Origin of the sequence: Gordonia sp. PP30 (assembly GCF_023100845.1) — a bacterium.
Classification (GTDB): Bacteria; Actinomycetota; Actinomycetes; order Mycobacteriales; family Mycobacteriaceae; genus Gordonia.
In genome coordinates this window covers 1,609,360-1,724,702 of sequence record NZ_CP095864.1, presented here as the reverse complement: position 1 = coordinate 1,724,702, position 115,343 = coordinate 1,609,360, and the positions used below count along the sequence as shown (strand labels likewise).

Below are 115,343 nucleotides of genomic sequence, written 5' to 3'. Positions count from 1 at the left end.
TGAGCGAGTGGGGCGGCGACGGATACGAGAGTATCCGGGTCGCCATCGCCCGGCGGCTCACCGAATCCGGTGGCAGCGCACCCCTCGCCGACCTGGTCGACGCCCTCGCCGTCGCCTACGACGTGAAGGCGGCGTCGATCGTCGCCTACGCCGCCGCCCCGCCGTTCCGCACGGAGGCGGGCATCGTCACGGCCGCCGCGGATGCCGCGGCGCCGCGGAAGTCGCCCGCGCAGACCCGGTCGCTGTATCGCGTGGGCGACGCCTGGAAACTGCGGGTCGCGGTGAATCGCGAACACCTGCGCGGCAGCGGCGCTCCGCTGCCGGTCGCGATGGCGACGGCGTTGGGTCTTGCGCACGGCGAGGTCCGGCACCTCGACTCCGCCGACGGCGAGCAGTCGGTGTCGTGGACCGCGCTGCAACCGACCATCGGCAGCGTCCGCCGTTTCGTCACCACCCTCGGCCTGGACGAATCCGCCGAGATGCTGCTCGTCTTCACCGACGACGGCCGCTTCGAGGTGGAGCCGGTCCGCGCGGCGACGGACCCGATGCACGACGCCCTCGCCCGGATCGGCGCCCCGGCCACCGACGACGCCGCGGTCGCCCTCGCCGCGCTCGCCGTCGCCGCCGGGCTGCCCCCGGACACCGCCGCGGCAGCGGTCGCCGAGGCCTACGCCGCGCGCGGCGAGACCGACATCGCCGCCCTGCTGACCGGCACCGATCGGCCGTGACCCGAGTCTCGTCTTTCGCACATCAGTTCGGTATCATGTGTTCTCGACGATCCCGATGACCTGCCCCGACAGAGAGGACCGGCCATGCCCCCGCGACGCCGCCCGGCCGCCGACTCGCTGACTGCCGAGAATCTGTCCGCCCTGGCCGTGGCCGTCGCCGAAGGCCGCCGCGCCACCGTGTACCTGCGCGAAGGCACACCGAGCCTGGGCCTGGCGCCCGGCGCCTCCGCGCGGGTGATCTCGGTGGACGGCACCACCGTCGTGGTCCGGCCCCGCGGCGTGGACGACGAACTCCCCTACGAGGCCGAGGAACTCCGGATGACGAAGAACGCCCCCGAACCCCCGCCGACGAAGCCGCGGCGGACAGCGAAGACCGCGGCGGCGCCCGCCACCGCACCCGCCCCGGCGCCGGAGCCGAAAGCTCCGGCCTCGCCGGCCACACCGACCTCGCCGAAGCGGGCTCCCGCCGCCAAACGCGCCGCGGCCCGGGCGTCGTCGGTCAAGTCGGTGACCGTCACGATCTACGGCTCACCCGAGAACGAGTGGTCGGTCCTGGTGACGCGCGGAGCGCGCAAGCCTCAGCGTTCCCGGCCGCTGGCCCCCGAAGCGGTGGATGCCGCCGTCCGCGAACTCGGCGACGAGACCGCCGCGGGTGCGGTCACCGCACTGCTGCACGCCGCCCGCGAGGAGGCTCAGCGCCGCGTGGAAGAACTCAGCCGAGAACTCGAGGCCGCCCGCCGGGCCCTCGCCGCCCTGGACCAACCGCAGCCCTGATCGTTCCGCCAGCATCCATTCAGGGGCTTGGCGGGTCCTGAGCATGCGTGGCGGAGCGAAGCGGAGATACGCGGTCGAAGGGTCGACTCGCCCCGGACTCACTTCGTTCGCCGGGGCGGCTCAGCCGGCGTGCCGGGCGAGACCGTGCCGAAGGCAAGCGACCCGATCGGGAACGTCGCACCGAAACGACCCCGGCCGCGTCTCGACGTCACTAGGGTCGGGAAACATGAGCCCGCGCAACGGTTCTTCCGATCCGCGTGGCGACGGCGTCGTCGTCCGCGTCCTGGTGTATTCCGACGACGCCGGGACCCGGCAGCAGGTGCGGACGGCCCTCGGCACCCGGCTGCATCCCGACCTGCCCGAACTCGAGTACGTGGAAGTCGCGACCGCGCCGATGGTGCTGCGCGAGTTCGACACCGGGACCGTCGATCTGGCGATCCTCGACGGCGAGGCCGCGCCCGTGGGCGGCCTCGGGCTCGCCAAGCAACTGCGCGACGAATACTCGCCGTGCCCGCCGCTGCTGGTGCTGATCGCGCGGGCCGCGGACCGGTGGCTGGCCGATTGGTCGCGCGCCGATGCGAGCGCGTCGTCGCCCGTCGACCCGATCGAACTCCCCCGCATCGTCACCGGCCTCCTGTCGCGGCGCGCCACCACGCAATAGCCGGAGAATCCCCCACGGCGGCGCCACCCGTGACTAGTGTGTGTTTTACATCACAAGGGTGGCCATCGCTCCTCCCCGTCACCCCAGACCGGAGCGAAAGACCTTGCAGCACAAGGAGGCTGAGGCAGGTGAACGCGTACGCGCCGATTCTGGTCCTCGGCGGCATCGCACTCGCCTTCGCCGTGGTCTCGGTGGTGATCGCGTCGATCGTCGGACCGCGCCGCCGCAACCGCGCGAAGCTCGAAGCGTACGAATGCGGCATAGAACCCCTTCCGCCCACGGCCGGCCTGGTGCAGCGGTTCCCGGTGAAGTACTACCTGACGGCGATGCTGTTCATCATCTTCGACATCGAGATCGTCTTCCTCTACCCGTGGGCGGTCGCCGCCGACAGCCTCGGCTGGTTCGGGCTGATCGCCGTCGCCCTGTTCATCGTCAACGTCTCGGTCGCCTACGCCTACGAGTGGCGCCGCGGAGGGCTGAGCTGGGACTGACACGCACGCGGTGAGTCGATCACGAACAGCCCTCGCACGATCGATACGGAAGGGAGCCCCCACCGATGGGGATCGAAGAGCAGTTGCCCGGCGGATTTCTGCTGAGCACCGTCGAGAAACTCGCCGGCTACATGCGCAAGGGATCGCTGTGGCCGGCCACCTTCGGGCTCGCCTGCTGTGCCATCGAGATGATGGCGACCACGTCCGGCCGCTACGACCTCGCCCGTTTCGGGATGGAGGCCTTCCGCGCCTCGCCCCGCCAGGCCGATCTGATGATCGTGGCCGGACGGGTGAGCCAGAAGATGGCGCCGGTGCTGCGCCAGATCTACGACCAGATGGCCGAACCGAAGTGGGTGCTCGCGATGGGCGTCTGCGCGTCGTCCGGCGGCATGTTCAACAACTACGCGATCGTCCAGGGCGTCGACCACGTGGTGCCCGTCGACATCTACCTTCCCGGCTGCCCGCCGCGGCCGGAGATGCTGATGAACGCGATCCTGGCGCTGCACGAGCAGATCGCCGCCGAGCCGCTGGGCGTGCACCGCGAGGAGGCGGTGCGTGCCGCCGAGCGCGCGGCTCTGTCGGCACCGGCCACCATCGAGCTGCGGGGGCTGCTGCGATGACCGGCGAACTGACCCCCGGCGGCCGCCACGGCGGCGAGGTGATCGGAGTGGCGCGCGGCCTCTTCGGTCCGGCCGGCAGCGGCGACACCTCCGGCTTCGGCGGGCTGGTGACACCGATCGTGCTGCCCGGCGCCGCGGAGCGGCCCTACGGCGGCTGGTTCGACGAGGCCGTCGACGCGCTGATCGAGGGACTGACCGTGCGGGGCATCGACCCGGAGCAGGCGATCGAGAAGGTGATCGTCGACCGCGGGGAACTGACCGTGATGGTCGATCGGCGCGCACTCCTGCCCGTCGCCGCCACCCTGCGCGACGACGAAGCGCTGCGCTTCGAGCTGTGCCTCGGCGTGAACGGCGTGCACTACCCGGACGAGACCGGCCGCGAACTGCACGCGGTGTATCCGCTGCGCTCGATCACCCACAACCGGCTGCTGCGGCTGGAGACCACCGCCCCGGACGCCGACCCGCGGCTGCCCAGCCTGGTCGCGGTGTACCCGACCGACGACTGGCACGAACGCGAGACCTACGACTTCTTCGGGATCGTGTTCGAGGGTCATCCGTCGCTGACCAGGATCGAGATGCCCGACGACTGGGAGGGGCACCCGCAGCGCAAGGACTATCCGCTCGGCGGCATCCCGGTGGAGTACAAGGGCGCCACCGTACCGCCGCCGGACCAGCGCAGGAGTTACCGCTGATGCGCGTTCCTTTCGACAAGCTCAAGGAGCAGGAGTTCACCGTCGCCGGCCGCGACTGGGACGACCTGGTCGCGACCCTCGCCGAGCGCCGTGAGGCCGACGGGGGTTCGCCCGACGAGCGGATCGTCGTGAACATGGGCCCGCAGCATCCGTCCACACACGGCGTGCTGCGGCTGATCCTGGAGATCGAGGGCGAGACCGTCACCGAGGCCCGCTGCGGCATCGGCTACCTGCACACCGGGATCGAGAAGAATCTGGAGTTCCGCACCTGGACCCAGGGCGTCGCCTTCGTGACCCGGATGGACTATCTCTCGCCGTTCTTCAACGAGACCGCCTACTGTCTCGGCGTCGAGAAGCTGCTCGGCATCACCGATCAGATCCCGGCCCGCGCCAGCGCGATCCGGGTGCTGCTGATGGAACTCAATCGGATCAGTTCCCACCTGGTCGCCCTCGCGACCGGCGGGATGGAACTCGGCGCGGTGACGCCGATGTTCCTCGGTTTCGGCGCACGGGAGACCATTCTCGACCTGTTCGAGGAGATCACCGGCCTGCGGATGAATCACGCCTTCATCCGGCCGGGCGGGGTGGCCGCCGATCTGCCCGAGGGCTGCGAGCAGCACATCGCCGAGGTGCTCGACGCGCTGCCGCGCGAGATCGCCGAGGTGGAGGCCCTTCTCACCGAGAACCACATCTGGAAGGCCCGCACACAGGGCGTCGGCTACCTCGATCTCACCGGCTGCATGGCGCTCGGCATCACCGGGCCGGTCCTGCGGTCCACCGGACTCCCGCACGACCTGCGCCGCGCGGCCCCCTACTGCGGCTACCAGAACTACGAGTTCGACGTCGTCACCGACGACGGCTGCGACTCGTACGGGCGCTACCTGATCCGGGTGCGGGAGATGTACGAGTCCATCAGGATCGTCCGGCAGGTGCTCGACGCGCTGGAACCGGGCCCGGTGATGGTGGCCGACGCCGGTCTGGCCTGGCCGGCCGATCTGGCCGTCGGCCCCGACGGGCTGGGCAACTCGCCGGCCCACATCGCCGAGATCATGGGGGTCTCGATGGAGTCGCTGATCCATCACTTCAAGCTCGTCACCGAGGGCATGCGCGTGCCGGCCGGGCAGAGCTACACCGCGATCGAGGCGCCGCGCGGCGAACTCGGCGTGCACGTGGTCTCCGACGGCGGCACTCGCCCGTATCGGGTGCACTTCCGCGATCCGTCGTTCACCAATCTGCAGGCCGTGGCGGCGATGTGCGAAGGCGGTCTGGTGGCCGACGTGATCACCGCCGTGGCCAGTATCGATCCCGTGATGGGAGGGGTGGACCGATGACCGATCCCGTCCTGCTCGGACTCACGCCGTTCCGCACCGGGACGCCGCAACCGCCGATCGAGTTCACCGGCCCGGAGCGGTATTCGCCCGGCGACGAGGCCGCGCTGCGCGCCGACGCCGCCCCGATCATCGCCCGGTACCCGCAGGCGCGGTCCGCGCTGCTGCCGCTGCTGCACCTGGTCCAGGCGCACGACGGCTACGTCACGCGCGCCGGCGTCCGGTTCTGCGCCGACCTGCTCGAGCTCACCCCCGCCCAGGTCGCGTCGGTCGCGACCTTCTACTCGATGTACCGGCGCACGCCCACCGGCACCCATCTGGTCGGTGTCTGCACGACGACGCTGTGCGCGGTGATGGGTGGCGACGCGATCCTCGCCGAACTCACCGACCGGCTCGGCGTCGCACCCGGCGAGACGACGGACGACGGCGCGGTGACCCTGCAGCGCGTCGAATGCAACGCCGCCTGCGACTTCGCGCCGGTGGTGATGGTCAACTGGGAGTTCTTCGACGACCAGACCCCGGAGTCCGCGGCCGCGCTGGTCGACGACCTGCGCGCCGGGAGGCCGGTGTGCCCCAGCCGCGGCGCGGATTCACTGTGCACCTTCCGGGAGAACGAGCGGCTCCTCGCCGGCGCCCCGCCCAGCCAGCCCGCTGAGCCTTCGTCCCCACCCCCTGAGCCTATCGAAGGGGACGAGCGATGATCACCGTCGACCTGCCCGCCGGGGGTGAGCCCGCGCAGGCCCCCGTGCTGTCCCGTTTCTGGTCCGATCGACAGTCGTGGACGCTCGCGAGCTATCTGCGTCGCGGCGGCTACACGGGGCTGAAGGCGGCCCTCGCGATGGCCCCGGACGACGTGATCGAGCTGGTGAAGGCCTCCGGGCTGCGTGGCCGCGGCGGCGCGGGCTTCCCGGTCGGGATGAAGTGGAGCTTCATCCCGCAGGGTGAGCGCGACACGTCCGACGCCCACTATCTGGTGGTCAACGCCGACGAGTCCGAGCCCGGCACCTGCAAGGACATGCCGCTGATGCTGGCGTCCCCGCACACCCTGATCGAGGGCGTCGCGATCGCCGCCTACGCGATCCGCGCACGGCACGCGTTCATCTACGTCCGCGGTGAGGTGGCCCCGGTGATCCGGCGGCTGCGCGAGGCGGTCGACGAAGCGTACGCGGCCGGTCTGCTCGGGCGCCGGGTGCTCGGCTCGAATCTGGACCTCGACCTGGTGGTGCACGCCGGTGCCGGCGCCTACATCTGCGGTGAGGAGACCGCACTGCTCGACTCGCTGGAGGGCCGCCGCGGCCAGCCGCGGCTGCGGCCGCCGTTCCCCGCCGTCGCCGGGCTGTACGCGAGCCCGACCGTCGTCAACAACGTCGAGTCGATCGCGTCGGTGCCGTCGATCCTGCGCAACGGCACCGACTGGTTCCGGTCGATGGGCACCGAGCGCTCCCCCGGCTTCACGCTGTACTCGCTGTCCGGGCACGTCGCCCGGCCCGGGCAGTACGAGGCACCGCTGGGGATCACCCTCCGTGAACTCCTGGAACGCGCGGGCGGGGTCCGCGCCGGGCACACGCTGAAGTTCTGGACGCCGGGCGGATCGTCGACGCCGATCTTCACCCCGGAACACCTCGACGTCCCCCTCGACTACGAGGGAGTCGCCGAGGCCGGATCGATGCTCGGCACCAAGGCCCTGCAGATCTTCGACGAGACGACGTGCGTGGTCCGCGCCGTCACCCGGTGGACCGAGTTCTACGCGCACGAGTCGTGCGGCAAATGCACCCCGTGCCGCGAGGGCACCTACTGGCTGGTGCAGCTGATGCGGCGGCTCGAATCCGGCGACGCCACCGAGGAGGATCTGACCACGCTGACCGACATCACCGACAGCGTCGTCGGAAAGAGCTTCTGCGCCCTCGGTGACGCCGCGGGCAGCCCGATCCTCAGCTCGCTGAAGTACTTCCGCGACGAATACCTCGCGCACTTCCCCCACGACGGCCACCCGGGCGGCTGCCCCTTCGACCCGTCGAAGTCCACCGTGTTCCACGCCGATCGAGCGGAGTCGAGATCATGACCGCCGCAGAACCCGCGGCCCCCGCGGTCGACGAGAACACGGTGACCCTCACCATCGACGGCGTCGAGGTGACCGTCCCCAAGGGCACCCTGGTGATCCGCGCCGCCGAACTGATCGGCGTCGAGATCCCCCGCTTCTGCGATCACCCGCTGCTGCCGCCCGCCGGGGCCTGCCGGCAATGCCTGGTCGAGGTGGAGGGACAGCGCAAACCGATGGCATCGTGCACCATCACGGCGACCGATCAGATGGTGGTCCGTACCCAGCACACCTCGGCCGACGCGGCCCGCGCGCAGAGCGGCGTGATGGAACTCCTGCTCATCAATCACCCGCTCGACTGCCCGACCTGTGACAAGGGCGGCGAGTGCCCGCTGCAGAACCAGGCCATGTCGGCGGGCCGGCCCACGTCGAGGTTCGACGGCGTCAAGCGCACCTACACCAAGCCGGTGGCGCTGTCGCCGGAGGTGCTGCTCGACCGGGAGCGGTGTGTCCTGTGTGCCCGGTGCACCCGGTTCTCCACCGAGATCGCCGGGGATCCGCTGATCGAGCTCGCCGATCGCGGTGCGCTGCAGCAGGTATCCGCCTATTCGGAGGAGCCTTTCGAATCGTATTTCTCGGGCAACACGGTGCAGATCTGCCCGGTGGGCGCCCTGACCGGTGCCGCGTACCGCTTCCGCGCGCGGCCCTTCGACCTGATCTCGTCACCGAGCGTCTGCGAACACTGCGCGGGCGGGTGCGCGCTGCGCACCGATCACAGGCGCGGGAAGGTGCTGCGCCGCCTGGCCGGTGACGATCCCGAGGTCAACGAGGAGTGGAACTGCGACAAGGGCCGCTGGGCGTTCGCCTACGCCCAGCTCCCCGACCGGCTCACCGTCCCGCTGGTCCGCGGCGACGACGGCGTGCTCGCGCCGGCGTCGTGGCCGCACGCGCTGGCCGTCGCCGCCCGCGGCCTGTCCGGAACACCGGCCGGGGTGCTGCTCGGTGGACGGGCGACGGTCGAGGACGCCTACGCCTACGGCAAGTTCGCCCGCGTGGTGCTCGGCACCAACGACGTCGACATGCGGGTGCGGGATCACTCGGCGGAGGAGACCGCGTTCCTGGCGGCGCGCGTCGCCGGTACCGGAATCGGGGTGACCTACGCCGAATTGGAGAAGGCACCGGTGGTGGTCCTGGCCGGACTGGAACCGGAGGAGGAGAGCGCGGCCGTCTTCCTGAGGCTGCGGAAGGCGGTGCGCCGCCATCACTGCCGCGTCGTGACCATCGCCTCCTGGCGCAGTCCCGGATCGGCGAAGCTGTCCGCGGACCTGATCTCGTGCGTCCCCGGGGCCGAGGCCGACGCGCTGGCGTCGCCGGAGGTGGCCGAGCTACTCGCCACGCCGGGGGCGGTACTGCTGACCGGTGAACGACTCGCCGCCGCACCCGGCGCCCTCACCGCCGCGGCCGCCGTCGCCGACGGCACCGGCGCGCGGCTGGCCTGGATCCCCCGGCGCGCCGGCGAGCGCGGCGGCCTGGACGTCGGAGCCGCACCGAATCTGCTGCCCGCGGGCCGGCCGGTATCGTCGGCGACCGCCCGCCGCGACCTCGGGCAGGTCTGGGGCACGGTACCCAGCGAGGTCCCCGGCCGGGACACCGCCGGAATGCTCGCGGCCCTCGCGAACGGCGACCTCGGCGCGGTGCTGACCGGTGCGGTGGACCCCGGCGACCTGCCCGACCCGGCGGCCGCCCGCGACGCGTTCGCCCGGTCGTTCGTGGTGAGCCTGGAGCAGCGTCCCTCCGCGGTGACCGAGTACGCCGACGTCGTCTTCCCGGTGGCCGCGGTCGCCGAGAAGACCGGCACCTTCGTGGACTGGGAGGGTCGTCCGCGGCCGTTCTCCACCGCTCTCCCGCCGCCCGACCGCGGCACCCTCCCGCTGTCCGACCACCGCGTGCTCCACCTGCTGGCCGCCGAACTCGGGGCGGACCTGACCTGCGACAGCGCCGACGCGATTCATCGCGAGTTCGCGCGCATCGGGCCGTGGGACGGCGAGCGCGCGTCGTTCGAGACGGGCGTTTCGACTCGGACTCGCCTAACGGCTCGTCCGGCGGGGCGGGCTACTGAGCAGCCCGCCCGTGTCGAAACGGCCCCCGGTCACGAGTTCACTCTCGCGTCCTGGCGGATGCTCCTCGATGACGGCCGTCTTCAGGACGGCGAGCCCTACCTCGCGCAGACCGCACGCCGCCCGGTCGTGCGCCTCGCCGCCGCGGCGGCGGAGCGGCTCGGCATCGGCGACGGCGACCCGGTGACCGTCGCCACGCGGCGCGGCGAGCTGACCCTGCCGCTGGCGGTCACCGACATGCCCGACGACGTGATCTGGGTTCCGATGAACGCGCCCGGTCAGGGACTGCACGCCCGGCTGGCGGCCTCGCCCGGCGATCGGGTGATCGTGCGGAGCGGCCGATGACCGCGCCAGCCCGGTTCCCCACGCTCGCCGACTTCGGGCGCGATCCGTGGTGGCTGATGCTCGTCAAGGCCGTCGCGATCTTCGCGTTCCTGGTGGTGACGGTGCTGGTCGCGATCCTCGCCGAGCGCAAGGTGATGGCCCGCATGCAGCGGCGGCTCGGGCCGAACCGGGTCGGCTGGCACGGTGCGCTGCAAAGCCTGGCCGACGGCGTGAAGCTCGCCCTGAAGGAGGGTCTCACCCCGATCGGCGTCGACAAGGTGCTGTACGTACTGGCACCGATCATCTCGGTGGTGCCGGCGATCATGGCGTTCGCGGTGATCCCGATGGGGCCGATGGTCTCGGTGTTCGGTCACCAGACCCCGCTGCAGCTGACCGACCTACCGGTCGGCGTGCTCTACATCCTGGCCGTCACCTCAATCGGGGTGTACGGCATCGTGCTGGCGGGCTGGGCGTCGTCGTCGACCTATCCGCTGCTCGGCGGCCTGCGGTCGACGGCGCAGGTGATCTCGTATGAGATCGCGATGGGCCTGACCTTCGCCGCGGTCTTCCTGCTGTCGGCCACCATGTCGACGTCCGGGATCGTCGCCGGGCAGTCCGGGCGCTGGTACGTACTGGTGCTGCTGCCGTCGTTCGTGATCTACGCGATCTCGATGGTCGGCGAAACCAACCGCGCCCCGTTCGACCTGCCCGAGGCCGAGGGCGAGTTGGTCGGCGGCTTCCACACCGAGTACTCGTCGCTGAAGTTCGCGATGTTCATGCTGGCCGAGTACATCAACATGGCGACGGTGTCGGCGCTGGCCGCGACGCTGTTCCTCGGCGGCTGGCAGGTGCCGTGGCCGGTGAGCCTGTGGTCCGGCGCGAACAGCGGATGGTGGCCGCTGCTGTGGTTCGTGATCAAGGTGTGGGTGTTCCTGTTCGTGTTCATCTGGCTGCGGACCACGCTCCCGCGCCTGCGCTACGACCAGTTCATGACGCTCGGCTGGAAGGTGCTGATCCCGTTCGCCCTCGCCTGGGTGCTGGTGGTCGCGGTGATCACCGAGGCCACCCGCGGCTGGGCCGCGTGGAGCGCCGGCCTGATCTACGCCGCCGCCGGACTGGTCGTGACCGCAGCGCTGCTCAAGGCGGTGTTCGCGGTGGTGGGAGGTCGGTCGATCGATTCGTCTGCCGCTTCGACCGGCCCGGAAGGCGCCCACGACAAGCCCTTCGATCCGTTCGCCGGGGGCTTCCCGGTACCGCCACTGCCCGGCCAGGTTCTGCCGAAGGAGTCCGCCGATGCCTGACATGCCCGATGCCGTCGCCGGCTTCGCCTCCACGTTCGCCGGCATGTTCCGCGCCCCGATCACCGAGCAGTATCCGGAGCAGAAGGAACCGCCCGCCCCTCGCTACCACGGCCGCCACCAGCTGAATCGCTATCCGGACGGGCTGGAGAAATGCATAGGCTGCGAGCTGTGTGCGTGGGCGTGCCCGGCCGACGCCATCCTGGTCGAGGGCGCCGACAACACCGACGAGGAGCGCTACTCCCCCGGCGAGCGCTACGGCCGCGTCTACCAGATCAACTACCTGCGCTGCATCGGCTGCGGCCTGTGCATCGAAGCCTGCCCGACGCGTGCGCTCACCATGACCGGCGACTACGAACTCGCCGGCCCCAGCCGCGCCGGCCTGATCTACGAGAAGGATCAGCTGCTGGCGCCGCTGGAAGACGGCATGACGCCCCCGCCGCACGACATGGAGCCCGGCACGCGGCCGGAGAACTACTACCGCGGCGAGGTCACCGGATGACCGCCGTACTCGCGGCGGAACTGACCCGCACCACCACCGGCGAGGCCGTCACCTTCTGGGTGCTGGCGGTGATCGTGGTGATCGGTGCGCTCGGCGTGATCCTGTCGCCGAAGGCCGTCTATTCGGCGGTCTTCCTGGCGATGACGATGATCATCCTCGCGGTGTTCTACGTGCTGCAGGGTGCGCTGTTCCTCGGCGTGGTGCAGGTGGTGGTCTACACCGGCGCGGTGATGATGCTGTTCCTGTTCGTGCTGATGCTGATCGGCGTGGACTCGTCGGACTCGCTCGTCGAGACCATCCGGGGGCAGCGCTATCTGGCCGCCGGCCTCGGGATCGGTTTCGCGATCCTGCTGGTCGCGGCCCTCGGCACCGCGGTCCTCACGCCGTTCCGCGGCGCCCCCGACTACAGCCACGGCACCGCGCCCGGCGGCGGCAACGAGAACATCCGGGCCCTCGCCGAACTGATCTTCGTCAAGTACCTGTGGGCGTTCGAACTCACCGGCGCGCTGCTGATCACCGCGACACTCGGCGCCATGGTGCTGGCCCACCGCCAGCGGTTCGGCCCCAAGCGCGGTCAGCGCGAGCTGTCGATCGCCCGGTTCGCCCGCGGCGGCCACGTCACGCCGCTGCCACCACCCGGGGTCTTCGCCCGGCACAACGCGGTCGACATCCCGGCCCGCGAACCCGACGGCTCACCGTCGGCGCTGTCGGTGAACGCGCTGCTCACCCCGCGGGACCTCGGTCCCTTCGACACGCCTCCTTCGTCGGCGGCTCAGGGAGCGTTCGGCACGTCGTCGGCGGCTCAGGAGGCGGTCGGCACGTCGTCGGCGGCTCAGGGAGCGGTCGGCACGTCGTCGGCGACTCAGGAAGCGTTGGGACGGACCCGGCCGATCAAGGAGGGCCGATGAACCCCGCGAACTACCTGTACCTGTCGGCGATCCTCTTCGCGATCGGCGCGTCCGGGGTGCTGCTGCGCCGCAACGCTCTCGTCGTCTTCATGTGCGTGGAACTGATGCTGAACGCCGCCAACCTGGCCTTCGTCACCTTCGCGCGCATGCACGCCAGCCTGGACGGGCAGGTGATCGCATTCTTCACGATGGTGGTCGCCGCCGCCGAGGTGGTGGTCGGCCTCGCGATCATCATGACGCTCTTCCGCACCCGCCGGTCGGCCTCGGTCGACGACGCCGATCTGCTGAGGCGGTGACGCGATGACCACCGGACTCTGGGGGAATCTGCTCTGGCTGCTCCCCGGCCTGCCCGCCGCGGGCGCGCTGATCCTGCTGCTCGGCGGCCGCCGCACCGACCGGTGGGGACACCTGCTGGCGACGCTGCTCGCCGGCGCCGCCGCCGTGATCGCGGTCGCGTCGTGGATCGCGATGATCGGGCGCGAAGGGCCCGCGCGCGCCGCGGTCTCGGGCGGCTGGACCTGGATCCACGCCGGGCGCTTCCACGTGGAGGCGGCGCTGCGGCTCGATCAGCTGTCGATGTGCTTCGTGCTGCTGATCACCGTCGTCGGCACCCTGATCCACGTCTACTCGATCGGCTACATGGCGAACGGCGGCACCTCCCGTCGCTCCGCTCGCCCAGATCCGGACCGGCGGCGATTCTTCGCCTACCTCAACCTGTTCCTGGCGGCCATGCTGGTGCTGGTCCTGGCGGAGAGCTATCTGGGCGTCTACCTGGGCTGGGAGGGCGTCGGCCTGGCGTCGTACCTGCTGATCGGCTTCTGGCAGTACAAGCCGACCGCGGCGACGGCCGCGAAGAAGGCGTTCGTGATCAACCGAGTCGGCGACGTGGGCTTCGCGATCGCCCTGATGATCATGTTCACCACCTTCGGCACGGTGGGCTTCGCGGACGTCTTCGGCGCGGCACCGGGCGCCGGGGAGGGCACGCTCACCGCGATCTGCCTGCTCCTGCTCCTCGGAGCTTGCGCGAAGTCCGCGCAGGTACCGCTGCAAGCCTGGCTGCTCGACGCGATGGAGGGCCCCACCCCGGTGTCGGCGCTGATCCACGCGGCCACGATGGTGACCGCGGGCGTCTACCTGATCACCCGGTCGGCGCCGCTGTTCGGCCTCGCACCCGGCGCGCAGACCGCCGTCCTCGTGGTCGGCGCGGTGACCCTGCTGTTCGGGGCGATCATCGGCTGCGCGAAGGACGACATCAAGAAGGCGCTCGCCGCGTCGACCATGAGCCAGATCGGATACATGGTGATGGCCGCGGGACTCGGCCCGGCCGGCTACGCGGTCGCGATCGTGCACCTGGTGGCGCACGGCTTCTTCAAGGCCGGGCTGTTCCTCGGCGCCGGGTCGGTGATGCACGCGATGAACGACGAGACCGACATGCGCCGGTACGGCGGGCTCGCGAAACTCATGCCCGTCACCTTCGTCACCTTCGGCTTCGGGTACCTGGCGCTGATCGGCATCCCGCCGTTCTCCGGATTCTTCTCCAAGGACGGCATCATCGAGGCCGCCTTCGGGGCCGGGGGTGCGCGCGGCCCGATCCTGTTCGTGGTCGCGCTGCTCGGGGCCGGGCTGACCTCCTACTACATGACCCGGGTGATGGCGATGACCTTCTTCGGCGAGCGCCGGTGGTCGCCGCGCGGCGAGTCCCCGCTGCACCCGCACGAAGCGCCGCGATCGATGACCTGGCCGATGATCCTGCTGGCGATCGGCTCGCTGGCCGCCGGCGGGGCGCTCACGATCGGCGGCACCGTGGCGCACTGGCTGGCGCCGGTCGTCGGTGAGGCCGCGCATCACGAGGGCCCGCTGCCGAGCTGGGCGGTCACGCTGATCGTGCTGGCGACGGTGCTCGCCGGCGGCGCGATCGCCTGGCGGCAGTACGGCACACGACCGGTCCCGGTGACCGCCCCCGACGACGTCTCCGGCCTGACCGTCGCGGCCCGCCGCGACCTCTACGGCGACGCGTTCAACGAGACCGTCTTCGAGGGCCCGGGACGGTTGGCGACGGCGGGACTGGCCGCCATCGAGAACGACGGCTTCGCGCAGGTCCCGACCGCGGTCGGCGCCGGTGTCGGTGGGCTCTCGACCGTGACGCGGCGGTGGCAGACCGGGTACGTCCGGTCGTACGCGGCGTCGATCCTGACCGGAACGGTGCTGATCGGCATCCTCACCTGGGTGGTGAGCACGCTGTGACCGTTCCCTGGCTGACCATTCTCTGGGCGATCCCGGCGCTCGCCTCGGTCCTGGTGATGCTGGCGCCGGCCGACCGGCCCACCACCGCCAAGGCCATCGGCCTCGGCGCGGGCGTGGTCACCGCGTGGTGGGCCATCGTCATCGCGATCCGCTTCTCGGCCGGGGGCGGCCGCTTCCAGTTCACCGAGGACGTCAGCTGGATCCCGGCGATCGGCACGCGCTATTCGCTCTCGCTCGACGGCATCGGGCTGGCCCTGATCCTGCTCACCGCCTGCCTCACGCCGCTGCTGCTGCTCGCCGGCTGGCGTGACGCCGACATCAGCGGCCGGACCACCGCCCGCGGCGCGGCGACCTACGTCGCCCTGCTGCTGGCCGTCGAGGCACTGGTGCTGATCAGCTTCGTCGCCACCGACGTGCTGCTCTTCTACATCGTGTTCGAGGCGATGCTGATCCCGATGTACTTCCTGATCGGCGGCTACGGCACTGACCGGTCGGCGGCCGGCGAGCGGTTCCGGTCCCGCGCCGCGGTCCGGTTCCTGCTCTACAACCTGCTCGGCGGTCTGGTGATGCTCGCCGCCGTGATCGGCCTGTACGTGGTGACCGCGCGCAGCGGTCCGGGCACGTTCTCGTTCACCGCGATCAGCGAGATGGCCGCGCGGGGGGACCTCGAAGCGTCGCCGATGATGCTGAATCTGCTGTTCCTGGGCTTCCTGTTCGCCTTCGCGGTCAAGGCTCCGCTGTGGCCGCTGCACAGCTGGCTGCCCGACGCCGCCGTCGCCGCGACCCCGGCGAGCGCAGTGATGATGATGGCGGTGATGGACAAGGTCGGCACCTTCGCGATGATCCGCTTCTGCCTCGGAATGTTCCCGGACGCCTCGGTGACCTTCGCCCCCCTGGTGTCGTCGCTCGCGGTGGTGTCGATCCTCTACGGTGCCGTGCTGGCGATCGCGCAGACCGATCTGATGCGGCTGATCTCGTACACGTCGATCTCCCACTTCGGGTTCATCGTGCTGGGGATCTTCGCGCTCACCGCGCAGGGACAGACCGGGTCGACGCTGTACATGGTGAATCACGGGATCTCGACCGCGGCGCTGTTCCTGGTGGCGGGATTCCTGGTGACGCAGCGCGGCAGCGCGCTGATCGCCGACTTCGGCGGCATCCAGCGGGCCGCGCCCGTGCTGGCCGGGGTGTTCCTGATCGCCGGTCTCGCGACCCTCTCGCTGCCGGGGCTGGCACCGTTCGTCAGCGAGTTCCTGGTGCTGATCGGCACCTATGTGCGCTATCCGGTGGCGGCCATCCTGGCGGCGCTCGCCCTGGTGCTGTCCGCGCTGTACATCCTGTGGACCTATCAGCGGGTGTTCGGCGGTCCGTCGGCCGGTGCCGGTGGCGGGGCGAGCCGGCCGATCCGCGATCTCAGCGTGCGGCAGAAAGCGGTGGTGGCACCGCTGATCGCCGCGCTGCTGGTACTCGGCTTCTTCCCCGGGCTGATCCTGAACTTCGTCGATCCGGCGGTCGGCCACAGCAGCGTCGTCACCGTCGATCCGCACCCGAGTGTCGCCGGAGGACCGCGATGACCACTGTTCCGCTGGCGATCGACGCCCCCGCCATCGACTACGCGCTGCTCTCACCGATGCTCGTCGTGTTCGGGGTGGCCGTGCTGAGTGTGCTGGTCGAGGCGGTACTGGCCGTCGCCCCCGGGGCGACCGGCGCACCGGCCGCGACCGTCGCCCGGGCGCGGCACCGCATCCAGGTGTCGCTCGCGATCGCCGCGCTGGTCATCGCCTTCGTCCGCGTGGTGATCCTGGCGACCGGGATGCCCACAGACGCGGCCGCGACCATGTCGGGGGCGGTCGTGATCGACGGCCCCACGCTGTTCTTGCAGGGCACCATCCTGCTGGTGTCCCTCGCCGCGGTCGCGTTCATGGCCGAACGGCGGCTCGACCGGGTCTGGGCACCGGTCGATGTCCGCACGGCCGCGGGCAGGCGGATGGCCGTCGTCAGCGGTGGCGGCGCCGATGCGGATCTGCCCGCGGACGCGTTCACCCCGTCCGCGGCGACGATTCCGGACTCCCCCGACGAGCTGCTCGCCGCCCGCGCCCACGCGGTCACCACCGAGGTCTTCCCGCTCACCCTGTTCGCCGTCGGCGGCATGATGCTGTTCGGCGCGTGCGGCGACCTGCTCACCATGTTCGTCGCGCTCGAGGTGCTCTCCCTGCCGCTGTATCTGCTCTGCGGGCTGGCACGGCGTCGTCGTCTACTGTCCCAGGAGGCCGCGCTCAAGTACTTTCTGCTCGGCGCGTTCGCGTCGGCGATCTTCCTGTTCGGTTCGGCGTTCGCCTACGGCGCCACTGGGTCGCTGAACCTCGGCATGATCGGACATTCGCTGGCCGCCGGGAGCGGGGCCCATGACGCCGCCGGCGGGTCCGCCGATCACACCCTCGCGCTGATCGCCGTGGTGGGGGTGAGCGTGGGACTGCTGTTCAAGGTGGGGGCGGTGCCGTTCGGGTCGTGGGTGCCGGACGTGTATCAGGGCGCCCCGACGCCGGTGACCGCGCTGATGGCGTCGGCCACGAAGGTCGCCGCGTTCGGCGCACTGCTGCGGGTGCTGCACGTCGGCTTCGCCGGGCTGGCCGACGACTGGCGGCCCGCGCTGTGGGCGGTGGCGATCGCGACGATGGTGATCGCCACGCTGATGGCGGTGACGCAGCAGGACATCAAACGGATGCTCGCCTACTCGTCGGTCGGGCACGTCGGCTTCGCCCTGGTCGGTGCGATCACGCTGACCGAGGCCGGGATCTCGTCGACCCTGTTCTACGTCGCCGCGTACGCGTTCGCGGCGTTCGGCGGCTTCGCGCTGCTGTCGGTGGTGCGCGATGAGACCGGCGTGGAGGAGTCCCGGCTGGACGCCTGGGCCGGCCTCGGACGCCGGCGGCCACTGGTCGGGGTACTGCTGTCGCTGTTTCTGCTGTCGTTCGCCGGGATCCCGCTGACCAGCGGATTCATCGGGAAGTTCGCGGTCTTCGCGGCGGCCGGAGCGACCGGCGCGTGGGCCCTGGTGATCGTGGGCGTGTTGTGCAGCGCGGTGGCCGCGTACTTCTATGTGCGGGTGATCGTCTCGATGTTCTTCGCGCCGTCACCGGACGACGCGCCGGAGGTGCTGACCCCGAGCGCGCTGACCACCGTGCCGATCGGCGTGTGCGCCGCCGTCACCGCGTTCGTCGGGGTGTTCCCGCAGCCGCTGCTCGACCTGGCCTCCTCGGCGTCGGCCTTCCTGCGGTGACCGCCGGCTATCGCACGTACGGTTCGACGGGGAGACCGGCGGCGCGCCAGGCGCTGAATCCGCCGTCCACGTGCGTCACGTCCACGCCCATGCGGTGCAGACTCGCGGCCGCCAGCGCCGACCGCCAGGCCGATCCGCAGTAGAGCACCAGACGGCGGCCGTCGTCCAGTGCCGGCCGGTAGTACGGGCTCTCCGGGTCGACCCAGAACTCCAGCATTCCGCGTGGCGCCCGGTACGCGCCGGGAATCACCCCCTCGCGCGCCCACTCCTGAGGTTCCCGGATGTCGACGAACACGGCCGACTCGCCGCCGAGCAGTGCGGCCGCCTCGGCGAGCGGCAACGGCGGCACCTCCCGGTTCGCCTCGGCGACGAGATCGGCGGCGCGACGGCGCAGCGGACTTCCGGGGGCTCGGGACATGACAGACTCCTCGCGTACGTCTTGTATCTATGTTGGACTCTAGTGCGCGAAGGCTTACCGTGGAAGGGTCTGGAGTACGAGAGGAATCACGATGACCGGTGTGCTGACCGAACTGCCCATCGTCGACATGTCGCTGCTGAGCGGTGACGAGTCCGATCGCGCGGCGTTCCGCGACGCGCTGCGCACCGCCACCCACGAGGTCGGGTTCTTCTACCTCGTCGGCCACGGCATCGGGCGCGACGTCCGCGACCGCCTGTTCGACACCGCGCGGGCCTTCTTCGCCCTGCCCGACGCCGACAAGTTCGCCGTCGAGATGCTGGCGAGCCCGCAGTTTCGCGGCTACACCCGGTTCGGCGGCGAGTACACGCAGGGCGCGATCGACTGGCGCGAGCAGATCGACCTCGCGGCCGAATACCCGTCGCTCGGGACCGAGCCGTCGTATCTGCGCCTCGACGGCCCCAATCTGTGGCCGTCCGGCGTCCCGGACTTCCGGGCGATCCTCACCGACTGGCAGGAGCGGTGCGGCGCCCTCGGCCTGCGCCTCATGCGGGAGTGGGCACTGAGCCTCGGCGCCCCCGCCGACGTGTTCGATCCGGCGTTCGCGCAGCGGCCGTCGACCCTGATCAAGCTGGTCCGCTACCCCGGCCGCGATGCCGAGGCCGACCGGCAGGGCGTCGGCGCCCACAAGGATCCGGGCGTGCTGACCCTGCTCCTGGTGGAGCCGGGCAAGGGCGGTCTCCAGGTGCGCCGCGACGGCGGCTGGATCGACGCACCGCCGATCGACGACGCGTTCGTGGTCAACATCGGCGAGCTGATGGAGTACGCCACCGACGGCTATCTGAAGGCGACCATGCACCGGGTGCAGTCGCCGCCCCCGGGGACCGAGCGGCTGTCGGTGCCGTTCTTCTTCAATCCGGCGCTGTCGTCGGCCATGCCGCGGATCACCCTGCCGCCGGAGCTCGCCGCGCAGGCGCGCGGTGTCACCGACGATCCGGCCAATCCGATCTCCGGCACCTTCGGCGAGAACATCCTCAAGGCGCGGCTGCGCGCCCACCCCGACGTCGCCGCCCGCCACCACGCCGATCTGCTGCGTTAGGTTTCGACAGGCTCAACCGGCACAGCAGGTTTCGACAGGCTCGACCGGCGCCACGAGGTTTCGCAGCTCGACCGGCGGACGGCGTCAGATGTCGTCGAACGAGCCGCCGCGGCCGTGACCGGCGGCGAACCGACCGGCACCGGTGACACCGTCGGCGCGCAACGAGGTCAGGCCGATCTCGAACTCGGCGGCCAGTGCCGCGGGCTCGTCGCGGGACCACTGATCGCGGGCCGACCGGCGATCGCCCCGGAGGCAGGTCTGCGGCATCCGAGCGATCTCCCGGGCCAGCGCGACCGCCGCCTCGCGCGCCGTCCCCGCCGGCACGACGCGGTTGACGAGCCCGAAATCGAGCGCTTCGGCGGCGCCGACGGGACGACCGGTGAGGATCAGATCCATCGCGCGGCTGTGTCCGATGAGCCGCGGCAGCCGGACGGTGCCGCCGTCGATGAGCGGAACACCCCACCGGCGGCAGAACACGCCCAGCACCGTCTCTTCGTCGGCCACCCGCAGGTCGGCCCACAGCGCCAGCTCCAGACCGCCGGCGACGGCGTGCCCGTGGAGCGCCGCGATCACCGGCTTGTCCAGGTCGAGCCGGGTCGGCCCCATCGGACCGTCGCCCGATCGGTCCACCCGGTTGCCCCGCTCGGTGCCCACCGCCTTGAGGTCGGCGCCCGCGCAGAACGACGGTCCGTCACCGGCGAGCACGGCCACCGCCGCCGCGGAGTCGCCGAACGCGCGGAAGGCCGCGGCGAGTTCGGCCGCCATCGGGCCGTCGACCGCGTTGTGCCGGTCGGGCCGGTTCATCACGACCAGGAAGACCTCGCCGTCGTCCTCGATGCGCAGATCGTTCACCGGGATCCGTCCGCCTCACTCCGGCCGGTGACCAGGTCGGCGAGTCCGGCGCGGTCGGCGACGTCGAACTTCTGGCACGCGCGATAGATGTGACCCTCGACGGTGCGGACCGAGACCACCAGCCGATCGGCGATCTCCCGGTTGGTCAGTCCGACCGCGACCAGACTGGCGATCTCGCGCTCGCGCACGGTGAGCGGCAGCGGCTGTGCGGCCGCCACGACCGCCGGGGTCCGGAGGCCGCCGCAGGCCACCGACAGGCGGGCCGCGGCCGCCGACGACGCCGCCATCGCGGTCCGGTGCCCCGCCCGGTCGTGCGCGGTGGCCGCCGCCGCGGCCGCATCCGCGGCGGACATCAGCGCACCGATCCGCTCGAAGTCGCGGGCGGCCGCGTCGAGGTCGGCGCCGTCGCTCGCCGCGACCGCGGCGGCGTGCCGCGCGTAGACCGGGGCGAGTTCACCGTCGATCCGGGCGGCCAGCGCCGCGAGCCGCTCGACCACCTCGGGCGCGGTGGCGCCGAACCGGGCGGCGGTGTGCAGGGCGAGCGCTTCGACCGCGTACTGCTCGGTGTCCCGCGCCGCATGCGCCGCCTCCCGCGCACCGGCGATCGCCGGAGTCACCGCGCCGGCCGCGGCCAGCTGACAGGCCCGCGCCAGCAGCAGTTGCGGGCGGCAGACGGCGACGTTGGGCCCGTAGGCGTCCTCGGCGGCGAGGAGCACCGCGTCGGCCTCGGCGGCCTGCCCGAGCCCGGCGTAGGCCTGGGCCAGCACGTATCGGGCCGGGAACACCCACGACACGCGGCGCTGCCCGGCCAGCGCGGCCAGGCTCTGTTCCAGTCTCGAGGTGACCGCGGGCAGGTCGCCGCGGGCGAGGGCGACCGTCGAGACGTGCGTGCCGGCCAGCGCCCAGGCGAGATACTGGCCGGCGGCGGCGAGCTGGTCGTACCGGGCGGCGGCCCGGTCGGCGTCGTCGAACCGGCCGGTGAGGGTGAGCGCCAGGATCTCGCCGTAGCCGGCCGGGAACCGCAGCACTCCGTCGGTCCGGGCCTCGGCGATACGGCCGCGCGCGGCGAGCGCCGCCACCTCGCTGCCGCGGCCGCCCAGCGCCCGCGCGAGGCCCCCGCCGAAGACCGCCCACTCCTCGGCCCACGGCAGCAGGTTCTTCGCGTTCAGGACGCGGTCGGCCAGGGTCAGGGCGCGCGGCAGGTCGTTCTCGAAGGCGGCGCACGCCGAACCGATGCCGTCGGCGATCTGCTCCAGCGCCGGCTCGGTGATCGACTCGCGGACCTGCTCGAGGACCCGGGCGGCACCCTCGGTCTCGCCGACGCTCCAGAACAGGTTGCCGATCCGCTGCATACCCCACCGCACCACTTCCGGCTGAGTCAGCTCGGCGGGATCGAAGGCGTTCAGCACCTCGTCGGACTCGCGGGCCTTGCCCTGCCACATCAGCGCCCGGGCCAGCAGGTCCGCGGCCGCCAGCCCGTTGCCGGCGTCGAGCGCGGCCAGGGCGAAACGTTCCCCGCCGGTGACGTCGGCCAGCGTCAGGCTGTCCTGCGCGGCGCGGAGCAGTACCGCCCGGTCCACGTGCTCGTCGCTCTCCAGGGCCAGCTGCGCGAGGCGGATACGCTGCGCCGCGGTCAGGGCGGTCCGCGCCGAGAGGGCCCGGACCAGCCGGCCGCGCAGCCGCCGCGACGACGCCAGCCCCAGCCGGCGGCGGATCACCTCGCCGAGCAGCGGATGCGCGTACGACACGGTGAGCGAACCGCTGTCCTGGGTGATGCGGATCAGGCCACCTTGTTCGGCCTCCTCCACCGCTTCCGCCCCCGTCTGGTCGCTGAGCAGGTCGAGGTCGAGGGGTTCGCAGACGGCGAGCAGTTTGAGGACCGCGAGCACGTCGTCGTCGAACCTGTCGACGCGGTCCTCGAGGAGGGAGGCGAGTTCGGAGGTGATCCCGGCGCGCCCGCGCAGTTGCCACACGCCTTCGACCTGCCGCAGCGCCCCGGATTCGAGGGCGCCCTGCACCAGGTGACGCAGGAACAGGGCGTTGCCGCCGGACGCGGTCCACATGCGTTCGGCCGACAGGCCCTCGAGCTGACCGCCGAGGACGCTCTCCACCAGGTCGACACTCTGCTGTTTGGTGAACGGGACGAGCGTGATCCGCGCGAGATGCCCGTCCTTCCACATGGAGGTGACCGCGTCGGGGACCGTCTCGCCGCTGCGGACGGTGGCGATGATGCGCACGGCCCGGTCGATCGCGAGCTGGTGCAGCAGTGTCGCGGACAGGGTGTCGAGCAGGTGGGCGTCGTCGACGCCGACCACCACCGGCCCGTCGGCGAGCAGCGATTCGCGGGCGGTCGAGAGATACGAGACGGGGTCGTTCGACGCTCCCGCCCCGACGAGGTGCGCGAAGACGCCCATCGGGATGCTGCGCGCGGACTCGGTGCCCGCGACCCAGCGGACCCGGAGACCGAGTTCGGTCACGGCGTGGCGCGCCAGGGTCGTCTTTCCGACGCCCGCCTCGCCGGTCAGGATGATCCCGCCGTCGGCGCCACTCAGAGCGTTGCGGATGGAGGCGAACTCGTGCTCGCGCTCGATGAGCGGCCAGGACGTAGCCATACCCGGAATTCTAAGTCCGCAAACCCGGCGCCAGCGAGGGTTCGACGCGGATGTGAACATCCTGTTCGGGGGCTCGGGCGGGAATCGCCAAGTGCAGGAGCGGATACGGACGGCCATCGCCGTCGAACTCGCTCCGGCCGATCTGCACGAAACCTCGATCGAGGTAGAACCTCAGTGCACTCGGGTTCTGTTCGTTGACGTCCACTGTAGTGACGCCGTAGTCGGCGATCACCTCGGTGAGCAGCGCCGTTCCCACTCCCATGCCGCGGGACGAGTTCGACACGAACAGCATCTCCAGACTCCCCCCGGCGACTCCCGCGAAGCCCACCGGCACACCGTCACGCTCGGCGATGAGGAGCGAGACGGCCGGAAAGTACCGAGCGCACAGGCTGCCTTCGATTCTCTTGAAGTCGGCGTCCTCGAGGAAGTCGTGAGTCGCGCGCACGGCGCTCCGCAGATCTCCACGAGCACCGGATACTCCGCGGAGCCGTGGCAGGGGCGGATGGTCAGCGCATGCTCGGGCGTGGGCATGGCCCCATCATCGCATTCGCGGGATCGAGGTGGGTGCCGGGCGATGGTCGGGTCAGCTCGCGGTGGAGAGGCCGGCGAGAATCCGGGCGAGATCGGCGGGCCGGCTCCACATCGGCCAGTGGCCCGTCGGGAGGTCGACGTACTCGACGTTCCGGAGACGACCGGCCTCGGCGAACATCGGATGACCGGCCGTCACCAGTTCCCGCAGCTGCGCGCTCGGCATCGAGCAGCACACGAAGGTGGTGGGCACATCGAAGCGCTCGTCGTTCGCGAGTTCCACGCTCTGCCGCAGTACCGGACCCGGCTCGGGGACGGCCCGGGTACGGAAACACTCAAGCACGCCGGTGCCGAGCCCCTCGGTGCTCGCCTGCTCTCGGAGCACCTCGAAGGGCGGCAGCGGAAGTCCCTCCGTCCCCTCGGGGAAGTCCGGGGCGAACGCCGTTCCCGAGGCGGCGGGACCGCTGTCCACCTACACCACTCGGCGCACCCGCTCGGGGTGCCGATCCAGCACGACGCTCACCGGCGCGTTGGCCCCGCTGTGGGCCACGATGACCGCGGGCCCGGCAGTCGAGGCGATGGCCTGCTCGATCGCCGCTACCTGGTCATCGAGTGTCCGGGAAGCGCGATCGGGGTCGTTCCGGTCGAGACCGGGCAGGGTCAGCGCCGTCGCTTCGCAGCCCAGCTCGGTCAGTTGTTCAACACCTCATCCCAGGCCCACGCACCCAGCCAGTGGCCGGGGATCAGCAGGAGGCCGGGGATCAGAGGGCGGCCGGGACCGCTCGTGTTCGTCGTCATTCCGCCATCCTTCCCGTGCCCCCGGACAACGGCATGTCACTATTTCTGGCATGGTTTGAGGGAGATTGAAGAATGAAGCGAGCGGAACGGCTCCACGCGCTGTCGGAGGCACTACGGCGGAGCGGTGCGCGTGGACGCACGGCGGAACGGTTGGCAGCGGATTTCGGCGTGTCCGTACGCACGATCAAGCGAGACCTCGATGCGCTGGAGAACAGTGGGACACCGATCTGGTCGCGCCCCGGACCGGGCGGTGGATACGGCGTGTCCGCGGTCTCCAACCTCCCGCCCATCAGCCTGAGCCCAGCGCAGGCGGTGGCCCTCCTCGCCGCGATCTCGGCCGCGCCCGACGCGCCCTACGCTGACCTGGCCTCGGCCGGCATCCGGAAGATCATGGATGTTCTCGACCCTCGCACACGTGAGAAGGCGGATCGGCTCGCGCGCCGTATCTGGGTCGACGGGGAGCCGGCTCCCTCGAGGGTCGTGAAGTCAGCACTCGAAGAAGCGATGGCAGAGCAGCGGATCGTCCGCATCCGCTACACCTCGCGGGAGGGCGACACGACCACCCGCGAGGTGGAACCGGTGATCTTCGCCGCCGCGAACGGGCGCTGGTATCTCATCGGCTGGTGTCATCTGCGGAATGCGATGCGCTGGTTTCTCATCACACGCATCGAGCACGCCACCCTGACCAAGGCACCCTGTGGCGCCCACGACATCCAGGAGATCGGCGCTCCACCGCCGACGGCCCGGCCGGTGCACGGATCAGGCTGACGCGATGCGGTTCCAGACGACGTCCTTCTGCCGGGAACTCCGGTTCTCCCTCGGCACCGACGTGGAGTCCGGCGACTACTTCCCGGTGACGATCGGCGTCGTCGACTACGAGGAGTACTACCGCCTTACACCGGCGCAGTACGACACGTTCCTCGCAGATCCGTCGACCGCGCAGTCTCTTCTCGACGACTGCCGCGACCGACGCAACGACGACCTCCTCGTGGTGAAGCCGGGCTGGAATCGCGGCATCCCGTACTAGTGTCACGCGACACTAGATTTCGACCACTGCCGCCCGGCCCACGATCTGGAATCGGTTGCGACGCGCGACCGCGGCCGCTCCGGCGTCGAGCACCGCGAGACACTTCGCGGCCTCCGGATCATGAGGTGCTCGGGCGACGTCGGCCCGGGTCGGCGTGCGCCCCCGCACGCGTTCGGAGATCACGGGAACGATCACCAGCAGCGCGAAGACGCGCACCACCAGCGTGAATCCCCACGCCACCGGGTGCTTCTCGAAGGTCCCCGTCATCTGGTCGTAGCTTCGCGTGTCGACGACCACGTCGCCATTCAACGACTCGCAGACGTCGCCGCGGCGCATCGCCTTCCCCGCGCACTGAGGGCTGCCATCCGGCGGTGTCGTCGTTCTGCCGCTGCGCCACCGTCCTTCATCGACCCCATCCGCGGAACCCTAGCCGACTGCGAGCGGGCGCGGCCGGTGGTTCCGGGGCGGAGTCGCGGGCTCAGCGCCAGCCGAGCTCCGGGGCCACGTGGGTCAGGATCGACTCCAGCACATGCACGTTGTAGTCCACGCCGAGCTGGTTGGGCACGGTGAGCAGCAGCGTGTCGGCCGCGGCGATCGCCTCGTCTTCACGGAGTTGTTCGACGAGCTGGTCGGGCTCGGCCGCGTACGACCGGCCGAACCGTGCGGCTCCCCCGTCGAGATAGCCCACCTGGTCCTGGTCGTCACCGCGCCGGATACCGAAGTAGGCACGATCGCGGTCGTCGACCAGCGCGAAGATACTGCGGCTCACCGAGACCCGGGGCTCCCAGCCCCAGTCCTGCGCCGCCCACGCCTCGCGGAAGCGGTGGATCTGTTCGGCCTGCAGCCGGTGGAACGGGATCCCGGTGTCCTCGGTCAGCAAGGTCGAGCTCATCAGGTTCATCCCCTGGCGCGCGGTCCATTCGGCCGTCGCCCGGGTCCCCGAACCCCACCAGATACGCTCACGCAGGCCGGGCGACTGCGGCTCGATGCCGAGGGGGCCCGGCGGATTCGGGAACATCGGCCGCGGATTGGGTTCGGCGAACCGGCTGCCCTCGATCGCGGTCAGGAACACCCCGGTGTGGTCCCGCGCCATGTCGGCGTCGGTCTGGCCCTCGCCGGGCACGTAACCGAAGTACTTGTAGCCGTCGATCACCTGCTCGGGTGATCCGCGCGAGATACCGAGCTGCAGCCGCCCGCCGGAGATCAGGTCCGCGGCGGCGGCCTCCTCCGCGGCGTACAGCGGGTTCTCGTAGCGCATGTCGATCACGCCGGTGCCGATCTCGATGCGCGACGTCCGCGCGCCGATGGCCGCGAGGAGCGGATACGGCGAGGCGAGTTGTCGTGCGAAGTGGTGCACGCGGAAGTAGGCGCCGTCGACGCCGATCTCCTCGGCGGCGACCGCGAGGTCGATGGACTGCAGCAGCGTGTCCGCCGCACTCCGGGTCTGCGAACCGGCCCCGGTGGACCAGTGCCCGAATGAAAGGAATCCGATGTTCTTCATGACAGGTGTAACCGTACCGCGGTCCGCTTATTCCCGGCCGGCGTGCTCAGCCCTCCGCGATCCGCCGGTAGCCGTAGTTGCGCTCCCAGTCGCGCCGGACGTCCTCCGGATCGGCATCGAGGAAGAGGTAGACGGGACTGTCCACGGGCCGGACTCCGGCGACGGTCACCAGCACCGCCCGCTTCACCGGGTATTCGGCGCCGAGGCCGGCGCCGACGGTCGCAAGCAGCGCGGGGTCGTCGGTCACCACGGCCGTCCCGCGAATCCGGTAGCCGCGCCGCAGAAAGGGATCGACCACGTTGATCTCCAGCCGCGGGTTCTCCCGGAGATTCGCGACGGTCCGGGGCGAGGCCATGTCGGCGAACGCGACGTGGCCGTCGTCGATCACCTTCAGCGAGCCCTTCGGACTGAGATTCGGCTCGCCGTCGGCACTGGCGGTGGCGACGTAGCAGAGCCGCTGCCGTTCGATCATCGCGCGCACGTCGTGCGTCACGAGCGGCTGAGCCTCGGATTCCGGTTGACCCATGCCTTACGAGACTAGTGCCGATCGCGCGGGTGGTGCACGGCATCCGGCGGACCCCCGACGCCCTCCGGATGCCATTCAATACGTAATTGTATCGAAGTTGGAGGCTCCCCGCACCTTCGCGCGCCCGATTCGCTACTGTCCCCGGGTATGAGGTCCGAATTCCCGACGACGGGCAGCCGGTGAACGACGCGAGCCTGGCGCGCCGCGTCTCCCTCGGCTACGCGGCCGGCAGCGTCGGCACCGGCGCCTTCGGCGTCCTGCCCGGGCTGGTCCTCGCCTACTACCTGACCGACTCTCTGGGCGTCGGCGCGCTCCTCGCGTCGATCGTCGTGGTGATCCCGAAAGCGATCGATGTGGCGGTGAACCCGCTGATCGGCGCCCGCAGCGACCACGATCTCGCGCGCCATGGACGACGCACCCGCCTGATGTGGATCGGTGCGGCGACGATCGTGCCGCTCTTCGTACTCACCTTCTGCGTACCCTCCGGCACCGCCCCGGCCCTGGCCGCACTCTGGGTGCTGATCTTCTTCTCGCTGACGGCGCTCGCCTACGCCTGCTTCCAGGTCCCGTACATCGCCCTGCCCGCCGAGCTGACGCCCGACTATCACGAGCGCACCCGGCTGATCTCCGACCGCATCACGGTCCTCGCGATCACCATTCTGGTGGTCGGTGCCGGCGCCCCGGCGATCCGGGACGCGCTCGGCGGCGGCGCCGGCGGCTACGCGGGCATGGCGGCCGCGACCGCCGCGATCATCGGTCTCGGCATGGCCGCCGCGACCGGTCTCGCGGCCCGGGCCGCCTCACCGCCGCGTACCGCGGGCGCCCGGTCGGGGTCCCGCGCCCGCGACGCCTTCCACGCGCTGCGGGACCACCGCCACTACCGGATTCTGGTGTCGGTGTTCGTGATTCAGGCGCTGGCGTCAGCGGTGATGCTCGCCGGTGCGCAGTACCTCGCCACCTACGTCATCGATGACAAGTCCGCCCTCACCCTGCTGTTCGCCGCACTGGTCGCACCCGCGATCCTCGTCATGCCGTTCTGGGTCAGGATCGGTAAGCGCCACGGCAAACGACGCGCTCTCGTGCTCGCCTCGACCTTGTTCATGCTCGCCGCGCTGTCGATCGCGCTCGCCGTGCCGGTCCCCGGGATCTGGGTGCTCGCACCGGTCGCGATCTGCGGCGTCGGCTACGCCGGGATGCAGACCTTTCCGCTCGCCATGCTGCCCGACGTGATCGACGAGCATTCCCGGATCCACGGCCGGGACACCGGCGGTGCGCTGTCCGGACTCTGGACGGCCGCCGAAACCCTCGGCCTGGCCGTGGGACCGGGCCTGTACCTGCTGGTTCTCGCCGCCACCGGGTTCGTCTCCTCGACCTCCGGCGAGACCGCCGTCCAGCCACGCAGCGCCGAGATCGGCATCATCCTCGGCTTCGCCGCGCTGCCCGCCGTCCTGATCGCGATCAGTCTCGCCGTCCTGTCCCGCTACGGCGACGACACCACCGAAGAAAGCGCCCCCGCATGACCAGCCGCCGTACCCCCGACGACGTCCTCGCCGAACTCGCCCGGCGCCGCGCCACCGATGCCCCCACCCACGGCGGCCACGTCCTCTCCTACGTCTACGACTCCGGGCTCGCCGAGCTCGACGCCCTGGCCGCCCAGGCGGCGGCACTGGTGCAGCCGGTCAACGGCCTGGACCCGACGGTGTTCGGATCGGTCGCCGCCCTGGAACGCGATCTGATCTCGTTCGCGCGCACCGCCTTTCACGGTCCGTCGGCGGTCGGCTCGGTCACCTCGGGCGGGACCGAGAGCTGCATTCTCGCGGTGAAGGCGGCGCGCGATCACGCCGGACTCCCGCCCGGGACCGGTTCGATCGTGCTGCCGTCGACCGCGCATGCCGCGTTCGACAAGGCCGCACGGCTTCTGGGCATCCGTGCGATCCGCGTACCGGTCGACCCGGTCACCACCCGGGTGACCCCCGCCGCGATGTCGGCCGCGATCGACGACGACACCTTCCTGCTGGTGGCCTCGGCACCCAACTACCCGACCGGAGCCCTCGACCCGATCGCCGAACTCGGCGAACTCGCTCTCGGCCGCGGACTGCCGCTGCACGTCGACGCCTGTCTCGGCGGTTTCGCCCTCGCCTGGTGGCCGGAAGCGTTGCCCGCGTGGGACTTCCGCGTACCTGGCGTCAGCAGTATCTCGGCCGATCTGCACAAGTACGGCTACGCGCCCAAGGGCGCGTCGGTGATCCTGCACGCCGATCGCGACCGGCACCGCGCCGGATTCTTCGCCACCACCGACTGGCCCGGCTATCCGGTCGTCAACCCGACACTCCTCGGCTCCCGGTCGGCGGCCGGACTCGCCGCGGCCTGGGCCATCGCCGAGTACCTCGGACCCGACGGCTTCGCCGGTCTGGTGGCCCGGATCGCCACGGCGGTGACCGCGCTCCGCACCGCGGTCGGCGAGATCGACGGGCTGCGCGTGACCGGCGAGCCGGCCGGACCGGTGTTCGCCGTCGTCGCCGACGAGGCCGCCGCCGCGCCGATCGATCCACATCGGTGGGCGGTCGCCGTCGCCGAGCGGGGCTTCACCCTCCAGGCTCAGCCGCGGTACACCCAGGCCGACGGCACGGTCCTGCCCGCCAGCACCCACCTGACCGTCACCCCGGTGACCGCACGGGTCCTGCCCGAACTCGTCACCGCGCTCCGCGAGGCCGCGGACGACGCCCGCGGTCTTCCCCCGGCCACGCCGCCGGAGGCGCTCGCCGCGCTGTCGGGCGCCCTCGCCTCCGGCGCGGTCAGCGTCGACGACGTCCTCGGCCTGTCGTCCGCCGCCGTCGAAAGCGCGCTGATCGGCGCGGGCATCGATCCGCACACCGACCCCTCGTCCACCGCCGACGCCCTGGACACCCCGGCGATCATCGCCGCCATCGAGTCCCTGCCACGCCCGGTGACCGCGCGGATGCTGACCGAATTCCTCGCCGCCTACGGCAACCCCTGAAGGTCGGCGGCCCCGGACGGTCGACCCAGCATGTACCTCGCTCGACCATCAGGCACAGGGTGCCGGGGTCAGGCCAGGTGGGTCATCCGGGGCAGGGATGCGGCGTCGTCGCCCGCCAGGTCGATCACCTCGTCGAAGCCCTCCACCATGCACTCGGCGAACAGTTCCGGATCGGTGATCGCGGCGGCGTCGAAGTTCAGTCCCAGGCAGGCGACGCCGTTGTGGGTGATCATCGTGGCCATCACAGCGCAGCCCGGCAGCGGGCCGAACGGGAACATCCGCTCCACCTTGGCGCCGGCCACGTAGGTGTCCCAGGGGATGCCGGGGACGTTGCTGGCCTGCAGGTCGTTGCCGGCCGTGGTGCCGCTGAACTGCGCCAGGAGTTGTCCGGGCATCCACGCTAGGACCGGCCCGGCGGTGTTGAAGACGTCGACCGCAGGTTCGTTGCGTGCCGCCCGCACCTGCTCACGACACGTCAGTACCCGCTCGAAGGGGTCGTCGATGCCGACCGGGCCGGCGAGCCGGCCCACCGCGATCCGGTTGCCGCCGCCGACATCGCCCTCGGCGCGCACCGAGATCGGGATGGCCACCGGGATCGCGTCGACCATGGTGCCGTTGCGCTCGTGGTACTTGCGGAACGCCCCGACCAGGCTGCCCAGGTAGATGTCGTTGATGGAGGCGTGGGTCGCTGCGGACGCCGCCTTGAGACTGCCGAACGGCACCTCGAACGCCGCGAACCGCCACGACCCGCTGCGTCCGGCCAACAGCGGGGATCCGGGCGGGCTCACCAGTCCGGCGACGCGCGGCACCGACCGCCCGTACCGGAGCACATTCGAGAGCGCCCTCTTCGGCTTCCGCAACGACAGCACCCCCTCCAGGGCGATGCCCGCCAGCCGCGGGACCCGTCGCGCCTCCTCCACCAGTTGCGTGCCGAGCACGTCGAGGGCCGACGGCTCGTGGACCTCCGGGGCCGGCGGCTGCGGTTTACCGGGAATCGGGTCGCGGGTCGGCGAATGCAGCTGGGCGAGCGCGATGATCGCCCCCAGGCCGTCGGTCAGCGCGTGGTGGGCCTTGAGGAAGTACGCCGACTTCCCGTCGGGCAGTCCCTCGATCAGGTAGCCCTCCCACGGGGGCCGCCGCGGATCGAGCGGCGTCATCGCGAGCTGTTCGCAGGTGGCCAGCAACTCGCGCATCGAGCCATCTCCGCCGACCCGGATCCGCCGCAGGTGGTAGTGCAGGTCGAAGTCTGGGTCCACCGCCCAGCTGGGCGGCCCGGCCTGCAGCGGCGCCTCGATCACCCGCTGCCGGAAGCGCGGCGCCATCCGGCTCCCCCACTCGTGCGCGGCCACCAGACGATCCCAGTCCGGGGTGCAGTCCCACAGCTCGAGCATGCTGATGGTCGACCGGAGATTGCGGTCGGCGTCGCCGCGCCACATCACCGTGTCGACCGGACTCATCCGCGTGTCGGTGCCCCAGTCGATCGGTTTATCGACGGAACCGCCCGTCTGCTCACTCGTCATCGCCGGACTCCTGCCACTCGAACACTCCCATCGTCCGGGTCAGCCGCCCGTCGTCGAACGCGGTCACCGGCCAGTCGGCCAGCGCCTGCAGGAATTGTTCCCGCACCTGCTCGGCATGCTCGGCGACCGTGTCCGGCTGCCACGACGAGGTGTCGATCGGCGGCAGCACGCGCACCTCCACGACGCCCGGCTGGATCAGCTGCGAACCGCGCCACATCACCTCGCCCGCATTCCGCAGCACCACCGGCACCACCGGCACCCCGGCCTGCATCGCGATGTGGAACGGCCCCTTCTTGAACGGCCCGATCCGCGGCGTCGCCGAGCGGGTGCCCTCCGGCGCCACCACCAGCGACACCTTCTCGTCGCGGATCTTCTCGACGACCGGCGCGAGCTGCTCGATGGCCTTGCCCGCATCGGCGCGGTCGATGAACACCACGCCGCCGGCGTCGAGGATCTGCCCGAACACCGGCAGCTGCCCGACCTCCTTCTTCGCCACCCCGGTCGCGTCGCCGCGCACCAGATGGATCATCACCGGCAGGTCGAGCTTGGACTGATGGTTGAAGACGAACACGCACGGCCGCGCCGCGGTCAGGTACTCCCGTCCGGAGAGCACGTCCACGTCGACCCCGGCGAGCGCGAATCCGACGTCGAGCCCGGCGGAGACGGCCGACTGCATGGCGCCGGTGCGGTCGGAGGAGACCAGCGACTTGCCGAAGCCCACCGCGGCGCCGCCGAGGAACGACCCGTAGAACGCGGCGGTCCGCACCGCCTTCCCCACCGTGTTGTAGGTGGGATTGCGCAGGTCCAGAATCGGCCAGCCGCGCTCCTCGGCCACCCCGCGCAGCCCCTGCTGCGGCGAGACGGCCGCCGGATTGCCGACCGATTCCAGATAGGGCACGTCCTCGTTGCCGTCGCTGTACGCGAACGACGACGCCAGGTCCAGATCCCATTCGCGGGCCAGGCGGCGCACCGCGGCCGCCTTGCCCGGACCCCACAGCGGACGGCCGAGCACCCGGCCGGTCACGATGCCGTCCACCACCTCGATGTCGGTCGCGAGCGCCCGGTCGGCACCGATCTCGGCGGCGATCGGCTCGATCTGGAAACGCGTCGCCGACGAGGCGATCACGATCCGGTGTCCGCGCGCCCGGTGCGCGCGGATGATCTGCCACATCTGCGGCCGCAGCTTGGCGGCGGTGACGTTCTTGAACAGCTTGCGGCCCTCGGCCATCAGCTCGTCGTAGGTCTTGCCCTCGAACGCCGGCCGGGTGGCCTTGAGCACCTCGGCGTAGTCCTGCTCGGAGTAGCAGCCGCGGAGTGCGATCATCAGGCCGTCGCGCAGCTCACCGGCGGTGAAATCGAGGGTGCGGACCCGCTCGCGCAGGATGTCCGCGGCCGAGAAGCCGTCGATCAGCGTGCCGTCGTAGTCGAAGAACGCGCACACCCGGTCCCCGGCCGGGGCCGAACGGATCTGGGCGAGTCGTTCGGAGAGCGGGCTCATCGCGGCTCCTGTCCGGCGGTCACCGGCGCATTCGCCTGTTCGGCCTCGATCGCCGCGATCCGGGCCAGCCGGACACGCAACTCCTCCACCTCGGCGAGCCACGCCGTCCGGGCCGCCACCTGCTCGTCGACCGGCCCGTCGCCGATCGCACCGCGGTTCTCCGCCAGGCGGTAGGCCGCGTCGTACATGTCCTTCGACACCGAATCCTTACTCAGGATCACCCCCTGCAGGGAGAGTTGCCGGCCCAGACCGAGGCAGTCGATCAATACGGTCTCCTTGTCGAGCGAGTCGTGGCCGAGGGTGGTCAGATGCGTGGCGACCACCAGCTGGGCGTCGAAGAAGGTCTGCAGGGTCCGCCGCGCCAGCAGTTTCCCGGCGTTTGCGAAGAGCACGTCGTACACCCATTCGCGAGACGGTTCCACATCCCGCCACTCGGACGAGATCAGGTCGAGTTCGGCACCGAGCCGGTGCAGGAACTCCTCCTTGGCCGGGAAGAAGAATTCGAATTTCAGCAGGTCACGCAGCCGCAGCGCCTCCGCCTGCGACACGGTCAGCAGCGCGCCGTAGTCGACGACGCCACCGGGGCTGAGCCCGTCCGGACGTACGGTGCCGTCGGCGACGGCCAGCATCGCCAGCTCGACGATCGCGCGGTCGACGAAGTGATGCAGGGCGCCGTTGCGGTAGTAGGCGGCGATCGCGTGATTGTCCGGGGCGATGGACCAGACCTGCTCGGGCCCGCCGTCGAACGCGGTCAGCACGCCCGCATCGGTGAGCTCGCCGAGCGTCCGCAGCAGGCCGAGGCCGCGGCAGAGCATCGGGTCCGGCCCCGGAAGCCCGCGGTCGTCGATGTAGGTCAGCAGCGGCGCGAGGATCACCTCGACCTCGGTGGCCGTATAGGCGCGGTCGGCGGCGCCGAGCAACGCGAATCCGGCCAGCGAGGTCGCCGAGATCGGGGTGGCGGCGTTGATCTCGTCCATCACCTTGAACGCGACCTTCTCCAACCGGGCCCGGCCGTCGCCGGCGGCGTCGAGCGCGGCGCGCAGCGAGAAGGGCTCGCCGAACCGGACATGCGCCTGCCCGCGGTGCACACGCTGTCCGCGCGCGTAGCGGAGCAGCCATTTGAGGTCCTCGGGCCGTTTGGTGCCGCCCGCCGACTCCTTGGCCATCACCGCGATCTCCGGGAGCTGGTCGTAGACGATGGACGTCGGCACGATCGTCGCGTCGGCGCCGTCGAGGTTCTCCACCGCGTCGGCCACATAGGCGAGCAGGCCGAGCATCGGCGGGCGCAGCTTGCCGGTGCGGCTGCGGCCGCCCTCGATGTACCACTCCAGGTTGAACCGCTTCTCCACGATGAACGAGAGATAGGAGCGCATCGCGAGCTTGTAGACCGGATCGGACCCGAACTGGCGGCGGATGAAGATGGTGCCGGCCCGCTGCGCGATCGGCCCCATCGGCCAGAACGCCAGATTGTTGCCGCCGAGCACCAGGTTCGGCGGGAAGTCGTGCTCGTCGAGCACGCTGCCCAGCACCATGGTGTCGACGTACGAGCGATGCGAGGGCAGGAAGATGAGCGACGACGACTTGTTGAGTTCGCGCAGCCGGCCCAGGCCGTCGAGATCGGCCGAGACGGTCCACGCCCGCTCGTACAGCCCACGGAAGGTGGAGGTGAAGACGTCGCGCATCAACCGGCTCTGGGTGGCGACGAACGAGCTCATCTTGTCGGTCGCCTCCTGGGCGACCGACGCGGCCGGCCGGCCGAGCTGAGTGGCCAGCTCGGTGATCGCGGTCTGGAATCGGGCCGACGAGCTGATCTGCTCGGCGACCAGGCGCGGCACCTTGTAGCGGTCCCCGACGAGCTGCAGTTCGGCGCGCTCGGCGGCCAGCGCCGCACGCATCCCGACGAAGGCCTGGAACGACTCGCCCTCGGCCTGCTGCTCGCCGTAGCGTTCACGCAGCTCACCGAGTGTGGCCGACTCGCCTTCCACCACCCGCACCCGGTCCGGAAAGCGTTTGCGGATCGCCGGTTGCCGGAACGCCGGGGGACGGCGCGGGTTCGACAGCACCACCGCATCGGCCAGCGACACCCGCCGCTCGCCGCGCCGCACCGGGGGCAGCCAGACCACTTTCGCGGGGATCAGTTCGGTGTCCGGCAGCAGCCGCTCCAGATCGAGTTGTCCGAGACCGAGGATCCGCGCGCCGGGGTGGCTGGCCGCGGCCCACTCGTTGATCGCCTGCCGCTCACAGTCCGTCCGCGCATCCGCCAGCACGATCGTGCTCAAAGTTCGTCCTCCGATTCACCGCTGTCCCGCTTCGCTCTCGTCGTCATCGCGCGGCCCGGCGTGACGCGGTCCAATTGTGACTCATCGCATAGCCCGACGGTGGCGTCTCCGCGGAACCTGGCACGCGATGCACGGCCGGTCGCGGTCAGCGGTCGCGGGACCCGATGAGTGCTTCGGAGATGGTGCCGGTGGCCGCCGTGAGGGCGGCGACCGCGCGCCGCTGGAAGGCGTCGTCGACCCGCGCGAGCGGTCCGGAGATGCCCACGGCCATCGGCGTCGGGGCACCGGGCACCGCCATCGCGATACCGCGCACGCCGATCTCCTGCTCCTCCGCGTCGATCGCGAAGCCCTCGGCACGCACCTGCTCGACGGCGGCGAACACGCCGGACAGCGAGGTCACGCTGTGTTCGGTCGCCGGGGCCAGTCCTCCCTGCGTCACCAGTTTCACGATGCGCGCGTCGTCGAGCTCGGCGAGCACCGCCTTGCCGACGGCGGTCGTGTGCAGGGCGATCCGGCGCCCGACCTCGGTGTTGGTCCGCATGCTGTGCGGCGACGGCACCTGCGCGGTGTAGATCACCATGTCGCCGTCGAGTACGGCCAGGCTCGCGGTCTCGGTCAGTTGCTCGACGAGTTCGGCGAGCACCGGCACGGCCACGGCACCGAGCTGGCGGTTGGCGACCTCGCCCAGCCGGATCAGCCGCGGGCCCAGGGCGTAGCGGCGGTTCGGCAGCTGGCGCACGTAGCCGATGCCGACCAGGGTCCGCAGCAGCCGGTGGATGGTCGGCGGCGGCAGCGGGGATTCGGCGGACAGGTGGCTGAGCGAGCACTCGCCTCCGGCCCGGCCGATCAGCTCCATGAGTTCGAAAGCGCGTTCCACCGACTGGACGCCGCCCGTCTTCTGCACCATCGTGGGCCTCTCTGTTGTCGACCACGATACCGTCCGCGATGCGGAATCACCCCGACGACGACGCGCGACCGCCGGAACAGCCGAATCGTTGTGTCGCACCGGCGGGAATCTGTAAACTCCACATCGTGGAATTGATCTTCCGCTAACGACCATCCGAGGGAGCTTCCGTGACCAGTCCGCCCGGCCGACTCGGCGACGACTTCCTCGGCGAGGTGCAGCGCCGCCTCGCACCCGCCGACGACGCCCTCGCCCGCCGGTACCCGGGCGACGACGGCCGTCGTCAGCCGGTGCACACCGTCTACATCCCGGCCGACCGCTACACCGCCGATCTGCCCGCGCGCTGGGGCGCGGCGGCCCTGGCGGCGGCGCAGACCCACGGTGGTCTCGCCGCGATCGCCCGGGCCACCGTGACCACCGGCGACGAGCGGGCACACCGGCTCGCCGATCTGGTGGCCCGCAAACTCCGCGACGAGCCGATCGAGGACCTGCGCATCGACTTCGAGGACGGCTACGGACGACGGCCGGATGCGCAGGAGGACGCCGACGTCGCCGCCACCGTCGAGTCACTGACCGAGGCGCTCGGCACCGGGTCGGCACCGCCCCTCGCCGGTATCCGGTTCAAGTGCTTCGAGGCGCCGGTCCGGCCGCGCGGACTGCGCACCCTCGACCTGTTCATCGGCGGTCTGGCCGCCCGGGGGCCGCTACCGGACGGCCTCGTCCTCACCCTGCCCAAGGTCACCTCGGTGGCACAGGTCGAGGCGATGGCCGCGGTGGTCGCCGAACTCGAGCGCATCCACCATCTCCCGGAGGGCCGGCTCCGTTTCGAGGTGCAGGTCGAGACGCCACAGGCGGTGCTGGGCCCGGACGGCACGGCGACCGTCGCCCGGATGATCCACGCGGCGCCGGGCCGGATCAGTTCCCTGCACTACGGCACGTACGACTACTCGGCCTCGCTGGGTATCGCGGCGGCGTACCAGTCGATGGAGCATCCGGCGGCCGATCACGCGAAGGCCGTCATGCAGGTCGCGGTCGCCGGCACCGGCGTCCACCTGTCCGACGGTTCCACCAACATCCTCCCGGCCGGGGACGCCGAATCCGTCACCCGCGCGTGGGCGCTGCACGCCCGGCTCGTCCGCCGTCACCTCGAGCGCGGCATCTACCAGGGCTGGGACCTGCACCCGGCGCAGCTGGTGACCCGCTACCTCGCGACCTACGCGTTCTACCGGGACGGTTTCGCCGCCGCGGCCGGCCGCCTGCGCAACTACATGCACCGCCTGGACTCCACGGTGCTCGACGAGCCCGCCACCGCCCGGGCCCTCGCGGCGTTCCTCGACCGCGGCCGGACCTGCGGCGCCCTCACCGACGACGAGGTGGCCGCCGCCACCGATCTGCCGCCGGCGACCGTCCGCGAGATCGCGCTCGGCCGCGTCACCACGCCCCTGGCCTGAGCCTGCGCCGCCCAGACCCGTCCCCGACCAGCCCGACCCCAGAAGGATCACGATGACCCCCGAATCCGCCCCGTACTACACCCCGGCAGGCGGTCTGCCGCCGCAGACCGATCTGCTCACCGACCGCGCCGTGGTCACCGAGGCCTACACGGTGATTCCGCGCGGGGTGTACAGCGACATCGTCACCTCGGTGTTCCCGGAGTGGACCGGTACCCGCGCGTGGGTGATCAACCGTCCGGTCGCCGGCGGCGCCACCACTTTCGCCCAGTCCGTGGTCGAGGTGTCCCCCGGCGGCGGCTCCGACGCCCCCGAACCGCAGCCGGAGGTGGAGGGCTTCCTCTTCGTCACGGCCGGTGAACTGACCGTGACCGCGGGCGAGGCCACCGAGGTCCTGACCGCCGGCGGCTTCGCCTATCTACCGGCCGGCCAGGAATGGAGCGCGCACAACGCCGGAACCGGGACGGCGAACTTCCACTGGATCCGCAAGCGCTACGAACCGCTCGCCGGACACGTCCCGTCGCCGCGCTTCGGCAACGAGCGCGCCATCGAGCCGACCGCGATGCCCGGCACCGACGGCAAGTGGCGGACCACCCGGATGCTCGATCCGAACGACCTCGCCTACGACATGCACGTCAACGTGGTGACCTTCGAGCCCGGGGCGGTGATCCCGTTCGCCGAGACGCACGTGATGGAGCACGGCCTCTACGTCCTGGAGGGCAAGGCCGTGTACCGCCTCAACGACGACTGGGTGGAGGTGGAGGCCGGCGACTACATGTCCCTGCGCGCCTTCTGCCCGCAGGCCTGCTACGCCGGCGGGCCGTCGAACTTCCGCTACCTGCTGTACAAGGACGTCAACCGGCAGATCCGGCTCTGACCGGAGGCACGACGATCGGCGGCGGCGTCCCGGAAGGGGCGCCGCCGCAGACGATTCCGTACCTCGATGGATCCGGTCTGCCCCGGCGACGTCAGACCCGGAACGGCCAGCCGGTGACCGTCTTCTCCCGCGGCGGTGCGTAGGTCCGCACCTTCGACGTGGACAGTCCCATCCGGACCAGGCCCTCGGCGATCGTCACCGCGGCCCGGACACCGTCGACGATGGGCACCCCGGTCGCCGCCCGCACCTGCTCCTCGAGTCCGGCCATCCCGCCGCAGCCCAGGCAGATCACCTCGGCGCGGTCGTGCTCGACCGCCGCCCGCGACTGCTCCACGATCGCGCGCACCGCCCGCTGCGGATCGGACTCCAGTTCCAGCACCCCCAGGCCGGAGGCCCGCACCGACGCGCAACGCCGGTCGAGACCCGCGAGCAGCAGCCGGTCCTCGATCAGCGGCACGGTGCGGTCCAGCGTGGTCACCACCGAATACCTGTGCCCGAGGTACATCGCGGTCGATGCGGCGGCCTCGGTGATGTCCACGACGGGGACGTCGAGCAGTTCCTGAAGACCCTCTCGGCCGTGTTCGCCGTAGCCGGCCTGGATCACCGCGTCGTAGGGCCCGTCGTAGGAGGTGATCGCGTCCATCACCGCGACCGCGGCGAGATAGGACTCGAAGTTGCCCTCGCACGAGTCGGCCCCGAAGCGCGGGGTGAGGCCGACGATCTCGGTGCCCGGCGACGCGACGGCGGCGGCCGAGGCGGCGATGGCCTCGGTCATCGACGCGGTGGTGTTGACGTTGGCGACCAGAATGCGCATGTTCTTCAGCTTCCGTTCTCGGGCGGTTGGGGTGTCAGTGCGTGCTCGGGACGGCGATCGGCTCGCCGGAGACATCGGCGAACGGTCCCTGCCGGTCGGCGACCAGAAGGTACACCAGCGCGCCCAGTCCGGCCCCGATGAACCAGGAGAAGTTCGACACCGCGCCGAACGCCGGGACGAAGGCCATCACCAGCGCGAAGGCCGCGGTCGGGATCAGCGCGCCGACCGCGCGCAGGTTGAAGCCGGCCCGGTAGTGATAGGCGCCGTCCGGCGCGTCGGTGTACAGCGCCGGGACGTCGACGCGGCTGCGGCGCACCAGCCAGTAGTCGGCCATGATGATGCCGAACAGTGGGCCGAGCAGCGCACCGAGGCCACCGAGGAAGTAGTCGATCACCGCCGGCGAGTTGTACAGATTCCAGGGCAGGATCACCAGGCCGATGACCGCCGAGCTCAGCGCGGCGCGGCGGAAGTTGAGGTGCTTGGGGAACAGGTTGTTCAGCGCGTAGATCGGGGCGACGAAGTTCGCCATCAGGTTCACCGCGACGGTCAGGATCAGCAGGGCCAGGCAGGCGAGCACCAGCAGCGCGGTGTTCGGGACGGCCTCGACGATGTCGGACACCGACTCGATCACGGTGCCGTTGATCTTGTACTGCCCGCCGGCGAGGACCACCACGATGCCGCCGAAGAGCAGCATGTTCAGCGGGATGCCCCAGAAGTTGCCGCGGATGATCGACTTCTTGGACACCGCGTTGCGGGTGAAGTCGCAGAAGTTCAGGACGAAGGTGCCGTAGATGGCGACCCACAGGCTCGCGCCGCCGACGATCTTGAGCCACATGTCGCCGCCGGTCAGCGAGTCGGGCCTGGTCCAGGCGATCGACCAGTCGGCCCGGCCGAGCATCCAGACGGCCAGGGCCACCATCGTGACCAGGATGACCGGACCAGCGAAGGCCTCGTACTTGCGGACCATCTCCATGCCGTAGCTGACGATGATCACCTGGATCACCCAGAGCCCCACGAACGAGAGCCAGCCGAGCGTCGACAGCCCGAGGACGTCGTTCTTGTCGAGGCCGGCCAGGCCGCCGAACATGGCGACCAGCATGACCCGCAGGACCACCGAGGCCAGGTAGGTCTGGATACCGAACCAGGCGATCGCGACACCGCCGCGGATCACGGCGGGGATCTGCGCACCCCGGATACCGAACGAGATGCGGCTCATCACCGGGAACGGGACGCCCGTCTTCTCGCCCATGAAGCCGGAGAGGCTCAGCAGGACGAACAGGAACAGGCCGCCGAGGACCAGTGCCACCAGAATCTGCCAGCCGCCCAGGCCGAGGGCGAACAGGCCGATCGCGAAACCGTAGTTGCCCAGGCTGTGCACGTCATTGGCCCACAGCGTGAAGATGTTGTAGCCGCTCCACCGGCGGCCCGCGCGCTGCGTCGGCGCCAGATCGACGTTGTACAGCTCCGCGCTGGCGCCCGGCGGCACCTCGATCGCATCGGGCGGGATCAGCGCGTCCGCCGCGGCGTGCACGCCGTCATCGTGATGCGTGGGGGTCTGCAGACTCATGGTGCACTTCCCGGGGGACGGGGTGGCCGCCGCGACCACCTCTGAATATTCCATGTAGCGGAACTAGGTTTCCGTTGTTGGACCAAGTTATCCCTACCGACCAGTCACATGTCAACAGTTTCGGTGAATTCGTCACGCATCGAGTTCCACTCCCAGCGCGAATAGTTCCACTATGAGGAATTACTGGGGTAATCTCGGGTCCACCCGATCACCGATGATCAAGGAGTCCGAGTGATGACCGACACCCCCGGCACGGCCGCCCAGCCCACCGCCCTCCCCTTCGATCTGGTCGTCCGCGGCCGCCGGATCCTGACCACCGCGGGCATCGTCGACCGGGAGATCGGCATCCGCGACGGCCGGGTGGTCGCCATCGAGCCGCTGGGCAGCGGCCTCGCCGGTGACGAGGTGATCACGCTGAACGACGACCAGGTGATGATCCCCGGCCTGGTCGACACCCACGTGCACGTCAACGAGCCCGGCCGCACCGAGTGGGAGGGCTTCGAATCGGCCACCCGCGCCGCGGCCGCCGGCGGCGTCACGACACTGATCGACATGCCGCTGAACTCGATCCCGCCGACCACGACGGTCGAGGCCCTCGAGATCAAGCGCGCCAGCGCCCGCGGCAAGACCCACATCGACGTGGGCTTCTGGGGCGGCGCGATCCCGGGCAACGAAGGCGATCTGCGCGCCCTGCACGACGACGGCGTCTTCGGCTTCAAATGCTTCCTGCTCCACTCCGGCGTCGACGAGTTCCCGCACTTGACCGCCGACGAGATGGAGGCGGACATGCGCAAGCTGGTCACCTACGACTCGCTGATGATCGTGCACGCCGAGGACTCCCGCGCCATCGACCACGCCCCGACCGCCGAGGGCGACCAGTACGCGCGGTTCCTCGCCTCGCGGCCGCGCGGCGCCGAGAACGTGGCGATCGCCGAGGTCATCGAGCGGGCCCGCTGGACCGGCGCCCGCGCGCACGTGCTGCACCTGTCGTCGTCGGACGCCCTGCCGATGCTGGCCACGGCCAAGCGCGACGGGGTCCGCATCACCGTCGAGACCTGTCCGCACTACCTGACGCTGCTCGCCGAGGAGGTCCCGGCCGGCGGCACCGCGTTCAAGTGCTGCCCGCCGATCCGGGAGGCGGCCAACCGCGAATTGCTCTGGCAGGGACTGCTCGACGGTGTCATCGATTGCATCGTGAGCGACCACTCGCCGTCGACCGCAGACCTGAAGGACGTGGAGAACGGCGACTTCGGCGTCGCCTGGGGCGGCGTCGCCTCGCTGCAGCTCGGACTGTCGCTCATCTGGTCGGAGGCCCGCCAGCGCGGTATCGGCCTCCCCCAGGTGCTGGAATGGATGGCCGCCCGCCCGGCCGATCTGGCCGGGCTGAAGAGCAAGGGCCGGATCGCTCTCGGCTACGACGCCGACTTCGCGATCTTCGAGCCGGAGTCCGCGTACGTCGTCGACGTGCACCGGCTGCACCACAAGAATCCGGTGAGCCCGTACGACGGCCGGGCGCTCGCCGGCGTGGTGACCGGCACCTGGCTGCGCGGCGAGAAGGTCGACCTGACCACCCCGAAGGGCCGGCTGCTGCGCCGCGGCGACGTCTGACCTCCGCCGCGAACGCGAACGGCCCGCCTGCTCCGGATCGGAGCGGGCGGGCCGTCGTCGTTCAGGCGCTCACAGCGACCGCGAGATGATCTCCTTCATGATCTCGTTGGTGCCGCCGTAGATCATCTGGACGCGGGCATCGGCCCACATCCGGGCGATCGGGTACTCGTTCATGTAGCCGTAGCCGCCGAAGAGCTGGAGACAGGTGTCGGCGATCTCCATGGCCTTCTCGGTGGTCCACCACTTGGCCATCGCGACGGTCGGGATGTCCAGCTCGCCGCGGAGATGCTTCTCCATGCAGTCGTCGACGAAGACGCGTGCGATGTGCGCCTCGGTGGCGACCTCGGCCAGCTTGAACTTGGTGTTCTGGAAGCCGAAGATCGGCCGTCCGAAGGCGGTGCGGTCCTTGGTGTATTCCAGCGTCTTCGCCAGCGCGACCTCCATGCCGGCCACCGCACCCACGGCGATGATCAGCCGCTCCTGCGGAAGCTGCTGCATGAGCTGGATGAAGCCGAGACCCTCGGCGTCGCCGAGCAGATTCGACTGCGGCACCCGCACACCGTCGAAGTTGAGCTCCGCGGTGTCCTGGCCCTTCATGCCGACCTTGTCCAGGATGCGGCCGCGGCTGAAGCCCTCGCGCTCGGTCTCGACACCGATCAGCGAGATACCCTTGGCGCCCTCGCCGGCGTCGGTCTTGACCACGACGATGACGAAGTCGGCCTGTCCGCCGTTGGTGATGAAGGTCTTGTTCCCGGTGATGACGTAGTCGTCGCCGTCCTTGACCGCCTTGGTCTTGACGTTCTGCAGATCCGACCCGGTGCCCGGCTCGGTCATCGCGATGGCCCCGACCCACTCGCCGGACGCCAGCTTGGGCAGCCACGCCCGCTTCTGCTCCTCCGTGCCGTAGGCGAGGACATAGTGCGCGACGATCCCGTTGTGCAGGCTGACACCCCACGAGGTGTCGGCCGTGCGGGCCTGCTCCTCGATCAGCACGGCCTCGTGGGCGAAGGTGCCTCCACCACCGCCGTACTCCTCCGGGATGGACATGCACAGCAGGCCGATCTCACCGGCCTTGTTCCACAGGTCGCGGTCGACGTGGTGCTGCTCCCGGTAGCGTTCGACGTTCGGGGTGACCTCCTTCTCCATGAAAGCGCGCGTCATCTCGCGGAGCGCGCTCAGTTCCTCGGTCTCCCAGGACGGCTTAACCATTGCGTGTTGCCACCTAACTCATGCGTGTATGCGGTCTCCGCGATACTAACAACGGCCGATGTAAAGATCTGACCGCCCCCGGGTGCCGGGAGCGGTCGGATCATTTCGTCGTGCGGCCGGGGCCGGTCAGGCGTTGCCCTTCGACCACGTCGACCACGGGATGTTCCAGTCACCCAGACCGTCGGTGCCCGGGAGGGTGTCGCCGACCGTGTTCTTCACGGTGACCGGATCGCCGCGCAGGGTGTTCTGCACCACCCACTGCGCATCGGCCGGGCTCAGGTTGAGGCAGCCGTGGCTGGTGTTGGTGTTGCCCTGCGCCCACACCGACCAGGGAGCCGAGTGCAGGTAGATGCCGCTGTAGGACATCTGGGTGGCGAAGTCGACCGGCGTGCGGTAGCCCTCGGGCGAGTTGCTCGGCACACCGTAGGTGGACGAGTCCATGATGATGCTGTCCAGGCGGTCGCCGATGATGTAGATGCCGTTGTCGGTGGGCGTGGAGTCCTTGCCCATCGACGTCGGCATGGTGCGGATCACCTGGCCGTTCTTCTTCACGACGACCTCCTTGGTGTGGTCGTCGGCGTACAGCTCCATGGCGCGGCCGATGGTGAAGCTCTGCGAGACGTTCTCCTGGCCGAACATGCCGTCGCCCAGGTTGATGCCGTAGGTGTTCACCTCGACCTTGACCTTGGTGCCCGGCTTCCAGAAGTGCTCCGGCCGCCAGCGGACCTCGGTGTCGCTGATCCAGTAGAACGCGCCCTGTACCTGCGGGTCGGTGGTGATCTTGATGGCGTCCTGGGCCGCCTTGCGGTCCGGGATCGACTCGTCGAAGCGCACGCCGATCGTGGTCGCGACGCCGACCGTCTTCTCGTTGGGCGAGATGTACGCCTGCGTCAGCTTGTCCGGGGCCTGCGTGGTGAACGTCTGGCTGGTCGACGTCTTGCCGCCGACGCCGACGGCCGCGGCCTTCACGGTGTACTTCTTGTCGTACCCGAAGTCCTCTGCGCTGGTCCAGGTGCCGCCGTCCTCGCTCAGCGCACCCTTCACCCGGGTGCCGCTGGAGCTGGTGATGGTGACATCGCTCAGCGCACCCTCGGTGGCCTTGACCACGACCTTCTTGCCGGGCTGCACGCCGACCGCGTCCTTGGCGAGCGGAGCGCCGCCCTGGTCGGTCACCGAGATGGCCGGCCTGATCATGTCGGCGAACTCACCCGACGCGTGCACCTTGTCGCTGTAGCTGCTGCATGCGGTGAGCGCGACCGCGGACGCGGCAAGCGTGCCCAGCACGGCGGCCGTGCGGAAAGTGCGACGACGTCGCAGACGACTGAACCCCATGATGCTCCAAACTGAACCTGCCAGCGTCGAACGATCCTCGACGCCCACCTAAGCGGACCGGTGTCCCGGTTAGGTCTATTGTAGGGATACCTGCGCGCATTTGCACGTCCCCGCAATGAGGGACGGACACGGCGCTGTACACCCCCTCACCGGCGAGGATACAGGACGCCGCGGCCATCCCGCCAGACGCGCGCCGTGGCGAATCACCGGCATGTCATTCGCATCAGTACAGGTCACGGCCGATTCGACCGATTCATACCGTCCGGGTGAGAGATGCTTCACGACCGCGCGGCCCGCGCGTGCCATATCGGCGGCCGAACGCCGAACGCGAGCCCGATCGGGTAGATAAGGCTATGCTAATCTCTGGTTCATGTCTCTTTCAGTGCCGGTCTCACGACGTCCCCGTCCCGTCAAGCGCACCACTCTCGCGGTGGCCGGCGCCGGCCTGCTGGCCGTGCTCGCGCCCGCCGTGAGCGTCGCTCCCCAGGCCAACGCGGCCCCCGGCGGCGACTGGAACTTCCGCGTCTCCTCCGCCCCCGCCGGCGTGAAGTCCGGCGCCGAGCTGGCCATCAACGACAAGACCCGCAAGCTCTTCATCACCGATTCGTTCTTCACCATGCAGACCAAGGGCGGCTCGAACGTCAGCTTCGACTTCCGCGCACTGCAGCCGGGGGTGACCAAGTTCAGCATCACCAAGCGCAAGCCGGTCGGCAAGATCGACTACGCCCCGATGCCGTGGGGCCTCATGCCGTTCGGCCCGGTGCCGGTGGTCCCGACCCCGCAGGTGCCCGACGGGATCGGCGTCGACAACGCCCACAGCCGCATCGTGAGCACCGCGTCGCACGCGAACGGCGTGACCATCGTCAGCCAGAACGCGACCACCACCAACGCCTCGAACCTGCTGAGCTTCCCGCAGGCGCACCCGATGGGCGTCGCCGTCGACGAGCGCAGCCAGCTCGCCTACGTCGCGATGAACGCCAAGAACTACGTGTCGGTGATCGACACGGTCAAGCGCCGCGAGGTCGCCAAGATCAGCAACATCTACATGCCGTCGTTCCTGGACATCGACACCAGCCGGAACCGGCTGTACGTCGGCAACGCCGACTACAACGCCAAGAAGACCAACTACCTGACGGTCGTCGACACCCGGACCAACGCCGTGATCAAGAAGATCCCGACTCCGTCCAACACCCGCCCGCAGGTCGACCCGGCCACCGGCAAGGTCTTCGCGGCGAGCTTCGACACCGGCAAGATCGTGGTCATCGACCCGAACTCGCTGACCGTCGTCAAGACCATCGTCACCGGCACCACCCCGGACAAGCTCGCGATCGACGGGCAGCGCCGCCTGGTCTACACGGCCAACCTGCAGCGCAAGACCATCACCGTGCTGAACGCCGACACCGGCGCCGTCATCACCACGCTGCGCACCGGCGCCGCGGAGCACTCGATCGTGGTCGATGAGAAGACCGGGACCGTGTACAGCACCAACCACCAGGGCGGCAAGCTGACCATCGTCTCGGTGACCAAGAAGTAGCCACTCACCCGCCGAAGCCCCGGAACGCGCACCAGCGCGATCCGGGGCTTTCGCGTCAGGCCAGTTCGCCGCGAGCGACGAACTCGACGGTCAGCGCCATCGCGATCGAACTCACCGCGAGGATCCCGATCAGCACGAACAGCTGCATGATGCCGGCCACCAGCGGCGACGCGCCGCCCAGGATCATGCCGACGAACGAACCGGGGATCGTCACCAGCCCGACGGACTTGGTCTGGTCGAGAGCGGGCATCAGGGCGCTGGCCGCGGCCGGCCGGCAGATCTCCGAACGGGCGTCGCGCGGTGAGAAGCCGAGCGACAGCGCCGCTTCCACCTCCCCCGCCCGGAGCCGCAACTCGTCCAGGGCGCGCCGCCCGGCCAGCGACGCGGTGTTCATCGCGCCGCCGAACATGATGCCCGCGGTCGGGATCACGGCCAGCCCGTTCGGCGGCAGCACGCCCGCCGGGATCAGGACCGCGACGATCACCAGCGCGGGCACCGCGACGGCCACCACGCAGCATGCGGTCTCGCGGACCCGTCGTCGTACGTCGCGCCGGTCGTGCCGGGCGATCCGGCGGGCCGACGTGGTGCCGGCCACCACGCCCATGACGACCATGAACAGCGCCGATGCCCAGAGCCGGTGCATCACCAGGGCGATCAGCGCCGCCAGGATGCCGAGCTGAACCACCGCCCGGGCCACCGACCACACGGTGGCGGCCCCCTCCCCGCTGCCGGACAGCCGGTTGACCACGGCGGCGACGACGGTGAGCAGCACCAGCGCGACCCCCAGCGCGGGCCCGATGTGGATGACGGTGCTGCTGAGATCGGTCACCGGTGGCGATCGGCGATGGCGGCCGCCGCCACCGCGGCCAGGTATTCCGCGCCGACGCCGATGATGTCGTCGTTGAAGTCGTAGCTGTCGTTGTGAACCGGACCGCGATCCGGGGTGATCGGCCCGTTCCCGAGGAACGCGTACGCGCCGGGGATCCGCTCCAGGAAGAACGAGAAGTCCTCGGCGGCGAGGATGCCGGGCGTGCGCGGGTCGACCCGCGACGCGCCGGCCACCTCGGCGGCCACCCGGGCCGCGCGGGCCGCGCAGTCCGGATCGTTGACGGTGCACGGGTAGCGCCGCTCGTAGCGCAGGTCGATCGTCACCCCGTGCGCGGCCGCGACGGAGGCGCACATGCCGGTGACCAGCTCCTCGATCCGATCGCGGGCCTGCGCGGACAGACACCGGGCGGTGCCGCGCAGCCGGGCCGTGGTCGGCAGCACGTTGTTGGTCTCCCCCGCGGTGAACTGGGTGATCGACACGACCGCGGGCACCAGCGGATCGAGGCGCCGGGAGACGATCGTCTGCAGCGCGGTCACCAGCGCCGAACCCGCCACGATCACGTCGCCGGTGGCGTGGGGTGCCATGGCGTGGGCGCCCGCCGCGGACACGATGATGTCGAGTTCGTCGAACGAGGCGAGCTGCACGCCGGGCCGGACTCCGAAGTGGCCCTCGGCGATGCCCGGGATGTTGTGGATCCCGTAGATCTCCTGGATGCCGAAGCGTTCCAGCACACCGTCGTCGATCATCGCCGGCGCACCGGCCGCGCCCTCCTCGGCGGGCTGGAACACCAGCACCACGGTCCCGTCGAGAGCCGGGCCGGCGGCCAGCAGTTCGGCGGCCCCGAGCAGCATGGTGACGTGACCGTCGTGCCCGCAGGCGTGCATCACGCCCTCGACCGTGGACCGGTACGGCCGGTCCCCGGCCTCGACGATCGGCAGCGCATCCATGTCGGCCCGCAGGCCGATCACCGGTCCGCCGGCCCGGCCGCGCACCACGCCGACCACCCCGGTGCCGCCGATGCCCTCGGTCACCTCCAGGCCGAGGTCGCGCAGCCGGCCGGCGACAAGCGCCGCGGTGCGGACCTCGGCGAAGGCGAGCTCGGGATGGGCATGAATGTCCCGGCGGATGCCGCGGAGTCGGGACAGGGCTTCGTCACTGAGCGTCGGCATACTCCAGATCACTTACGCGCGGCACGGACCACCGTCAAGTTCGGGCTCTGGAACTGCGACGCGAACGCGGTGCCGGTGCGCTGGTCGACGGCGATCGTGTGGGTCGCCGCCTTGGTGGGGATGGTGCCGATGACCGTGTTCTTGGTCAGGTCGATGACGGTGATCGACTTGCGGAACAGATTCGAGGTGTAGCCGATCCGGCGCTGCGCGTCGATCGCCAGGTTGTTCGGCGAGGTCTTGGTCGCGATGCGCGTGGTGACCGCGTAGCTGCCGCCGTCGATCACCGCGATCTCGCCGGTCTGGAAACTGACCGCGTACACGTTGCCGGTCGCCGGATCGACGGTCGGGCGGGAGTTCGGCGCGGTCGGGATCTTGGTGATCACCCGGTTGGTGGTGGTGTCGACCACGGTCAGGAAGTTGCGCTTCTTGGTCTGCGTGTCGGCGTTGCCGATGTACAGGCGGTGGCGGGCGGAGTCGACGGCGAGCATCGACGGCCGGAACAGGCCGGTGATGGAGCCCTTCTGCTTGCGGGTCTTGCTGTCGATCACGGCCACCGAGTCGAGACCCACGTTGGCGATGTAGGCCTGCCCGGTCGCGCTGTCGGCGGCGATGCCCATCGGATGCGCGAGCTTCGCGGAGACCATGTCACGGGGCGTGGCGACCCGCGCGGCCTGATTCACGATGGTCGACGCCGAGGTCTCCGAGTTGGTGGTCATCACCAGGCCGCGCGTGGTGTCCACCGCCAGACCGGTCGGGATCTGCTGCATCTGGATCACGGCCGGGCCGAGCCGGTAGGGAGCGGTGGGCAGCTTGGCGTAGCTGATCCCGCGCACCACCTTGCGGCTGTCGACGTTCACCACCGAGACCTTCGGGTCGAGCGGGTGCGGGTAGGTCAGGACCTGACCGGTCGTCGGCTCCTTGTACTTGTAGTCGTCGCCGTCGGCGATGTAGACCAGCCGGCGCCCGGAGTCGATGGCGAGCTGGGCGCCGTCGGTCACCCCGGCCGGAATGGTCGACTGCGTCACCGTCCAGCCGGCGGGCAGACCCGACCGGGCCGGGGCGGCGAACGCCGGCGGGGCGGCCGCGAGACCTACGGCGAGAGCGGTGCCGACGACGACGGCGGGGGCGAGCCCGCGGCGAACGGCGCGGGAGCGAGCACGAGTACCTGAGTATTTCATTAGGCAATCCTAACTTGCAGGTCCGCGGAGCGGACAAATCGGAAGGTGTCGGTCAGGTCACATCAGATCGTCGAGCAGATACGCCGCCCACCAGCAGTCGTCGTGACCACCCGGGTAGGTCCGCAGTTCCGTCGCGAAGCCGTGCGCCACCGCCGTGTCCGCCGCCGCACGCACCGTGGGCTCGAGTTCCTCCTCGAACTCCCCCACCGCCAGTCGCAGCCGCGGCAACCGGCCGGTGGCGGCGCGGAGCTGGTCGTGAATCCATTCCTGCCGGTCGTGGACCTGCGCCGGGCGGGCGGTCAGACCCGGCCGGCACCACACCGACGGCGAGTAGGCCAGCACCTCGTCGACGACGCCCGGATGCCAGGCCGCGAGACTGAGCGCCGCGAGGCCGCCGAGACTCTGCCCCGCGACGATCACGCGCGACGGCGGTCCCGGCAGCTGGCCGCGCACCCGCGGTATCAGCTCGGTGGCCACGGCGTCGAGGACGGCACGGTTGCCGCCCAGCACCGCGAGCCGGTCGCCCGGTGCCGCGGGCGACTCGATGCCGACCACCGCGAACCGGCGCGCCACCCGGCCGGCGCTCGCGGCGCGGGCGAGCACCGCGGGCAGCCGGTAGCGGCCGAACCACTTCTCCGCGTCGAACACCACGAGCAGGTCGACGGGGGCGCCGTCGGCCGGGCGGCCGGGAACGCTCAACGGGCAGCGGAGCACCCGGCCGTCGGCGGTCAGCGTCAGGGTCTCGGTGACGCCCGGCGCCGCGACCGGATCGACCCAGTCGCCGAGAGGGGGCGCGCCGGCGCACCGCAGCACCGAACCGAACGGCGAGCCGGCGCGGAACTCGGTGTTCCGGGTGTCGATCCGCGCGCCCCGCACCACCTCGCGCGAGTACACGATCCGCCCGTCGACGACGCCCGGCGAATCCGCGGCGAACGGATAGATCCGGTACCCGGCCATCGCGCCGCGCGGGGCCGTGATCTCGGTGAACCACAGCCGCGTCCCCGGCTTGCGGCGCATCAGGCCGGCGTCGGCGTGATTCTTGTCGGTGAGCCGGTTGACCCAGACGTACACCCCGGCCGGATCCGGGTCGCCGCCGGTCGGCTGCCAGAGGAAGAGGATGCGCTGGCGGTCCGGGTCGCCGGGGTGATCGGTGATCACCGGGGTCGCGGCGCCGACGAGCACGTCGTGCGGGAGGGCGGCCGACGGGTGCAGCACCAGCGCCCGGAGTTCTTCAGGTCCGGGTTCTTCCGGTCCGGGCCGCCGCAGGTCGGTGTCAGACATGCGTCACCCCGCTGCCGTCGATCGCCGCGGCGATGCTCCCCAGCGCGGGCTGGCGGACCATCCCGGGATGTGTCGTCGCGAGGTCGTGGCGGGTCAGGGTGCCGCCGACATGGGCGGACCAGCCCTGCGGGTCGAGGAAGTCCTCGGCCCCCTCGGTGGCCCGGAACAGCGTCGCGTCCCCACCGAACTCGCCGGTGGTGTGCTCGCGCATGAGGCTCGCGAAATGCGCCACGACGTCGGCGATCGCCCGCACCTGCGCGGCGGTCAGCGCCCCGAACGCGGTGTGTTCCCCGCGGAGTGCGTCGAGCAGGTCGGCGTCGGAGTCGATGGCCTCCTTCTCGACACCGGCCATGATGAGGAAGGCGCGCCGCACCTCGGCGTCCGACGGCGGCGGCTGGGCGGCCCACTGCTCGCTCGGGTAGGCGTCCATCAGGTACAGCCCGGTCACCGCGCGGCCGCGCGCCGCGGCGGCGACCGCCATCTCGTGGGCGATGACGCCGCCGACCGACCAGCCGAGCAGCTGGATCGGCCCGTCGGGCACCGCCTCCTCGATCGCGTCCAGATAGGTTCGCGCGACCTCGGCGAGGCTGACCGGCAGCGGCTCACCACGCAGACCGTCCGCCTGGAGGGCGTAGACGCCGATCGATCGGTCGAGGGCGCCGAGCAGCCCGGCGTAGCACCAGCCCAGGCCGCCGGCCGGGTGGACGCAGAACAGCGGCGCGCGCCCGCTGCCCGGGTCGGCGGCGCGCAGGGTGAGGAGCCGCCCGAAGGGATCGGCGCCGTCGCCTCCGTCGAGGCGCCGCGCGAGGGCGGTGACCGACGGGGCGGCGAACAGGTCGGCGACGGCCGCATCGCGCCCGGTCACCTCCCGGATGCGGGCGGCCAGTCGTGCGGCCGACAGCGAGTTGCCGCCCAGGTCGAAGAAGCTGTCGGTCACCGACACCGCGTCGCGCTCGAGGACCTCGGCGAAGACCGCGGCCAGGGCGATCTCCAGCGGAGACTCCGGCGGCGCGATCTCAGCGCCGCCGAGCACCGGATCGGGCAGCCGCTTGCGATCGAGTTTGCCGTTGCGGGTCATCGGGATCTCGTCGATCACCACGAGCGCGTCGGGGACCATGTACGACGGCAGCCGCCGCGACAGCACGGCCCGCAGCTCGAACAGGTCGACCGTGGTCCCCGGTTCGGGCACCACGTAACCCAGCAGCGTCGCCGACGACCCGCTGCCGCGGGCGATCGCGATGCCGTGCGCGACGCCGGCCGCGTCGCTCAGCGCCGCGCCGACCTCGCCCAGTTCGATGCGCCGGCCGCGGATCTTCACCTGATCGTCGACGCGGCCGATGTAGGTGATGGCACCGTCCGCCTCGCGGCGGGCCAGATCGCCGGTCGCGTACATGCGCTCACCCGGCGCGAACGGATCGGCGACGAAGCGCGTCGCGGTCAGCCCGCTGCGTTTCAGATACCCGCGGGCCAGCTGGACACCGGCCAGATACAGCTCGCCGACGCTGCCGATCGGCAGCGGGCGCAGGGCGTCGTCGAGCACGTAGACCGCGCTGTTGTAGACGGGCAGGCCGATCGGCACGCTCGCGCCGTCCCAGTCCGGCCCCGGCCGCCACCAGGTGATGTCGACCGCGGCCTCGGTAGGCCCGTAGAGGTTGGCGACGATGTTGACGCCGGTGGCGGCGCTGCGCGGCAGGATGCGGCCGGCGGCGGTCAGCGTCTCCGGTGCCAGGGCCTCCCCCGAGCAGACGACGAGCCGCAGCGAGTCGGTGGCGGCGGCCGCGGGCTCGTGCAGGAACGCGGCCAGGGCCGACGGCACGAAGTGGCAGACGGTGACGCCGTGCCGGGTGATCTCGGCCGCCAGCGCGGCCGAGTCGCGGTGCGCACCCGCCGGTGCGACGACCAGCGCGGCACCGGCGATCAGCGGCCAGAAGAACTCCCAGACCGACACGTCGAAGGAGTACGGCGTCTTCTGCAGCACCCGGTCGTGCGTGGTCAGCGCGAAGACGTCGTCCATCCACCGCAGCCGGTTGACGATGCTCGCGTGCTCGATGATGGTGCCCTTGGGGGTGCCGGTGGAGCCGGAGGTGAAGATGAGGTACGCGGCGTTGCGGCCGCCCGGGGCGCTACCCGGCGCACCGCTGCGGGCGCCGTCTCGCGCGCTGACGGTGAGCGCGAGGCCGTCGTGACGCCAGTCGGCGTGACCGGGGTCCGCCGCGGAGAGTTCGGCGACCGGCCGGGCGTCGGACAGGATCGATGCGATGCGCGCGTCCGGGGTCTCCGGGTCGATCGGCAGATAGGCGGCGCCGGCCGCGATCACCGCGTGGATCGCGATCACCATCTCCGGGCAGCGATCCATCCGCAGCGCCACCACCGCGTCGGGCCCGGCACCGAGATCGATGAGCATCGCGGCGAGATCGTCGACGGCGGCACGCAGCTGCGCGTACGTCAGCGTCCGCTGCTCGCCACCGGCGGCCGTCCACACCAGGGCGGTGCGGCTGGAGTGCTGCCGCCCCGCGTCGGCGAGCAGTCCGGCCAGGGTCGCGTCCTCGACGGGGTGACCGGTCTGGTTGTAGGTGACGATCTGCGCGGTCACGTCGTCGGCGTCGGCGACCGGCAGCGAGCCCAGCCGGGTCCGCGGATCCGCCGTGGTGAGGTGATCCATCAGGGCGGCGACGCGATCGGCGTGGCGCGCCGCCGTCTGCGCCGTGTACCGCGCCGGATTGGCCTCCACCTCGAGCACCACGCCGCCGTCCGGCTGGGGCGAGGCGGTGAAGGTGAGATCGTCGACCGGTCCCATCGCGATGTTGCCGACGCGGCCGGTCGCGCCGCCGAAGGCGAGCTCGGGCGTGAAGAACTTGACGTTCACCACCGGCCCGTAGACCACCGCGTCGGTGCCGACCGCCCCGAGGTCGCGCCGCAGCTGCTCGGCCCGGTAGCCCGCGTGCGGGCGCACGACGCCGATCTCGGCGGTGACGGCGTCGAGGAACTCCCCGACCGTCGGCAGCGGTGACACGGTCAGCCGCAGCGGCAAGATGTTGACGGTCGGCTCCATGGTCGGCGGCGCACCGAGACGCCGTGCCGCCCACGGCATGCCGAGGACCACGTTCGGATCGGCCGACAGCGTCGCGGTGTACATCGCGACGGCGGCGAGGGTGGTCTCGGTCCAGCCGTGACGGCCGTTCACCGACCGCGGCCCCAGCCGGCGGGAGGTGCGATGCGGACGGTCGTGGGCGACGGCGGGTGGCAGGTCGGTCAGGCTCGGCGGCCGGGCCGCACCGGCGCAGTAGTCGTGCCAGAACGCGGCGTCCGCCGCGGCATCGGCCGTCGTACCGGTGTCCGCGGGCACGAACGGCGGATCGACCGGCGAGCCCTCGCCGGCCGCGGCGGACGTGTACGACGCGGCGACCCAGCGCAGCAGCGCCGCGAACGAGTAGCCGTCGACGCAGAGGTGGTGGATCCGCTGGGCCCAGACATGGCGGGTGGGCGACAGCCGGATCAGCACCTGGCCGCTGAGCCAGTCATCGGCGATCACCGCCGAGCCGTCGCCCGCGGGCGGCAGGTCCATGAAGGCGGCGATCTCCCGATCGCACGCGGCGTCGGGGTCGCCCTCGCCGCTGACGTCGATCAACGGCAGGTCGTGGGCGCGGGTGACCGGCTCCGCCGCCGGCCGGCCGTCGCCGCCGACCGCGTACCGCGCCTGCAGCGCCGGTATCCGTGCGAGGCACCCCGCGAGGACCTCCGCGAACAGCGCGGGGTCCAGCTCACCGGCGATATCGATCCGCTCGGCGCACTGGTAGGCGACCGATCCGGGCACCTGCTGCTGCCCGAACCAGAGCGCGGTCTGCGCGTCGGTCAGCGTCCCCGCGCCGAGCGGCGTGTCGTGCGCGGTCAGGACTATCGGTTCAGCAGACATGCGAGTACACAATCCTCCGGTGCGGAACGGGCGACGACGGCCGAGCGGAACTTCGCTGATTAGGGTACCCAAACACAGGATGCCCTTAGCGGCTCGGTCCTTCCTCGGCTACGGCGCGAATCAGGCTCAGCCCTCCACGAAGCCGGTGACCGCGAAGTCCGGGAGGCGCGCGTTGAACGTAGCGGCGTCGAGTTGTGGTCGTGCGCATAGCGCGGAAGGAGTTCACCGATCGCGCGCAGCTCCGGGTGGACCACACCGGCGGCGGTCAGCAGCCAACCGGGCGCAACGGTGTATCCGTCGCCAGCGCCGAGGGTCTCCACGGCGAGCTGCACGAACTGCGTGTAGGTGAGACGGTGGACATCGACCGGCAGGCGCCAGGTCTGACCGAAGTCGTCGTCGGTACCTTTGTCGGGGTGCGACTGATCGAGCGGAGATCGGCGGAGTGGTGCCGTGCGAGATCGCGGGCCAACTGGACCGCGATCTGTCCGTTGGCGCCCGGAATGGTGTGCTCGTCGCCCCTCGTCATGCATTGCGGTGACAGCAACACGCCACGAGCGGATGTGAACGCCGTCAACCCGATGAGCCCGGGCTCGATCGACCGGCGCGGTCCGGCGCCGCGGCGAACGATTCGCCGGTCAGGAGTACTCGCCGAACACCCGAGGACGCACCGGAACCTCTTTCCACACGATCGCCAGTCTGGTCGGATCGGCCCGGTCGACGATCACCGGCACGACCTGACCACTGTTCGGATACCTCTTCACCCGCACCTGGCAGCTGTGCTTGACCTTCGTCGCCGCGATTCCCGGCCCAGACACGACACCCAGGACATACGCCGAGTACGAAAACGACGCGATCTCACCGCCTCCGATCCCCGGCGGGGCGCAGACGTCGACCCTGAACCGTCCCCGGACCGGATCCCTCATCCGCCTGGTCCGGAACCAGAGCGCCATACCCACGAGCAACCTCCCTCGATCACAACGGATCCGTCACCGGTACCGCCCCGCGCCAACCGGCCATGGACCGGTCAGCGGCGATCTCGGGCGTCCGCCGACTGAGACCTGCGTCGACAACCCGCCCAACCAGATATACAGCCGCCGGATGACCATCACGTCGGCGGTGCCACGCAAGGTCGACGTCTCCGGCTTGACCCGCCCCGCGTGCAAGAGTCGCTCCCGACGGCGAGCCGCCCCTCCTCGGTGTCATACACGACGAGCGCTCCTCGATTCGCTGCGCCACGTCCTCGGTGGACGTCCGAACCTGCGAGAGAACGCTCGGCTGAAGCCCGATTCCGATGCGTATCCGACAGACCGCCCGATCCCTGCGATCGACAGGTGGGTGTCGAGAAGCAGTTCCGCAGCCCGGTCGAGTCGGCACTGCGCAACGTACGCCGCCGGCGCAACGCCGAGGAGCCGGGTGAAGCTCTCCGCGAACGCCGACCGTGACAGCAAGGCTGTCTGCGCGAGTGAATCCACCGACCACGGAGCGCTCGGATCTCGGTGGATAGCGGTGAGTGCGGCGCCGATGTTCGGGTCCATCGCCGCGGTCAGCCATCCAGGCACCGCGATGTCGGTGGTCGCCGCCCACTGCCGCAGCGCATGAATGAACAGCAGGTCGAGGATCCGTGACGCCATCACGTGGCGGCCGGGCCGCAGGCCCCGAGTCTCGACGAGCAGCAACTCGATGCTCAGCGGAAGCCACGCCGAACCCGGCGCACTCGCCTCGCAATGGATCACGGCGGGCAGGACGGAAAGGACACCGTCCGCGGCAGCGCTGTCGGTATCGAATTCTCCGCACAACCATTCGTTTCCCCCGTCCCCCACAGTTCGTGATCGTCACCGCGTCCGAGGAGTACGAGGTCTCCCGAAGCGAGATCAATACGTCGAGACTGTGCCGTCACCGCGACTCCGGGGGTCGTCGCCAGGTACATCATGCGCCGACCGCGCACCCGCTCGGTGAAGCTGTGGGCAGCCGACATGCTGGCCGCACGTGCTCCTCGCAGACGGACGGACTGAAGCAGCTCAGAAAGCGCGTCCGGATCTGGGCCTGGAGGATCTGCAAAGAAACTCGTCGATTCGGCCACTTTTTTAGCCTTTCATCCTTCTACGCTGGCTGACGACAGCATAGCTATCGACATGTGAAGGGATCAGCCATGGCAGACCAGCCGACCATCGTCCTCGTCCACGGGTTCTGGGGCGGTGCAGCGCACTGGGCGAATGTGATCATCGAACTCCACCGGCGGGGCTACTCGGAGATCCGCGCCGTGGAGAATCCCCTGACATCGCTTCGGGACGACGCCGAGCGCACGCGCACGATGGTGGCGCAGATCAGTGGTCCGGTGGTCCTCGTCGGCCATTCATACGGCGGCGCGGTCATCACCGAGGCCGGAAACCTCCCGAACGTGCGGGCATTGGTCTATGTCGCGGCTTTCGCGCCCGACGCCGGCGAGAGCCCCGGCGCCATCACCCAGGAGAACCCGCCTGCGGGCGCGGCCTCCCTGGTGCCCGACTCGGACGGCTACCTGTGGATCAAGCACACCGAGTTCGGCGAGAGCTTCGCTCAGGATCTCTCCGCGAACGACGTGCTCGTCATGGCGGTGACACAGAAAGCGCCGCTCGCTTCGACGTTCGGCGACCCGATCACCGATCCGGCCTGGCGCCACAAGCCGAGCTGGTACCAGGTGTCCACCGCCGACCACATGATCCATCCAGACAATCAGCGGCGTATGGCCCGGCGCCTGTCCCCGCGCGGCACCATCGAACTGGACTCGAGTCACGCCTCGCTCGCCTCACACCCCGTCGAGGTCGTCGATCTGATCGAGCGCGCCGTAACTGACACGGCCGGCTGAACCGGCATCCCCGGTCGCGACCTTCCCGCTCACCCGGGGGCCCGAAGGTCCGGCGTCTCGTACCGTACCCATCCCGTCCACGCTCGCAGGTCGAGCGACCCGATTCCGGCGGGCTTCCAGTGGAGTACCCAGGGATGCGAAGAACCGCCCCTCACCGTTCTGGCCGGTGAGGGGCGGTTCCTGGTGCGCCATCAGGGACTCGAACCCCGAACCCGCTGATTAAGAGTCAGCTGCTCTGCCAATTGAGCTAATGGCGCTTGGCCTTGCGAGAAGAAACATTAACAGGCGTACCGCCGAGATAAAAATCGGCTGGTCAACGCCATTTTTCGCCTCCGCAAGCGACCGGCGGGGTCAGTTCCTGACGACCTTGCGGACCACCAGGACCACCATCAGGCCGCCAGCACCGATCAGACCGAACTTCACCGGGGGCCGGTTCAGGAAGGCAAGTACCTTGGTCTTGGCATCGTTGGCCAGGTGCTGCGGATTCGCCCGCTCGGCGAGCTGATCCAGGGTTGTCGCCAGTTCCTCGCGCGCTTGCGCGATCTGCTGCTCGATCTTGTCGGTGTCGTCGGCCACGCGGTCCTCCACGGTTGGTGTCGTTCACCCGCTCATGACGGGATCACTGCATCGGTGTCGCTCGCGGGCTGCGAACCCGCGATGTGTCGAGAGTACCCAGCGCGGCCGCTGCAGGGACGCCGGGCGTGGACGACGGCACCGACCTCGCCCCGGTCTCCGCCGCCGGGGCGTGGCCCACTTCGCCCGGCTCGGCCGTTACGCCCGGGGAGCGGCCCAGCTAGGGTGAGGTCATGCCTGTAGACGGACGCCTGGTACCCGGTGACATCGCTCCCCCGTTCTCGCTCCCCGACGCGAACGGCGATCCGGTCTCCCTCGCCGAGTACGCCGGCCGGAAGGTGATCGTCTATTTCTACCCCGCCGCAATGACGCCGGGTTGCACCAAGCAGGCGTGCGACTTCCGCGACAACCTCGCGGAGCTGAACGGCGAGGGCGTCGCCGTGATCGGTATCTCCCCCGACAAGCCGGAGAAGCTCGCCAAGTTCGCCGCCCGCGATGACCTCAACTTCCCACTCCTGTCCGACCCGGACAAGACGGTGCTGACCGCCTACGGCGCGTTCGGCGAGAAGAAGCTCTACGGCAAGGTGGTGACCGGCGTCATCCGGTCCACCTTCCTGATCGACGAGACCGGCCACATCGCCGCCGCACAATACAACGTGCGGGCCACCGGGCACGTCGCCAAGCTGCGCCGGGACCTGTCGCTGTAGCGGCCGCCGAGTCACGACCCGCCACCGTGCCCGACCTCACCGAGCCGCTGGTGCCGCGCAAGCGGCCCACACAGGAACGCAGCCGCCGCAAATTCACCGACATCCTCACCGCGGCCCGGGAGGTGCTGATCGACGTCGGCTTCGACTCACTGACCTGCGAGCAGATCGCCCAGCGGGCGGACGTCCCGATCGGCACGCTCTACCAGTACTTCGCGAACAAGTATGTGATCGTCTGCGAGCTGGATCGCGTCGACACCACCTCGGTGCGCGACGAACTGACCGCGTTCTCCGAGGAGATTCCCTCGCTGGAATGGCCCGCGCTGCTGGAGAAGTTCCTCGACCACCTGGCCGCCCTGTGGCGCACCGATCCGTCCCGCCGCGCGGTCTGGCTGGCCGTGCAGTCGACGCCCGCCACCCGTGCCACCGCCTCGCTCAACGAGCGACTGCTGGCCACCCAGGTGGCCCGCCTGCTCGCGCCGCTGACGCCCAGTCAGCGGTCCCGCCGGGAGATGATGGCCCAGGTGCTGGTGCACACCGCCTACTCACTGCTGAGCTTCTCCGTGCAAGACGGGCACGACCACGACCAGACCGTGCACGAGCTCAAACGCATGCTCGCCGGCTACCTGCTGCTCGAGGAGACAGCGGGCGCCGGCTGAGCATGCGCACGGACGGTCAGTCCACGTCCTCCAGGATCGCCACGGCGGCGGCCGTCGAGCCGTCGTGCGTCAGCGAGATGTGAATCTTCACCCCCGCGAGGTACTTCGCCAGATCACCGTGCAGGCGGACGTGCGGGCGTCCCCAGTTGTCGGTGATGACCTCGATATCGTTCACCGCGGTCTCCGGCAGCACCGGGGCCTGCGCGAACCTGCTCGACGACCACGCCTTGATCACCGCTTCCCGAGCGGCCCAGCGGACCGCGAGGTGCCGTGCCGGATCACCGGTCCGGGACGCCGCGTCGCGGCGCTCGGAGACCCGGAAACCCATCTGCATGGTCGATCCCGCCTGATCCAGCAGCGCGGCGAACTCCGTGACATCGACGATGTCCAGTCCGACTCCGATCACGCTCACTTGTACTCGCCCTCCGCGTCGAGACGGACCTGCGGATCGAGCAGCAGCGCGGCCTCGGCGTCGTGCTCGTCGACCGCCTCGTCGAACCGCCTGTTCGGCGGCCTGCGATAGGCCGGTTCGACGCCGCACATCGCCGACAGCAACCGCTGCTGTCCTTCGCGGAGCCGCTCGGCGGCCCGCGCCCGGTACTCCTCGCGCTCCGCCGCCGGCAGCGTGGCCAGGAAGGCCTCCGGATGGACGACGGCGACGAGACCGGACACGTGACCGAACCCGAGGCTGGTCAGCACGCCCGCCTTGAGCGGGAAGCGCTCCCCCAGTCGCAGCGGCTCGCGTGCCCACACCAGGTGCGGATACTCGGCCATCTTCTCGTCGACGCAGTCGAGGCTGCGGTTCGGCGGGATCACCCCGTCGCGGAGCACCTGGCACAGACCGATCAGCTGGAAGGCGGCGGCACCGCCCTTGGCGTGACCGGTGAGCGACTTCTGCGACACCACGAACAGCGGCGCACCGTCGCTGCGCCCGATCGCCGACGCGAGCCGCTCGTGCAGCTCGGACTCGTTCGGATCGTTGGCGCGGGTCGAGGTGTCGTGCTTGGACACGACGGCCACGTCGTCGGCCGAGACGCCCAGAGTGGCGAGTGAGTTCGCCAGCGGCGAGCTGCCCGCCCCGCGAGCCGCGCCGAGCGCACCGAGACCCGGAGCCGGAATCGAGGTGTGCACGCCGTCACCGAAGCTCTGCGCCCAGGCGACCACGCCCAGGACGGGCAGGCCCATCTGCGCGGCCACGTCCCCGCGGGCCAGCAGCACCGTGCCGCCGCCCGCCGATTCGACGAAGCCGCCGCGGCGCCGGTCGTTGGCGCGGGAGAAGCGGCGCTCGTCGATCCCCTTGGCCGCCATCTTGGCCGAGTCCGCGGTGGCCGACATGTCGCCGAAGCCCACGATCCCCTCGATGCCGAGGTCGTCGAAGCCGCCGGCGACGGCGAACAGCGCCTTGCCCAGACGGATCTTGTCGACGCCCTCCTCGACCGAGACCGCCGCCGTCGCACAGGCCGCGACGGGGTGGATCATCGCGCCGTACGAGCCGATGTACGACTGCACGACGTGCGCCGCGACCACGTTCGGCAGTGCTTCCTGCAGGATGTCGTTCGCCTTGGCCTCACCCAGCAGGGTGTCGACGTACAGCGAGCGCATCGAGGTCATGCCACCCATGCCGGTGCCCTGCGTGTTGGCCACCAGTCCCGGGTGCACCCAGCGCATCAGTTCGGCCGGGCTGAAGCCGGCGGTCAGGAACGCGTCGACGGTGGCGACCAGGTTCCACAGGGCCACCCGGTCCACCGACTCGGCCATGTCGGGCGAGACGCCCCACCGGACCGGGTCGAAGCCGGTCGGGATCTGCCCGCCGACGGTCCGTGACAGGGCGAAGCGGCGCGGCACCCGGATCTCGGTCCCGGCCAGCCTGGTGACGGTCCAGTCGCCGGTGGCCTCGTTCGGCGTCACCCGGGTGCGCTCGGGATCGGCGGCGGCGAACGCGCGGGCCTGCGCCTCCGACGGCACCGAGAAGCTCAGGTCCTCGTCCAGGAACACCGACTCCAGCAGCGGTGCGGTGTTGTCGGTCATCGCGCCCTCATCGGCGTAGCGGCGGATGCCGCAGCGCTCCAGAACCGCGTCGTGATAGCGCTCGGCGATGTCCGACTCGGCGACCGGGTCACCGGTCTCGACGTCGTACCAGCCCGGCTTCGGCGCGGTGTCCCACTGGATCAGGCCGGTCGTCCAGGCGAGCTCCAGCACGCCTGCGGCGGAGAGCTTCTCGTCCACCTCCATCTCGAAGCGGGTGCGGGCCGAGCCGTACGGGCCGACCTCGCCGGCGCCCACGATCACGACCAGATCCTCCGGCCGGGCGTTCAGCTCGGGCCAGTCGATCCGGTGTCCGGTGGCCGCGCGGGCCGGTGCGGGCAGCGCGGCGACCTCGACGCCGTCCTCGACGGCGTCGTCGGCCGTGGCGGCGGCCGCGGCCTGCTGGGCCTCCTCGGCGAGGGCCTTCATGTCGAGGGTGGCCTCACCGAGGCCGCCGGTGAAGTCGGCCTCCACCGGGGCGATCCGCGCGGCCGCACGCTGCTCGGCGCTGCACAGCCCGATCAGCTGCTCGGCCATCTCCTGTGTGCTCCAGGTGCGCACACCGGCCTTCTCGACGGCCTCGACCAGCACGTCGTTGCCGCCCATCAGCCCGGTGCCGCGCACCCAGCCGATCAGGACGTGCGCCAGGCTGGTGCGACCGCTCCACGAGTCCTCGGCGCTCCAGCGCTTGACCAGCGCGTCGAGCGCGGCCTTGCTCTCGCCGTAGGCGCCGTCGCCGCCGAACATGCCGCGGTTGGGCGAGCCCGGCAGCACCACGTGCAGCCGCCCGGCGATGTCGTGGTCGGCGCCGATCTCGGACAGCCCGGCGATCAGCCGTTCGACCGACCACAGCAGCACCTTCATCTCCAGCTCGGCGCGCGCACCGGCGTCGGTGAGGTCACCGGCGACGCGCGGCGCGGCGAACGGGAACAGCAGCGTGGGCCGCATCGCCGGCTTCACGACGGCGGTGCTCGCACCGAGGTTCTCCGTCTGCTCGGAGCCGAGCCACTCGGTCAGGGCGTCGACGTCGGTGTACGACGCCATGTTGGCCGGCAGCACCCAGAGCGCCGCGCCGGTCCGGGCGTGGTCGCGGTACAGCTTCTTGTAGAACGCCAGGCGCTCGGAGTTCAGCCGCGACGTGGTCGCGACGACGGTGGCGCCGCCGGCCAGCAGTTCACCGGCCACGGCCGCGGCGATCGAGCCCGCCGACGCACCGGTCACCACCGCGATGTCGCCGGCGAACGCGCCGGGTTCCGCGCTGACGGCGGCGTCGGCGATCGCGGCGTACAGCTCCGCGTGGGCCGGCCGGCCCTCGACCGCGGCCCGGTTCTCCCACCACCGCGCGTGTGCGGCGACGGTCTCCCCGGCCGCGGTGAAGCGGGCCGCCTCGGCCGAAAGCTCCTCGGCGTCGGTGAGCCACAGCAGCGCCAGATCCTCGCGGGCCGACGCCCAGCGATCATCGATCAGCACGGCACGTTCTTCGTCGAACACCGGTGCCACGGTGCGCGCCCAGTCGGCGCCCAGTTCGGCACTGACCCGGTCGGCCAGCGCGCCGGCCTCCGGATCGGCCTCCGGGGCCGACGAGGTGTCGGTGAGACCGAGCTTGGCCAGGATGGTCTGCGCGGTCGCGGCCAGCACGCCGTCCGGGCCGGTGATCTGGTCGGCGAACTCGCCGAGGGCGGCGGCGTCGACGGTGGCACCGCCACCGCCGGCGGCCACCGGCAACTCCACCGCGATCCCGCGGGCCGCACCGACACCGCGGACGGCGCGGTCGATCACCGCGTCGAGGGCCTCGGCGTTGGCGACCGGACCGTCGAGCAGGTCACCGAGGTCACCGCCGCGCACCGAGGCGCCCTCGCGGGTGCCCAGCGCCAGCGCGACGAGGGTGTGCAGGGCCCAGCCCGATCCGAGCTGCCAGGCACCGGTGACCCGGTCGGTCACGTACGACTGGCGCTTGCCCAGCGGACCGGCGATCTTGCGGAACTGATCGCCGACCGCGTCGGTGAGCACGTCGCCGAGCGGCCGGTAGCCGCGGGCCAGCGAGTCGACGGTGGTGGCGAGAGCGGTCATGTCCGCCTCGGCAGCGCCGTCGATCGCGCCGAGCCCGAGTTCGGCGCCGACGTCGAGCAGGAGCTGGTTGCGGCGCGACGACACGCCGTCGCACAGTGCCTCGATGGTGTCGACGGCACCGATCTGGTCCGGCCGCATCTTGGTCCACAGGGCGATCACCGACCGGACCGCGTCGGACGGACCGAACGCGATGTCGGCGGGGCGCGGACCGGCGGCCGCGGCCGGGGCGGCTGCGGCGGGCGCCGCGGCCGGAGCCGATGCCGCGGGAGCGGCCTCGGCGGCCGGGGCCTCGTCGGCGACGTCGGGCTCGGGCTCGGCGCCCTGGTCCTGCCCGGTGAGCAGCAGCGCGTCGGCCTCGGCGTTGAGGAGTTCGGCCGTCGATGCCGCGTACTGCGGCAGCTTCAGGGTGTTGCGGGCCAGGCCGGTGATGGTCGGCGCGGTCTTGACGCCGACCTCCACGAAACGCTGGGTCCCCAGACCGCCGGCCTCCGGCGGCGAGAACAGCAGATCCTGCGTCTCGATCCAGCGCACCGGACTGGCGAACTGCCAGGCCAGCAGCTCGATCAGCATCACGCGGGTCAGGTCACCCGGGCGCGAGGACCACGAGTCCCAGTCCGCCAGCACCGCGTCCAGCGGCTCGGAGGGCACCAGATCGGCGATCTCCTGGACGAACTCGCGCTCCAGATTGAACAGGCGCGGAACCAGGTTCGGGATGTAGCGGCCGACCAGGATGTCCGGGTCGATGTCGGCGGGCAGCAGCTCATCGAGCTTGCCGCGGAACTCCGGCACCCCGGCGCGCAGCACCGTCGAGTGGAAGGGCACGTCGATGCCCGGCACCAGGATGAAGGCGCGCTTGCCACCGAATTCGGCGACCCGGCGCACGATCTCGGTCTCCAGCGCCTCCAGCCCGCGGACGGTGCCCGCGATGGCGTACTGGGAACCGAGGAGGTTCAGGTTCACCACCTCGAGGTACTCCCCGGCCTGGTCGGCGATCTCGGCGACGAAACCGGTCACGTCGGCGTCGGCGAGCCCGAACTGGCTCGGCCGGATCGCGGCCATGCGGTAGTCGCTGCGACCCTTCTCGTCACGCGGCACCAGGTGGTGCATCGCCGAGCCACGCTGGAACACGACCTCCAGGACGGCCTCCAGCGGCAGCACCCCGGCGCACGCGGCGAGGGCGTTGTACTCACCGACCGAGTGGCCGCAGGTGATGGCACCCTCGACGAAGCCACCGGCCTCACGCAGTTCGGCGACCTGCGCGACACCCAGCGTCGCCATCGCGACCTGTGTGAACTGGGTCAGGAACAGCACGCCGTCGGGGTGGTGGTAGGTCTCGCCGTTCGCGATCAGGGTGGTCGGGTTGTCGCGGACCACCGCCAGGATCGAGAAGCCGAGAGCCTCGCGGGTGTGCGCGTCGGCGCGATCCCACACGGCGCGGGCGGCCTTGCTCCGCGAGCGCGCCTCGAGGCCCATCCCCTTGCTCTGGATGCCCTGGCCGGGGAAGGCGTACACGGTGCGCGGGGCGTCGAGCAGCGCGGTCGCGGCCATCACCAGGTCGTCGCCGACCTTGGCGGTCACCTCGATCACGTCGCGTCCGGCGTCCATGCCGACCCGGTCGACGCGGATGGTGATCTCGTCACCGAGGCGGACCATGCCGAGGAAGCGGGCGGTCCAGCCGCGGATCGCGCGGGCGCTGGGCACCGGGTTGTCCCGGTCGGCGGCGGTCACCACCTGCTGCGCGGCGGCCGACAGCCACATGCCGTGCACGATCGGGTCGCCGAGGCCGGCCAGCTTCGCGGCCAGCGCATCGACGTGGATCGGGTTGCGGTCGCCGGAGACGACGGCGAAGCCGCCCATGTGCTCCGGCGCCGTGACGGTCGCGGTCCGGACGTGCTTGCGGGTTCCGGTGCGCTCGTCGTCCGGCGCGCCGCCGGCGCGCAGCGGATCGGCCAGGTCGGCGTCACCGGAACGGCCGCGGATGGCGAAGCGCTCGTGCAGGGTCGCGACCGGTGCGCCGTCGGCCTGCTCCACGGTGGCGGTCACTTCGACGACGCGGCCGACGGCGCTGTCGTAGACCCCGCCGAGTCGCGCGGTCACGGTCAGCTCGGTGTCCGACGCCGGGATGTCGCCGGTCAGCTCGATCGCATGATCCAGGTGGACCAGGTCGAGGAGACCCTCCACCACCGGGAGTCCGGCGTCGGTGGTCGCGGCGCCGATGACGCTGAACACGGCGGGCCAGCACGTGGTGACCAGGGTGTCCGGCACGGCGAAGCCGAGCGGCATGGCCGGCGTGACGGGAGTCAGGTTGCGCGGCAGCGTGGCCGCGGTGACACCGCTGTGATCGGCGACCGAGTCGGCCTGCCAGGCGACCGTGACGGTGGCGGCGCCCGCGTCGATCGCGGCCAGCGAACCACCGGCGGCGACGGTCAGCAGCTCGCGCATGGCGGTGGCGGCCTCGTCGACGCCGACGCGCGGCACGCCGCCGTCGAGCACCGAGGCGTCCACGGCCAGCGGAATACGGACGTGCGTGCCGGACACCGGCACGGCCAGCTCGAACGACGCGGGCAGTGCGCCCTCGTCGGACAGCCGGGTCAGTCGTGCGCCGGTGGGCCCGTGATCGGCCACCTGGCCGTCGTACACCTCCCAGGCGTCGAGGTCGCCGAGCAGCGCGATCGGGTTGGCGACGATGCGCCCAGCCCAGGAGACGTCGACCGACTCCAGCAGCACGGTGATCGCTCCGGCCGACGGCACGGTCCCGGTGCGACGGCGGGCGTCGGCCGGCCAGACGTGCTCGCCGGCCTGCTTGAGCTGGTCGACGGTGTGCGCCTCGAAGCGGTTCAGCAGATCCCCGACCGGCTCGTTCGCTTCGGTGATGCCGGCGACGGCGACCGGTCCCGGGATGATGCAGACCTCGTCGGCGCGGTAGCGGGCGTCGTGCGCCTGCCACAGCGAGTCGCTGCGCCACCAGCGCCGGACGTCCTTGTCGATCACCGGCACGAAGTTGACGGGCTTGCCCGGGGTCCGGCACAGCTCCAGGAAGAAGGCGACGTCGGCCGGGTGCAGGATGTCGTCGTCGATCGCTGGGTAGGCGGCCGCCAGCGCGAGGATCGCGGCGTGCGGGCTGTCGACGTCGCCGTCGAACAGCGAGACGAAGGTTCCCGAGTCGAGGTCGTTCATCCGGGCCTCGGTGCGGCGGCACATGTCGGTGAAGCGTTGCGCCCAGGTGATGTCCGCCCAGGGCAGCGGGTCGGCGTCGGCCGGTCCCACCGAGAGGTCGGCGTAGCGGGTGAGCCACTGCCGGTAGGTCATGGTGTCGACATCGCCGAAGTACGGCTTGGCGGTGCCGGCCATCGCGGCGATGATCTCGTCGCGACGCTCGGCGACGGCCTCGGCATCACCGGCGACGTCGTCGAGGAGGCGGCCGCAGCGGGAGGCGGTGTTGTCGATCTCGTGGATGTCGGCGCCGAGCTGGCTGCGCCCGGAAGCCATGCCGGCCTCGCTGTGACCGGCGCCGATCCAGTCCTCGCAGCCGGCGGTCTCGACCAGCAGCTGCTTCACCTCGGGTGCGGTGGTGGCCTCCAGGGTGGCCATCGCGGCGGTGCCGATCAGGATGCCGTCCAGCGGCATCAGCGGGTAGCCGTGGCGGGCGGCCCACTCGCCGGTCAGGTAGTCCGCGGCGCGCTCGGGCGTGCCGATGCCGCCACCGACGCAGAGCACCACGTTGGGTCGGTCACGCAGCGCGCCGTAGGTCGACAGCAGCAGGTCGTCCAGGTCTTCCCACGAATGGTGTCCACCGGCGCGGCCGCCCTCGATCTGCACGATCACCGGGAACTCCGGCACCTCGGTGGCGATCCGGATCACCGAGCGGATCTGGTCGACGGTGCCGGGCTTGAACGCCACGTAGTGCAGCTGCGCCTCGTTGAGCTCGTGGACCAGGTCGACGGCCTCCTCCAGCTCGGGGATGCCCGCGGTGATGATCACGCCGTCGATCGGGGCGCCGGCGGCGCGTGCCTTCTGCACCAGCCGCTTGCCGCCGAGCTGCAGCTTCCAGAGGTAGGGATCGAGGAACAGCGAGTTGAACTGCACCTCGCGGCCCGGCTCGAGGAGCGCGGTGAGTCGCTCGACGTTCTCGGCGAAGATCGCCTCGGTCACCTGGCCGCCACCGGCCAGCTCCGACCAGTGACCGGCGTTGGCCGCGGCGGCCACGATGGCCGGGTCGACCGTGGTCGGGGTCATGCCGGCGAGCATCATCGGCGACCGTCCGGTCAGCCGGGTGAACGGGGTGTCGACGACGACGCGGCCGTCCGGCAGCTCGGCCAGACGCGGCGCGTAGAGCGCCCACGGTGCCGACACCTCCGGGACGTTGCCCGGGACGAAGAGGTTGCGCTGTCCGCCGCGGGTGGCGACCGGCACGGCGCCGACGCCCTGCCCGCGGACCAGCGACGACGCCAGGCGGGTGGCCAGGTCTGACGGCCCGAAGTCGAGCAGCCAGCGTGCGCCGCTGGCCACGACCTCGCCGACCTGCGAGACCCAGTCGACGGGCTCCACCAGGATCGCGGAGGCGTAGCGGTGCGCGAGCGCCGGGTCGAGGCCGCAGCGCTGCGCCCAGTCGGTCACCAGGGCGATCGCCGGGGCCATGTCGGGGTGGTGGAACGGCACGGTCGTCATGACGTTCTCGAAGACGGGTGCGAAGGGGCTGCCGCCGGTCAGCTTCCGCTTGTGCTCGTCGGCCGCGACCGCGGCCTTCTCCTCGCACAGGATCGCGAACGCGGCCAGGTGACGGGGGGCGCCGGAGATGACGACGGCGCGACGGCCGTTGTGCACGGCGACGGCCGGCGCACCGATCCGCTGATCGGCGGGCAGTGCCGTCACGTACTGCGCCAGCAGCACCTCGATGTCCTGCGGAGCGACCTGCGAGACGGAGAGCATCGGCGAGGAGTCGGCGGTGCCGGTCAGACCGCGGCGGCGCGCGGTGAGCGCGGCGGCCGCACCGATCAACTGGGCCAGCACCAGGAGCTGCGCGTCGTCGGCGTCGCGCTGCTGATCGCCGGCCGGCAGCGCCTCGGTGGCCAGAACGCCCTGCGAGTGTCCGACGACGGCGATCGGCGGGACCACCGCCGTGTCCAGGCCCTGCTTGGTGACCGAGGCGATCACCGCGAGCTGGCTCAGGAGCACACCCGGCAGCGACACGGTGACCTCGGCGAGGTCGGCATCGCTGGGCACCGGGCGGTCCTCGTCGAGGTCGTGCATCCAGGTGAGCGGGGTGAACGGCAGCGTGCCCGCACGCGCCAGGTCCTCGGCGACCGGCGCGAGCATCGCGCGCACCGACTCCAGGACCTCCGCCATCGGCGCTTCCAGATCGGCGTCGATCACCGCTTCGGTGAACGTCGGCAGCCAGGCGCCGCCCTGTCCACCGAAGCTGACGGCGTAGGCCTCACCGGCGGCGAGACGATCGAGCAGGCTCGGTTCCGGTGCGGCGGGGCGTTCGTGGCGCTGACGGGAACGGAACTGGTCGAGGGTCACAGGCTCTCCTGAAAATGAGCGGTCGTAGGCGGTCGGCGTGGGTCGTCGTCGACCGCCCCATCATGACACGCAAATGTGAGGCTTTCCTCATGTTTGACCGCGACCTCGCAGTATACCCACTGGTAGAACGGTGAGTCACCCCTCTCACCAGCGCATTCAACCGGCGAAAAATCGTTATCTTATCGTTATCTTCCGCGGGCGGGCCGGTGAGTAGAAACACTCAACTTCCGCGCGGGACGTAGCCGCCGGACCGGCGCGCTTGTTAGGTTCACTCCACCCGAGCAACAAGGAGATTCGCATGAAACGACGCCACCGCATTCTCGGGGCCGTCATGGCCCTCGGTGCAGCCACCGCCCTCACGCTGACCGCGTGCTCGAGTTCGGACGACTCCGGCTCCAAGCCCGCCGCATCCGACGCAGCCGCCACCGAACTGCTGAACAAGGCCGCCGACGCCACCGCCGCGCTCACCGGCGCCCACCTCACGGTGAACGTGGACGGCCCGGCGTTCCAGAGCCTCAACGCCACCGCCGTCGAAGCCGACGTCAACACCAAGCCGAACGTCTCCGGCAAAGGCACCGCCACGCTCAACATGGGCAACAAGACCGTGAAGGCCCCGTTCGTCTATCTGGATGAGAGCTTCTACGCGAACATCGACGACCAGGGCTGGATCAACTACGGCGACGGCCGCTCCATCTACGACGTCTCCCAGGTCCTGAACCCGGACAAGGGCGTCCCCCACATCCTGCGCAGCATCACCGGCGCCAAGATCGACGGCACCGAGGACGTCGACGGCGCCAAGGCCACCAAGGTCACCGGCACCGTGGCGGCCAAGGACGTCACCGCGCTGACCGGCGCCTCCGGCAAGAACGCCACCGAGAGCACCGAGTCGATGAAGACCACCGTCTGGATCACCGACCAGAACCAGGTCGCCAAGGTCGTCGTCGCGCCGTCCGACAAGGTCACCCTGACCGTCGGCATCTCGAAGTGGAACAGCAGCGTCGAGGTGACCAAGCCCGACAACGTCAAGACCCCGTCCGCCAAGCCCACCGCTCCGCCCGCCGGCGGCGGACCGACCCGCGGCGAGAAGGCCGCGAACTGACCTCCGGTCAGCGCGAACCCCGAGGAGAATCCCATGAACATCCGCAAACGACTCGCCGTCGTCGGTCTCGCCGTCCTGGGCGCCGGTACCGCACTCACCGTCTCCGCCGTCGCCGATCCCGCTCCGGCGCACGCCTACGCGTACTACGGTGCGCTGGCGCTCTCGCCCTCGACCGGTGCCACCGGCCGCGCCTGGGACTACCAGGACGCCGCCAGTGCCTCCAGCGCGGCCGTCGGCGCCTGCGGCTACACCGACTGCAAGGTGGTGGTGCACATCGTCAACGGCTGCGGCGCGATCGCGTCGAGCCCGTCGTACTGGGGCTACGGCGGCGCGTCGGACCTGTACACCGCGCAGTCGAACGCGCTGTACAACGCCGGCGGCGGCTACATCTACGACTGGCTGTGCACGTCGGGCCACGCCTGAGCACGCCACTCCCACCGAAGGCGGCATCCGATCACGGATGCCGCCTTCGGGCCGTTCTGAGAGGCTGTACCCCGTGAGCGACTGCATCTTCTGCGCCATCGTCGCCGGCACGGCGCCCGCCCGGATCGTGTACGACGACGAGCACGTCCTCGGCTTCCTCGACATCCGCCCGGTGACCGCCGGCCACACCCTGCTGGTCCCGCGTGCGCACTCCACCGGACTGGCGGACCTGCCGCCGGAGACCGGCGCGCGGGTGTTCCAGGCCGGTCAGCGGGTGGCCGCGGCCGCGAAGTCCGCCCTCGACGCCGACGGGGTCAATCTCGTCATGAACGACGGTCGCGCCGCCTTCCAGACCGTCTTCCACACGCATCTGCACGTGGTCCCCCGGCATTCGGGCGACAAGCTGCAGTTCGCGAAGGGACTGCTCACCCGCCGCGCCGGCGATCCCGACGCCGTGGCCGCGGCCCTGCGCGCCGAACTCACGCGATAGAGCCCGCGCGATCGTCAACCATGGTTGACGATTCCGCGATCCTGGAGCACCCTGGATCCCATGAAGACCGGATTCGACCAGCCCGACGGCGAGACCCCGATCGAGCAGCTCACCCGCCTCGCGGCGCTTCGTCGCGATCTGGCCCGCGAAGAGGAGGCCGCGGTGCGGCGCGCCCGGATCGCCGGTCTCTCGTGGGCCGAGATCGGGCTGCTCCTGGGCGCCTCCAAGCAGGCAATGCACAAGAAGTATCGGAAGGTCGGATGAGCGGACCGTCCCCCGGCGACCTGGCGGCTGGCCGCGAACTGGTCGCGGAGGCCCGCCGTGTCGTCGTCTTCACCGGCGCCGGAATGTCCGCGGAGAGCGGTGTCCAGACCTTCCGCGACGCGTTGACCGGACTATGGGCGACCTTCGACCCGATGCGGCTGGCCACCCCCGAGGCGTGGGACCGCGACCACCGGCTGGTGTGGTCGTGGTACGCCGAACGCGCCGCCGGGGTGCGGGCGGTGGCGCCGAACGACGGACACCGCGCCGTCGCCGGGCTGGCCGAGCGCAAGCGCGACGGCGGCGGTGTCACCGTCGTGACGCAGAACGTCGACGACCTGCACGAACGGTCCGGGTCCGGGCCCGCCGTCCACCTGCACGGCAGCCTGTTCGCCCCGCGCTGTGACTTCTGCGGGACACCGGGACCGGTCGACGCCGCCGTCGATCCGGAACCGCGCGCATGCGCGTCGTGCCCGGGCCGACTCCGGCCCGGTGTGGTCTGGTTCGGCGAACGCCTCCCGTCCGGCGCGTGGAACGACGCCGAAGCGGCCTTCGAGGCCGCCGACCTGGTGATCGTCGTGGGGACCAGCGGGGTGGTGTATCCCGCCGCGGAGCTGCCCGCGAAGGCCGCCTACCGGGGAGTGCCGGTGATCGAGGTCAATCCCGAACCGTCGGACCTGAGCGGGATCCGCCTGCGCATCCCGATGACCGCCGCGCGCGGCCTGCCCGCGCTGGTCAGCTGACCGGGACGGCGGCCGGAATCGTGCCCGCCGAAGCACCGTCGCCCGGGGCGGCCTCCGCCGAGACCTCCTCTTCCGAGGATTCCTCCGTCAGAACCTTTTCGGTGAGCCGGCGGCGCTTCACGACGGTCAGCCCGAGGAGCGCGTAGCCGATCACGATCCACATCGCCAGAGCGACGAACGCCAGGCCGGTACCGGTGCCGAGGAAGCTGTCACGGGCGAAGAACGCCGCGCCGCGCAGAGCGGTGCCGCCGGCGCCGAGCGGCAGCCACTGACCGACGTGCCCCCAGACCCACGGCAGGTACTCGGGTGGCGAGGCGATTCCGGCGAGCGGCATGCCGACCAGCATGAACACCACCGCCGCGATCCCCATGCCGGCCATCCCGATCAGCGACACCAGGCCGGCGATCACCGCGCTGATCGCCAGGATCCCGGCGAACATGGCGAACCACTGCGCCCAGAATCCGCCCGGGAGAACGCCCACCGCCATGGCCGCGCCGACGCAGGTGGCGGCGACCACCGCCGCCGCGACCGGCAGCACCGCGGCGACCAGCGTGACCCGCCGCAAGGTCATCGTCAACGCCATTCCCAGCGCGGCTCCGGCCATGAACAGCGGCATCACCACCGAGCCGAAGCCCGCACCGCGGGGATCGTGCCCAGCGGGCGGAGCCACGTCGATCACGGCGGGGGCCGCCGTCGCGGACGTCGCGCCCGGCGCACCGCGCACCAGCTGACCGCCCAGCTGGGTCAGCACCCCCGCCACCGCCGGGCTCGCACCGGTCGCGATCACCGTCGCGGGTTCGGGCCCGACGACCAGGCCGCCGTAGACCTCGCGGTCGGCGGCCGCCTGTTCCAGCGCGCCGAGGTCGTCGTACCGGTGGACGTCGAACGCGCCGGGCTGCCGCTGCTCCAGCGCCTTCTCCACCTGCGCGACGGCCGGTGCGGGTCCGGCCACCCCGATCGGCAACTCGTGCGGCGTGCCGCGCGAGGCGGGCCCGATGAACATCAGCAGGATCGCCGGGATCACGATCGCGATCCCGATGATCAGGGCGACGACCTTCCGGACGGAGACGGCAGACATGGCGACCTCATTTCAACGATTGTTGAATACGACCGTAGGCGGGAGCTCGCCAAGAAGTCAACAGTTGATGAAATCAGCTATGGTGGTGGCGTGAACACCCCGGCACGGACCGGACGGCGGTCCGGTGACAGCACGGCCCGCGACGACATCCTCGCCGCCGCCCGGGAGCTCTTCGCCTCCGGTGGATTCGGGGCGACCACGCTGCGCGCCGTAGCGGCGCGCGCGGGCGTCGACGTCGCCCTGATCCCCTACTACTTCAGCAACAAGCGCGGGCTGTTCATCGCCGCGATGGCGCTTCCGGTGAACCCGGAAGAACGACTCGCCGCCGCGATCGCCGGGCCCCGGGACGAACTGGGACGACGCCTGACCACCGCTTTCGTGAGCGCGTGGACCGACCCGGGCACCAGCCCCGCACTACAGGGCGCCCTTCGCTCGGTGATCTCCGGGGAGCCCGGTGCCTACCCGCTCGGCGAGTTCGCCTCCACGGCGATGCTGCCACTCCTCGCCGAGCAGGCGCAGATCAGCGACGAGGCCTCCCGCGTGCTGGTCAGCACCCTGTTCGGCATCGTGACGATGCGCTACCTCGTGCAGGCTCCGGCCTTCACCGAGCCGTCACCGGCCGATCTGATCGAGACCTTCGCCCCGCGCGTCCAGGCCGTGATCGACGCCGACTGAACGGGCTTCGACGGGCTCAGCCGGCGGGACCGCGACTCAGCCTGCGGGACGGCGACTCAGCCCGGCAGGATGACAGCTCAGCCCGGCGGGATCACGGATCAGCCCGGCGGGGCGACAGCTCGGCCGTCGGCGCGGCAGGATCAGTCGCGGCCGCGGCCGGCGACGCGCGGGGGCCGCTTGCCCCAGTGGTCCTTCTTGCCGCCCTTGTAGCCGCCGCTCTTGCCGCCGCCGTAGCCACCGCTCTTGCGGCCGCCGCGCTGTCCGGGCGGGCCCTGGTCGCGGCGGATGTCGATCGGATTCTTGCCGATGCGGGTGTGCTTCAGCATGGCGAGCGTCTCGTTGTCGAGATCGTCGGGCAGCTCGACGATGGAGAAGTCGTCGCGGATGCTGATGTTGCCGAAGTCGGCGCGGGTGAGGCCGCCCTCGTTGGCGATCGCGCCGACGATGGCACCCGGCGACACCTTGTGCTTGCGGCCGACCGCGATGCGGTACTGCGCGAACCGCCCGCCGTCCTTCGGGGTGCGCTCACGCCGCTCGGGCCGCTCACGACGCTCGCCGGCCGGCGGATCGGGCGCCATCAGGAAGCCACCGTCGCGGGTCTCCAGGGCCAGTGCCGCGGCGACGTCGGCCATCGCCACGTCGTTGTCCCGCGCGTAGGTCTCCACCAGGCCGCGGAACAGGTCGAGGTTGTCCGACTCGAGGTTCCGGGTGATGGACTCGCCGAATTTGAGCACACGCTGGGCGTTGACGTCCTCCACCGAGGGCAGGTCGATCTCGGTGAGCTCCTGGCGCGTCGCGCGTTCGATGGCGCGCAGCAGGTGGCGCTCGCGCGGGCTGACGAACAGCAGCGCGGTACCGCTGCGGCCGGCGCGGCCGGTGCGGCCGATCCGGTGCACGTACGACTCGGTGTCGTGCGGGATGTCGTAGTTGACGACGTGCGAGATCCGGTCGACGTCGAGGCCACGGGCGGCGACGTCGGTGGCGACCAGGATGTCGAGGCTGCCGTCCTTGAGCTGGTTGATGGTGCGCTCGCGCTGGGCCTGCACCATGTCGCCGTTGATCGCCGCCGACGACAGCCCGCGGGCACGGAGCTTCTCGGCCAGTTCCTCGGTCGCGGACTTGGTCCGCACGAAGACGATCATCCCGTCGAAGTCCTCGACCTCGAGGACCCGGGTGAGGGCGTCGAGCTTGCGCTGGTGGGAGACCTGCAGGTAGCGCTGGGTGATGTTCGACGCGGTCGACGTCTGCGCCTTGACCTTCACCTCTTCGGGGTTGTTGAGGTACTTGCGGGCCAGCCGGCCGATGGACGACGGCATGGTCGCCGAGAAGAGCGCGACCTGCTTGTCGTCGGGGGTGTCGGCGAGGATCCGCTCGATGTCCTCGGCGAAGCCCATGGACAGCATCTCGTCGGCCTCGTCGAGCACCAGGAAGGCCAGCTCGGACAGGTCGAGGGTGCCCTTGTCGAGGTGATCGATCACCCGGCCCGGCGTGCCGACGATCACCTGCGCGCCGCGGCGCAGCCCGGACAGCTGGATGCCGTAGCTCTGGCCGCCGTAGATCGGCAGGACCTTGACCTCGGGCATCTTCGACGAATAGCGCCCGAAGGCCTCGGCCACCTGCAGGGCGAGCTCGCGCGTGGGCGCCAGCACCAGGGCCTGCGGCTTGTGCGCGGAGACGTCGAGCCGGGAGAGGATCGGGATCGCGAACGCGGCGGTCTTACCCGTGCCGGTCTGTGCCAGCCCGACGACGTCGCGTCCGGCCATCAGCGGCGGGATCGTCGCGGCCTGGATGGGCGACGGCGTCTCGTAGCCGACCTCGTCGAGCGCGGCGCGAACGCGGTCGTCGATGCCGAAGCCGTCGAACGTTATCGGTGAACTGATGTTTTCGGAGTCACTCATCGCTGATGATGGTACCCCGGAAGCGGGATGTGATACTCCCCACTTAACGCGCTGGTAGGGTTTGCAGGCACGAGGTCCGCCGGAACGTCGCTAAACGCGCACATCCGACATTCTACGAAGGGGATCACCCGCATGCAGGAGTACACCACTCCCTCCACCCTGACCGTCGCCGACGACGTCACGACCATCACGCGGATCCAGCGGCTGCGCCGCGAGCGCCCGACGCTGCCGCTGTTCAAGCGACGCGGCGACTCCGGCCACTGGATCACCGTCACCGCGGGCCAGTTCGCCGACGAGGTCGACGCGGTCGCCAAGGGCCTGATCGCCGCCGGCGTGGAGCGCGGCGATCGTGTCGCGCTGCTCTCCTCCACCCGCTACGAGTGGAGCCTGCTGGACTACGCCATCTGGCGGGCCGGCGGCATCACCGTCGCGATCTACGAGACCTCGGCGCCCGACCAGGTGCACTGGATCCTCAGCGACTCCGCGGCCAAGCTCCTGCTCATCGAGAACGACGCCCAGCGCACCAAGCACGGCGACGTGATCGCCGAGGCCGGCGCGCTGAACGAGACGCTCGTCATCGATGACGGCGCCGTCGCCGAACTGCGCAAGCGCGGCGCCGACGTGCCCGACTCCGCGCTCGACGAGCGCGAGGCCGCCGCAGGCGCCTCCGATGCGGCCACCATGATCTACACCTCGGGCACCACCGGCCGCCCCAAGGGCGTGGTGCTGACCCATCGCAACTTCATCTCGGAGACCGAAGCCGTCCGCAACGCGGTCGGTACCGGCCTGGTGGAGGGCAAGTCCACGCTGCTGTTCCTGCCGCTGGCGCACGTCTTCGCGCGCGTCGTGGCGGTGGGCTGCGTGGAGAACGGCGTGGTGCTCGGGCACACCAACGACATCCCCAATCTGGTCCCCGACCTGGGCGTCTTCCAGCCGAACTACGTGCTCTCGGTCCCGCGCGTGTTCGAGAAGGTGTACAACTCGGCGCAGCAGAACGCCGAGGACGGCGGCAAGGGCGCCATCTTCGAGAAGGCCGCCGCCACCGCGATCGACTACAGCCGGTCGCTCGACAGCGGCGGGCCGGGACTGGTCCTGCGCCTCAAGCACACCCTGTTCGACAAGCTGGTCTACGGCAAGCTGCGCGCCGCGCTCGGTGGCCACTGCGAGGCGGCGGTGTCCGGCGGTGCCCCGATGGGCGAGCGCCTGGGTCACTTCTTCCGCGGCGTCGGCATCCCGGTCTACGAGGGCTACGGCCTGTCCGAGACCACCGCCGCGGTGACCGCGAACAACGAGGACCACTTCCGTATCGGCTCGGTCGGCCGACCGGTGCCGGGTGTCAGCGTGGGGATCGCCGACGACGGCGAGGTGCTGCTCAAGGGCCCGGTCGTGTTCACCGGCTACTGGCAGAACCCGGACGCCACCGCCGAGGCGATCCACGACGACTGGTTCCACACCGGCGACATCGGCCGGCTCGACGACGGCTACCTCTACATCACCGGGCGCAAGAAGGAACTGATCGTCACCGCCGGCGGCAAGAACGTCTCGCCCGCCCAGCTCGAGGACACCATCCGCGCGCATCCGATGGTGAGCCAGTGCCTCGTGGTCGGCGATCAGAAGCCCTTCATCGGCGCACTGATCACGATCGACGCCGAGGCCGCCCCCGGCTGGCTGGAGCGCCACGGCCTCCCGGCCGACACCAGCATGGAGGAGCTCGCCAAGAACCCAGAGCTGCGCGCCGAGTTCGACGAGGCGGTCAAGGCCGCCAACGCCAAGGTCTCCGCGGCCGAGCAGATCAAAAAGTTCGACGTCCTGGCGACCGACTTCACGATCGACACCGGCGAGTTGACGCCCACGCTGAAGCTCAAGCGGAACGTCATTCACGACACGTACAAGCAGGCCATCGCCGACCTGTACAGCTGAATCCCCTCCAGTCACATCGGCCACATAAGGGATATCTAGTCCCATAGGTCACAAGACGGTTGCGTCCTCGACGCACGCGGCGCGCCGCTCCGGATCCCCGGGGCGGCGCGTCGTAGCGTCGGGCCACCATGAGACGACATGACGACGCCACCCCGCGGAGCGGCCGGGCACCGGCCGGCCGGGATCTGGCGATCGACGCCACCCGCGGTCTCGCCATCTGGAGCATGATCAGCCTGCACTTCGCCAACGGCATGCTGATCGCCCGGCCGACGCACAGCTTCCCGCTGGTCGACGGGATGAGCGCCTTCGTCCTGCTGTCCGGGCTGATCCTGGGTCTGGTCTACCGCGGCTGGATCGAGCGGCAGACCCTCGGCTACGCGTACCACCGGCTGGCGCAGCGACTGCTCGTGCTCTACGTCGCCCAGGTCACCATCTCCCTCGCCGCGGTGGCCGTCGGCCTCGTGCTGAGCGGACGCGATTTCCGGACGATCACGAATCTGCCGGCCGGCGAGCCGCTGGTCCAGCAGGTCTGGTGGGCCCTGACCCTGCGCTTCCTGCCGGGTGGCGGCAGCATCCTCGTCGTCTACCTCGTGCTGATGACTCTCGCCTTCGCGATCCTGCCCGCCCTCGCCCGCGGCGCGTGGGCCGCGGTCCTCGCCGTCTCCGGTGCGCTCTATGTCTACAGCCAGGTGGCGCCGGCCTGGTGGATGTACCTCAACTCCTCACCCGACGGCGGCCCGGTGCAGAACTGGCTGGCCTGGCAGGTGCTGTTCGTCCCGGCGATGGTGCTCGGCTGGAAGTGGCACGACTGGCAGCTGCCGGCGCGCCTGGACGCGTCGTTCGGGGTGCTCGCGGCGACGACCGTCGCGGTGGGCGCACTGCTGTACACCGGCCTGCACGGTCCGCGCCTCCTGGCGCGGGCACCGGAACTGATCGGCAAGGTCGATCTCGGACCGCTGCGGGCCCTCGTCGCCTGGCTGGCGGTGATCACCGTCTACGCCGCGTTCCGGCAGGTGCAGCGCCGTACTCGCCGCGACTGGCTCGCGCCGCTGGCGACGGTCGGCGCCCGCAGTCTCGATGCGTACGTGATCCAGGCGGTGGCACTGCTCGCGATCCCGGTGCTCGTGGTGTTCCGGCCGTGGGGACCGGGCGTGTCCACGCTGATCGTGCTCGCGGTGTTCGGCGCGTGCTGGGGGTGGGCGCGGTTCCGGCAGCGGGCGGGTATCGACAAACTGCACCGCCTACCGGCCGAGATCGCCCGGATACGCCGTCGTAGGGTCGAAGGCGTCCCGGCACAGGAAGGCACCCATGACGACACGACCCGACCGCACCGATCCCGCCAGTCTCGGCGAGGCCACCCTCAGCGTGCACGGCGGGAACTCGTCGGTCCGTGACCACGGGGAGGGCGCCGCGATCCGGGTACCGATCACGATGGCGAACTCCTATCACCTGCCGTACGACCCGTCGACGATGGACTGGTCCAACCCCGAACACCTGACATACACCCGGAACACCGGCGTCAACCAGATCGCCCTGCAGGACAAGCTGGCCGCCCTCGAGCACGGCGAGGACGCGCTCGCGCTCGCCTCGGGCGTCGCCGCACTGCACGCGGTGTTCTTCACGCACGTGAACTCCGGCGACCACGTCGTGGTCTCGGACACCACCTATGAGGCCACCTACAAGCTGTGGACCTCGCTGCTGCCGCGCAAGTACGGGATCACCGCGACCTTCGTCGACATCACCGATCTCGACGCCGTCGCCGCCGCGATCCGGCCGAACACGCGGCTGGTCGCCACCGAGGTGATCGCCAATCCGACCACCAAGGTGGCCGACATCCCGGCGCTCGCGGAGCTGACCCGCAGCCGCGGGGTGATCCTGATGGTCGACTCGACGTTCACGCCGCCGCCACTGTTCCGGCCGCTGGAGCACGGCGCCGACCTGGTGGTCCACTCGCTGACCAAGTACGTCAACGGCCACGGCGACGCGATGGGCGGAGCCGTGATCGGGCGCGCCGACCTGGTGGAACCGATCCGCGCCGAGGCGATGGTCGACGTCGGCGGGGTGATCTCGCCGTTCAACGCCTGGCTGATCATGCGGGGCTCGGTCACTCTGCCGTTGCGGCTGCACCAGCATCAGGCCTCGGCCGCGCGTCTGGCGGAGTTCCTGGCCGCCGACCCGCGGATCGCCTACGTCGCCTATCCGGGCCTGGCGAGTCACCCGCAGCACGACGTCGCCGCCCGGCTGTTCGGCGAGCGCGGTTTCGGCGGGATCATGGCGTTCGCGCTCAAGGGCGATGCCGCGGTGCAGAATCGCTTCGTAGCGGCGCTGCGGGTGATCACCTCGGCAGTGTCGGTCGGGCACGACGAGTCGCTGATCGTGCACGTGGGCACCTCCGGCCCCCGCGTCGCCGCCTACCCCGAGCCCTTCCGCGAATACGGCCACCTGCGCTTCTCGGTGGGCCTGGAGGACGTCGCCGACCTGCGGGCCGACCTCGCGGCGGCCCTGGACGAGGCCCTTCCACATGTAGCCCGTTGAGCCGCCCCGAGCCCGCAGGGCGCCCTTCGACGCCGCGTCGTCGCACGCTCCGCCGCGCCAGCTCAGGACCCGGGGCGTGTCGAAACGACCACCAGTCAGGAGACGTTTCGACACGGCCTGCGCCTCACGGCTTGACCGGCTCAACGGACTGATACTGACCGCCCCTTCGACCGGCACAACGGACTCCCGAATAGCCCGCCCCGCCGACCCGAGCCCGCAAGGGCGAGGGGCGCGTCGAAACGACCACCAGGCGAGAGAGACGCTTCGACACGGTCCGCGCCTCACGGCTTGACCGGCGGGGCGGGCTGGTAGGTATCGACCCGCCTACTCCGCGGCGAAGAGGATCCCGCGGCCGATCGCCTCGCGCACGACGGGCAGCGCCGCCTCGGCGAGTGCCGCGCCCTCGACGCCGTGATAGCTCGCCAGCAGCTCGATGAGCGTGCCGAGTGGAACCTCGCCCCGGCAGCCGGCCAGGAGCGCGGTCATCACCTCATCGACACCCAGCACCGCGCCGGGTCCGCCCGGCCGGGTGACCGACGCCGAGATCTGTTGCCACCCTTGCTCTCCCGGCAACGACTGGCTCTCCAGGAAGACCGGCGAGGTGCTCAGCGCGGCGGCGAGCAGGTCGTCGTCGGTATGCTCACGGAGGAAGTCGCGGCGCGCCCACCACGCCTGCGCCTCGAAGCCGGTCACCTCCTGGCCGGCCGCGGTGATCTCCTCGATCACCACGTCGGGCGCGCGCGGGCTCACCGGCTTGCGCAGCGTCACCAGCCCCATCCCGATGCCGGCGATGCCCTCGCGCTCGAACCAGTCGAGCCACGCGGCGCCGCGGCGGGCCGCGCCCTCCGGGGTCTCCCCCGCGTCGGCGACCCACAGCGAGATGTACGAGATCGGATCGGCGAGTTCGCGCTGCACCACCCAGGCGTCGAGCCCGCTGGCGCGCACCCACTCCCCGATGCGCTCGTCCCAGCGCTCCTCGTCGTACACGATCCAGTTCGCGAGGAGCTGCGCGATCCCACCGGGTTCCAGGTGGTCGGCGGCCCGTTCGATCAACTGCCGACTGACGCCGTCGCCGGAGATCCCGGAGTCGCGGTAGATGTAGTCCTGGCTGCCGGAGCCGACGACGAACGGCGGGTTGGCGACGATCAGCTCGAAGCGCTCCCCGGCGACCGGCTCGTACAGGCTGCCCTCGCGGAGGTCCCACGACATCCCGTTCAGGCGCGCGGTGACGGCGGCCAGGGCGAGCGCCCTCGGATTGGTGTCGGTGGCCACCACGACCCTGGAGTGACCGTCGAGGTGCAGCGCCTGGATGCCGCATCCCGTGCCGAGGTCGAGCACCCGGTCCACCGGCGTCCGGATGACCGCCTGCGCCAACGACATCGACGCACCGCCGATACCGAGGACGTGGTCGTGGCGGAGCGGCCGGGTGCGCAGCAACGCGTCCTGGTCACTGACCACCAGGTAGTCGTGCGAGTCGCTGCCGTGCGGCCGGATGTCGAGCACGGCCCGGTACCCGCCGTCGCCGGAGGCCAGCACTCCCTGGTCGACGAGTGTCGGCGGACTGATCGGCGAGAATGCCTGTGCCACAACGTCTTCCGCCTCGATGCTGCCGAGCAGGAAGAGGCGGATCAGGGTGGCCAGATCGCGCTCGGCGCCCTCGGCCCGTGCCGTCGCACGCAACGCCGGCCACCAGGTTCCGCCGACCAGCGCGGTCCCGGCGTCGTCGCCGAGCAGGGCCGCGATGCCGTCCGAGGAATAGCCGCGCTCGCGCAGCACGGCGCCCAGGGCATCGACGACGGCGGGATCGCTCAGCGGGAGTCCGTTCACCGGGCCGAGCGTACTATCCGTGCCATCCAGGCAGTCGAACACGGTGACCCGGCTCACTCTGGGTTACGCTGTCCCCCGTTCTGGAACGTCGGGGAACGGGAGAAGTGTGCACAAGTCTGTTTTCGGGATGCGCGGCAGGCGCATCCTGATCGAAGCGACCACCATCGTCGTCACGGGAGCGTTCCTGGCACAGGGTGCCGTTCCCGATGCCCGGGCGGCCGAGGTGATCCGAACGGCGGTCGTCGCCCCGAGCCCGGTCGCGAAAGCCGCACCGAAGAAGCACGCGCCACCGGCGCCGCCCGCGGCAGAGACCTACGGCGAGCGGCAGGACCGGATCGCCCAGTCCACCGACCCGCTGCTGAAGACGCCGCCGACCCCGGAACCGACCACCTGTGTGAGCGGCGAGTTCACCACCCTCGCCGTCGTGTACGAGTCGCTGAAGCAGTCGCTGCTACCGGACCTGCCGCCCGCGGTGCGCGAGGCGGTGCTGGCGAACGACGCCACCGTGCGTCGCGAGATGGCGAACATCACGGTCTCCACCCTCGCGCTCTCCGAGCATCCGAAGACCCTGGGCGCGGACGACGACGATCCCGCCGTCGCCTACCGGTCGCCGCAGTCCCAGCTGATCGTGTCCGATCTGCTGAAGATCCGGGACGGCAAGCAGAACGACGCGATCCCGGTCGCCAACATCACCCTGTCCGAGGCCGTCGAGACGGCGTGGCTGTACTTCTTCACGGGCGTCCTGGCACCAGCCCGGCTGGCCGTGGGGCTGGCGCCGAACATCTTCGATCTCACCGGCGGGCCGGTCGATTCGCTGAGCTTCCTCTCCTACGGCACCCTGCTGTCGGTCGGGTTCGCGGTGATCCGGCTGGGTCTGACGCAGGCCTATTCGGCGATCAGCAACGCGATCCTCGAGCGCTGCATGGCGCGGGTGACCGACGAGCAGAAGTCGCTCGCCGGCAAGCCGAGCGAGACCGTCGTCTACGACATCCCCATCCACCCGATCATTCAGTCGATCGCGAATCAGCTCGGGCTGGCCGACGAGGACACCTGCACGCCGGTCGGCGATCTGACGCTCGGCCGCATCGTGAAGCGCACCGGTGACGCGGCGAAGGCGCAGGCCCCGAACGCGGTCGCCAAGCGCCGGATCGACGCTCAGGTGTCGCAGATCCTGCGGCAGATGAAGGCCACGGCGATCCCGCTCAATCTGATCCCCGCCGACCCGGCGGACTTCTCCACCGCGGAGACCATCGGCAGCTACGTCGGCGGCATGCTCCCCTATGTCGGCGGAGCCCCGCTGGACATCCTGATCGGCCTGGGCCACAACATGGGCACAGGGGCGAACATGGGCGCGACGGTCTCCCTCGACCGCCTCACCGTCACCAAGTCGCTGACCGCCGCCTACTACTCGTACTACCTCGCGGTGCACCTGTTCACCGAGGTCGGCGACGCGCTCACCAACCCGGCGGGCGTCGCGCCGTCGCCGTTCCGGATCGCCGGGGCCCTCCTGTCCCTGCCGCTCGAATACGGCCTGGTGACCTACCACAACGTGGTGCGCTCGATGTGCCTGATCGAGGACGACACCACCGGCACCGGTCTGGGCGCGGAGAAGAACAAGCGGGACTACGAGGCCGGCGTCCGCCCCGACGCCGACACCACGGCGCGGACGCGGCGGGTGGGTGCCACCTCGTCGGCGACACCCACGAAGAAGGCCCCGAAGACCACGCCGAAAACCGATGCGCCGCGCCGGACGACGACGAAGACCACACCGCGCCATACCCCGACGGCGCGCTGAGTTCGGGTACCGTTCTGCGCGTGACGCAGCGTGAACTCAGCGGCCTGGTCGGGGATCGACTCGCGGAGGCCCGTACCGCCCGAAACCTGTCGCTGAGCGCGATCGCCGCGGAGAACGACGGCCCGCCCGCCGCACCGGAGACGGAGACCGCGGGCGCCGGGGCATCACACCGGCCCGGCCCGCGTATCTCGGCGCTCACCAGCGGCCTGACCGCGGTCACCGGCCGGGTGTCTCGGCTTCTCGGACACGGCTCGGCGGGCGCCGAGCTGACCGTCACGGAGGGCCGGGTGCGCGTCGTCGCCGACGACGCCCGCGGCGAGGTGTTCGGTGAGGGCGACGCGTTCCGCGTGGACCCCGGTGCCCGCTACACCGTGGAGAGTCTGGACGAGCGGCCCGCCGTCGTCGTCATCCGGAGACCGGGAGCCGCAGCGACGGCGCCTGGCCGCCCGAAACCTGGTGCGCGAGAAGGGACTTGAACCCTCACGTCCGAAGACACTGGAACCTAAATCCAGCGCGTCTGCCAATTCCGCCACTCACGCTTGCGGGTCACAGTCTACCCATCGGGTCCGTTCCGGATTCAGCCCAGTTCGGTCGGGTACGGGCGGTCTTCGACGATCGTCTTCATCACCAGCGTCGAGGTGAGGCGCTGCACACCGGGCAGGACGCCGAGCACCTCATCCTGTAGCCGGGCGTAGGCATCCATGTCCACGGTGCGCACCCGCAGCAGATAGTCGGGATCGCCGAACAATCGCTGTGCCGTGAGCACGTTCGGCACCGCCGCCACCTCCCGCTCGAAGGCGAGCAGTGTGGCGCGATCCTCCTGGTTCATAGTGACGAAGACCAGTGCCTCGAAGCCCAGGCCGAGCACGCCGGGATCGACCGTCGCCCGATAACCGGTGATCGCGCCGGAGCGCTCCAGATCGCGCACCCGGCGATGCGCCGGCGAGACCGTCAGCCCGACCCGCGCGGCGAGGTCGGTGAGACTGAGCCGCCCGTCTTCCTGCAGCACAGCAAGAATCTTCCGGTCGACGCGATCCATGGTGAATATCTTTCCACGTCTGCGGTCCGTTGGTGAAAAAGTCGGGAACACCTTCCGGTCGATCACGAATACCCTTTCTACCAGGAGAAAGGAGCCCTCATGGATGTCACGACCACCGCCGCCTTCGCCGCTCTGGCACTGTCGTTGATCGCCGTGCCCGGCCCCGACTGGGCGTTCATCCTCGCCGCGGGCGCCCGCGAGCAAGTCGTGCTGCGAGCCGTCGCCGGGGTCATGGCGGGTTACGTCCTGATCGCCGCGCTCGTCGCCGGCGGTGCCGGGACCCTCGTCGCGCGCACACCGGTGATCCTCACTCTGCTGACCGTCGCCGGCGCGGCGTACCTGGTGTACCTCGGCGTCCGCACCCTGCGCACGGCGTCGTCGACGACGATCACCGCGAGCGCCGCGGGCCGGACCGGAGGCCACTTCGGTCGGGGCATCGCGGTGAGTGGTCTGAACCCGAAGGGGCTGTTGCTGTTTCTCGCGATCCTGCCGCAGTTCACCGATCGCGACGGCTGGCCGATGCCTGCGCAATTGGCGGTCCTCGGCGTCCTGTACATCGCACTGGCCGGCACCGTCTACCTCACGCTGGGTCTGCTGGCCGACCGGGTCGTGGGCGGGCGGCCTCGCGCGGCCAGGATGATCTCGCGGGTGTCCGGGGTCGCGATGCTGGCCGTCGGCGCGAGCCTGCTGATCGAACGGTTCGTGCTCGCGGGGTGAGGGGGGGCACCCGCCCGGCGCTTCCCCACCCGCCGACAGGGCGGTGCCACCCGGCGCGGCACAGGTCACATCCGCCAGGCGGGTACCGTCGGGGGTGTGCAGAACACCCCGACGCGGACCCGGCGGCGCCATCGCCCGGCGCTGATCGCGCTCGTCGTGGTCGCCGCGCTCGCCTGCCTCGCGCTCGGCTGGTGGCAGTGGAACCGCTACGAGTCGTCGTCCGGCACCGCCCAGAACCTCGGCTACGCACTGCAATGGCCGGTCTTCGCCGTGGCCTTCGTGTGGGCCTACCGCCGCTTCGTGGTCCTGGAGGCGGACCCGAACGCCGTCGAGGCGGAGCGCAAGCGGGGCGGACCGACCGAGATCGCGGCCGGGATCCTGCCCGAGCGCCCGACCGCCGCCGATCCGGCCGTCGCCGCCCTCGCCCACGACGACGAGGACCCCGCGCTCACCGAGTACAACCGCTATCTCGCCGAGCTCGATACCGCCCATCCGACACCCGCGAAGGACACCCCGTGACCCAGACCCCCACGACGAACAAGCCCGTCACCGCCTCGGTCGAGTCGATCAAGAGCGCCCTGATGCGCTACCGCGTCCTCGCCTGGGTGACCGGTATCTGGCTGCTCGTGCTCTGCGTCGAGATGATCCTCAACTACGGCTTCCAGAATCAGGCCCTGCAATGGGTCGGCCCGGTGCACGGCGCCATCTACTTCGTCTACCTGCTGATGACGCTCGACCTCGCGATGAAGGTGCGCTGGTCGCTGCCCAAGACGATCATCACGCTGATCGCCGGCACCATCCCGTTCGTGTCGTTCTACATGGAGCACATCCGCACCCAGGACGTGAAGAAGCGGTTCGACCTGTCCTGACCGGCACCGCGCGAGATCAGTCCGTGGCGGCGAGCGCCCGTAGCGCGGGCACCAGCCGGGACAGCGCCTTGCCGCGGTGCGAGAGCGAGTCCTTCTCCCCCGGAGTCAGTTCCGCGGAGGTGCGGCCCGCGGCGAGTTCGTCGTCGGGCACGAACAGCGGGTCGTAGCCGAAGCCGTTCGCGCCGCGCCGCGCCGCGATGATCCGGCCGCGCCATTCGCCACGGCCGATCGCGTCCTCGCCCTCCGGGGTGAGGAGGACGCACACCGACACGAAGGCCGCCCCGCGGCGCGCTTCGGGAACGTCGGCGAGCTGGGCCAGCAGCAGGTCGTTGTTGGCCTCGTCGCCCTTGCCGCCGCTCCACCGCGCGGACAGCACGCCGGGCATGCCGTTCAGCGCGTCGACGGTGAGGCCGGAGTCGTCGGCGAGCGACGGCAGACCCGTCGCGGCGACCGCGGCGCGGGCCTTGATCAGCGCGTTCTCCTCGAAGGTCGCGCCGTTCTCCACCGGTTCGGGATACGACGGCACGTCGCCGAGTCCGAGGATGGTCAGACCCTCGATCCCGGCGGCGTCGACCACCCGGCGCAGTTCGGCGAGCTTCTTGGCATTGTTGCTGGCGAGCAGCACGGTACCGGTCACGCCGGAGTCACTCCGCGCTCGGAAGCTCGCCCGGGTACGGCAGTGCCAGTGCCGCGCGCTGCGCCTCCACCAGCTGATCGATGCCGTGCAGGGCGACGTCGAGCAGCTTGTCGAGGGTGCCGCGCGGGAAGGTGGCGCCCTCGCCGGTGCCCTGGATCTCCACGAAGGTCCCGGCGTCGGTGGCGACCACGTTCATGTCGACCTCGGCGCGCGAATCCTCCTCGTACGGCAGGTCCAGGCGGACCCGGCCGTCGACGACGCCCACGCTGACCGCCGCGAGCACGCAGCTGAGCGGCTGCGGGTCGGCCAGCTTCCCGGCGGCGCCGAGCCAGGTGACCGCGTCGGACAGCGCGACGTAGGCGCCGGTGATGGCCGCGGTGCGGGTGCCGCCGTCGGCCTGCAGGACGTCGCAGTCGATCGCGATGGTGTTCTCGCCCAGGGCGGCAAGGTCGATGCAGGCGCGCAGCGAACGCCCGACCAGGCGGCTGATCTCGTGCGTGCGGCCGCCGACCTTGCCGCGCACCGATTCACGGCTGGACCGCTCGTGCGTCGCGGCCGGCAGCATCGCGTATTCGGCGGTGAGCCAGCCGAGGCCCGACCCCTGGCGCCAGCGCGGCACGCCGGGCGTCACCGATGCCGTGCACATGACGCGGGTGTTGCCGAATTCGACGAGGACCGAGCCCGCCGGATTGGAGGTGAAACCGCGGGTGAAGGTGATGGGCCGCAGTTCGTTGTCGGCGCGGCCGTCTGCTCGTGTCGTCACGCCCTAGACCCTATCGGGTTCCGTTCGATCGCGGCGGACGCGACAGCCGTCGGACCGGCGCGACACCGGTCGAGGAAGCGACAGCCGCGGTCGTCGCGCCCTCGACGACTGTCGCGCCGGCGCGCTGACTGTCGCTCCCGTCGCGGAGATGGAACCGAGCGGCGGGCTGGTGCGTCGAACTATGCATGGTGAACTTCGATCGACACGGCCTCCTGCGACGGCAGACAGCACTGGAATCGGGAGCGCTGCCGCGCGAGATCGACGACGCGGTGCACGACGGCGTCCTCGTGGCCGTCGGTCGCGGTACCTACATCGCCGGCGCGTCGCTCCTGGGCAAACCCGCATATCTCCAGCGCCAGATCATCTACCGGAGCAAGTGCATCGCGGCGGCCACCAAACGACCGCGGCGATCCGGCGCCGCACGGACCGGCCTGCGCGTTCTCAGCCACGAGTCGGCCGCCGCCGTCCATGGACTCGCCCTGCTGACTCCGAATCAGAAGCTCGTACATCTGACCAGCGGCGCCGCGACCGGTGGAGCCGTGAAGGGCCGTACGACGGTATTTCACACCGGGTCACTCACCGAAGACGACATCGTGGTCGTTGACGGTGTCCGCGTGACCTCGCTGGCGAGGACGGTCACCGATGTCGCCGCGACATCATCGTCGTTCGCCCAGTCCCTCGCGGTGGTCGATTCCGGCTTGAAACGCGGAGTGACGCGGGACGAATTGCAGCGGCTCCTCGAACGACCCCGGAAAGGTGTCTCGCGGGCGAGAGCCGCCGTACGACACGGCGACGCGCTCGCCGCGAACCCGGGCGAATCGTGGTGCCGCGCGCAGATCGTCGAGGCGGGGCTTCCCGTGCCCACGTTGCAGAAGCGCTACGACCTCCACGACGACACGGTCGCCTACGTCGACCACGACTTCGACGGCAAGGTGGTCCTGGAGTTCGATGGCCGAGTCAAGTACGGCGGCGAGTACCTCGGCCCCGGCCAGGCACCGTCGGACGTGGTGATCGCCGAGAAACTTCGAGAGGACAAGCTCCGGGAACTCGGGCTCGACGTCGTCCGCGCGATCTGGGACGACCTCCGCAACCGACGGATGATCCCTCTTCTGGAAAAGCACCTGCGCGCGCACGGCATCACGCGACTCTCCGGCCGCTGATCCGCCGCGCGAGGCCCCCGTTCGCGACACCCGGATTCCGGACGCGACAGTCAGGTACCGGCGCGACACCGGCGGTCGTCGCGTTCAGTCCGGGTGTCGCGGGCCGCGTCCGAGCGTCGCGAACTCAGCCCGGGAACGGCGGACGGACCTCGATCACCTGGCCCTGGTGGACCAGCTGGAGGGGGCCCTTGTACTCGCCGCTGGCCTCGTCGAGGATCTCGTCGGCGTCGGCCCACGGCACGATGTGCGTCAGCGCGAGCGAGCGCACCCGGGCCCGCGATGCCAGCCGGCCCGCCTCGACGCCGGACAGATGCATGTCCGGCGGGCGCCGATCCGGGGCGTGCGTCCACGACGCCTCGCACAGGAACAGGTCCGCATCACGGGCCAGGTCGACGACGACATCCGCGTAGCCGGTGTCGCCGCTGTAGACCAGGACCTCCCCGTCGGGTCCGGTGATGCGCAGCCCGAAGGTCGACGGCGGGTGCGCGACCTTGAACGGCTCCACGGTCAGCCCGTTGACCGTCACCGGCGCACGGTCGACCCACTCGTGGACGTCGTAGGTGTCGCTGATGTCGTCCACTTCTCCGGGATACTCCGACGACGCCGAACCGATCCGCAACGCGGTGCCGGGCGGGCCGAACAGCAGCGAGCGTTCGGTGGCCTTCTCCGGCGCCCAGCGTCGCCAGACCAGCATGGCGGGCAGGTCGAGACAGTGGTCGGCATGCAGATGGGAGAGCATGACGGCCACCCGGTTCGGGTCCGCGTGCTGCAGCAGAACGCCGAACACTCCGTGTCCGCAGTCGACCAGAACCGGGTCGTGTCCATCGGCCTGCAGAAGGTAGCCCGAACACGGACCATTCGGGCCGTTCACACTGCCGGAGCATCCGAGGACCGTCAAACGCATGGTGACCACTCTGCCACGACACGCCTGACGAGAGACGTCAAACCCCCGCCTGTCGCCCGTCCCGTCATCGGGCCCGGGCGCGCCTACACGTGGGTCACATCACCGACGGTCGGCCCTAGAAACCGGGTCGAAAGCCTCTGAAAGGACGCGGGATCGCCTGTGGCAGAAAACATTCGGGCCGCGCCGCGTCCGGTGTGCGGGTGCAGGGTGTCGGTCTCGGTGAGCATCTTGAAGGTGTCCTTGGCGGTCTCCTCGGCGCTCGACACGAGGGTCACGTCGTCGCCCATGACGAGTTGGATCACGCCGGACAGCAACGGGTAGTGCGTGCAGCCGAGCACCACGGTGTCGACGCCCGCCTCCTGAAGCGGTTCCAGGTAGCCCTCAGCGAGCCCGAGGATCTGCCGGCCGGAGGTGATGCCGCGCTCGACGAAGTCGACGAACCGCGGACAGGCCACCGCCGTCACCTCCAGATCGGGCACCACCCCGAACGCGTCCTGGTAGGCGCGCGAGGCGATCGTGGCCTCGGTGCCGAGCACCCCGATCCGGCGGTTCTTGGTGGCGACGATCGCACGGCGCACCGCCGGGCGCACCACCTCGATCACCGGGATCGGCGCGTAGCGCTCACGCGCGTCGCTGAGGCAGGCCGCCGAGGCGGTGTTGCAGGCGATCACGATGGCCTTCACGCCGCGGCGCATCAGTTCGTCACCGATGGCCAGTGCGTGCCGCCGGATCTCCGGGATGGTGAGCGGACCGTACGGCCCGTTCGCCGTGTCACCGATGTACAGCACGTCCTCGTCGGGCAGCTGGTCGATGATCGCGCGGGCGACGGTCAGGCCGCCGACACCGGAGTCGAAGATCCCGATCGGGGCCTGGTTCACGTCGAGAGAGATCTCGGGCCTCCTTCGTTCTGCGGGCGACCGTCCCGCGGGAGACGGCCGCGGCGGTCGTTCCCGGCCAGGGTCCAGGCTGCCAGTACGCCGCCCGCCGCGCCAAAGAGGTGCCCCTGCCAGCTCACCGAGCCGGCGGACGGCAGCACTCCCCACAGCACCCCGCCGTACACCACCAGGATCACCAGACCGATCAGCACCTGCCAGACGTCGCGGTTGAAGATGCCGCGGACCAGCAGATAGGTCAGCCAGCCGAAGATCACTCCGGAGGCGCCCACGGTCACCGACTGCGGCGGCGCGGTGAGCCACACCCCGAGCCCGGAGATCACCCAGACGATCGCGGTGACCACCAGGAACCTCCCCGACATGAGCAGCAGGAAGCCGAGCACCGCACCCGGGATCACGTTGGCGATCAGATGCGCGAAGTCGGTGTGTAGCAGCGGTGCCCACAGGATGCCGGTCAGGCCGTCGACGGACCGCGGCACGATCCCGTGCCGGTCCAGCCGGTACCTGGTGGCGGCGTCGACGATCTCGATCACGAAGAGCCCGGCGACGATCACCGCCATGGTCACCGCGCTGCGCTGCCACCGCGGCCAGGACTCGTCGGTACGCGCCGGGACGTTCCGCCCGGTCACCGAGCCGCCCACGCCGACGGCAGCACGTCCCGGTACGCGGGCACACCCGCCACCGACGTCGCCGCAAGCACCGCCGACACCACGGCGCGTTGCACGGCGGTGGCCGCCGCCTCGCACAGCGCCGCGATCACCGGCGCATCCGGATCCATGCCCGGCGGCATCGGCACCGCCGCCCCGGGGTCGGCGGCCACGCCACCGGTGGCGACCGCGAACAGCGTGTCACCGTCGAGCGGCGAGTGCGCCGGCCGCACCGCCCGCGCCAGGCCGTCGTGCCCGGACATCGCCAGCCGGCGGGTCGCGGCGACCGGCAGCGCCGCATCGGTCGCGACCACCCCGATCGTGGTGTTGAGAGCCGTCCCCTTGGCATCGAGCGCCGCGTAGGCGGCCACCTCGCCGGGATCCGGCGGCACCAGTCCGTGATGGGCCAGATCGTCTCCGCCCCACGGCAATCCGGTGACCGGATCGATCACCGCGCCGACCGGATTGGCCACCACCAGCGCACCCACCGTCAGTCCGCGCGCGGGCCCGTCGGCGAGCCGGATGGACGACGTCCCCAGCCCGCCCTTGAGCGCTCCCGCGCGGGCACCGGTGCCGGCGCCCGCGGTCCCGATCGCGAAGTCGGCCGCGGCGGCCCGGTAGGCGGCGGCGCCGAACGAGACGTCGGGACGCTGCGTCCAGCCGCCGACCGGCAGGTCGAAGATCACCGCCGCCGGAACGATCGGCACCGTGTGCCCGAGCAGATCCATGCCGATCCCGCGGCCGTCGCGCTCGAGCTCGGCCATCACGCCGTCCGCGGCCGCCAGTCCATAGGCGCTGCCGCCGCACAGCACGATCGCGTGCGCGCCGCGGACGGTGTTCACCGGGTCGAGCAGATCGGTCTCACGGGTGCCGGGGCCGCCGCCGCGGACGTCGACCGCGGTCGTGGCGCCGTCCGGCACGACCACCACGGTGGTGCCGGTGGCCCACCCCGTCCCGGGTTCGGTGAGCGTGCCGAGCACCACGTCGTCGTCGAGCCGCGTGTGATTCCCGACGGTGATCCCGGCGATGTCGGTGATCCGGTCGCCCGGCCGCGTCAGCACGGCCCCATCAACGCCTCGACCAGCAGTTCCTGTACCACGGTGAGCCACTGGTAGACGTCGTAGTGACCGGCGTGCGGGTCGTCCGGGGCCGGAGTGCCGTGGTCATCGGTGATGCCGAGCATCGCACCGAGGGCCAGCCGCACGTCGTTGAGCGCGGTGAGCCACTCGTCGGCCTCCTCCTCGGTCAGGGCCACGTCGCCGCCCCCGGCCGGCAGCGTGTCGAGCACCACCGCCGCCGCGGTCAGTTTGGCGTCGATGATCCGCGGCTCGTTGAGACTGCGCAGCGCGCCGTTCAGGTCGGCCGCGACCGGCCCGGCGGCCAGCAGCTCGTCCTGGTCGGGGCGATGGAAGTCGGGCAGCAGACGGCCGAGGGTGACGTCCTTCGGCGCGGTGGTGTGACCGGTCCGGATCCCGGTCAGATCGGCGAGCGAATCGCGCGGCGCGGACTCGGCCCGTTCGGACAGGATCTCCGACGTCGAGGTGACCATCGACGCGAGGAGCTGGCATTCGTAGCTCTCCAGATTGGAGCAGATCCGCGCCTCGCCACCGGTGCCGCGCCGCGTCCAGGTGCGCATCAGGAGTCGTGCTGCATGGTGGCCCACAGGCCCGCCGCATGCAGTTTGCGGACGTCGCCCTCCATCTTCGCGCGGTCGCCGGACGAGACCACGGCCTTGCCCTCGTGATGGACCTGAAGCATCAGCTCGCGCGCCTTCGGCTCGGAATAGCCGAAGAGCTTCTGGAACACGTACGACACGTAGTTCATGAGATTCACCGGGTCGTCCCAGACGATGGTGACCCAGGGTCGGTCGACGGCAGCTTCCGGTTCGGCGACCGCCGTACCGGTGCTCGTCCCGGGTGCCGATTCCTCGAGCGCCATGAGCTATAGGGTAGCGAATGTGACCAGTACCGCGCTGCTGACCGATCAGTACGAGCTCACCATGATCTCCGCGGCGCTCGCGGCCGGGACCGCCGACCGTCGTTGCGTCTTCGAGGTCTTCGCCCGCAGGCTGCCCGACGGCCGCCGCTACGGGGTGGTCGCCGGTACCGGGCGACTGCTCGACGAACTCGCCGACTTCCGGTTCACCGACGACGAACTGCGCGCGCTGACCGGCATCGTCGACGAGGCCACCCTCGACTGGCTGGCCGGCTACCGCTTCTCCGGCGAGATCGACGGCTACGCCGAAGGCGAGCTCTACTTCCCGGGCTCCCCCGTGCTCACCGTGCGCGGCGGCTTCGCCGAGGCCGTGATCCTGGAGACGCTGGTCCTCTCGATCCTCAACCACGACAGCGCGATCGCCTCGGCCGCCGCCCGCATGGTGTCCGCGGCCGCCGGGCGCCCGATCATCGAGATGGGCTCGCGGCGCACCCACGAGCGCGCCGCCGTCGCGGCCGCCCGCGCCGCCTATCTGGCCGGACTCACCGCCACCAGCAACCTGGAGGCCGCCCGCACCTACGGTGTGCCCAGCGCAGGCACCGCGGCGCACGCCTGGACGCTCTCCTTCGCCGGGAGCGGCGGGGAGCGCGCCGCGTTCGCCGCGCAGATCGCCCGGCTCGGCACCGGCACCACCCTGCTGGTCGACACCTACGACATCACCACCGGCGTGCGGAACGCGATCGAGGTGGCCGGGCCCGAACTCAACGCGGTGCGCATCGACTCCGGCGACCTCGGCATGCTCGCCCGGCAGGTCCGCCAGCAGCTCGACGACCTCGGGGCGACGCGGACCAAGATCGTCGTCAGCGGCGACCTCGACGAGTACGCGATCGCGTCGCTGCGCGCCGAACCGGTGGACATCTACGGCGTGGGGACGTCGCTGGTGACCGGCAGCGGCGCGCCCACCGCGGGCATGGTCTACAAGCTCGTGGAAGTGGACGGCATCCCGGTGTCCAAGCGGGCCAGCCACAAGGAGAGCCGCGGCGGCGCCAAGCGGGCGGTCCGCACGGCCCGCGACACCGGCACGGTGGTCGAGGAGATCCTCTACCGCGACGGCACCGCGTTGCCGCCGGACGCGGCCGGTACCCTGAACGTGCGCGAACTCCAGATCCCGCTGGTCCGCGGCGGGGATCGGGTCGACGGGCTGCCGACGCTCACCGACGCGCGCACCCATCTGGCCCGCGGGCTGGTGAGCCTGCCGTGGGAGGGCCTCGGCCTGAGCCACGGCGAACCGGCCATCGGCACCCGCTTCGCCGACACCCCGACCCCGGAGACCCCATGAGCCATCCGCACCGCGCACTGATCGTCGTCGACGTCCAGAACGACTTCTGCGAGGGCGGCTCGCTCGCCGTGTCCGGCGGCGGTGCGGTCGCGGTCGCGGTCACCACCCTGGTCGGCGAGTACGACGTGGTCGTCGCCACCCGGGACTATCACATCGATCCGGGCGACCACTTCTCCGAGCACCCCGACTATGTCGACTCGTGGCCGCCGCACTGCGTGGTGCACACCGACGGCGTCGGCTTCCACCCCGAACTCGACGACGTGGACTTCGACGCGGTCTTCTCCAAGGGCGCCTACAGCGCGGCGTACTCGGGCTTCGAGGGCACCACCGACGACGGCGAGTCGCTCACCGACTGGCTGCGGACCCGGGGTATCCGGGCGGTGGACGTGGCCGGGCTGGCCGCCGACTACTGCGTCGCCGCGACCGCGCTCGACGCGGCCCGCGCCGGTTTCGACACGCGCGTGCTGCTCAACTTCACCGCGGCCATCTCCCCGCGGTCGTGGGAGCGCGCCGAGGCGCGGTTGCGCGAGGCCGGCGTCACATTCGAGGGCGAACTGCTGTACACCGGCGCCGTGGCCGAGTGAGCGAGCGCACCGAGTCCACACTGCCCGACGTGCCCGCGCTGCTCGAGGCGGCGGTGTCCGCGCTCGGCGGCTCCCGCCGCGACGGGCAGCTGACCATGGCGTCGGCCGTCGCCGAGGCGATCGACGACGAGCGGCACCTCGCCGTGCAGGCCGGCACCGGCACCGGCAAGTCGCTCGCCTATCTGGTGCCGGCCGTCCGGCACGCCGTCGAGACCGGCGACACCGTCGTCGTCTCCACCGCGACCATCGCATTGCAGCGGCAGTTGACCGAGCGCGACCTGCCCCGGCTCAGCGGCGCACTGGCCGGGCCGGTCGGTCGTGAACCGTCGTTCGCGATCCTCAAAGGGCGCGCGAACTACCTGTGCCTCAACAAGATTCACTCCGGCGCCGCGGAGGAGCCCGAGGAGGGCATGTTCGACGCGTTCGAGCTCTCCCGGATGGGGCGGGACATCAAGCGCATTCGCGAATGGGCTTCGGAGACCGAGACCGGCGACCGGGACGACCTGAACCCGGGCGTCGACGGCAAGTCGTGGCGGCAGGTGAGCGTCAGCTCCCGCGAGTGCATCGGCGCGTCCGCCTGCGAGTTCGGCGAGGACTGCTTCGCCGAAGCGGCGCGCCGCCGGGCCGCGCAGGCCGACGTCGTGGTCACCAACCACGCCATGCTGGCCATCGACGCGATGAGCCCGGCGACGATCCTGCCCGAGCACGACGTGGTGGTGATCGACGAGGCGCACGAGCTGGTGGACCGGATCACCTCGGTCTCCACCGAGGAACTGTCGGCCGCGGGCGTCAGCTACGTGAGCCGCCGGGCAGGCAAACTGATCTCCACCGAGACCGCCGAGACCCTGGCCGGGGCCGCGCAGCAGCTGGAACTCCTCCTCGACGACGCCCGCGTCGGCGAATGGCTGCGGCTGCCCGCGGGTGCCGCCGAGGTCCTCGCCTCGCTGCGCGATCGCCTCTGGGAGGCGCGGACCGAGATCGCGCCCACCGACAAGTCGCAGCCCGCCGACGCCGATGCGGCGGCGTCCCGGCAGATGGCGATCAGCGCCACGGAGAACCTGCACGACACCGTCGTGCGCATCCTGACCGTCTTCACCGAACCCGATCCGGCCAAGCGCCGCGACGTGATCTGGCTGTCCGAAGAGCGCCTGCCCCGCGGCGGCGCGACCCGTCGTGCGCTCTTCATCGCTCCGCTCAACGTGGCCGGGCTGCTGCGCACCTCGCTGTTCGAGAACGCCACGGTGATCCTGACCTCCGCCACGCTGACCATCGGCGGCAACTTCAACGCGCTCGCGCGGACTTGGGGGCTCCCGGCGCACACCGAGGGCGACGACGACGCGACCTGGCGCGGACTGGACGTCGGCTCCCCGTTCGACTATCCCCGCTCGGCGATCCTGTACGTCGCCAAGAAGCTTCCGGCACCGGGCCGCGACGGACCGGCCGAGGCCACCCTCGACGAGATGGCCGACCTGATCAACGCCGCGGGCGGTCGCAGCTTGGGCCTGTTCTCCTCGATGCGCGCCGCCAAGCAGGCCGCCGAGGCGCTGCGCGAGCGGCTGGGAATGCCGATCCTCTGTCAGGGCGACGACACCACGTCGAGCCTCATCGAGAAGTTCGCGGCCGACGAGCCGACGTGCCTGTTCGGAACGCTGTCGCTGTGGCAGGGCGTCGACGTTCCCGGCCGGTCGCTGAGTCTGGTCCTGATCGACCGGATCCCCTTCCCCCGGCCCGACGACCCGCTGCTGGCCGCGCGCCAGCGTGACGTGGATGCGCACGGCGGCAACGGTTTCCTCACCGTGTCGGCCAACCACGCGGCGCTGCTGCTGGCCCAGGGCGCGGGCCGGCTGCTGCGCGCCGACGGCGACCGCGGCGTGGTAGCCGTGCTCGATTCCCGGCTGGTCACCGCTCGCTACGGCGGCTACCTGGTGGCCGGGCTGCCGCCGTTCTGGCGGACCGTCGACCCGGCCGTTGTGCGCTCGGCCCTGCGCCGGCTGTCCGCGCCGGAACCTCCGCGCCGAGACCACTCGTGATCCCGCTCTGGGAACGCCAGGGCGCCTTCGTTCTCGGCGACGGCGTCGAGTTCCGGGTGTGGGCGCCGAACGCGCACGCGGTGACCGTCTTCGGCGACTTCGATTCCTGGCTCGGCCGCCGGCACCCGATGTCCCGGGGCCGCGACGGCGTGTGGTCGGCCGTCGTCCACGGCGCACGACCGGGAGACCGCTACAAGTACCGGGTGACCGGCGCCGACGGGGTGGTGCGCGACAAAGCCGATCCCCTCGCCAGGGCCGCGCAGTGCCCGCCGGAGACCGCGTCGGTGGTCACCCCGGCGTCGTCGTACCCGTGGCACGACGACGCCTGGCTCGCGCGCCGCGCACGCACGGACCCGCGGCGCCGGCCGATCTCGATGTACGAGGTGCACCTGCCGTCGTGGCGGCCCGGCCTGCGATACCGGGAGCTGGCGCCGTTGCTCGCCGATCACGTAGCGGCACTGGGCTTCACCCACGTGCAGCTGTTGCCGATCACCGAGCATCCGTACGGCGGGTCGTGGGGGTATCAGGTGGGCTCGTACTTCGCGCCGACCACGCGGCTGGGCACGCCCGACGACTTCCGCTTCTTCGTCGACCATCTGCACACGTCCGGGATCGGGGTGCTGCTCGACTGGGTGCCCGCGCACTTCGCCAAGGACGAGTTCGCGCTCGGCCGGTTCGACGGCACACCGCTCTACGAGCACGCCGATCCGCTGCGCCGCGAACAGCCGGACTGGGGCACCTACGCGTTCGATTGGGGCCGCGCCGAGGTCCGCGACTTCCTCATCGCGAGCGCGCTGTTCTGGTGCGAGGAGTTCCATCTCGACGGTCTGCGCGTCGACGCCGTCGCCGCGATGCTCTACCTCGACTACTCGCGCGGCCCCAGCCAGTGGCGCCCCAACGCCCGCGGCACCCACGAGAACGACGACGCCGTCGACTTCCTCCAGGAACTCAACGACGCTGTGCACCAACGGATTCCGGGCGCCCTGATGATCGCCGAGGAATCCACCGCGTGGCCCGGGGTCACCGCGCCGACCGGGCGCGGCGGACTCGGGTTCGACCTCAAATGGAACCTCGGCTGGATGCACGACGTCCTCGACTTCATCGCTCTCCCCCACCACGAGCGGCACCGCGCCCAGGACCGTCTCGTCTTCTCGCTGAGCTACGCGACCGCCGAGAACTTCCTGCTGCCGCTCAGCCACGACGAGGTGGTGCACGGCAAGGGCACGCTGTTCACCCGGCTGCCCGCGGGCTCCGACCGGGCCGCCGGCGTCCGCGCGCTCCTCGCCTACCAGTGGGCGCACCCGGGTAAGAAGCTGCTCTTCATGGGCCAGGAGTTCGGCCAGCCCGCGGAGTGGTCGGACGTCGACGGTCCCGCCTGGACATTGCTCGACGACCCCGCGCACGCCGGGATCGCCCGGGTGACCGCCGACCTGAACCGGCTGTACCGGGAACTGCCCGCGCTGGGCGAACTCGACTGCGACGCGGACGGTTTCGCCTGGCTCGACGCGAACGACACCACCAATACGGTGATCGGTTTCCTGCGCCGCGCGGTGGATCCGGAGGCCCCCGGCGGCACCGTCGCGTGCGTGTTCAACTTCTCGCCCCGCGACCTGTACGACTACCGGCTGGGCCTCCCGTCCGGCGGCCGCTGGCGGGAGATCCTGAACACCGGCGCGCGCGACTACGACGGCCGCGGCGTCGGCAACCTCGGCGCGGTGACCGCCGAGGAGATACCCAGCCACGGCCGCCCGTTCAGCGCGTGCCTCACCCTCCCCGCCGAGTCCGCGGTCTTCTTCACGCCACAGCGTCCACAAGGCTCGCCTCCGCCTGGTCTTTAGAACGGTGGTGGGCCGTCGGCGACGTCGGCACGTTCCCGGGCGCGGCGCAAGCGCGCACGTTCGCGGCGACGCCAGGCGTGTTTGTACGCGGTAGCGGCTCGCAGACCGCCCCCTGCCACGCTCCCATCCGCACCGTCCGGCCGGCATGGGCCCCGCAGTGGTGGTTCGGGTGGCGGGTGGGCTTGGTGGGCACAGCTCACCCCAGCGAGTTGGGGGAACAGCCACTGATTCTCCGCGCGGGTCTCGACGATGGTGTCGTGCACGGTGATCGCCGTCCACACCACACCCTGCTGGTCGATCCATTGCTCGTCGACCCAACCGTCCTCGGGGTTGGCCGCGCCGAGGAACGTTTTCAGCAGGTGATGGCGTTTGCATTTGGGTCCGATATTGCACAAACAGGTCGGGCCGCCGGAGGCGGGACAGAGCTGGTCGAACTCCTCGCAGTGATCGAGTTCGCAGTTCCAGGCCGGCTGCTCGCACCCGGGTACGGTACAGGTCCCGAACAACGCCCGTACCAAGACGCTAAGGGCTTCAGTGGGCCGGTAGGGGTCACTCGGCAGTGCCTGACCGGCCAGAAACGCCGCCGGGACCCCGCCACCGGATTCTGGGTCGTTGTTCGCGGCTTGTCCGGGGCCCTCGGCCGGTCTGCGGTCGTCAGTGGGCCGGAACTCGGCCGACCGGCCGGCGTGTGGATCGTCGGACCGGCCGGTGGCGGCGGCGCGGGGCCGGGTTCCGGCGCCGTGTCCGCCGCCCGGGGCATCGGTGTCGGGGTCAATGGTGTACTCGTCCGGATCCGCGGGAGCACCGGCCGGGGCGTCGCCATCCTCGGGGGTCCCCGCACCGAGCCGAGGGTTCAGTAAAGCACCCAGGTCGAGGTCCCGGACCAGGGCGTCGGGGCGTTGCGCGAGGTCCCGGACATGCCCGGCACTGATCGGGCCGTGTCCATCGAGGAACGCCGGCTCATCGTCGTCGCCGGTCAGGGTAGTTTTCTGACAGACCGCATGCACGATGATCCGGGCCTGCCGCTCAGATATCTCCTCCTCACCAAGGGTCGCGGTGCAGACTTCTTTGTCGGTGCACGCGCAGGTGAACGGTAGCCGCCGCAGCCGCGCGATCGCCGCCGCCGACCGCAACATCCCCTTGCTGCGGGGGTCGTTCGGGCAGACCCCGCCGATCATCGCCTCCACCGCTTCATACGCCAGACGGGCCTCCTCGGCATCGGCGGTGATCGTGACCCCACCCAGACCGTCGGTGAAATCACGGCTGGTGACGTTCTTCCGGCGCCGCGCCTTGTCCCGCCGTTTCCGGTCCGCCTCGGCATCCCGGGTGTTCACGACCCGGTCGGCAATCCGCACGGCTGCCTTCTCCGAGATGTGCCCGGCCACCGCGAGCGCACCGGCCAGATCGGCATCGACCTGCGCCACTGCCGCCGGATCGTCGACGATGTCGGTGCGATAGGCCACCTTCTCGAACATCTCCGGGCTGATCACGGTCCGGCGCAGCAGGTCCGCAGTCGCCGGGAGCCGCTCGGCGGCGGCGATCGCCGCCCCGACCAGAGCGCGGGAGGCCCGCCGGTTCCCGGCGAAGCAGAGCGCAAAGTATTCCACCGCGACCGTGTACGGGTCGAACAAGTCATGCTGGTCTTCACCGCCGCAGACGCGGTCGTCGAGGGTGGCCAGGGCGATGTCGAGGAACTGGCCAACGGCATACAACTGCTGCCAGTACAGGAACGTCTGACCCCGCCAGGCGGCCTCGGCGTACACCGCCCACGACCGGCACTGAGCCTTCTCGCTGTCGGCCTGGTCGGCGGGGACCATCCCGGCCGCGGTGAGATCGACCCCCGTCCAGCGGGCGGCGAACGCGTCGCCGATCGTGTCGGTCCCCATAGCGGTCACCTCCCCCGAAGTGATGTGTTCGATCTATCTATGATCTACGATATAGACACATCGTGGTGTGTGCCACCCGAGTTTTCTGTACCGTCACCATGACTATAAGACCTGGGTACGACAACAATTATCGATGCGGCCACGGTCGCCCGAAGGCACCGATTCAGCGGTGATGCAGCCGTTGATGAGGAGATCTCAGGGGTTACGTGTTCGAAGAGGTCGGGTGCCGCTTTGTGCGAGAGCGTTGCTCGCGCGATCAGTAGAGGGCGGCCGCCAGTCTACGGCGTGCGGCGGCGACCATCGGGTCGGTCGGCTCGAAGAGCTCGAACAGCTCCAGCAGCCGCTTGCGGGCGCGGTCCTTGTCGTCGCCGGTGAAGGCGCGGACCGCGGCGAGGACCCGGTCGAACGCGGCCTCCGGCTGCTGGCTGAGCAGCAGCACGTCGGCGGCGGCGAGCTGGGCGTCGAGGTCACCGGGGGCCGCGGTGTCGATGATCGACGGGTCGTGGCCCTGCGCCCGCACGATGAACTCGAGGTTGCGGACCGTCGAGGCGGCCTCCACGTCGTTCGGGTCCGACTCGGCGACCTGACGGTAGAGCGCGAGCGCGCCGTCGACGTCGCCGTCGTTCAGAAGTTGCTCCGCGGCGGCCATCCGCGGGTCCTGCTCGGGCTCGGGTGCGCCGCCCGGCGCACCGGTCAGCACCCCGCCGACCTTGGCGAGCACCTCGTCGATCCAGCCCTGGACCTGCGCGGCCGGCTGCGGGCCGTTGAAGGCCGCGACCGGCTGACCGGCGGCGAGCGCGACCACCATCGGGACCGACTGCACACCGAAGGCCTGCGCGATCCCCGGGCTGGCGTCGACGTCGACCCGAGCCAGCACCCACTCGCCACCCGCGCGCTCGGCGAGCGCCTCCAGGAGCGGTGAGAACTGCTGCGACTCCGGCGACCACGCCGCCCACAGCTCGACGATCACCAACTGCTGCGACGACCGCCCGATGACCTCGGTCTCGAAGCTCGCATCGGTCACGTCGACGACGACCGGGCCGGCGGCGCCCGGTGCGCCGCCGCCCGGCGGACGAGTGGGAGCGCGGCGCGCGGCCTCCGCCTTGGCGGCGAGACCGGACAGATCGACGGCACCGGACATGGCTGCGGCGGCCTGCAGACCGGCGGCCTGCTGGCGATTTCGGGGACTACTCACGACGACCAGTCTTCCATGTTGTGTTCGGGCGCGGCTACGACGATCCGCCGGGCGGCCCGACGGTCGCCACCATCGCGATCAGGAAGATCACCACGAAGCCGACCATCGCGGTCAGGATCACCAGGTTGCGCGCCTGCACGGCGGCTCGCTGCGCCCCGGCGTAGTCGCCCTCGGCCCAGCGGCGACCCACGGCGGCCGACTTCACGATGCCCGCGATGCCCAGCGGGAAGAAGCACAGCACCGTGGACAGGATGGTCCACAGCAGCAGATCATCGGGCTCACGCTCGGGCACCGCGTCCTCGGCGCGCACGTCGCCGTCGTCGGCCGAGAGCTCGGCGAGGTAGCCCTGGCGCTTGGCCCAGCTCTCGAAGAGGATCGTGAAGAACGGCGGGATCGACGCGAACAGCGCCAGCAGCGTGACGGTCCAGTCCCACTTCAGTGCGCGGGCCGACAGCAGCGTCACCACCACGTACGCCATGAAGGCCACACCGTGCAACGCACCGACGACCGCCGTCGCCGACTCGATATGGGCGCCGTACTTGACGCCCATGCCGATCAGCAGCAGCGCCCAGGTGATCGCCTCGATCACCGCGACCAGGCGAAAACGCCGGGCCGCGGTGGAGACGTCGAACAACGCCTTGAGTCCGCTCACTTCGCGGCGACGCGGACGATCAGGGCGTCGCCCTGACCACCGGCGCCACAGAGCGCCGCCGCACCGATGCCGCCGCCACGACGGCGCAGCTCGTTCGCCAGGTGCAGCACGATGCGCGCGCCCGAGGTGCCGATCGGGTGGCCGAGCGCGATCGCCCCACCGTCGACGTTGACGATCTCCGGATCGATGCCCAGCTTGCGGGTCGAGGCCAGGCCGACGGCCGCGAAGGCCTCGTTGATCTCCACCAGGTCCAGGTCGGCCGGGGCGATGCCCTCGCGGTCGCACGCCTTGATGATCGCGTTGGCCGGCTGCTCCTGCAGCGTCGAGTCCGGGCCGGCCACCACACCGTGCGCACCGATCTCGGCAAGCCACTCCAGACCCAGCTCCTGCGCCTTGGCCTTGCTCATGACGACCACCGCGCACGCCCCGTCGGAGATCTGCGAGGCGTTGCCCGCGGTGATGGTGCCGTCCTTGCGGAACGCCGGACGCAGGCCTGCCAGCGACTCGACCGTGGTCGACGCCCGGACGCCCTCGTCGGCCGAGAACACGATCGGGTCCTTGCCGCGCTGCGGGATCTCGACGGGCACAATCTCGTCGTCGAAACGGCCGGCCGCGGCGGCCTCGGCGGCCAGGCGATGGCTGCGGGCGGCGACCTCGTCCTGCTGCTCGCGGGTGAAGCCGTCGGTGTCGTTGTACTGCTCGGTGAGCGCGCCCATCGGCTGGTCGGTGAAGGCATCGTGCAGGCCGTCGAACGCCAGGTGGTCGAGGAGTTCGGTGCTGCCGTACTTGAAGCCGCTGCGACTGCCCGGGAGGAGGTGCGGGGCCTGGGTCATCGACTCCTGGCCGCCGGCCACGACGCACTCGAACTCGCCGGCGCGGATCAGCTGATCGGCGAGCGCGATGGCGTCGATCCCGGACAGGCACATCTTGTTGATGCTCAGCGCCGGGACGTCCCACGGAATACCGGCCTTGACGGCGGTCTGCCGGGCCGGCATCTGCCCGGCGCCGGCGGTGAGGACCTGACCCATGATCACGTAATCCACGGCATCGGCGCTCACACCCGACTTCTCCAGCGCACCCTTGATGGCGACGGCGCCGAGGTCGACGGCGGACTGTCCCTTCAGCGAGCCGAGCAGGCGGCCGAACGGTGTACGGGCACCACCGACGATGACGGTCGTATTGTCAGACATGAGGCAGATCTCCTTGTGAAACAGAATGTGATCACCGGCACCCGGCGAACAGGTGCGACCGGCTCAACGCTACCGTGAGGCCATGAGCGATTCCGAATCTGCCGACGTGACTCCGACCACGAATCCGCTGTCCGCCGCGGGCGATCTCGTCGTCGCCGTCGACCACGTCGGCGTCGCCGTTCCCGACTTCGATGCCGCGATCGCGTGGTACCGCGACAACCTGGGTTTCGTGAACCATCACGAGGAGGTCAACGCCGAGCAGGGCGTCCGCGAGGCGATGGTCGGCCCGGCCTCCGGCGACGGCGCGATGATCCAGATCCTCGCCCCGCTGAACGACGACTCGACCATCGCGAAGTTCCTCGACCGCAACGGTCCGGGACTGCAGCAGATGGCCGTCCGGGTGACCGACATCGACGCCGTCGTCGCCCACCTGATCGCGAACGGCGTCCGGCTGCTCTACCCGGCTCCGAAGGGCGGCACCGCGGGCTCGCGTATCAACTTCGTGCATCCCAAGGACGCCGGCGGGGTGCTGCTGGAACTGGTCGAGCCGGCCGCCGGGCACTGACAGGGCCGAGTCACACCAGTCACTCCGTTACCAAAACGCAGCGCAACACGCCGGAGGTGATCCACGACATCACCTCCGGCCGGGCTTAGTGTTGCCCACATGTCAGCACCCGGCCATCGCCAGAGCCCCTTCGCCATCGTCATGCGCGGCTACGACCGCGATCAGGTCACCGATCACATTCGTCAGCTCGAGGCCGAGCTGGCGATGATGGCCGCGGACCGCGACTCCGCGCACGCGCACGCCGACGAGTTGCTCGGCCACCTCGATCAGGCCCGCGCCCGCGTGCGCAATCTGCAGCAGGACGTCGATGCGCTGTCCGAGCCGCCGACGACCGTCGCCGGGATGAGCGATCGCCTGGCCCGCATGCTCACCCTGGCGACCGAGGAGGCGGACGAGATCCGCTCCACCGCACGCGACGAGGCCGCCGAACTGGTGTCGGTGGCCCGCCAGGAGGCCGACGACCTGCGGGGCGACGCACAGGCCGATGCCGCCCGCACCCTGGAGCTGGCGCAGCAGCAGGCCGACAAGCTGGTGACCGATGCGGAGGCCCGCGCGGCCGTGATCGACGAGGCCGCCGCCGAGACCAAGGAGTATTCGGCCCGCGACCGCGCCGAGGCGCAGCGCGAGATCGCCGAGCTGATGTCCGATGCCCGCGAGCAGGCCCGGAGCCTCCTGGCCGCCGCCGAGGCCGACGCCGCCGGGCTGCGCGGGGCCGCCCACCACGTCGCCGCCGCACGACTCGCCCGCTCGCGTGATCTGGCCGGCGTCGCCCACGACGCGCACCAGCAGATCCTGGATCACCTCGCCGCACTGCGCGAGCACCTGACCGCGCTCCCCGACGCGCTGGAACTGTCCGACGACGAGCAGGCGCTGGTCGGGCTCACCGAGACCGACGACCTGGAACTGCTCAACCGCACTCTCGCCGGGCGCGACCGCTTCGAGGCGGAGGCCTACCGGCCGGGCCTGGACACCACCGACGTGCTCGATGCGCTCGACGACGAGTACGACGAGCCCGAGGCACTGATCCGCCCCGCGAACGACGAGCCGGGCGCCCGCGCCTCCTAGGCCCATCCGCGACGACCGGCTCGCTCCCGCGATACCCGGCCCCGACGCGACACCCGCGGGTGTCGCGTTCACACCGGGTGTCGCGGCGCCTCTCAGAAGAGCCGGAACTCGGTGCTCTCGGTGCCGCGCAGGCGGTCGTAGTCGAGGGTGACGCACCGGATTCCGCGATCGGTGGCGAGAGTCTTGGCCTGCGGCTTGATCTGCTGGGCGGCGAAGATCCCGGCGACCGGGGCGAGCGTCGCGTCGCGGTTCAGGAGTTCGAGGTAGCGGGTGAGCTGCTCGACACCGTCGATCTCGCCGCGCCGCTTGATCTCCACCGCGACGGTCCCGCCGTCGGCGTCGCGGCACAGCAGATCGACTGGGCCGATCGCCGTCATGTACTCGCGGCGGACCAGCGTGTAGCCCTCGCCGAGGGTCTGCACGTGCTCGGCGAGCAGTTCCTGCAGGTGCGCCTCGACACCGTCCTTCACCAGACCGGGATCCACCCCCAGTTCATGCGACGAGTCGTGCTCGACGTCGTTGATCGTGATGCGCAACTGCTCGCCGGCCTTGTTCTCCACCACCCAGACGGCCTGCGCCGCACTGCCCTCGACCGGGGGCTCCTCGGTGAGCCAGCACGGCGGGCTCATCCAGTTCAGCGGCTTGTAGGCCCGGTCATCGGCGTGCACGCTGACCGAGCCGTCGGACTTGATCAGCAGCAGCCGGCGGGCCATCGGCAGGTGCGCCGTCAGGCGCCCCACATAGTCGACCTGGCATTCGGCAATCACGAGACGCACGGCAGCCAGCTTAGGACATCACCCGGCGGCGGCCGTTCCGCCCTCGCCAACGGCGAGCAGCGCCAGCAGCAACTCCGCGCGCGTGGTCGCCGAGCTCAGGTCGACGGCCGCCACCTCCTGCGCCCGCACGATCCGGGCGCGCAGCGTATGCCGGTGCACACCGAGCGCCGCGCCGGCCGCCTCCCACTGCCCGTGACACTCGAGGTAGGTGCGCAGCGAATCGACGAGCACCGTCCCGTGCTCGGCGTCGTAGGCGGCCAGCGGCACGACGGCCTGCGCCGCGACCTTCTCCAGCGCCGTCCGCACCGCGGCGTCGGCCAGCAGCGGCGGTCGGGCCGAAGCGTCGTGCACGCGGCCGCCGGGCCGCCCGCCGCGCGCGGCGTACCGCGCCTCGTCCACGGCGTCGGTGAGCTGCCCGGCCGGATACGGCCGGCTCAGGCCCGCCCGCACGCGGCGGCGTGACGGCGCGGCGACGCCGTCGAGCAGTGCGCTCGCGGCGGAGTGCCCGCCCCGCAGCAGCACCACCACTTCGCCCGACTCCGGGGCCGACGTCCAGACGAAGACGGGCAGACCGGCGGCGACGAGCCCTCGTTCGAGTGTCCGGGCCAGCGCTCGCGCCTTGTCCGGCGGCGCCGACAGCACCATGGCCCGAACGTGTCCGGTCTCGTCGGCGACCGTCGCGACGAGCCGCCGGGCCGCCGACAGGTCCGCCTCGCCGGTGAGCAACAGCCCCACGGCGGCCGCGTTCAGCGCCCAGCCGGCCTCCGCGGCCTCGCGCGGCGGCTCGAACTGCAGCGCGAGCAGCGAGGCGGCATGCCCGATCAGCACTTGATCGGCGGGTAGCGGCGGCCGCTCGGTGACCACCACGAGATACCCGTGTGTGCGGCCGGGCGAGGCGACCGGTTGCACGACGACCGACGCGGCCGGGGTATGTGCCACCGACGCCGTGCCCGCGCGCAGCTCGCGCACCTCCCGGGTCACCATCGCGGCGATCTCCGGCGCGACCTGCGCCGGCCGGGTGTGCGTCAGCGCTCCGGCGGAGTCGGTGAGAACCACGGTGCCCCGGCAGGCGGTCGCCAGCTCGCGCAGCACCGCGGGGGCTCCCCCGGTGACCGCCGCCCGCGTCATCCGGGGCTGCGCCCGCGCCGCCGACTGCGTCGCGCGCGCCGACAGCTCACCGATGCGGTCGGCGACGGCCCGGGCGACGGCGACGAACGGGGTCGGCAGCGGCACCTCGATCAACGGAATCCCGTGGCGATGCGCGGCGTCGACGAGTGCGGGGGGAACCCGATCGAAGGTCAGTCCCGTCCCCATCCCGAGCGCGGCCGCCCCGGACGCGGCGAGTCGCCGCACGTACTCGTCCTGATCTCGGCCCGCCGACCCCAGACCGGTGGTCAGGACCAGCTCGTTTCCGGACAGCCACGGCGAGGGGTCACCCAGCTCGGAGGTCACCGCGATGTCGATCTCCGGGCCGGTGATCCCGGGCGTCAGCAGCCGCAGGTCGAGCTCGCGGCGGCCGAGCAGCCATTGCAGAGACACCGCCACGACACACTCCATTTCGTCCAGTCAAGTCGGGTCATCTTATCCATTTCGACCAATGCGGCGCGGAGTGATCGGGGGCACAGTTAGACCTGTTCCACCACGGACAGGAGTGAACAGATGACCCCGCGCCTAGCGAACTACATCGACGGAGCCTTCGTCGATTCGGTTTCGACCGAGACCCTGAACATCGTGAACCCGGCCGACGAATCGGTGGTCGCGATCTCCCCGATCTCCACCGACGACGAGGTGTCCGCCGCGGTCGCGGCGGCACGACGGGCCTTCGTCTCGTGGGGCAAGACCACCCCGAGCCACCGGCAGAACGCGCTGTTGAAGCTCGCCGACGCCATCGAGGACCGCGCCGACGAGATCGTCGCCGCGCAGGTCCGCAACACCGGGCAGCTGGCCGCGATGGTCAAGACCGAGGAGGTGCTGGTCTCCGCCGACCAGGTCCGCTTCTTCGCCGGCGCCGCCCGCACGCTGGAGGGCCGGGCCGCCGGGGAGTACATGGAGGGCTTCACGTCGTACGTGCGGCGCGAGCCGATCGGCGTGGTCGGCCAGGTGACCCCGTGGAACTACCCGTTCATGATGGCGATCTGGAAGATCGCCCCCGCCCTCGCCGCCGGCAACACCATCGTGCTCAAGCCGAGTGACACCACCCCGGAGAGCACCCTGGTGCTGGCCGATCTCACCCGGGACATCCTGCCCGCCGGCGTCTTCAACGTCGTACTCGGCAACGGCCGCACCGGTGCCGCGGTGGTCGAGAGCCCCGGGATCGGACTGGTGTCGATCACCGGCTCGGTCCGGGCAGGCATCGCGGTGGCGACCAGCGCCGCCAAGGATCTCAAGCGCCCGCATCTGGAACTCGGCGGCAAGGCTCCGGCGGTGGTCTTCGGCGACGCCGACGTCGCCGCGGCCGCCGAGGGCATCGCCCAGGCCGCGTTCTTCAACGGCGGGCAGGACTGCACCGCGGCCACCCGCGCGATCGTCCACGAATCGGTCTACGACGGTGTCGTGTCCGCCCTCGTCGACCAGGCCGCGAAACTGCGGCCGGGAGCACCGGACGACGCGGACGCGTTCTACGGCGCGCTCAACAACGTCCACCACTTCACCGCGGTGATGGACAAGCTGGCGGCACTGCCCGGGCACGCGACCGTCGCCGCCGGCGGTCACCGGATCGGCGATCGGGGCTTCTACGTGGCGCCCACGGTCATCACCGACGTCGCCCAGGACGATCCGATCGTCCAGGAGGAGACCTTCGGGCCGGTCCTCACCGTGCAGCGCTTCACCACCGAGGACGAGGCGATCGAACTGGCCAACGGGGTCGACTACGGCCTCGCCGCCAGCGTGTGGACCAGCGACCACTCCACCTCGCTGCGGATGACCGCCGCGATCGACGCCGGCTGCGTCTGGGTCAACTGCCACATCCCGCTGGTCGCGGAGATGCCGCACGGCGGCTTCAAGCGGTCCGGCTACGGCAAGGATCTCTCGGTATACGGACTGGAGGACTACACGCGCATCAAGCACGTGATGAGCGCCCACTGACTCCCCCTTCCCCTCAGCCCGATACCCCAGCGAAAGGCCGACCGACCATGACCGACACCTTCCATCCGCTCGATCCGCTGTCCGCCGACGAGTTCACCCGCGTCACGCAGATCCTGGCCGGCGCGCACGGCGTCGGCGACGGCTGGCGCTACACGTCGATCGAGATGGCCGAGCCGGACAAGGCCGCCCTCGCGGCGTACGACACCGACGGCACGCCGTGCGAACGCCGGGCCGAGGCGACCGTCCTGCACTGCGCGGCGAACGCCACCTACAAGGCACTGGTCTCCCTCCAGACCGGCGAGGTGCTGTCCTGGGAGCACATTCCGGGCGTGCAGCCGAACGTCACCGTCGATGAGTGGGAGGAGGCCGATGCCGCGCTGCGCGCCCATCCCGACGTGATCGCGGCACTGGCGCGCCGCGGCATCACCGACCTCGATCTGGTGTTCATGGACACCTGGACCTACGGCGACGTGCTGATCCCCGACAAGTGGAAGGATCGTCGTATCGGCTGGTCGGACACCTGGGTGCGGGCGAGCGAAGACGCGAACCCGTACGCCGGTCCGGTCAACGGCTTCCACTGCGTGATCGATCTGAACACCATGGAACTGCTGGAGATCGAAGACACCTTCGTCGTCGACCGCCCGGAGATCATGGGCGAGTACCTGCCGCATCTGCTGCCCGAGCGCCTGCGCGAGAGCTTCAGCCGCGGGCCGTTGAAGCCGCTGGACATCACCCAGCCCGACGGGCCGTCGTTCACGCTCGACGGCAATCTGCTGAAGTGGCAGAACTGGTCGATGCGCGTGGGCTTCAACTACCGCGAGGGCATGACCATCCACGCCGTCACGTACGACGACAACGGCACCGAGCGCAAGATCGCCCACCGGCTGAGTTTCGCCGAGATGATGGTCCCCTACCGCGACCACTGCGACGACCACTACCGCCGCACCGCCTTCGACATCGGCGAGTGGGGACTGGGCTTCATGACCACCTCGCTGGAGCTGGGCTGCGACTGCCTCGGCGAGATCCGGTACCTGGACGCGACCCTGCACAACAGCAAGGGCGAGCCGTACACCATCAAGAACGCCATCTGCATCCACGAGGAGGACAACGCCGTCCTGTGGAAGCACGTCGACCACAACGGCGACGCCCAGGTGCGCCGGATGCGGCGACTCACCGTGTCGTTCCACGTGACCGTCGCGAACTACGAGTACCTGACGTACTGGCGCTTCTACCAGGACGGCAACATCGAGTGCGAGGTCCGCGCCACCGGCATCATGGTGGTCAGCCACCTGAATCCGGGTGCGACCAACGATCACGGCACGATCGTGGACGACCGCACCTACGCGCCGTTCCATCAGCACTTCCTCACCGCGCGGATGGACCTCGACATCGACGGCGGCCCGAACACCGTCTACCAGAGCGACACCGAGATGGTGCCGGTCGGCCCGGACAACCCGTACGGCCTGTCGTTGCGGGTGCGCAACACCCCGTTGCGGACCGAGGCCGAAGGCAAACAGAACCCGAACTTCCAGGCGCAGCGCGCCTGGAAGATCGCCAACGACAACGTGACGACCGCGCTCGGCCTGCACCCGGCGTACAAGCTGTCCCCGGCGGGCGCGTTCCCGGCGATGTTCCCCGAGGACTCCCCGATCCTCGCCCGCTGCGAGGCGATCAAGCACTCGCTGTGGGTCACCCCGTACGCGCCGGACGAACGCTGGCCCGCGGGCGAGTTCGTCAACCAGAACAAGGCCGACACCGGCCTGGCGGTGTGGACGAAGGAGAACCGGAACATCGAGAACACCGATGTGGTGCTCTGGTACACCTTCGGCATCCACCACATCACCCGGCCGGAGGACTGGCCGATCATGCCCGCGGACATCGTGAGCTTCTGGCTCAAGCCGTTCGGGTTCTTCGATCGCAATCCCTCGCTGGACGTCGCTCCGTCACCGCCGAAGTCCTCGTCGTGCTGCGCCACCGAATCCACCGGATCGGCCGCCCAGGACGACTCCGCCTGCGGCTGCGGGCACTGAGAGCCGAGAGGAAGACCTGCCATGCGGATCTACGTCGCCTACCTCGCCACCGACGGTGGCGCCGATGCCGTCGCGATGGGCGGGCGCCTCGCCCGCACGCTCAAGGCCGGCCTGGACATCGGCATGGTGCTTCCGCCGGACGCGATGGCGCCACTGCACGCCGGTGATTTCGAGCAGGTGCTCACCGAGCAGGCCGATCAGTGGCTCGCGCAGGCCCGCGCCATGGTGCCCGACGACATCGACGTGGCGACGCACATCGCGTTCTCCGAGTCGTCGGCCGAGGGCATCATCGGCGAGGCACAGCGCGTCGGCGCGTCGGCGATCGTCGTCGGAGGTTCGGGCGGCGGGCTGGTCGGCGGGCACACGCTCGGCTCGGTGGTGAACGAACTCGTGCACTCGTCGCCGTTGCCGCTGGTGCTGTCCCCGCGCGGCCTGCGCCGGTCGAAGGTGCAGCACGTGCGGGCGATCACCTGCGCGATGGGCCGGCGGGCGGGCGCCCAGCATCTGCTCGACACCGCGATCCGCGCCGCCGCCCGCTCCCACAGCCCGCTGCGGGTGGTCTCCCTCATCGCGCTCGACCGCGTCCCGCACGGCCATAAGCCCGACGACCAGGTGATCGCCGAGGCCACCGCGCACGCGCAGTCCGCCTTCGATGAGGCCCGCTCCCGGATTCCGGTCGATACCGATGTCAGCTGGACCATCGTCTCCGGCCCGACCGTGGAGGACGCGGTGAACAAGCTCGACTGGCACGACGGCGACATCATCATGGTCGGCTCGAGCAGACTCGCCGCGCAGCGGCGCCTGTTCCTCAGTTCCACGGCGGCGAAGATGTTGCGCGTCCTCGACGTGCCGATGGTGATCGTGCCGAAAGAGGAGTCGTAGATGAGCACCTCCGACAAGGAACCGGTGGTCACGACCACTCCCCACGGTGCCGATCTGGTCGACAAGGGCCTGGCCGGCGGCAAGGTCGGCACGTTCGCCGGCGCGGTGCTCGGCGTGTCGTGCGTGGCCCCCGGCTACACCCTGACCGCGAGTATCGGCATCATCGTCTCGGCCGTCGCCCTGAAGATGCCGGCCATCTTCATCGCCGGTTTCATCCCGATGTTCCTGACCGCGTACGCCTACCGCGAGCTCAACTCCCGCGCCCCGGACTGCGGCGCGTCGTTCACCTGGTCGACCAAGGCCTTCGGCCCGTACGTCGGCTGGATGTGCGGCTGGGGCATGGTGCTGGCGACGATCATCGTGCTGTCGAACCTGGCGGCGATCGCCGTCGAGTTCTTCTATCTGTTCATCTCGCAGTTGTTCCGGGTCGACAGCATCGCCGACCTCGCCGAGAACAAGGCGATCAACATCGTGACGACGCTGGTGTTCATCGTGATCGCGGCCTGGATCGCCGGACGCGGCATCACCACCAGCCAGTGGGTGCAGTACGCGCTGGTCGGCTTCCAGATGGTGGTGCTGGTGGTGTTCGCGATCACCGCGATCGTGCGCTCGGGATCGTCGCCCACGCATCTCGACTTCTCCGCCGACTGGTTCAATCCGTTCAGCGGGCTGGCGCTGGGCGCCTTCGTGATCGGCCTGACCGGCTCGATCTTCGCCTTCTGGGGCTGGGACACCTGCCTCACGCTCGGTGAGGAGTCGAAGGATCCGCAGAAGACCCCGGGCCGCGCCGGCCTGCTCGCCGTGGTCACCATCCTGCTGACCTACCTGCTCGTCGCCGTCGCGGTGATGATGTACGCCGGCGTCGGGACGACCGGCATCGGACTGGGTGCCGAGGCGAACTCGGAGAACGTGTTCAAGCCGCTGGCCGATCCGGTCCTCGGCTCCGTGGGTGGTCTGTTGCTCTTCCTGGCGATCTTCGCCTCGTCGATCGCGAGCCTGCAGACGACGTTCCTGCCCGCCGCCCGCACCATGCTGGCGATGGGCGCCTACGGGGCGTTCCCGAAGAAACTGGCCAGCGTGCACCCGCGTTTCCTGGTGCCCACGTACGCGACCGTCGTCTCCGCCGTCGTCACCGGCATCTTCTATGTCGCGGTCAAACTGCTGTCCGAACACGCCCTCTGGGACACCATCGCGGCGCTGGGCATCATGATCTGCTGGTACTACGGAATCACCGCCTTCGCGTGCGTCTGGTTCTTCCGGAAGGAGCTGTTCGATTCGGTGCACAACATCGTCTACAAGCTCGTGTTCCCGCTGCTCGGCGGCATCATGCTGGCCGCCGTCTTCATCATCGCGGTCAAGGAGAGCCTCGATCCGGCGAACGGCAGCGGCACCGCGATCTTCGGGATCAGCCTCGTCTTCTACATCGGGTTCGGACTGCTGATCCTCGGCGTGATCCTGATGCTGGTCTGGCGCACCAAATCCCCCGCATTCTTCCGCGGGGAGACGCTGACCCGGGACACCCCGCCGCTCGTCGAATGACCTACCCGATCCGTCACGACCTCACGACTCCCCCGAAACGACTCTCCCGAACGGAGCCTTCATGACCACCCGGATCCCGCAGGTCCGAAACCTCGTCACCGAGCTGCCGGGTCCGCGCTCGGCCGCGCTCGCCGCCCGCCGCACCGCCGCCGTCGCCGCCGGGGTCGGGTCGTCGGTGCCGGTCTACGCCGCCGACGCCGACGGCGGAGTGATCGTCGACATCGACGGGAACTCGCTCATCGACTTCGGGTCGGGTATCGCCGTCACCTCGGTCGGCGCGTCCGATCCGGCGGTGGCGGCCGCCGTCGCCGATCAGGCCGCGCACTTCACCCACACCTGTTTCATGGTGACGCCGTACGAGAGCTACGTGGCCGTCGCCGAACGGCTCAACGCCCTCACCCCGGGCGAGCACGAGAAGCGGACCGTGCTGTTCAACTCGGGCGCCGAGGCCGTGGAGAACGCGATCAAGATCGCCCGGCTGGCGACCGGCCGGGACGCCGTCGTCGCGTTCGATCACGCCTACCACGGCCGCACCAACCTGACGATGGGCCTGACCGCGAAGTCGATGCCGTACAAGAAGAACTTCGGGCCGTTCGCGCCGGAGCTGTACCGGATGCCGGCGTCGTACCCGTATCGCGATCCGGCGGGCACCGACGGCAA

100 protein-coding genes and 2 tRNA genes (2 of these 102 only partly in view) are annotated in these 115,343 nt (G+C 70.6%); 55 read left to right on the top strand and 47 right to left on the bottom strand.

Annotated features, from left to right (window positions below; translation table 11 throughout):
* The 17 genes from MYK68_RS07810 to nuoN all read left to right on the top strand — a co-directional run.
* Positions 1-728, top strand: the 3' portion of a protein-coding gene (locus MYK68_RS07810; protein WP_247867349.1) for a sigma factor-like helix-turn-helix DNA-binding protein. The gene continues 1,375 nt to the left of window position 1, outside the view; only the last 728 of its 2,103 coding nucleotides appear in the window; its start codon lies beyond the left edge, outside the window; its stop codon occupies positions 726-728.
* A gap of 84 nt (positions 729-812) precedes the next feature.
* Positions 813-1,502 (top strand): DUF6319 family protein, encoded by a 690-nt coding sequence (locus MYK68_RS07805; protein WP_247867347.1) that lies wholly within the window; start codon positions 813-815, stop codon positions 1,500-1,502.
* Positions 1,503-1,728: 226 nt separating this feature from the next.
* Entirely contained in the window at positions 1,729-2,163 is a 435-nt protein-coding gene (locus MYK68_RS07800) for a DNA-binding transcriptional response regulator (RefSeq protein WP_247867345.1), read from the top strand.
* Positions 2,164-2,291: 128 nt separating this feature from the next.
* Positions 2,292-2,654, top strand: a complete 363-nt coding sequence (locus tag MYK68_RS07795; protein ID WP_247867344.1) for an NADH-quinone oxidoreductase subunit A — start codon at positions 2,292-2,294, stop codon at positions 2,652-2,654.
* 65 nt (positions 2,655-2,719) lie between these two features.
* Positions 2,720-3,274, top strand: a complete 555-nt coding sequence (locus MYK68_RS07790; RefSeq protein ID WP_247867341.1) for a NuoB/complex I 20 kDa subunit family protein — start codon at positions 2,720-2,722, stop codon at positions 3,272-3,274.
* Positions 3,271-3,966: an NADH-quinone oxidoreductase subunit C gene (locus tag MYK68_RS07785; protein WP_247867339.1), complete on the top strand. Its 696-nt coding sequence runs from the start codon at positions 3,271-3,273 to the stop codon at positions 3,964-3,966. Before MYK68_RS07790 ends, MYK68_RS07785 begins: the two co-directional genes overlap by 4 nt.
* Positions 3,966-5,297: an NADH dehydrogenase (quinone) subunit D gene (gene nuoD / locus MYK68_RS07780; RefSeq protein ID WP_247867338.1), complete on the top strand. Its 1,332-nt coding sequence runs from the start codon at positions 3,966-3,968 to the stop codon at positions 5,295-5,297. Before MYK68_RS07785 ends, nuoD begins: the two co-directional genes overlap by 1 nt.
* Entirely contained in the window at positions 5,294-5,995 is a 702-nt protein-coding gene (gene nuoE / locus MYK68_RS07775) for an NADH-quinone oxidoreductase subunit NuoE (protein WP_247867336.1), read from the top strand. Before nuoD ends, nuoE begins: the two co-directional genes overlap by 4 nt.
* Entirely contained in the window at positions 5,992-7,356 is a 1,365-nt protein-coding gene (gene nuoF / locus MYK68_RS07770; protein ID WP_247867335.1) for an NADH-quinone oxidoreductase subunit NuoF, read from the top strand. The genes nuoE and nuoF overlap by 4 nt, the downstream gene beginning before the upstream one ends.
* The gene (locus MYK68_RS07765) at positions 7,353-9,794 is read left to right on the top strand and encodes an NADH-quinone oxidoreductase subunit G (RefSeq protein WP_247867333.1); all 2,442 of its coding nucleotides are present in this window, start codon (positions 7,353-7,355) and stop codon (positions 9,792-9,794) included. The genes nuoF and MYK68_RS07765 overlap by 4 nt, the downstream gene beginning before the upstream one ends.
* Positions 9,791-11,074: an NADH-quinone oxidoreductase subunit NuoH gene (nuoH, locus tag MYK68_RS07760; RefSeq protein WP_247867331.1), complete on the top strand. Its 1,284-nt coding sequence runs from the start codon at positions 9,791-9,793 to the stop codon at positions 11,072-11,074. The genes MYK68_RS07765 and nuoH overlap by 4 nt, the downstream gene beginning before the upstream one ends.
* Positions 11,067-11,573, top strand: coding sequence for an NADH-quinone oxidoreductase subunit NuoI (gene nuoI, locus MYK68_RS07755; RefSeq protein WP_247867330.1), 507 nt, complete (start codon positions 11,067-11,069; stop codon positions 11,571-11,573). Before nuoH ends, nuoI begins: the two co-directional genes overlap by 8 nt.
* Positions 11,570-12,481: an NADH-quinone oxidoreductase subunit J gene (locus MYK68_RS07750; RefSeq protein ID WP_247867329.1), complete on the top strand. Its 912-nt coding sequence runs from the start codon at positions 11,570-11,572 to the stop codon at positions 12,479-12,481. Before nuoI ends, MYK68_RS07750 begins: the two co-directional genes overlap by 4 nt.
* A complete protein-coding gene (nuoK, locus tag MYK68_RS07745) occupies positions 12,478-12,777 on the top strand; it encodes an NADH-quinone oxidoreductase subunit NuoK (RefSeq protein WP_247867328.1) in 300 nt (99 codons plus the stop codon). Before MYK68_RS07750 ends, nuoK begins: the two co-directional genes overlap by 4 nt.
* 4 nt (positions 12,778-12,781) lie before the next feature.
* Complete coding sequence (gene nuoL / locus MYK68_RS07740) at positions 12,782-14,725, top strand: NADH-quinone oxidoreductase subunit L (protein WP_247867326.1); 1,944 nt, start codon at positions 12,782-12,784, stop codon at positions 14,723-14,725.
* A complete protein-coding gene (locus MYK68_RS07735) occupies positions 14,722-16,299 on the top strand; it encodes an NADH-quinone oxidoreductase subunit M (protein WP_247867323.1) in 1,578 nt (525 codons plus the stop codon). The genes nuoL and MYK68_RS07735 overlap by 4 nt, the downstream gene beginning before the upstream one ends.
* Positions 16,296-18,005, top strand: a complete 1,710-nt coding sequence (gene nuoN, locus MYK68_RS07730; protein WP_247867322.1) for an NADH-quinone oxidoreductase subunit NuoN — start codon at positions 16,296-16,298, stop codon at positions 18,003-18,005. Before MYK68_RS07735 ends, nuoN begins: the two co-directional genes overlap by 4 nt.
* 7 nt (positions 18,006-18,012) lie before the next feature.
* On the opposite strand, the gene MYK68_RS07725 is transcribed toward nuoN, so the two are convergent.
* Positions 18,013-18,423: a rhodanese-like domain-containing protein gene (locus tag MYK68_RS07725; RefSeq protein ID WP_247867321.1), complete on the bottom strand. Its 411-nt coding sequence runs from the start codon at positions 18,421-18,423 to the stop codon at positions 18,013-18,015.
* A 91-nt stretch (positions 18,424-18,514) separates the two neighbouring features.
* On the opposite strand from MYK68_RS07725, the gene MYK68_RS07720 reads away from it, so the two are divergent.
* Positions 18,515-19,519: an isopenicillin N synthase family dioxygenase gene (locus MYK68_RS07720; RefSeq protein ID WP_247867319.1), complete on the top strand. Its 1,005-nt coding sequence runs from the start codon at positions 18,515-18,517 to the stop codon at positions 19,517-19,519.
* An 84-nt stretch (positions 19,520-19,603) separates the two neighbouring features.
* Here MYK68_RS07720 and MYK68_RS07715 read toward each other — a convergent pair whose 3' ends face one another.
* The 4 genes from MYK68_RS07715 to MYK68_RS20830 form a co-directional block, all read right to left on the bottom strand.
* Positions 19,604-20,323, bottom strand: a complete 720-nt coding sequence (locus MYK68_RS07715) for a crotonase/enoyl-CoA hydratase family protein (RefSeq protein WP_247867968.1) — start codon at positions 20,321-20,323, stop codon at positions 19,604-19,606.
* Between the two features lie 44 nt (positions 20,324-20,367).
* Entirely contained in the window at positions 20,368-22,983 is a 2,616-nt protein-coding gene (locus tag MYK68_RS07710; RefSeq protein ID WP_247867317.1) for a helix-turn-helix transcriptional regulator, read from the bottom strand.
* Positions 22,984-22,993: 10 nt separating this feature from the next.
* Positions 22,994-23,428, bottom strand: coding sequence for a GNAT family N-acetyltransferase (locus tag MYK68_RS07705; protein WP_247867316.1), 435 nt, complete (start codon positions 23,426-23,428; stop codon positions 22,994-22,996).
* A 138-nt stretch (positions 23,429-23,566) separates the two neighbouring features.
* Positions 23,567-23,983: an alpha/beta fold hydrolase gene (locus tag MYK68_RS20830; RefSeq protein ID WP_349306164.1), complete on the bottom strand. Its 417-nt coding sequence runs from the start codon at positions 23,981-23,983 to the stop codon at positions 23,567-23,569.
* Positions 23,984-24,381: 398 nt separating this feature from the next.
* Between MYK68_RS20830 and MYK68_RS07695 the strand changes: the two genes are divergently transcribed.
* On the top strand, positions 24,382-25,077 hold the full coding sequence (locus MYK68_RS07695; RefSeq protein WP_247867311.1) for a helix-turn-helix transcriptional regulator: 696 nt from the start codon (positions 24,382-24,384) through the stop codon (positions 25,075-25,077).
* A gap of 4 nt (positions 25,078-25,081) precedes the next feature.
* The gene (locus MYK68_RS07690) at positions 25,082-25,336 is read left to right on the top strand and encodes a hypothetical protein (RefSeq protein ID WP_247867307.1); all 255 of its coding nucleotides are present in this window, start codon (positions 25,082-25,084) and stop codon (positions 25,334-25,336) included.
* 12 nt (positions 25,337-25,348) lie between these two features.
* Here the strand turns inward: MYK68_RS07690 and MYK68_RS07685 are convergent, their stop codons facing one another.
* The 3 genes from MYK68_RS07685 to MYK68_RS07675 all read right to left on the bottom strand — a co-directional run bounded on the left by MYK68_RS07685 (position 25,349) and on the right by MYK68_RS07675 (position 27,363).
* Positions 25,349-25,672: a hypothetical protein gene (locus tag MYK68_RS07685; protein ID WP_247867306.1), complete on the bottom strand. Its 324-nt coding sequence runs from the start codon at positions 25,670-25,672 to the stop codon at positions 25,349-25,351.
* A gap of 142 nt (positions 25,673-25,814) precedes the next feature.
* Positions 25,815-26,837 (bottom strand): LLM class flavin-dependent oxidoreductase, encoded by a 1,023-nt coding sequence (locus MYK68_RS07680; RefSeq protein WP_247867298.1) that lies wholly within the window; start codon positions 26,835-26,837, stop codon positions 25,815-25,817.
* Between the two features lie 46 nt (positions 26,838-26,883).
* Positions 26,884-27,363 (bottom strand): pyridoxamine 5'-phosphate oxidase family protein, encoded by a 480-nt coding sequence (locus MYK68_RS07675; protein ID WP_247867297.1) that lies wholly within the window; start codon positions 27,361-27,363, stop codon positions 26,884-26,886.
* Between the two features lie 179 nt (positions 27,364-27,542).
* Here MYK68_RS07675 and MYK68_RS07670 point away from each other — a divergent pair, with 179 nt between their 5' ends.
* Both MYK68_RS07670 and MYK68_RS07665 read left to right on the top strand, forming a co-directional pair.
* A complete protein-coding gene (locus MYK68_RS07670) occupies positions 27,543-28,883 on the top strand; it encodes an MFS transporter (protein WP_247867295.1) in 1,341 nt (446 codons plus the stop codon).
* A complete protein-coding gene (locus MYK68_RS07665; RefSeq protein ID WP_247867293.1) occupies positions 28,880-30,361 on the top strand; it encodes a pyridoxal phosphate-dependent decarboxylase family protein in 1,482 nt (493 codons plus the stop codon). The genes MYK68_RS07670 and MYK68_RS07665 overlap by 4 nt, the downstream gene beginning before the upstream one ends.
* A gap of 68 nt (positions 30,362-30,429) precedes the next feature.
* On the opposite strand, the gene MYK68_RS07660 is transcribed toward MYK68_RS07665, so the two are convergent.
* The 4 genes from MYK68_RS07660 to MYK68_RS07645 form a co-directional block, all read right to left on the bottom strand.
* On the bottom strand, positions 30,430-31,881 hold the full coding sequence (locus MYK68_RS07660) for a wax ester/triacylglycerol synthase domain-containing protein (RefSeq protein WP_247867287.1): 1,452 nt from the start codon (positions 31,879-31,881) through the stop codon (positions 30,430-30,432).
* Positions 31,871-33,379, bottom strand: coding sequence for an HAD-IB family hydrolase (locus MYK68_RS07655; protein ID WP_247867284.1), 1,509 nt, complete (start codon positions 33,377-33,379; stop codon positions 31,871-31,873). Before MYK68_RS07655 ends, MYK68_RS07660 begins: the two co-directional genes overlap by 11 nt.
* Entirely contained in the window at positions 33,376-35,658 is a 2,283-nt protein-coding gene (locus tag MYK68_RS07650; protein ID WP_247867282.1) for a glycerol-3-phosphate 1-O-acyltransferase, read from the bottom strand. The genes MYK68_RS07655 and MYK68_RS07650 overlap by 4 nt, the downstream gene beginning before the upstream one ends.
* Before the next feature lie 145 nt (positions 35,659-35,803).
* Positions 35,804-36,565: an IclR family transcriptional regulator gene (locus MYK68_RS07645; protein ID WP_247867280.1), complete on the bottom strand. Its 762-nt coding sequence runs from the start codon at positions 36,563-36,565 to the stop codon at positions 35,804-35,806.
* A 167-nt stretch (positions 36,566-36,732) separates the two neighbouring features.
* Between MYK68_RS07645 and MYK68_RS07640 the strand changes: the two genes are divergently transcribed.
* Together MYK68_RS07640 and MYK68_RS07635 are read left to right on the top strand one after the other, a co-directional pair.
* Positions 36,733-38,013: a DUF6986 family protein gene (locus MYK68_RS07640; RefSeq protein ID WP_247867279.1), complete on the top strand. Its 1,281-nt coding sequence runs from the start codon at positions 36,733-36,735 to the stop codon at positions 38,011-38,013.
* Between the two features lie 52 nt (positions 38,014-38,065).
* The gene (locus MYK68_RS07635; RefSeq protein ID WP_247867278.1) at positions 38,066-38,887 is read left to right on the top strand and encodes a bifunctional allantoicase/(S)-ureidoglycine aminohydrolase; all 822 of its coding nucleotides are present in this window, start codon (positions 38,066-38,068) and stop codon (positions 38,885-38,887) included.
* Positions 38,888-38,978: 91 nt separating this feature from the next.
* Here the strand turns inward: MYK68_RS07635 and MYK68_RS07630 are convergent, their stop codons facing one another.
* Positions 38,979-39,701, bottom strand: coding sequence for an aspartate/glutamate racemase family protein (locus MYK68_RS07630; RefSeq protein WP_247867273.1), 723 nt, complete (start codon positions 39,699-39,701; stop codon positions 38,979-38,981).
* Positions 39,702-39,735: 34 nt separating this feature from the next.
* Positions 39,736-41,268 carry an NCS1 family nucleobase:cation symporter-1 gene (locus MYK68_RS07625; protein WP_502798327.1) on the bottom strand — a complete coding sequence of 511 codons (1,533 nt, stop codon included), beginning with the start codon at positions 41,266-41,268 and terminating at the stop codon, positions 39,736-39,738.
* 234 nt (positions 41,269-41,502) lie between these two features.
* Between MYK68_RS07625 and allB the strand changes: the two genes are divergently transcribed.
* On the top strand, positions 41,503-42,876 hold the full coding sequence (allB, locus tag MYK68_RS07620; protein ID WP_247867268.1) for an allantoinase AllB: 1,374 nt from the start codon (positions 41,503-41,505) through the stop codon (positions 42,874-42,876).
* 69 nt (positions 42,877-42,945) lie between these two features.
* Here allB and MYK68_RS07615 read toward each other — a convergent pair whose 3' ends face one another.
* Positions 42,946-44,085, bottom strand: coding sequence for an acyl-CoA dehydrogenase family protein (locus MYK68_RS07615; RefSeq protein WP_247867266.1), 1,140 nt, complete (start codon positions 44,083-44,085; stop codon positions 42,946-42,948).
* A 126-nt stretch (positions 44,086-44,211) separates the two neighbouring features.
* On the bottom strand, positions 44,212-45,417 hold the full coding sequence (locus tag MYK68_RS07610; RefSeq protein ID WP_247867261.1) for a L,D-transpeptidase: 1,206 nt from the start codon (positions 45,415-45,417) through the stop codon (positions 44,212-44,214).
* A gap of 370 nt (positions 45,418-45,787) precedes the next feature.
* Here MYK68_RS07610 and MYK68_RS07605 point away from each other — a divergent pair, with 370 nt between their 5' ends.
* Positions 45,788-46,951 (top strand): YncE family protein, encoded by a 1,164-nt coding sequence (locus MYK68_RS07605; RefSeq protein ID WP_247867258.1) that lies wholly within the window; start codon positions 45,788-45,790, stop codon positions 46,949-46,951.
* 55 nt (positions 46,952-47,006) lie between these two features.
* Here the strand turns inward: MYK68_RS07605 and MYK68_RS07600 are convergent, their stop codons facing one another.
* The 8 genes from MYK68_RS07600 to MYK68_RS07565 form a co-directional block, all read right to left on the bottom strand.
* Positions 47,007-47,780: an ABC transporter permease gene (locus MYK68_RS07600; RefSeq protein ID WP_247867257.1), complete on the bottom strand. Its 774-nt coding sequence runs from the start codon at positions 47,778-47,780 to the stop codon at positions 47,007-47,009.
* Complete coding sequence (locus tag MYK68_RS07595; RefSeq protein WP_247867256.1) at positions 47,777-48,949, bottom strand: amidohydrolase; 1,173 nt, start codon at positions 48,947-48,949, stop codon at positions 47,777-47,779. Before MYK68_RS07595 ends, MYK68_RS07600 begins: the two co-directional genes overlap by 4 nt.
* Positions 48,950-48,957: 8 nt before the next feature.
* Positions 48,958-50,127 carry a YncE family protein gene (locus MYK68_RS07590; RefSeq protein ID WP_247867253.1) on the bottom strand — a complete coding sequence of 390 codons (1,170 nt, stop codon included), beginning with the start codon at positions 50,125-50,127 and terminating at the stop codon, positions 48,958-48,960.
* A gap of 57 nt (positions 50,128-50,184) precedes the next feature.
* Positions 50,185-51,408 (bottom strand): alpha/beta hydrolase, encoded by a 1,224-nt coding sequence (locus tag MYK68_RS07585; protein WP_247867252.1) that lies wholly within the window; start codon positions 51,406-51,408, stop codon positions 50,185-50,187.
* The gene (locus MYK68_RS07580; RefSeq protein ID WP_247867251.1) at positions 51,401-55,321 is read right to left on the bottom strand and encodes a non-ribosomal peptide synthetase; all 3,921 of its coding nucleotides are present in this window, start codon (positions 55,319-55,321) and stop codon (positions 51,401-51,403) included. The genes MYK68_RS07585 and MYK68_RS07580 overlap by 8 nt, the downstream gene beginning before the upstream one ends.
* Before the next feature lie 635 nt (positions 55,322-55,956).
* On the bottom strand, positions 55,957-56,136 hold the full coding sequence (locus MYK68_RS07575; protein ID WP_247867250.1) for a hypothetical protein: 180 nt from the start codon (positions 56,134-56,136) through the stop codon (positions 55,957-55,959).
* A gap of 384 nt (positions 56,137-56,520) precedes the next feature.
* Entirely contained in the window at positions 56,521-57,117 is a 597-nt protein-coding gene (locus tag MYK68_RS20775) for an AraC family transcriptional regulator (protein ID WP_283255285.1), read from the bottom strand.
* Positions 57,051-57,296: a cupin domain-containing protein gene (locus MYK68_RS07565; protein ID WP_283255301.1), complete on the bottom strand. Its 246-nt coding sequence runs from the start codon at positions 57,294-57,296 to the stop codon at positions 57,051-57,053. Before MYK68_RS07565 ends, MYK68_RS20775 begins: the two co-directional genes overlap by 67 nt.
* Positions 57,297-57,470: 174 nt before the next feature.
* Here MYK68_RS07565 and MYK68_RS07560 point away from each other — a divergent pair, with 174 nt between their 5' ends.
* Positions 57,471-58,166, top strand: coding sequence for an alpha/beta hydrolase (locus MYK68_RS07560; protein WP_247867249.1), 696 nt, complete (start codon positions 57,471-57,473; stop codon positions 58,164-58,166).
* 181 nt (positions 58,167-58,347) lie between these two features.
* Here MYK68_RS07560 and MYK68_RS07555 read toward each other — a convergent pair.
* Together MYK68_RS07555 and MYK68_RS07550 are read right to left on the bottom strand one after the other, a co-directional pair.
* A tRNA-Lys gene (locus MYK68_RS07555) sits at positions 58,348-58,423 on the bottom strand.
* A gap of 94 nt (positions 58,424-58,517) precedes the next feature.
* A complete protein-coding gene (locus tag MYK68_RS07550) occupies positions 58,518-58,742 on the bottom strand; it encodes a DUF3618 domain-containing protein (RefSeq protein ID WP_247867248.1) in 225 nt (74 codons plus the stop codon).
* Positions 58,743-58,972: 230 nt separating this feature from the next.
* Here MYK68_RS07550 and bcp point away from each other — a divergent pair, with 230 nt between their 5' ends.
* Together bcp and MYK68_RS07540 are read left to right on the top strand one after the other, a co-directional pair.
* Positions 58,973-59,446 (top strand): thioredoxin-dependent thiol peroxidase, encoded by a 474-nt coding sequence (gene bcp, locus MYK68_RS07545; RefSeq protein ID WP_247867247.1) that lies wholly within the window; start codon positions 58,973-58,975, stop codon positions 59,444-59,446.
* Positions 59,447-59,472: 26 nt separating this feature from the next.
* The gene (locus MYK68_RS07540; protein WP_247867246.1) at positions 59,473-60,102 is read left to right on the top strand and encodes a TetR/AcrR family transcriptional regulator; all 630 of its coding nucleotides are present in this window, start codon (positions 59,473-59,475) and stop codon (positions 60,100-60,102) included.
* A gap of 16 nt (positions 60,103-60,118) precedes the next feature.
* Here the strand turns inward: MYK68_RS07540 and acpS are convergent, their stop codons facing one another.
* Together acpS and MYK68_RS07530 are read right to left on the bottom strand one after the other, a co-directional pair.
* Positions 60,119-60,514, bottom strand: a complete 396-nt coding sequence (acpS, locus tag MYK68_RS07535) for a holo-ACP synthase AcpS (RefSeq protein ID WP_247867245.1) — start codon at positions 60,512-60,514, stop codon at positions 60,119-60,121.
* A complete protein-coding gene (locus MYK68_RS07530) occupies positions 60,511-69,720 on the bottom strand; it encodes a type I polyketide synthase (RefSeq protein WP_247867244.1) in 9,210 nt (3,069 codons plus the stop codon). The genes acpS and MYK68_RS07530 overlap by 4 nt, the downstream gene beginning before the upstream one ends.
* Positions 69,721-70,018: 298 nt before the next feature.
* On the opposite strand from MYK68_RS07530, the gene MYK68_RS07525 reads away from it, so the two are divergent.
* From MYK68_RS07525 to MYK68_RS07505, 5 genes are all read left to right on the top strand, one after another.
* The gene (locus MYK68_RS07525; RefSeq protein ID WP_247867243.1) at positions 70,019-70,819 is read left to right on the top strand and encodes an LppX_LprAFG lipoprotein; all 801 of its coding nucleotides are present in this window, start codon (positions 70,019-70,021) and stop codon (positions 70,817-70,819) included.
* 33 nt (positions 70,820-70,852) lie between these two features.
* A complete protein-coding gene (locus MYK68_RS07520; RefSeq protein ID WP_247867242.1) occupies positions 70,853-71,242 on the top strand; it encodes a DUF4189 domain-containing protein in 390 nt (129 codons plus the stop codon).
* A 73-nt stretch (positions 71,243-71,315) separates the two neighbouring features.
* Positions 71,316-71,732: an HIT family protein gene (locus tag MYK68_RS07515; RefSeq protein WP_247867241.1), complete on the top strand. Its 417-nt coding sequence runs from the start codon at positions 71,316-71,318 to the stop codon at positions 71,730-71,732.
* 60 nt (positions 71,733-71,792) lie between these two features.
* Positions 71,793-71,996: a hypothetical protein gene (locus MYK68_RS07510; protein WP_247867240.1), complete on the top strand. Its 204-nt coding sequence runs from the start codon at positions 71,793-71,795 to the stop codon at positions 71,994-71,996.
* On the top strand, positions 71,993-72,736 hold the full coding sequence (locus MYK68_RS07505) for an NAD-dependent deacylase (protein ID WP_247867239.1): 744 nt from the start codon (positions 71,993-71,995) through the stop codon (positions 72,734-72,736). Before MYK68_RS07510 ends, MYK68_RS07505 begins: the two co-directional genes overlap by 4 nt.
* On the opposite strand, the gene MYK68_RS07500 is transcribed toward MYK68_RS07505, so the two are convergent.
* Positions 72,729-73,814 (bottom strand): ABC transporter permease, encoded by a 1,086-nt coding sequence (locus MYK68_RS07500; protein WP_247867238.1) that lies wholly within the window; start codon positions 73,812-73,814, stop codon positions 72,729-72,731. The genes MYK68_RS07505 and MYK68_RS07500 overlap by 8 nt on opposite strands.
* Positions 73,815-73,904: 90 nt before the next feature.
* On the opposite strand from MYK68_RS07500, the gene MYK68_RS07495 reads away from it, so the two are divergent.
* Positions 73,905-74,489, top strand: coding sequence for a TetR/AcrR family transcriptional regulator (locus tag MYK68_RS07495; protein ID WP_247867237.1), 585 nt, complete (start codon positions 73,905-73,907; stop codon positions 74,487-74,489).
* A gap of 140 nt (positions 74,490-74,629) precedes the next feature.
* On the opposite strand, the gene MYK68_RS07490 is transcribed toward MYK68_RS07495, so the two are convergent.
* Positions 74,630-76,387, bottom strand: a complete 1,758-nt coding sequence (locus tag MYK68_RS07490) for a DEAD/DEAH box helicase (RefSeq protein WP_247867236.1) — start codon at positions 76,385-76,387, stop codon at positions 74,630-74,632.
* A gap of 132 nt (positions 76,388-76,519) precedes the next feature.
* On the opposite strand from MYK68_RS07490, the gene MYK68_RS07485 reads away from it, so the two are divergent.
* The 3 genes from MYK68_RS07485 to MYK68_RS07475 all read left to right on the top strand — a co-directional run bounded on the left by MYK68_RS07485 (position 76,520) and on the right by MYK68_RS07475 (position 80,842).
* Positions 76,520-78,307, top strand: coding sequence for an AMP-dependent synthetase/ligase (locus tag MYK68_RS07485; RefSeq protein ID WP_247867235.1), 1,788 nt, complete (start codon positions 76,520-76,522; stop codon positions 78,305-78,307).
* 128 nt (positions 78,308-78,435) lie between these two features.
* On the top strand, positions 78,436-79,701 hold the full coding sequence (opgC, locus tag MYK68_RS07480) for an OpgC domain-containing protein (protein ID WP_247867234.1): 1,266 nt from the start codon (positions 78,436-78,438) through the stop codon (positions 79,699-79,701).
* Complete coding sequence (locus MYK68_RS07475; RefSeq protein WP_247867233.1) at positions 79,616-80,842, top strand: trans-sulfuration enzyme family protein; 1,227 nt, start codon at positions 79,616-79,618, stop codon at positions 80,840-80,842. The genes opgC and MYK68_RS07475 overlap by 86 nt, the downstream gene beginning before the upstream one ends.
* Before the next feature lie 324 nt (positions 80,843-81,166).
* On the opposite strand, the gene MYK68_RS07470 is transcribed toward MYK68_RS07475, so the two are convergent.
* Positions 81,167-82,669, bottom strand: coding sequence for a DUF7782 domain-containing protein (locus tag MYK68_RS07470; protein ID WP_247867232.1), 1,503 nt, complete (start codon positions 82,667-82,669; stop codon positions 81,167-81,169).
* Positions 82,670-82,775: 106 nt separating this feature from the next.
* Here MYK68_RS07470 and MYK68_RS07465 point away from each other — a divergent pair, with 106 nt between their 5' ends.
* A complete protein-coding gene (locus tag MYK68_RS07465) occupies positions 82,776-84,464 on the top strand; it encodes a hypothetical protein (RefSeq protein WP_247867231.1) in 1,689 nt (562 codons plus the stop codon).
* Positions 84,465-84,484: 20 nt separating this feature from the next.
* Positions 84,485-84,940 carry a cupin domain-containing protein gene (locus MYK68_RS07460; RefSeq protein WP_247867230.1) on the top strand — a complete coding sequence of 152 codons (456 nt, stop codon included), beginning with the start codon at positions 84,485-84,487 and terminating at the stop codon, positions 84,938-84,940.
* Here MYK68_RS07460 and MYK68_RS07455 read toward each other — a convergent pair.
* Positions 84,919-85,003, bottom strand: a tRNA-Leu gene (locus MYK68_RS07455). The two genes, MYK68_RS07460 and MYK68_RS07455, sit on opposite strands and share 22 nt — an antisense overlap.
* Before the next feature lie 38 nt (positions 85,004-85,041).
* Entirely contained in the window at positions 85,042-85,569 is a 528-nt protein-coding gene (locus tag MYK68_RS07450; protein ID WP_349306163.1) for an Lrp/AsnC family transcriptional regulator, read from the bottom strand.
* 33 nt (positions 85,570-85,602) lie between these two features.
* Here MYK68_RS07450 and MYK68_RS07445 point away from each other — a divergent pair, with 33 nt between their 5' ends.
* The 3 genes from MYK68_RS07445 (at position 85,603) to MYK68_RS07435 (ending at position 87,089) form a co-directional block, all read left to right on the top strand.
* The gene (locus MYK68_RS07445) at positions 85,603-86,220 is read left to right on the top strand and encodes a LysE family translocator (protein ID WP_247867229.1); all 618 of its coding nucleotides are present in this window, start codon (positions 85,603-85,605) and stop codon (positions 86,218-86,220) included.
* A 96-nt stretch (positions 86,221-86,316) separates the two neighbouring features.
* Complete coding sequence (locus MYK68_RS07440) at positions 86,317-86,739, top strand: transcriptional regulator (protein ID WP_247867228.1); 423 nt, start codon at positions 86,317-86,319, stop codon at positions 86,737-86,739.
* Positions 86,736-87,089, top strand: a complete 354-nt coding sequence (locus tag MYK68_RS07435; RefSeq protein ID WP_247867227.1) for a DUF3817 domain-containing protein — start codon at positions 86,736-86,738, stop codon at positions 87,087-87,089. Before MYK68_RS07440 ends, MYK68_RS07435 begins: the two co-directional genes overlap by 4 nt.
* 16 nt (positions 87,090-87,105) lie before the next feature.
* Here the strand turns inward: MYK68_RS07435 and rdgB are convergent, their stop codons facing one another.
* The gene (rdgB, locus tag MYK68_RS07430) at positions 87,106-87,726 is read right to left on the bottom strand and encodes an RdgB/HAM1 family non-canonical purine NTP pyrophosphatase (RefSeq protein ID WP_247867226.1); all 621 of its coding nucleotides are present in this window, start codon (positions 87,724-87,726) and stop codon (positions 87,106-87,108) included.
* A gap of 7 nt (positions 87,727-87,733) precedes the next feature.
* Positions 87,734-88,489: a ribonuclease PH gene (rph, locus tag MYK68_RS07425; RefSeq protein ID WP_247867225.1), complete on the bottom strand. Its 756-nt coding sequence runs from the start codon at positions 88,487-88,489 to the stop codon at positions 87,734-87,736.
* 185 nt (positions 88,490-88,674) lie between these two features.
* Here rph and MYK68_RS07420 point away from each other — a divergent pair, with 185 nt between their 5' ends.
* The gene (locus tag MYK68_RS07420; protein WP_247867224.1) at positions 88,675-89,649 is read left to right on the top strand and encodes a type IV toxin-antitoxin system AbiEi family antitoxin; all 975 of its coding nucleotides are present in this window, start codon (positions 88,675-88,677) and stop codon (positions 89,647-89,649) included.
* A 124-nt stretch (positions 89,650-89,773) separates the two neighbouring features.
* On the opposite strand, the gene MYK68_RS07415 is transcribed toward MYK68_RS07420, so the two are convergent.
* The 6 genes from MYK68_RS07415 to clpS form a co-directional block, all read right to left on the bottom strand.
* Positions 89,774-90,553, bottom strand: a complete 780-nt coding sequence (locus MYK68_RS07415) for a cyclic nucleotide-degrading phosphodiesterase (RefSeq protein ID WP_247867223.1) — start codon at positions 90,551-90,553, stop codon at positions 89,774-89,776.
* Positions 90,554-90,636: 83 nt separating this feature from the next.
* Entirely contained in the window at positions 90,637-91,431 is a 795-nt protein-coding gene (murI, locus tag MYK68_RS07410) for a glutamate racemase (protein ID WP_247867222.1), read from the bottom strand.
* Entirely contained in the window at positions 91,428-92,006 is a 579-nt protein-coding gene (locus MYK68_RS07405) for a rhomboid family intramembrane serine protease (protein ID WP_247867965.1), read from the bottom strand. The genes murI and MYK68_RS07405 overlap by 4 nt, the downstream gene beginning before the upstream one ends.
* A 65-nt stretch (positions 92,007-92,071) precedes the next feature.
* Complete coding sequence (locus tag MYK68_RS07400; protein WP_247867221.1) at positions 92,072-93,154, bottom strand: P1 family peptidase; 1,083 nt, start codon at positions 93,152-93,154, stop codon at positions 92,072-92,074.
* Positions 93,148-93,729: an oxidative stress transcriptional regulator AosR gene (gene aosR, locus MYK68_RS07395; RefSeq protein WP_247867220.1), complete on the bottom strand. Its 582-nt coding sequence runs from the start codon at positions 93,727-93,729 to the stop codon at positions 93,148-93,150. The genes MYK68_RS07400 and aosR overlap by 7 nt, the downstream gene beginning before the upstream one ends.
* Positions 93,729-94,031: an ATP-dependent Clp protease adapter ClpS gene (gene clpS / locus MYK68_RS07390; RefSeq protein ID WP_247867219.1), complete on the bottom strand. Its 303-nt coding sequence runs from the start codon at positions 94,029-94,031 to the stop codon at positions 93,729-93,731. Before clpS ends, aosR begins: the two co-directional genes overlap by 1 nt.
* Positions 94,032-94,092: 61 nt before the next feature.
* Here clpS and MYK68_RS07385 point away from each other — a divergent pair, with 61 nt between their 5' ends.
* Genes MYK68_RS07385 through glgB form a run of 4 tightly spaced genes read left to right on the top strand, consistent with a single transcriptional unit; the run spans position 94,093 to position 99,819 of the window.
* The gene (locus MYK68_RS07385) at positions 94,093-95,367 is read left to right on the top strand and encodes a nicotinate phosphoribosyltransferase (protein WP_502798326.1); all 1,275 of its coding nucleotides are present in this window, start codon (positions 94,093-94,095) and stop codon (positions 95,365-95,367) included.
* Positions 95,364-95,951, top strand: a complete 588-nt coding sequence (locus MYK68_RS07380; protein ID WP_247867217.1) for an isochorismatase family protein — start codon at positions 95,364-95,366, stop codon at positions 95,949-95,951. The genes MYK68_RS07385 and MYK68_RS07380 overlap by 4 nt, the downstream gene beginning before the upstream one ends.
* Positions 95,948-97,981, top strand: coding sequence for an ATP-dependent DNA helicase (locus tag MYK68_RS07375; protein ID WP_247867216.1), 2,034 nt, complete (start codon positions 95,948-95,950; stop codon positions 97,979-97,981). Before MYK68_RS07380 ends, MYK68_RS07375 begins: the two co-directional genes overlap by 4 nt.
* Positions 97,978-99,819: a 1,4-alpha-glucan branching protein GlgB gene (gene glgB / locus MYK68_RS07370; protein WP_247867215.1), complete on the top strand. Its 1,842-nt coding sequence runs from the start codon at positions 97,978-97,980 to the stop codon at positions 99,817-99,819. Before MYK68_RS07375 ends, glgB begins: the two co-directional genes overlap by 4 nt.
* On the opposite strand, the gene MYK68_RS07365 is transcribed toward glgB, so the two are convergent.
* From MYK68_RS07365 to MYK68_RS07345, 4 genes are all read right to left on the bottom strand, one after another.
* Positions 99,816-101,705 carry an HNH endonuclease signature motif containing protein gene (locus tag MYK68_RS07365; protein ID WP_247867214.1) on the bottom strand — a complete coding sequence of 630 codons (1,890 nt, stop codon included), beginning with the start codon at positions 101,703-101,705 and terminating at the stop codon, positions 99,816-99,818. The genes glgB and MYK68_RS07365 overlap by 4 nt on opposite strands.
* A gap of 256 nt (positions 101,706-101,961) precedes the next feature.
* Positions 101,962-102,846 carry a tetratricopeptide repeat protein gene (locus tag MYK68_RS07360; protein ID WP_247867964.1) on the bottom strand — a complete coding sequence of 295 codons (885 nt, stop codon included), beginning with the start codon at positions 102,844-102,846 and terminating at the stop codon, positions 101,962-101,964.
* Positions 102,847-102,934: 88 nt separating this feature from the next.
* Positions 102,935-103,552 carry a DUF3817 domain-containing protein gene (locus MYK68_RS20770; RefSeq protein ID WP_283255284.1) on the bottom strand — a complete coding sequence of 206 codons (618 nt, stop codon included), beginning with the start codon at positions 103,550-103,552 and terminating at the stop codon, positions 102,935-102,937.
* Positions 103,549-104,742 (bottom strand): acetyl-CoA C-acetyltransferase, encoded by a 1,194-nt coding sequence (locus tag MYK68_RS07345; RefSeq protein WP_247867213.1) that lies wholly within the window; start codon positions 104,740-104,742, stop codon positions 103,549-103,551. The genes MYK68_RS20770 and MYK68_RS07345 overlap by 4 nt, the downstream gene beginning before the upstream one ends.
* Before the next feature lie 82 nt (positions 104,743-104,824).
* Between MYK68_RS07345 and mce the strand changes: the two genes are divergently transcribed.
* Complete coding sequence (gene mce, locus MYK68_RS07340) at positions 104,825-105,307, top strand: methylmalonyl-CoA epimerase (RefSeq protein WP_247867212.1); 483 nt, start codon at positions 104,825-104,827, stop codon at positions 105,305-105,307.
* 99 nt (positions 105,308-105,406) lie between these two features.
* Positions 105,407-106,372 (top strand): hypothetical protein, encoded by a 966-nt coding sequence (locus tag MYK68_RS07335; protein ID WP_247867211.1) that lies wholly within the window; start codon positions 105,407-105,409, stop codon positions 106,370-106,372.
* Positions 106,373-106,464: 92 nt separating this feature from the next.
* On the opposite strand, the gene nucS is transcribed toward MYK68_RS07335, so the two are convergent.
* The gene (gene nucS / locus MYK68_RS07330) at positions 106,465-107,148 is read right to left on the bottom strand and encodes an endonuclease NucS (RefSeq protein ID WP_247867210.1); all 684 of its coding nucleotides are present in this window, start codon (positions 107,146-107,148) and stop codon (positions 106,465-106,467) included.
* A gap of 18 nt (positions 107,149-107,166) precedes the next feature.
* Positions 107,167-108,693, bottom strand: a complete 1,527-nt coding sequence (locus MYK68_RS07325) for a helix-turn-helix domain-containing protein (protein WP_247867209.1) — start codon at positions 108,691-108,693, stop codon at positions 107,167-107,169.
* A gap of 114 nt (positions 108,694-108,807) precedes the next feature.
* Here MYK68_RS07325 and MYK68_RS07320 point away from each other — a divergent pair, with 114 nt between their 5' ends.
* The 5 genes from MYK68_RS07320 to gabT all read left to right on the top strand — a co-directional run.
* Entirely contained in the window at positions 108,808-110,232 is a 1,425-nt protein-coding gene (locus tag MYK68_RS07320) for an aminobutyraldehyde dehydrogenase (protein WP_247867208.1), read from the top strand.
* A gap of 47 nt (positions 110,233-110,279) precedes the next feature.
* Positions 110,280-112,262 carry a primary-amine oxidase gene (locus MYK68_RS07315; RefSeq protein WP_247867207.1) on the top strand — a complete coding sequence of 661 codons (1,983 nt, stop codon included), beginning with the start codon at positions 110,280-110,282 and terminating at the stop codon, positions 112,260-112,262.
* Positions 112,263-112,283: 21 nt separating this feature from the next.
* On the top strand, positions 112,284-113,144 hold the full coding sequence (locus MYK68_RS07310) for a universal stress protein (protein ID WP_247867206.1): 861 nt from the start codon (positions 112,284-112,286) through the stop codon (positions 113,142-113,144).
* Positions 113,145-114,683 carry an APC family permease gene (locus tag MYK68_RS07305; protein WP_247867205.1) on the top strand — a complete coding sequence of 513 codons (1,539 nt, stop codon included), beginning with the start codon at positions 113,145-113,147 and terminating at the stop codon, positions 114,681-114,683.
* 61 nt (positions 114,684-114,744) lie between these two features.
* Positions 114,745-115,343: the start of a 4-aminobutyrate--2-oxoglutarate transaminase gene (gabT, locus tag MYK68_RS07300; RefSeq protein WP_247867204.1), read on the top strand. Its footprint extends 733 nt past the window's final position; only the first 599 of its 1,332 coding nucleotides appear in the window; the start codon lies at positions 114,745-114,747; its stop codon lies beyond the right edge, outside the window.

Coding starts and splice junctions, on each gene's coding strand:
- MYK68_RS07805 (WP_247867347.1), top strand. CDS start 813: ATGCCCCCGCGACGCCGCCCGGCCGCCGACTCGCTGACTGCCGAGAAT.
- MYK68_RS07800 (WP_247867345.1), top strand. CDS start 1,729: ATGAGCCCGCGCAACGGTTCTTCCGATCCGCGTGGCGACGGCGTCGTC.
- MYK68_RS07790 (WP_247867341.1), top strand. CDS start 2,720: ATGGGGATCGAAGAGCAGTTGCCCGGCGGATTTCTGCTGAGCACCGTC.
- MYK68_RS07785 (WP_247867339.1), top strand. CDS start 3,271: ATGACCGGCGAACTGACCCCCGGCGGCCGCCACGGCGGCGAGGTGATC.
- nuoD (WP_247867338.1), top strand. CDS start 3,966: ATGCGCGTTCCTTTCGACAAGCTCAAGGAGCAGGAGTTCACCGTCGCC.
- nuoE (WP_247867336.1), top strand. CDS start 5,294: ATGACCGATCCCGTCCTGCTCGGACTCACGCCGTTCCGCACCGGGACG.
- nuoF (WP_247867335.1), top strand. CDS start 5,992: ATGATCACCGTCGACCTGCCCGCCGGGGGTGAGCCCGCGCAGGCCCCC.
- MYK68_RS07765 (WP_247867333.1), top strand. CDS start 7,353: ATGACCGCCGCAGAACCCGCGGCCCCCGCGGTCGACGAGAACACGGTG.
- nuoH (WP_247867331.1), top strand. CDS start 9,791: ATGACCGCGCCAGCCCGGTTCCCCACGCTCGCCGACTTCGGGCGCGAT.
- nuoI (WP_247867330.1), top strand. CDS start 11,067: ATGCCTGACATGCCCGATGCCGTCGCCGGCTTCGCCTCCACGTTCGCC.
- MYK68_RS07750 (WP_247867329.1), top strand. CDS start 11,570: ATGACCGCCGTACTCGCGGCGGAACTGACCCGCACCACCACCGGCGAG.
- nuoK (WP_247867328.1), top strand. CDS start 12,478: ATGAACCCCGCGAACTACCTGTACCTGTCGGCGATCCTCTTCGCGATC.
- nuoL (WP_247867326.1), top strand. CDS start 12,782: ATGACCACCGGACTCTGGGGGAATCTGCTCTGGCTGCTCCCCGGCCTG.
- nuoN (WP_247867322.1), top strand. CDS start 16,296: ATGACCACTGTTCCGCTGGCGATCGACGCCCCCGCCATCGACTACGCG.
- MYK68_RS07725 (WP_247867321.1), bottom strand. CDS start 18,423: ATGTCCCGAGCCCCCGGAAGTCCGCTGCGCCGTCGCGCCGCCGATCTC.
- MYK68_RS07720 (WP_247867319.1), top strand. CDS start 18,515: ATGACCGGTGTGCTGACCGAACTGCCCATCGTCGACATGTCGCTGCTG.
- MYK68_RS07715 (WP_247867968.1), bottom strand. CDS start 20,323: ATGAACCGGCCCGACCGGCACAACGCGGTCGACGGCCCGATGGCGGCC.
- MYK68_RS07710 (WP_247867317.1), bottom strand. CDS start 22,983: ATGGCTACGTCCTGGCCGCTCATCGAGCGCGAGCACGAGTTCGCCTCC.
- MYK68_RS07695 (WP_247867311.1), top strand. CDS start 24,382: ATGAAGCGAGCGGAACGGCTCCACGCGCTGTCGGAGGCACTACGGCGG.
- MYK68_RS07690 (WP_247867307.1), top strand. CDS start 25,082: ATGCGGTTCCAGACGACGTCCTTCTGCCGGGAACTCCGGTTCTCCCTC.
- MYK68_RS07685 (WP_247867306.1), bottom strand. CDS start 25,672: ATGCGCCGCGGCGACGTCTGCGAGTCGTTGAATGGCGACGTGGTCGTC.
- MYK68_RS07680 (WP_247867298.1), bottom strand. CDS start 26,837: ATGAAGAACATCGGATTCCTTTCATTCGGGCACTGGTCCACCGGGGCC.
- MYK68_RS07675 (WP_247867297.1), bottom strand. CDS start 27,363: ATGGGTCAACCGGAATCCGAGGCTCAGCCGCTCGTGACGCACGACGTG.
- MYK68_RS07665 (WP_247867293.1), top strand. CDS start 28,880: ATGACCAGCCGCCGTACCCCCGACGACGTCCTCGCCGAACTCGCCCGG.
- MYK68_RS07660 (WP_247867287.1), bottom strand. CDS start 31,881: ATGACGAGTGAGCAGACGGGCGGTTCCGTCGATAAACCGATCGACTGG.
- MYK68_RS07655 (WP_247867284.1), bottom strand. CDS start 33,379: ATGAGCCCGCTCTCCGAACGACTCGCCCAGATCCGTTCGGCCCCGGCC.
- MYK68_RS07645 (WP_247867280.1), bottom strand. CDS start 36,565: ATGGTGCAGAAGACGGGCGGCGTCCAGTCGGTGGAACGCGCTTTCGAA.
- MYK68_RS07635 (WP_247867278.1), top strand. CDS start 38,066: ATGACCCCCGAATCCGCCCCGTACTACACCCCGGCAGGCGGTCTGCCG.
- MYK68_RS07630 (WP_247867273.1), bottom strand. CDS start 39,701: ATGCGCATTCTGGTCGCCAACGTCAACACCACCGCGTCGATGACCGAG.
- MYK68_RS07625 (WP_502798327.1), bottom strand. CDS start 41,268: ATGAGTCTGCAGACCCCCACGCATCACGATGACGGCGTGCACGCCGCG.
- allB (WP_247867268.1), top strand. CDS start 41,503: ATGACCGACACCCCCGGCACGGCCGCCCAGCCCACCGCCCTCCCCTTC.
- MYK68_RS07615 (WP_247867266.1), bottom strand. CDS start 44,085: ATGGTTAAGCCGTCCTGGGAGACCGAGGAACTGAGCGCGCTCCGCGAG.
- MYK68_RS07610 (WP_247867261.1), bottom strand. CDS start 45,417: ATGGGGTTCAGTCGTCTGCGACGTCGTCGCACTTTCCGCACGGCCGCC.
- MYK68_RS07605 (WP_247867258.1), top strand. CDS start 45,788: ATGTCTCTTTCAGTGCCGGTCTCACGACGTCCCCGTCCCGTCAAGCGC.
- MYK68_RS07595 (WP_247867256.1), bottom strand. CDS start 48,949: ATGCCGACGCTCAGTGACGAAGCCCTGTCCCGACTCCGCGGCATCCGC.
- MYK68_RS07590 (WP_247867253.1), bottom strand. CDS start 50,127: ATGAAATACTCAGGTACTCGTGCTCGCTCCCGCGCCGTTCGCCGCGGG.
- MYK68_RS07585 (WP_247867252.1), bottom strand. CDS start 51,408: ATGTCTGACACCGACCTGCGGCGGCCCGGACCGGAAGAACCCGGACCT.
- MYK68_RS07580 (WP_247867251.1), bottom strand. CDS start 55,321: ATGTCTGCTGAACCGATAGTCCTGACCGCGCACGACACGCCGCTCGGC.
- MYK68_RS07565 (WP_283255301.1), bottom strand. CDS start 57,296: ATGTCGGCTGCCCACAGCTTCACCGAGCGGGTGCGCGGTCGGCGCATG.
- MYK68_RS07560 (WP_247867249.1), top strand. CDS start 57,471: ATGGCAGACCAGCCGACCATCGTCCTCGTCCACGGGTTCTGGGGCGGT.
- bcp (WP_247867247.1), top strand. CDS start 58,973: ATGCCTGTAGACGGACGCCTGGTACCCGGTGACATCGCTCCCCCGTTC.
- MYK68_RS07525 (WP_247867243.1), top strand. CDS start 70,019: ATGAAACGACGCCACCGCATTCTCGGGGCCGTCATGGCCCTCGGTGCA.
- MYK68_RS07520 (WP_247867242.1), top strand. CDS start 70,853: ATGAACATCCGCAAACGACTCGCCGTCGTCGGTCTCGCCGTCCTGGGC.
- MYK68_RS07510 (WP_247867240.1), top strand. CDS start 71,793: ATGAAGACCGGATTCGACCAGCCCGACGGCGAGACCCCGATCGAGCAG.
- MYK68_RS07505 (WP_247867239.1), top strand. CDS start 71,993: ATGAGCGGACCGTCCCCCGGCGACCTGGCGGCTGGCCGCGAACTGGTC.
- MYK68_RS07500 (WP_247867238.1), bottom strand. CDS start 73,814: ATGTCTGCCGTCTCCGTCCGGAAGGTCGTCGCCCTGATCATCGGGATC.
- MYK68_RS07490 (WP_247867236.1), bottom strand. CDS start 76,387: ATGAGTGACTCCGAAAACATCAGTTCACCGATAACGTTCGACGGCTTC.
- MYK68_RS07485 (WP_247867235.1), top strand. CDS start 76,520: ATGCAGGAGTACACCACTCCCTCCACCCTGACCGTCGCCGACGACGTC.
- opgC (WP_247867234.1), top strand. CDS start 78,436: ATGAGACGACATGACGACGCCACCCCGCGGAGCGGCCGGGCACCGGCC.
- MYK68_RS07475 (WP_247867233.1), top strand. CDS start 79,616: ATGACGACACGACCCGACCGCACCGATCCCGCCAGTCTCGGCGAGGCC.
- MYK68_RS07445 (WP_247867229.1), top strand. CDS start 85,603: ATGGATGTCACGACCACCGCCGCCTTCGCCGCTCTGGCACTGTCGTTG.
- MYK68_RS07420 (WP_247867224.1), top strand. CDS start 88,675: ATGGTGAACTTCGATCGACACGGCCTCCTGCGACGGCAGACAGCACTG.
- MYK68_RS07415 (WP_247867223.1), bottom strand. CDS start 90,553: ATGCGTTTGACGGTCCTCGGATGCTCCGGCAGTGTGAACGGCCCGAAT.
- MYK68_RS07405 (WP_247867965.1), bottom strand. CDS start 92,006: ATGGCGGTGATCGTCGCCGGGCTCTTCGTGATCGAGATCGTCGACGCC.
- aosR (WP_247867220.1), bottom strand. CDS start 93,729: ATGCGCACCTGGACGCGGCGCGGCACCGGTGGCGAGGCGCGGATCTGC.
- clpS (WP_247867219.1), bottom strand. CDS start 94,031: ATGGCGCTCGAGGAATCGGCACCCGGGACGAGCACCGGTACGGCGGTC.
- MYK68_RS07385 (WP_502798326.1), top strand. CDS start 94,093: ATGATCTCCGCGGCGCTCGCGGCCGGGACCGCCGACCGTCGTTGCGTC.
- MYK68_RS07380 (WP_247867217.1), top strand. CDS start 95,364: ATGAGCCATCCGCACCGCGCACTGATCGTCGTCGACGTCCAGAACGAC.
- MYK68_RS07365 (WP_247867214.1), bottom strand. CDS start 101,705: ATGGGGACCGACACGATCGGCGACGCGTTCGCCGCCCGCTGGACGGGG.
- MYK68_RS07360 (WP_247867964.1), bottom strand. CDS start 102,846: ATGTCCGGTGCCGTCGATCTGTCCGGTCTCGCCGCCAAGGCGGAGGCC.
- MYK68_RS07345 (WP_247867213.1), bottom strand. CDS start 104,742: ATGTCTGACAATACGACCGTCATCGTCGGTGGTGCCCGTACACCGTTC.
- mce (WP_247867212.1), top strand. CDS start 104,825: ATGAGCGATTCCGAATCTGCCGACGTGACTCCGACCACGAATCCGCTG.
- MYK68_RS07335 (WP_247867211.1), top strand. CDS start 105,407: ATGTCAGCACCCGGCCATCGCCAGAGCCCCTTCGCCATCGTCATGCGC.
- MYK68_RS07320 (WP_247867208.1), top strand. CDS start 108,808: ATGACCCCGCGCCTAGCGAACTACATCGACGGAGCCTTCGTCGATTCG.
- MYK68_RS07315 (WP_247867207.1), top strand. CDS start 110,280: ATGACCGACACCTTCCATCCGCTCGATCCGCTGTCCGCCGACGAGTTC.
- MYK68_RS07310 (WP_247867206.1), top strand. CDS start 112,284: ATGCGGATCTACGTCGCCTACCTCGCCACCGACGGTGGCGCCGATGCC.
- MYK68_RS07305 (WP_247867205.1), top strand. CDS start 113,145: ATGAGCACCTCCGACAAGGAACCGGTGGTCACGACCACTCCCCACGGT.